The organism is Marinobacter sp. (assembly GCF_041984545.1).
GTDB lineage: Bacteria > Pseudomonadota > Gammaproteobacteria > Pseudomonadales > Oleiphilaceae > Marinobacter.
Genome location: NZ_JBHIXV010000012.1, coordinates 1 through 97,048 on the forward strand (window position 1 = coordinate 1; position 97,048 = coordinate 97,048).

Here is a 97,048-nt window from a genome sequence, read left to right on the forward strand (position 1 = left end):
AAGATCCCCTGCTTTCTCCCGTAGGACGTATGCGGTATTAGCATTCCTTTCGGAATGTTGTCCCCCACTAATAGGCAGATTCCTAAGCATTACTCACCCGTCCGCCGCTAAGATAAGGTGCAAGCACCTCATCTCCGCTCGACTTGCATGTGTTAAGCCTGCCGCCAGCGTTCAATCTGAGCCATGATCAAACTCTTCAGTTTAAATCATACAGAGATCCGAAGATCCCAAAATCATGCTCAAGACAAAACTCAATTTCGACGAGTCACTGTCCTGATATTTCGTATCCGAAATACCTCGGCCAGCGCCCACACGAATTACTTGGTTAACTTTTTAAAGAGCGTTGAGCCTCTGCTCAATCAAGGCCGCGTATTCTACATCGTTACGCCGCCTTGTCAACCGTTTATTTTTTCGCTGTTTTCCGTCTCCGGAAAGCGCCGAAAAATCACCCGGCTTACTGCTTGATTCGAGGCGCGCATTCTACAGCGAATCGCTAGCCTGTCAACTGCATCCTGAAGAATTTAAAACTTATTTTCTTCAGATCATTCAAACAGTTATCTCTCGATTTCCGAACCGCCTCAGCGGCGCTCCCCTCGAAAGAGATGCGCATTCTACAGGGCTGCCCAAAGGTGTCAACGGCGATCCTGAAAAAAACTCAAAATCGCCCAAAATCGATCACGCAGTAATCAACACCCGGGCGATCTTCTTCTTACCCGCCTGGATTACACAATCATCGCCTTCTGCGAACATCCGGTCACCTTCGAACTTCTCGCCATCCACGAAAACGGCACCGCGCCCCAGGACGTCCCTGGCCGCCGCGCCATTCTTTACCAGACCAGCCAGACGAAGCACCGCGGCCATCGGGATTTCTGACTGACCATCCAGCGACACCTCAACGGTCGGCACGTTTTCCGGTATTTCGCCGAGCGCCACCCGATTACCGGCTGACTTGTGAGCGGTTCTCGCTGCTTCTTCATCATGGAAGCGGGTAATGATTTCTTCCGCGAGCAACTTTTTGTAGTCCTGGGGATTGGCGCCGCCAGCCACGGCCTTGCGGAATTCGTCTACCTCTGCAAGCGGCCGGAAGCTCAGCAGCTCGAAGTAGCGCCACAGGAGATCGTCCGGCATGGACAGTAACTTGGTGTACATTTCGCCGGGCGAATCGTTGACGCCTACATAATTGCCCAGGGACTTGGACATCTTCTGGACACCATCAAGGCCTTCCAGAATCGGCATCGTCAGTATTACCTGAGGCGACTGGCCATAGTGCTTCTGAAGAATACGCCCCATCAGGAGATTGAATTTCTGGTCGGTACCGCCAAGCTCAACATCCGCTTCCATGGCGACGGAGTCATACCCCTGGACGAGGGGGTAAAGAAATTCGTGAATGGCAATCGCCTGCTCAGCCCGGTAGCGCTTGGTGAAGTCATCCCGCTCAAGCATTCGGGCAACCGTATACTGGCCGGCCAGCTTGATCATATCGGCGGCGCTCATCTTGCTCATCCAGTCGGAGTTGAACATCACGCGCGTTTTCTCGGGATCAAGGATCTTGAACACCTGCTCTTTGTAGCTCACCGCGTTCTCGGCGACCTGCTGCTCTGTCAGGGGAGGACGCGTGGCGCTTTTACCAGTGGGATCACCAATCATGCCGGTGAAATCACCAATCAGGAACATGACCTCGTGCCCCAGATCCTGGAACTGGCGAAGTTTGTTGATCAGGACGGTGTGGCCAAGGTGCAAATCCGGAGCCGTCGGATCGAAGCCCGCCTTGATCCGCAGTGGACGACCTTCCTTCAACTTCTTGATGAGCTCTTCTTCCGGGATGAGCTCGTGTACGCCGCGCTTGATTATCGCCAACGCTTCATCAATGGATGCCATGAACAACACGTCCCCGTTTTGGTTCTGCAAAGATTCGGTTGGTTACAGAGATCAACAAAAGAAATCTGTGAGTTACCTGCCACCCTGTTACAGTAAAATGACCAGATTTTGATCAACGCGGATCCGACAGGGCGGCGTAGTATAGCAATGCCGTCGCCAGAAATCCGGAAGCCAGGGCAGCAACGGTAATGTTCGACGCTGTCCCACGCGCTTTTTATACGGTAATCTGTTGGACTATACTTGAACAACAGCTTTAATTAGGTAGTACAACCTACCGGAATGCCGATTAAAACGGGTGCGACACGTGCTGAAAATGTTTCCGAAAACCCACATCACCATTGCTGCCGGAGTAACGGTTGTTGTTACCGCCGCTATTTTAATGAGTCCCAGCAGCAACGTCGAAGCCAAGCGGATGTCTTACGCGCTGGACCTTGAACAGGGCACCGTATCTTCAACACAGCCGGAGCCGGTTCAGCAGGACACCACCGCAGCTCCGCTGCCCGGGAAAGCCAAAGCAGAACCATCCTCTGCCGAAAACGCGACAACCGAAGTGGCGGTTGCCTCCCCCGTGCAACAAAACGTTGAACCGGAGGTACCCGCAGCACCCAGCCTTGAGTGGCAAACCTACGCCATCAAATCCGGGGATACGCTCTCGTCGCTGTTCAAGAAGGCCGGATTCAATGATGGCATCATGCTGTCGGTCATTCACGGCAAGGGCGAAGCCGAAAAACTGCAGCGCCTTTACGCTGGTGAAACCATTCGCTTCGCCACCACAGAAGACGGCAAACTGGCTGGCGTGGATCTGCAGCGGAATTTGCTTGAAACCCTGAAAATCCGGAAAGAGGGTGACACCTACACGGGTGAAACAGAGGTACGCAAGCCTGAGGCCAGACCGGCATTCGCGTCCGGCACCATCGATGGCTCGCTTTATCTTGCTGCCCGGGAAGCAGGCCTGAACGATCGCCTCACGATGGAACTGGCCGGCATTTTCGGTTGGGATATCGACTTCGTATACGACGTGCGCAAAGGCGACCAGTTTGAAGTGGTGTACGAGGAGCTCTACCTCGACGGCGAGAAGTTCGACACCGGCCGCATCCTCTCGGCCCGATTCATCAATCGTGGCGAGGAGAACATTGCCCTTCTTTACACCGACAGCAATGGCGATAGCGATTACTACGCACCGAACGGCAAGAGCATGCGCAAAGCGTTTTTGCGCACGCCTATCAATGCGCGGGTTTCCTCCCCCTTTAACCTTCAGCGCCGCCACCCGGTGCTGGACGTCGTTCGCCCTCATGAGGGGACCGATTACGCAGCGCCTCCCGGGACCCCGATCAAGGCCGCTGGCTCAGGTCGGGTGAAGTTTGCCGGGTGGAAAGGCGGTTACGGTCGCACCGTCATTCTCCAGCATGGTGACAACATCACTACCCTTTATGCCCATATGAGCCGATTGGGCAAAGGCATCAAGAACGGCACCCGGGTAAAACAGGGGCAGACTATTGGCCACGTGGGCTCATCCGGCATGGTCACCGGCCCCCACCTGCACTACGAGTTCCGACTGAACGGAGCGCCGCGTAACTCCAGAACCGTGAAACTGCCGGACGCCAAGCCGATTCCCTCCGCGGAGATGGCCCGCTTCAAAAAGTTCACGGAGCAGCGACTGGCCCAGTTCGACGTTTTCCGGGAGAGCTACCAGCAGCTGGCCCTTGCGGCAGACGACTGACGATCATGGAGGCCTGGATCGGGCTCATGTCCGGCACCAGCATGGATGGCATTGATGCCGTGCTGGTGTCCTTCAATGGCCGGCACAGCCATATCATCAGCTCACACACCGAACCTTATCCGGACGCTGTCAGGCACCGGTTGCTGTCGGCCAGCCAGAATCAGGCCGCTCCGGATGAACTGGGCGAACTGGACACCCTCACAGGAAGCCTGTTCGCCCAGGCGGCAACCGAGGTCATCCGCAAGGGCGAGATTTCACCCTCATCCGTCAGGGCCATTGGCAGCCACGGCCAGACCATACGCCACCAGCCCTCGGGCGCCTCGCCCTTCACCATTCAGATTGGCAATCCCGCCCTCATTTCGGAAGCCACCGGCATTACCACCGTAGCGGACTTCCGCAGGAGAGACATGGCCTCCGGCGGCCAGGGCGCTCCGCTGGTACCCGCGTTCCACAAGGCCTTTTTCAGCTCGGACTCCGAGGATCGCTGCCTTCTTAACCTGGGCGGTATCGCCAACATTACCTGGTTACCGGCAGACCCGACATTGCCTGTGGTCGGTTTCGATACCGGCCCCGCCAATGCCCTGATGGACGCCTGGTGCCTCGACCAGACCGGCCTGCCCTTCGATTCGGAAGGGCACTGGGCGAAAGAGGGAAATGTTGACAGCGACCTGCTGACTGACATGCTGTCGGACGCATACTTTTCGCGTAAACCACCGAAAAGCACAGGTAAAGAGCGCTTCAATCTCGACTGGGTGAAAACCCTCGCAGGCAGACATCCCGACACCCCGGCCGAAGACATCCAGCGAACCTTGCTGCAGCTCACCGTTGCAAGCGTCGCCAATCAGTTACCCAAACAGGGGGGCTTCCGACTGTATGTCTGCGGAGGTGGAACCCGGAACCCTGTGCTTATGGAAGAGCTTGGCAAAGCGCTGCCTGACACCCGTTTGACGCTTACGTCAGAACTGGGGCTGGACCCGCAACTGGTTGAGCCGGTGGCCTTCGCATGGCTGGCAAAACAGGCCCTGGAAGGACAACCCGGGAACCTGCCAGACGTGACCGGAGCAAAAGGGCCAAGAATACTCGGAGCAATCTACCCGGCTTGAATTCGCAAAGTTTGCCGATTTGGGGAGGGTTGGGTGGCCCTGGCCACCCGAGGGAACATCAGATGGAGAAGGAGCTGCCACACCCGCAGGTCGAGCTGGCATTGGGGTTCTGCACGACAAACTGCGACCCCTGGAGACCTTCCTGATAGTCGATGGTGGCACCCACCAGGTATTGATAACTCATCGGGTCCACCAGCAAAGACACGCCATCGCGCTCAACAACCGTGTCTTCTTCATCCTGGGCCTCGTCAAACGAAAAGCCATACTGGAATCCGGAACAGCCACCGCCGGTTACGAACACCCGGAGCTTGAGGTTGGTGTTCTCTTCCTCCTCGATCAGCTCACGGACCTTGGCAACGGCGCTGTCACTGAAGAACAGCGGTGTCGCTATCTGTTGCTGGACTGCACTCAACTCTGCCTCCGGAAATTCCCCAACTGTCTGGCCGATTATGGTATTCCTGACCAGAACAATCAACTATTCGGACTTTCCACCACCCGATGAAGTGTCAACACCGACCGGCTCTGAACTCTCCGTAGCCGGCTCCTCTGGTCGATCAGCCCTGGAGCGATCCTGGCCGATCAGCCCCACCGGCTCGCGCTGATGAACCAGGTTGCCATTGACAGAGGCTCCCATGGCCATTTCAATCAGGTTGTAATAAACGCTGCCATTGATGGAGGCCTTCTCCGCCAGTTCAAGATGAGCCGAGGCGTAGACATCACCGTGCACGGTACCGTTGATGATCACGTGGGGCGCATTGATGTCGCCGGTAACCTCGCCCACTTCCGATACTCGCAGGACCGCATCGGCGCCTTCATCGGCCATCACCTTGCCCCGAATTCGGCCATCCACATGCAGACCACCGGAAAAGTGGACATCGCCCTCGACCGTGGTCCGGGAGGAGATCAGGGTGTCAAAGTGGCCGGCTGGGCGGCGCGGTTTCTGTTTCTTTTTGCCAAGCATGTCAGTTCTCCGTTAATTGATCCCAGCGAAAGGTCCGCTCGGCCTGTGAGGATTTTTGCCCCTCCGCCTGGGCCACCACCTGTATTTCGATCGGCTCGAAGTCTTCCGGCAAAACCAGGGAACCCTCAACATCCTGGAAGTACCGGAATCGGAACTTCACGCCAAGATCTTCTATATCTTTGGAGAGGTCTCTTAACGCGATGACCTCTTTTTCCTCATCTCGCAAGCCAATGACGTTCACCGCCACCACACCGGAGATGTAACTCTTGTTGTTACCAACCTGGGTCAGTACCAGTTTGAAATCGTAGGCATCCTGGGCCCGGTCGAACGCCAGCGTCAGGCTGTCCACCTGTAACCCCTTGCTGGTCTCCGAGGGAGCCATGATGTTCCTGTAAAAGGTAAGGTCTGACTGCAGGGAAACGATCCGGGTTTCCAGTTCCACGATGGTTCGGCGCGCCTGATTCAGCGCCTGCTCATCAATGGCCTTACCCCGCTCCAGATTGATCAGTTGCTGCCGGGCGTCGCGGAAGTCCTCGCGCAGGGTTTCCAATTCGTCCTCCAGCGCCCGATTCGATTCCTGGGTATTGGAGAACCGGAACCCGCCCTGGGCGAGACCGGTTGCGTAACCGGCTGCCGCAGCAACGAGGGTAAAAATCAGCAGAATCGCCGTCCGGCGGATCCTGTGACCGGGACGGTGGCGAACCACCACATATTCTTCGGCCGGCTTTCGCTGCTCACTCACAGTTGTGCCTTCAAGGTTTACGGCAGCAGTGCCGGGGCATCAAGCCCCAGGGTTTCACCCAGACCGAACATGATGTTCATGTTCTGAACCGCCTGGCCGGCGGCGCCCTTCACCAGGTTATCGATAACCGACGAAACAATAACAATATTGCTCTGTTCCTGCCTGTGCAGCGCCATACGACACATGTTGGCGCCCCGCACACTCCGGGTTTCCGGATGACTGCCGAACGGCATCACATCCACGAATGGCTCATCCCGGAAACGATCCTCGAACATGGACTGCAGTTGAGCAAAATCCGCCGAGTCCCTGAGCTCCGCGTACAGCGTTGCTTCAATGCCCCGGATCATCGGAATCAGGTGCGGCACGAAGGTAACACTCACGTCGCCGCCAGCGGCCCCCACAAGCCCCTGTCGAATCTCCGGCAGGTGACGGTGGCCGGACGCCCCGTAAGCCTTGAAGCTCTCGCCGATCTCGCCGTGCAGCATGCCGATCTTGCCCTGACGACCGGCACCACTGGCTCCGGATTTTGCATCGGCAATCAGCCGGGCCGGATCCACCAGCCCCTTCTCAAGCAGCGGCAGAAAACCGAGCTGCACTGCCGTGGGGTAACACCCGGGATTGGCCACCAGCTGCGCGCTGCGGATGGCCTCACGTGCCACCTCCGGCAGGCCATACACGGCTTTTTCTGCCCACTCGGGGCTTTCATGGGCCATGCCATACCAGCGCGCCCAGACATCCAGATCCTTCAGGCGGAAATCCGCAGACAGATCCACCACACGAACACCGGCCGCCATGAGTTCCGGCACCATGCGCATGGCGACGCCGTGGGGGGTGGCGAAAAACACCAGGTCGCAGGCGCTCAATACTGCGCTGTCCGGCTCGGAAAATGCCAGGTCATAATGACCGCGCAGGTTCGGATACATGTCTGCAACCGGCAGGCCGGCTTCCGACCGCGAGGTAATACAGTTCACTGTCACTTCAGGGTGAACTGCCAGGATTCTGAGCAGTTCCACACCGGTGTAGCCGGTGCCGCCAACGATGCCTACTTTTATCACCTTACTCTCCAGCGACATGGTATCGGATATTTAAGCTCTCTGGACGTAGTCTATCATGATAAACCAACGACTTATTGCAGCCCTCCGGGCGACCGTTACAATGTTGACAGAAACGCACCTTCTGTCACCCATTTGCCGTTTACAAACGTCACCGGAACGCCGGCCTCATGCGCAAAATCTGGCACCAGATTACCGAGCAACTGATCCCTGTCTTTCGCCGCAGACTGTCCGGTGTCGACGCCCTGCCGCAACTTGCGGTGCTCGGCCTCCTCTCGGGCCTGATCACCGGCGCGGTGATCCTGGTATTTCGTCTGGCGATCGAGTGGCCACTGGAACATTTCCTCCCCGGAGAAGGATCGGAATCCTTTGAAAGCCTGGATGTGCTTACCCGGGGACTCCTGCCGCTGGCCGGCGCCCTGGGGCTCGGGCTGCTACTGCACAGGCTGGCGCCCCACAACCGCAAAGTGGGCATTGTCCATGTCATGGAGCGGCTCAACTACCACCAGGGCTATATCTCGTTCCGCAGTGCCATGGTGCAGTTCATCTCCGGCGTGGCCACCGTAACGAGCGGCCAGTCGGCAGGTCGGGAGGGCCCCGCGGTGCATCTGGGAGCGGCCTTCTCGAGCCTGATGGGGCAATGGATGAGGCTGCCGAACAACAGTATCCGCACCCTGGTGGCCTGCGGCTGTGCCGCCGCCATTTCTGCCTCGTTCAACACACCAATATCCGGTGTCATCTTTGCAATGGAAGTGGTGATGATGGAATACACCATTGCTGGCTTTACCCCGATCATCCTCGCGGCTGTCAGCGCCGCCATTGTCACTCAGGCCGTCTACGGCACGGAGCCGGCCTTCAGTGTGCCGGCCCTGACCATGAACTCGCTGCTCGAGATTCCCTGGATCCTGGCTATCGCAGTGATTGTCGGGATTGCCGCTGCCCTCTTTATTCATCTGGTCGACACCATGGGCAAACACCATCACCGCCCCGTACTGCTGCGGATCGCCGTGGCCGGCCTGCTGATGGTGCCCTTTGCGATTCTGATTCCGGAAACCATGGGCATCGGATACGATACTGTTAACTCGACCATCAACGGCCAGCTTGGTTTCTGGCTATTGATCGGTGCGGGCGTGGCAAAGTTGTTGATTACATCCCTGACGATCGGGCTGGGTATGCCAAGCGGGGTTATTGGCCCCACCCTGTTCATGGGCGCCACGCTCGGCGGTGCCATGGGGCTTATCGGCGCCCAGATTATCCCGGAACATGCGTCCTCCGTCGGCTTCTATGCCATGCTCGGGATGGGCGCGATGATGGGAGCCGTATTACAGGCACCACTGGCAGCGTTGATGGCCCTGATGGAACTGACCCGCAATCCGAACATCATCCTGCCGGGCATGCTGATCATCACCATCTCCAGCCTGGTGACCAGCGAAGCCTTCGGCAAGCGCTCATTGTTCCTGACCATCCTCAAGAACCAGGGGCTCAGCTACCAGAACTCCCCGGTGATTCAGGCCCTGCGCCGGGTCTCCGTTGGTGCCATCATGGATCGAAGCATCCTGCGCACCGAGCGCCATCTCAGCGTTGAGGAGGCCCGGAAGGTGCTGAAATCCGAGCCCAAATGGCTGGTGGTTGAAGGCAGCAACGGACCGACGGCACTTCTGCCTGCGGTCGACCTTGCGCGCTACCTCGAAGACACCGACAAACTGGTCACCGAAAAGGAAATGGACGCGCCGACCGACATCGACCTGATGGAAATTCCCGCCAATCGTCGCGATGTGGCGCCGGTGCAATACCAGGCCACCCTCGAGGAAGCCCTGGACGAATTCGATGCAACCAATGCCGAGGCCCTTTACGTACAAAGAGCCGTGGCCCCCATGATCCAGCGGGTCTATGGCGTGGTGTTGAAGTCCGACATTGAAAGCTACTACCAATACCGACGGAGCTGATGAATGCTTTGGGTGAAAGCCTTTCACATTATTTCGATGGTGTGCTGGTTCGCTGGCCTGTTCTACCTGCCGCGACTGTTCGTTTACCACGCGGCCTGCGAGGACCAGCCCGGACGGGAACGCTTCAAGATTATGGAGCGCAAGCTTTACCGCGGCATCACCACCCCCTCCATGGTGGCCACCGTAGTCTTCGGCGCCTGGCTGATCGGCTACAATGTGTCCGGCTATTTCAGCCAGGGGTGGCTGCACGCCAAGCTGGCACTGGTGGCCCTGCTGATTATCTACCACTTATACTGCGGCCACCTGGTCAAGGTTTTCCGGGACGACCGGAACACCCGCAGCCACGTCTTCTACCGGTGGTTCAATGAACTGCCGGTCCTCGTGCTTCTGGCGGTGGTCATCCTGGCTGTTGTCAAACCTTTCTAAGGAGCTGAGCTATCAAACGTTACACCCGACCCCAGGTACTGATCCTCTCCGGCCTTGATCCCTCCGGCGGTGCCGGCATCCAGGCAGACATCCAGGCAGTCACGTCCCTGGGCTGCCATCCGCTGCCGGTTCTCACCTGCCTGACGGTACAGGACACCCGCAACGTGTATGGTGCCGAGGCGGTGTCGGCAGATCTCATCCGGCAGCAGTTGGAGTGTCTCGCCCAGGACACTCCTATTCACGCGGTGAAAACCGGAGCGCTGGGCAACGCCGCGGTGGTCGACGTGCTGGTGGAATTTATGGCCGAACGTCGTGAACTACCGCTGATCACCGACCCGGTCATCAAGGCCGCCGGCGGTGGCGACCTGGCCGACGACGAACTGATCGCTGCCATGAAAGACCGGCTGTTCCCCCTGGCCGAAATGATCACCCCGAACGGCATCGAGCTTGCGATGCTCGGTGGCAGCGACAATCCCGACGAGGCAGCGGCAGAGCTGTTGGCCGGCGGCTGTGATTCGGTACTGGCGACCGGCGGCCACGGCGAAGGCATTCACATTATCAACACGCTCTACAACCATGGGCCGGAACCCATGCGCTGGGAAATCGAGCGGGTTGGCGGCGAATACCATGGCACCGGCTGCACGTTGGCTGCAGCCATTGCGGCCGGAAGGGCCTCCGGATTGTCCCAGAGAGCCGCCATATCCCAGGCCCAGAATTACGTTCACCGGGCCATACTGCACGCGCTGGAGGTTGGCAAAGGGCAGCCGGTACCGGATCGGGGCATCCTGTGGGAACGGTGAGCAAAGGGCTTCGACCCGGGCTCTACGGCATCACCGACAGTACGCTGACGCCCCCGGATCGTCTGCTTGCGTCCGTGGAAGCCGCCCTGCGCGGCGGGGCGGTCATGATACAATACCGGGAAAAGCACGCGCCGCTGGCCGAGAAACTGGCCCAGGCCCGCAGCCTCCAGAGTCTCTGCAACACTGCCGGCGTGCCGCTGTTGATCAACGACGACCCGGAACTGGCTAAGCGGGTGGGCGCAGCGGGTGCCCATGTTGGCCAGGGCGATACGTCTGTCGAGGAAGCTCGCCGGATACTGGGCGAGCAGGCCATTATCGGCATCACCTGCCACGCCGACCTGGCCCTGGCCCGTTCTGGCGTGGATCAGGGCGCTGACTACCTGGCCTTTGGCCGGTTTTTCAACTCGTCCACCAAGCCCGGGGCACCGGCGGCCTCTCCTTCGGTGCTCACCGAGGCCAAACAATTTGAGCGGCCGTTGACCGCCATTGGCGGGGTAACAGCCGACAACGGCGAAGACCTCATTCGTGCCGGCGCTGACATGCTGGCGGTGGTGGGCGGCTTGTTTGGCGGCAGCGACGAGGACATCGAGCGTCGCGCACTCAGCTTTGCGCGGTTGTTCCAGAATCATCATCCACTTTTTTCACTCCCGCACTAACAGGAGCCCAGACACATGACGCATTCCGAAACCCTGTTCGAACAGGCCCAGAAATACATTCCCGGCGGTGTGAACTCGCCGGTGCGGGCCTTTCGTGGTGTCGGCGGCACGCCCATTTTCTTCAAGCACGCCCAGGGTGCCTACCTGTACGACGAAGACGACAAGCGCTACATCGACTATATCGGCTCCTGGGGCCCCATGATCCTTGGCCATGGCGACCAGCGCATCAAGGATGCGCTCCATGCCCAGGTGGATCTGGGTGTTGGCTATGGCGCGCCCACGGCCATCGAAACCGACATGGCCCGGAAGGTATGTGAGCTGGTGCCCTCCATCGAACTGGTTCGGATGGTGAATTCCGGCACCGAGGCCACCATGAGCACCATTCGCCTGGCCCGGGGCTACACCGGCCGCGACAAGATCGTAAAATTTGAAGGCTGCTATCACGGACACGTGGATTCGCTGCTGGTGAAAGCCGGTTCGGGTGCACTGACCCTGGGCGTACCGAACTCTCCCGGCATTCCCGCCAGCCTCGCTGAACACACCATCACACTGACCTACAACGACATCGACAGTGTGCGGGAAACCTTCAAAACCATGGGCGACCAGATTGCGGCCATCATTGTCGAGCCGGTGGCCGGCAACATGAACTGCATCCCTCCGGTGCCGGGCTTCCTTGAGGGACTGAGGGAAGTGTGTGACGAACACGGCACCGTGCTGATTTTCGACGAGGTAATGACCGGTTTCCGGGTATCCCTCGGCGGTGCCCAGGGCCTGTACGGGGTAACACCCGACCTCACGGCACTGGGCAAAGTCATTGGTGGCGGCCTGCCCGTAGGTGCCTTCGGAGGCAAACGAGCGATCATGGAGCACATCGCACCGCTGGGGCCCGTGTACCAGGCCGGTACTCTCAGTGGCAACCCGCTGGCCATGTGCGCCGGGCTGACCACCCTGAACGCCATTTCCGAGCCGGGCTTCCATGACCGGCTTACCGAGAAAACCAACGCAGTGGCCCAGGGCCTGAAGGAAGCGGCCGACGCCAACGGCATTCCGCTGACGGTCCAGGGTGCCGGTGCCATGTTCGGCTTTTTCTTCACGGAAGAGTCCTCCGTGACGCGATTCGATCAGGTGATGGCCTGCGATATCGAACGGTTCAAGAAGTTCTTCCAGGGCATGCTGAAGGAAGGTGTGTACCTCGCCCCATCGGCGTTCGAGGCGGGATTCACCACTGCGGCGTTGTCCGATGACGACATCGCCCACACCATCGCGGCGGCGAAGAAAGTCATGGCGACCCTCTGACCACGTGGGGCCATTGGCCTTGTTTGGCGGCCCCGCAGGGCACCACCTGTCTTGCGGGGCCATCTGAGTGAACACGGTCACACTTTGGCAGGGAAACGTCCTCCGTTCCCGCGCATACCGTTGACTTGGCGCGCCACCTGGACAAATGTTAGACACATCTCTCGCGAGATGCTCTGACGGCCGCAATCTAACAAACACAAGAACCAAGTCAGCGCAAGGAAGCACTCAGCCGGCCCTGTGGCCTGCGTAGTCTGAGAACGAAGTCTCTGGAGCAACCCGTTAGGTTGAGCCGCAGTTTGAATAACAAACACAAAATCAAACTGTAGGAACGACAATGAAACTCTGGATCCAAGCAATGGCCCTGGCCCTGACTGTGGCCTGGTCCGCGCCCTCTGCCGCCTGGTGGTGGGACTCCACACCCTTGAACTACACCGACACCCGATACCCCATTGTGCTCGTGCACGGCATGTTCGGATTCGACTCCATTGCCGGTGTCGACTACTGGTACGGCATCGCCAGCGACCTGCGTAAATACGGTGCCGATGTCTACACCACACAAGTGCCTGCCCTGGACAGCACCATCGCCCGCGGTGAAGCTCTGCTGCCTCAGATCCAGGCCATCGCTGCCGTCCATGGCAAGGTGAATCTGATTGGCCACAGCCACGGCGGACCGACCGCGCGCTACATTTCCCGCGTTCGGCCTGACCTGGTGGCCTCGGTTACTTCAGTGGGTTCCCCGCACAAGGGCTCTCCGGTGGCGGATCTGATCTACGGCTCCCCGGCGGAGAGCCTGGCCGCGAGCCTCGGCGATGCGCTGGGAGGGTTGATTGACCTGCTGTCTGGTGGCGGTTACGACCAGGACCTTCGCTCCAGTTTGTACTCCCTGACGAGCGAGGGCAGCGCTGAATTCAACCGCTTCGCGCCCGCTGGCGTTCCTCAGACCGCCTGTGGTGAAGGCGCCTACGCCGCCAACGGGGTGCGTTTCTATTCCTGGGGTGGTACCGGGGTGCTGACCAACGTACTGGATCCGTCCGATGCCCTGCTCGGTACCACCAGTCTGGCGTTCGGCTTCAGCCAGAACGACGGCCTCGTTGGCCGCTGCAGCAACCACTTTGGCGACGTAATCCGGGACAACTACTTCATGAACCACCTGGATGAAGTGAACCAGGCGCTGGGTCTTCACAGCCTGTTCGAGACCGATCCAAAAGCCGTGTTCAAGCAGCACGCCAACCGGTTGAGAAATGCCGGTCTGTAGGCTCGCCGCTAAAGCGATCCCTCAACGGTGAACATGAGCGTCTGGCGCTGATAGTCGTACTGCGCCAGACTGCTCTCGTTTTCAAGGATCCGCCATTCCGCCCGCACCAGCCAACGGGCATCCAGCGAGCGCTCCATTACAACGCCGGCCTCGAACCGATTGTCCCGTCTCGTTCCACTCTCACCCCCAGACTCCGGAATTCTGTGAGGATCTGCGTACCGACTGTGCCGGAAAGACCCCAGCCCCCCAACATTGATACGCTGGTTCACTGCGTAGAGCGCCACCATCTCAAAACCGTGCCGGGTGGGCGAAACACTGACAAAGCCGTTTGTGTTTTGCATGTCCCGTCGACGATTGACCTCCAGCTGGTAGTCGCCCTCGATTCGCCACTGCCCCAGGTAACGCAGAGCGTCCAGGCGCAGGCGATAGACATGGCCGTCGTAGGCCTCGAAGTCCGGCCCACCCGTCACCTGAGCAGCGCTCACGAGAAGTCCGCACCGGTCTATAGCCCTGGTCACCGAACAGACATCCCAGTCACGGAAACCCTCAAGGCCCACTCGCCGCTCGAAGCGTTCGCCATCGAACCAGGACTGGGCTAGCGCGAACCTGGCACCCAGCGTGCCGGTATCGAGGTATTCCGACCAACCAAGGCGCCCCTGCAGAACCCGGGAATCGTAATTGTCCTGGGAAGGATGGCTACGTGCGAAGGCCGCCGCGTCGAGCGTCAGCAGAGAATCTGCACCAGCCTGGAATGCCAAACTCCCCGCCGCGAGAGCCTCCGTGAAAAACCCGCCCTCGCTGGAGGCGCTGGCATCCGGCAAACCGGCAATATTGGAGTCGTAACCGGCGGAAACCGCGAGATAACCGCTGCCGTCCGGCCTGGGTGCGGGTGCGGGTGCGGCCTGAGGTTCAGCCAGCCGGGTGAGCTGCGTCTGTGACAACACCCTGAGTTTCTCCGGGGCATTGTCCGCTGCGGCCGACTGCTCGAACCATCGCCTCGCGGCCTCGGGGTTGTCGCGGGCCAGCTCAATCAGGCCCAGGTTATAGCGGGCAAGCGCATCATCGGGGCCCGACAGCAGCTGCCGGAACGCATAATCTGCGGCGTCGAGATCGCCCAGCTGGTAGCAGGCCACGCCCAGGTTGTAGAACAGGGAAGGAGAGGAAAGACCGGCTGCCGCCGCTTGTTCAAACAGCTGGCGGGCAGCGGACGGGTTACCCTTCTGGTACTGCTGGACACCCTCGAGAAAGAGATCCTTGCCGACTTCGTGCTCGGCTCCGAAGAGGACCTGAGGAATCGACAGGCAAAACCAAAGCGGCAGGGCTCTCCAACGCACCAGCAACGTCACTCTCCGGATTGAACATCAGGGAATACGACTGACGCGCTGGCCGGGGCTTAGCGATCCCTTCCCGGGGTCTCGGGCAGCTCCGGTCTTTGCGGTCGGTCGGGCGCTTCGGGTCTGCCGGGCACGCCCTGGGTCAGATCCCTCGACTCTCGGGCCCGCTCCGACATTTCCTGTCCGAAGGCTCGCCCTCGCTCACGGGCCTGCTCTGCAGTATCAAGACCACGAGAGTCTGCGTCTGCATTACCGCCCACCGCAGGGCTGCTGTCAAGTCGGGGCAGCTCAAGTTCACGCACCACCGACTCGCTCAGTTCCGCGTCATCAGTCACCATGCGCATGGTAACATCAAGATCATCGCTGGCGAGCACCGTTGCTGGAATTGTGGATGCGAGCGTCAAGGCCCCGACCAGGGTAAGGGCCCGACCATAACGATAGTGTTTCATGATCCTGAATCCTCAGGGTAAGGCTCCGGGTAGCGAGGTATCGGCGCCCGGAAGGTTTTCTGTCGATCCCCTGCATCCAGGCGGGCAACCAGCTCTCCATTACCGGGGAATAGCAGCTTGAGGGGCAATGCCAGAACGTTCTCGCCCTTGTCGAGGCTAACCTGCCAGCTCAGTTCCCGACGACCCGGCCAGGCCGCCACTTCAACATTGGGCGGCAACTCCAGGGTCAAGGTGACATTCTCTAGCGCCTCGGCAGACCGGAAGGCCAGACGCACGGTTTTCTCCACCGGAGCGGCGACCGCTTCCACCTGAGCCGGTGCCGTTGTGGCAACAGGGTTTGAGGTTTGCTGGATGCCTGAACCGAAAAACAGGCCAAGGCCCAGACCAAACACCAGGGCCGCAGCTATCGCGCCGCCGACCTCCGGGGAACGCCAGCTGGCCGAGCGCCCACGGGGATCACCGTGGGCCGCCGACAGGACTCTGGCCTGGAAGTTTTCAGAAGGTGCAGGCACCGCATAGCGGTTCTGTAACGCGGCATCGAGGCTGCGCTCGGCGGCCAGGGCAGCACGGCACTCAGGACACCCGTCGAGATGCTGCTCGACCCGGCGCGCCTCAGCGGGGGACAGTTCCTTGTGCAGATAGCCGTGCAGGCTGGATTGAATTTCAGTACAGGTCATCGCGTTTTACCTCAATCTCCCAGACCTACACGCCCGTCACGGGGCGGCGGTTCCACCTCATGACGAAGTTTATTCCGAAGCGCCGAACGACAGCGGTGCAACCGGGATTTGATCGTACCCTCCGGCACATCCAGCACCTCTGCAATATCCTCAACCCGCCAGCCGTCGACGTCGTGCAGCAACAACATGGTTCGATGGTCCGGCGGCAACTCGGCCAGAACGGCATCAAGCATCGGACCAAGCCGGGCCTGCTCCAGCTGGAGCTCCGGCCCGGACTGATCGCTTTCAAGGCTATCGAACCAGTCCGACTGGTCTTCCGGCCCAACAAATTCAGTGAGCGGTCGGTCCAGCTGCCGTCCTTTACGGCGCACCTGGTCGATGAACTGGCGATACAGCACCCGGTTGAGCCACGGCCGCAATTGCTCCACCGCCTCCAGCTCCTCCAGCCGGGGGTAGAGCTTGATCACAACATCCTGGACCAGATCTTCCGCGTCCTGCTGCTGCCCCGCCAGCCTGAAGGCAAACCGGTACATGGCGTCCAGATGGGGCTGAACCAGTACATCAAAGCGGCGTGCCCGGGAGCTTCTGAAAGGAAATATTGCCAAAGCCTTGGTCTACCTGCGTGGATGGAATCAAGCGGCCGAGTCTATACCAGACCGTCGGGTGGATGCAGCTGCTCAAGCACGCACACTGGCCCGACTGGCTCCCTGAGATTAACAGCGGATGAGCAAACGTTAACAAAATTTCCGGAACGCTTCCCCTCCCGCAAGCGTTCTGAGGGAGTAAGCCAGCCAGTTCTGAGCGCTGGCACACACAGAAAAAGCCATGGAGGTTTGTATGAAGCGTTCCATCCGATTGTTCACGATTTCGGCCCTGGCTGCAGGCGTTGCGGCTTGTGGTGGCGGCGGTTCAGGCTCAGGATCAACCGGGACCGTCTCTTTCGGAGTTACCGATGCTCCTGCCACCGATCTGAGCAATGTCACCATTGCCTTTACCGAATTGCGATTGAAGCCCGAGAACGGCGACTGGATCGAGTTTTCGGTGGATGGGTTTGAGCAGATAAACCTGCTGGACCTGCAGGGTGGACTGACCGAACCCCTGATCACCGACGAGGAGGTGCCGGCAGGCAACTACACCGAGTTGCGACTGATCATCGACACCCAGAACTCCTTCGTGAAAAAAGAGTCCACTGCGGATGCGCAGTACACCCTGGCGGTTCCTTCCGGGGAGCAGAGCGGCCTCAAGTTGAAAGGTGACTTCCTCGTTGCTGCTGACACCACCACCAACTTCACCATCGACTTCGATGTCCGCAAGTCCATCGTAGACCCACAGGGCAATGCGCTCGCCGACTTCATGTTGAAGCCGTCTCTCCGACTGGTGAACAACCTTGAGGTGGGCTCAATCAGCGGGCAGGTAGACTATGCACAGATCAACTCTATGCGGGGTGTCGAAGACACTGAAGACGCGTTGGCAGACTGCCAGTATGAAGGGTCGGTGTATGTCTACGAAGGTGTTGACGTAACACCAACGGATCTGAACGTAAACAATGAAGAAGGCAACCCGCTGATGGTCGTGCCTGTAGAGGCGGACCCGGATTCCGTGTTCTACAACTACACAGCGGCTTTCCTTCCGGCAGGCGACTACACCATCGCCTACAGCTGCCAGGAGGACGACAACGAGCAGGATGACGCCATCGAGTTCGAGGGCGAGCAGAACGTTACTGTTGTCGCCAACGAGACCACCGAAGCGGAAACCATTCCTCTCCAGTGATTGCCTCCAAACGTCCCCTCCCGCGTTGGAGGGGACGTTTGACGCCCCATTTATCCTAGAGCGCAGCCGCCCTCGCCTCGGCCTGATCCGCCCCGGCCACGTTCCCTCGGGCCCTGCGGATATCGGCCAACAACAACCATCCCGCCCGTTGCAGGCGTACGTCGTTCCCCGCCAGAGACAGGCCCTTCAGGGTGAACTGCTCGGCCGTACCCAGCTGATTGCCGGCCACGTAGGCCTCGGAGAGCTTGAAATACACTTCCGCCGAGCGCGGGGCAATGCGCTGGGCCCGCTCCAGGCGCGCGATGGCAGCCGGGGTATCGCCCTGGGCCAGTAACCGCTCCGCTTCGCGTACCAGGCTCAGGGCGGCGGGAGAAAGGCTGTCCCCGCTTTCCCGGTAACTCGGACCGGCGCTACCGGCAGGCTCCCTGAGTTCGGGTACCGGTTCCGCCTCTGGCTGTTCGCTCTTGCGCCATACCGGCGCCTCTTTACGGGCGCCATCGTCGCTGGTTCTGGGTGGCTCGGGCGCCTTGGCGGGTTCTCCGCCTACCGGCACGTAGATACCGCCCCCGGGTCCGGAGGCGCAGCCGGCCAGGCCGAGGGCAGCCGCCAGCGCCGTGGCAATAAGCGGAGTGCGTGATGTGCGTCTTTCAATCATTGGAACAGTCCTTCAAACCAGCCCCGGATTCTGCGCTCAAGGGTTCCGGAGCAGGAGATTGTCTGAGTGGGCTCGCTGCCAGCGATGAACGGCAGCAGCCGGGCATTGTCGCAGTATTCGTCGGTCAGCGCCTGACGCCGGGAATTTACCCAGTGATAGTTAACACCGTCCGGCACCACCGGCGAGAATCCGTGCTGGGGCACCTGCGCCATGAAGCGCGACCACACCGGCAGGGCACCACTGGCGCCGGTCAACGACGTTGGCCCATTATCATCACGCCCCACCCAGGCAACCGCAAGCAGATCGCCGCTGAAACCGGCGAACCAGGAATCCCGACCATCGTCGGTGGTGCCGGTCTTCCCGGCAAGCGTCAGTTCCTCGGGCACTGTGTAGTAAGCCGAACGCCCGGTTCCTTCCTGCATGGTCTCCTGCATGGCGTACTGGACCAGATGCACGGCCGACGGATCGGCCACCTGCTCGACTTCCAGGCTGTACCGGGAAAGCGCCTGCCCGCGGGCGTCGGTGACTTCGCGGATGGTGCGAAGAGGCGTGTTGAAGCCCGACGTTGCCAGTCCCTGGTAGATCTGGGCAACGGTAACCGGACTCATGGATACCGACCCGAGCAGCATTGACGGGTATTGCGAGATGGGCGAATCAACACCGAACGCCGTCAGGGTATCTCGCACCACATCAACGCCAATATCGAGCCCAACGCGCACTGCCGGGAGGTTGTAGGAGTGTGACAGCGCCTCGTGCAGAGGCACATCACCGCGCTCCTCGCCATCGTAGTTCTTAGGCTGCCAGCGGCGACCGTCATCAAACTCAAGAGTAAAGCTCTTGTCCTGCACCGGCGTGATCAGGGTATACCGGTCCGGCTGCTGCAGGGCCGCGAGGTAGATGAAGGGCTTGATCAGTGACCCTATCGGCCTCTGCGCATCCAGGGCCCGGTTGAAGCCCGCGTATTGCGGCTCCTTGCCACCCACCAGTGCCAGCACCTCACCGGAATCCTTGGCGGTCACAACCAGAGCCGCTTCCAGGGACTTACCTGCTTCGCCTGACCCGAGGCGCGGTACGGTCCGGGAGACGGCAAATTCGGCGGCGTACTGGATAGCCGGGTTGAGCGTGGTAAAGATCCTCAGACCCTCACTCTGGAGGTCTTCCTGCCGGTAATCCCGGGCCAGGTGTCGGCGAACCAGATCGATGTAGGCCGGGTAGCGGTTCTCGGAATAGGATGGCCGCTCGCTGACCCCCAATGGCAGACCCCGGGCCCGGGCCGCCCGCCCCGGCTCGATGAGCCCGGCCTGCTCCATTTCCGAGATCACCAGGTTGCGACGCTCGGTGGCCCGCTCGGGATGCCGGCGCGGATTGTAGTAGCTGGGTCCCTTCACCATGCCCACGAGCAGTGCAATCTGATGCACCTCCAGGTCCCGGAGTGACTCCCCGAAGAAGAACTGACTGGCCAGGCCAAAACCGTGGATGCTGCGGGTGCCCGCCTGTCCGAGGTACACCTCGTTGAGGTAGGTTTCGAGGATGTCGTCCTTTTCGTAGTGCAGCTCCAGCAGCAGCGACATCAGCGCCTCATTGCCCTTCCGCAACAGCGTCTGATCGCGGCTGAGAAACAGGTTTTTTACCAGTTGCTGAGTCAGGGTGCTGCCGCCCTGGACAATCCGACCGGCGCGGATGTTGGCCAGCATGGCCCGGCCAATGGACAGGGGGGCGATGCCGTGATGGTCGTAGAAATTCCGGTCCTCGATGGCCATCAGAGTTGCCGGCAGCAGGGCCGGCACCTCGTCGAGCTGCACCAGTATGCGATCTTCGCGGTGAGCCGGGTAGATGCCGCCAATCTGCGCCGGCTCCAGGCGCACGATGGGGGAAGGTTCGCCCTGAACCACGGAAAACTGCTGCACCCGGTCGCCGGCAATGGTCAGCGACAGCCTGCGCTTCGGTTCTTCGCCATCAGGAAACAGGAATCCACGCGTGTTGATAACAAACCGGCCGCCGCTACGCTGATAACTGCCCGCTTCGGAACCGCCCGACTTGCGGTAACTGGACAGTTCCAGTTCGCGCTCCAGACCACTGGCGCTTACGCTGGCGCCGTCGAACAGTTCAAGGGGACGGGCATACACGCGGGACGGCACTTCAAAGCGACGCCCCTCGAAGCGGTCAGTCACTACGGCGTCCAGGTAGACCATCCAGCCGGCCAGCAATACCAGGCCGATGGCGCCCAACCGGAACAGGAAGCGCCAGAACCATGGGCGGCGACCGTTGCCAGAGGACCTTCGGGACGATTTCTTTCGGGGGTTGGGTGTTGAGCGCGATTTTTTCATGGCTCGGATTATAACGAAGGGAGCGGGCGGGAAGGCAGGCCAACTGTGTGTTATTTCTGTAATCTGCCCGTTATGATAGGGCAAGAAAAATCAATGGGTTCAGGGAACGCGAGGAGAGTGACGTGAGTGAGACATCCCCAGGCAATCTGGTTCGGGCATTGCAGAATCCGGAGCTGTACGACCACCCGGTGTCCGGGTTCCGGGTTATCGAAACTCACATCTCCCAGGTGATCCTGACCGGCGACTACGCCTACAAGATCAAGAAGCCCATGGATTTCGGCTTTCTGAATTTCTCCACCCTCGAGCGCCGCAAGCATTTCTGTGAGGAAGAGCTGCGGCTGAACCGCAGGCTCGCGGAGAAACTGTATCTGGAGGTTCTGCCCATTACCGGCACACCGGAAAACCCGGTACTCGGCGGCGACGGCGAGGCCTTTGAATACGCCATCCGGATGCGCCAGTTTGACCAGGACCAACTGTTCGACCGGCTTCAGGAAAACGGCAACCTGGCTCCCGAGCTGCTCACCAGCCTGGCGCGCCAGGTGGCGGCCTTCCACCAGCAGCTGCCGCCGGTTGCCGAAGACAAGCCGCTGGGCACACCGGAGGCGGTGTTTGCCGCCATGCAGGAAAACTTCGACCAGATCCGGCCATTGATCAGCGACACCGAACTGCTCGCGCAGCTCGACAATCTGCAGGCCTGGACCGAATCCACCTTCGAGCGCCACCGGGATCTGATTGCCCGGCGCCGGGCCAACGGCCTGGTGCGAGAGTGTCACGGCGATTTGCACCTGGCCAACATTACCCGCTTTGAAGGCCAGGTGACCGTCTTTGACTGCATCGAGTTCAACGAGCCGTTCCGTTGGATTGATGTGATCAACGATCTGGCGTTCCTGCTTATGGATCTGGAATTCCGGGGTGAGAACGCGCTGGCCAATCTGGTGCTGAATACCTACCTCGAGTACCGGGACGACTTCGAGGCGCTACCTTTGCTGCCCCTGTACAAAGCCTATCGGGCCATGGTGCGGGCCAAGATCGCCCTGTTCACGATGGGCAACCCGGAACTGAGCGATTCCGAGAAAGAGGCCCTGATGCAACGCTACCGGGCCTACGCCCAGCTGGCGGAAGACTACGGCAGCATCCCCAATCACTACCTGCTGGCCACCACCGGCCTGTCTGCCAGCGGCAAGACCTGCGTCAGCGCGGCCATGGCCGGTGAGCTGGGGCTGATTCGCCTTCGTTCTGATGTCGAGCGCAAGCGCCTGCACGGACTGGCCCCGCTGGATAGCTCCCGATCACCAACCGGCGGCAACCTCTATACTGAAGAGGCTACCGAAAAAACCTATCAACGCCTGACCGATCTCGCCGGGCAGGTTCTGGCGGCCGGCTTCCCGGTGATTGTCGACGCCGCCAGCCTGAAACAGAAGGAGCGCGCCCTGCTGGCCAACGTGGCGGAGTCCCAGGGCCTGCCGTTTACGCTGATCCACTGCGAAGCGCCGGAGGCCCTGCGCCGGGAGTGGATCCGCAAGCGCCAGGGCGATGCCTCGGAAGCCACCGAAGAGTTACTGGATGCCCAGCAGAGCTGGTTCGAGCCGCTGACCGCCGAGGAAAAGACCCACACCGTCCACCTGCACACCGATCAGGAACATGTGGCCGAAGCCGTGGCGGACCGGATCCGACAGCACCTGGGCATCAATCCCGGCTAAAATAACAACAAGGTTTGCACTGGCCACTGCGAGGCACACGATGGACGACAAAAGCGAGCACGACGTACAACAGATCAGCCATCCGCTCTATGAACTGCTCCGGAGCGAAGACATCAAGGCGTTCAATACCCAGAAAGCCAAGCTCTCGGAGTTGCCGAGCTTTGCCCACGGTGACTTCAGGGGCCTGGACCTGCGAGGCATGGATGCCCAGGGGCTGGACTTCCGCCACGCCTATTTCCGGGGCGCGGATCTGCGCGGTGTGGACTTCTCAAAATCGCGCATGGAAGGGTCCAGCATCGCCAGCGCCAAGATTTCCGGCTGCTACTTCCCGCACCGGCTGCACGCGGATGAAATTGTCATGTCCCTGAACCATGGCACCCGGATGCGCTACGCCATACTGCCAAAATGACGGCAGGTAACCGCCAGTGGCAAACCGTCTGCCCCGCCCCGGAGCTGGTGCCCGGTCGGTTTGTGGAGTTCCGTCTGCGGGAAAAGGCCCGGCAACCGGAAGGCATGCCGCTCACCGGCTTTCTGTTCCTGGACGGGGAGGAGCCCCGGGCCTACCTCAACATCTGCCCCCACCTGGGCATTGAACTGAACTGGATGCCGGGGCGCTTCATGGACAGCGACAACCTGTTTATCCAGTGCGCCACCCACGGCGCACTGTTCAAACCCGGGGATGGCGAATGCATTGCCGGGCCCTGCCAGGGCGACGCCCTCACGCAGCTGGAAGTGCGCGAACAGGAGGGGCAGCTGGAGGTCAGACTTCCAGAATAACCGGCACCGGCTCAGTCAACGTGAGAAGACCGGTAGGGTCACCCTCTGCGCTGGCCAGACTGGCCCGGTAAGCCAGTACCTCCACCCCGGCATCGCAGGCTTCCCTGAGTAACTGACCGTAGCGGGCATCAATATGGTCGGCGGGCCGAACGGTTTCGATCCCGGTGTGATTGACCACGAAGAACAACACCCCACGCTCGCCCTGCTCTACCTGGGCCATCAGTTCGCGCAGGTGCTTCTGACCCCGCTCGGTGACCGCATCCGGGAAAAACCCCTGACCGTCTTCCGCCAGGGTCACGTTTTTGACTTCCACCCAGGCGTCTGACTCCGAGGGATGACCGGAAAGCAACAGGTCAATCCGGCTTTTTTCGGTGCCGTATTTCACTTCGGCCCGGCACTGAGTGTAACCGGCCAGCTCTGCCACCCGTCCGGCCTCGACGGCTTCCCTTGCCTGGCCATTGGGCCTGGCGGTATTCACGCAGGCCAGTTGCCCGGGCACGGCTTCCACCAGCTCCCAGGTGTATTGCAGCTTGCGTTTGGGATTGTCGCTGCGGCTCAGCCACACCCGGGCGTTCTCCGGTTGGCAGCCCAGCATGGAGCCGGTGTTGGGGCAATGGGCGGTCACTTCGGTGCCGTCTGCCAGTCGCACATCCGCCAGAAAGCGCTTGTAACGACGAATAAGACGGCCTTCAACCAAAGGTTCAGGAAACTTCATGAGCTCTCCGTTCAAAAGTCGGTGCCACAAGGCTGGCACCCCCGTAACTAATCTGCTATTTTCCGCAAATTCCCGTTTTCAGGACGACTGCTTCATCCAGGGTAAATCCGCTCAGCCACGGGGGCTCTCACGCGGCGGGAAGCAAAAGCGTTCTTGTGAAGTACAATCAAGAGGCCGGGTTCAATGGCAAACACTGCAGAACAACCACGCGAACGTTTTACCAACTTCACCCCCTATGAAATGAAGAAGGGTGAAGAGTACATGAGTGCGGAAATGCTCCAGCACTTCAAAGACCTTCTCCTCCAGTGGAAGCAGGAGCTGATGGAAGAGGTCGACCGCACCATGCACCACATGCAGGAAGACGCTGCAAACTACGCCGATCCAAGCGACCGCGCAACCCAGGAGGAAGAGTTCAGCCTGGAACTGCGCACCCGCGATCGTGAGCGCAAGCTGATCAAGAAGATCGATCAGACCATCGATCGCATCGACAAGGACGACTACGGCTTCTGCGACCAATGCGGTGTGGAAATCGGTATTCGCCGCCTCGAAGCGCGCCCGACGGCAACTTTGTGCATCGACTGCAAAACCCTGGCCGAGATCCGCGAACGCCAGACCGGCATCTGACCCGGACACGCCATGAACAGCCGCCGGCCTGACACCTTGATGGAACGGGCCGGCTGACTGACCACCATGACCCATCCTCAGTACCGGGGCCGTTTCGCTCCATCACCTACAGGCCCGCTGCATTTCGGTTCTCTGGTCACCGCCCTCGCCAGCTATCTGGAAGCCCGCACCCACAACGGCCAGTGGCTGATCCGAATTGAAGACCTGGACCCCCTGCGGGAGCCGCCGGAGGCCACAGGCCAGATCCTGGCCAGCCTGGAGGCTCACGGCCTGTTCCCCGACCAACCCGTGCGTTTCCAGTCAAAGCAGCATCACGCCTATCAGAGCGCCATCGAGCAACTACTGGCATCAGGGCATGCCTACCGCTGCCCCTGCTCCCGGAAGGAGCTGCAAGCCCACCAGGGCCGCCATCCCAACGATTGCCGACGTGGCGGCGCGGGTGTTGGTGATCGCCCCTGGGCGGTACGCTTTGCCCTGGAAGACGAAGACTGCCGCTGGCAGGACCTGTTGCTGGGGCCGCAACGCCAGACAGTACAGGCAGAACTCGACGACCCCGTGATTCTGCGCAAGGAGGGGTTCTTTGCCTACCAGCTCGCGGTGGTGGTGGATGACATCGACCAGGGCATTACCGAAGTGGTGCGCGGCTCGGACCTGCTCGACATGACGGCACAACAACAGCAGATCTACCGGGCCCTGGGCCGGACGCCACCCCGCTGGCTGCACATTCCGGTGATCCTCAACGAGCAGGGGCAGAAGCTGAGCAAGCAGACCCACGCCCCGGCTCTGGACGATTCGATGGCCGCCCGCAATCTGGTGCAGGCCCTCGAGGCGCTGGGACAGCAGCCACCGGCCTCCCTGGCCGACACATCCGCGGACTCGGTACTGACATGGGGTTGCGCCAACTGGCGGCGAAGCGCCATTCACCTGACATCCCGCTGAGGGACATGGTATAACACCCTTCTCACACCTCAGCGCGGATAGCATGCCTGATGTATATCTACCGTCTGGTCTTCCTGTTGGTCCTGGCCATCTATATTTTTTCGCCCAACATCCTCGACTGGTGGACCTCTCCGGAAAACGCCTGGTACAGCCCCTACCTTATCTGGGCAGGCCTTATAGCTATCGGCTTCTGGCTGGAATGGCGGCGGGACCCCAATGAGTTTTAGTGCCTCCGGACTGCTGCTTGCCAGCCTGCTTTATCTGATATTGCTGTTCGGGATTGCGTGGGTCACCGAGCGTGGCCTGGTGCCCGGTCGCTGGGTGCGCCACCCGCTGGTCTATGTCCTGAGTCTGGGCGTCTACGCCGGCATCTGGGCCGTCTACGGGGCCGTGGGCATGGCCGCCGAGTCTGGCTACGGATTTCTGGCTTATTATCTGGGTATCAGCGGCGCCTTTCTGCTGGCGCCGGTACTGCTTAATCCGGTGATGCGAATTGGCAGGGCCTACCAGCTGACCTCCCTGGCGGACCTGTTCGCCTATCGCTATCGCAGCCAATGGGCCGGCACCCTGGTAACCCTATGCTCGGGTGGCGCCATTCTGGCGCTGCTGAGCATGCAGATACAGGCGGTGGTAACGTCGGCCAGCATCTTGGCGCCCGATACCTCGCCCAACGTTATTGGCGTTATGTTCAGCCTGATCGTGGTGCTGTTCGCCATGCTGTTCGGTGCCCGCCGGGGCCAGAACTCGGGCAACCACCAGGGCCTGGTGCTGGCCATCGCCTTTGATTCAATGATCAAGCTCGTGGCCTTGCTTGTGCTTGGTGGCGTCATTCTCTTCGGCGTGTTTGATGGCATGGCCGGGCTTGAGCAATGGCTGGCCACCCGCACCTCACCCGCTACCACCATGACCCTGAGCATCGACGACGGCAGTTGGCGTGCGCTGATGCTGATGTCCTTCGCCGCCGCACTGGTGCTGCCCCACATGTACCACATGACGTTCAGCGAGAACCCGTCACCCAAGGGCCTGGCCAAGGCCAGCTGGGGCCTGCCCCTTTACCTGTTGCTCCTGGGGCTCCCGGTACCGTTGATTCTGTGGGGTGGCCAGCAACTGGAGGTCACCACCGGCCCGGCGTTCTTCGCCATTGGCGTTGCCCAGGCCCTGGAAAACCCCATGCTGACGCTGTTGATGTACATCGCCGGCCTGTCCGCCGCCAGCGGCCTGATGATTGTCAGCACCCTGGCACTGGCCGGCATGGCGCTTAACCACGTGGTTCTGCCCCTCAAAACTCCGAAGGACCAGGGCGACATCTACCGCTGGCTCCAGTGGGTCAAACGGGCCCTGATCGCCGTCATTATATTCCTGGCGCTGCTGTTCCATGAAACCGTGGGCCGCAATCTGGACCTGTCTATCCTGGGTGCCATTTCGCTGTCAGGCACGTTGCAGCTCCTGCCCGGGGCACTTGGCGTGATCTACTGGCCCGAGGGCAACCGGCGCGGGCTGATTGCCGGCCTGATTGTGGGGCTGACCATCTGGGCCGTTACCCTGGTGCTGCCATTTTCCCACACCGCCAACCTGCTGGCGTGGCTAGGCGCACCCCTGGTGCCGGATTACAGCAACTGGCACATCTTCACGTTTGTGAGCCTGACCGCCAACATTTCGGTCTTTGCCCTGGTGTCCATTCTCAGCACCAGCACCAGTGAAGAGAACAGCGCCGCCCAGGCCTGCTCCCTGGGCGCCCTGTCACGCCCCCAGCGCCGCGAGCTACTGGCCACCTCGTCCACCGATTTTGTGCGCCAGCTGGCCAAACCCCTCGGCTATGGTGTGGCCCGCCGGGAAGTGGAGCGGGCGCTGGCCCAGTTGAAGCTGCCCAACGTGGAGTATCGGCCCTATCAGCTGCGCCGCCTGCGCGACCAGGTGGAAATCAATCTCTCGGGACTGCTGGGCCCGTCAGTTGCCCGGGACATGGTGAAACGCCACCTCGGCTTCAAACCCATGGCCCAGGGCGGTACCGCCCAGGACATCCGCTATGTGGAGCGAGCCCTGGGCGATTACCAGAACCGGCTGACAGGCCTCGCCGGCGAGCTGGACAACCTGCGCCGGCATTACCGACAGACCCTCCAGAACCTGCCCATTCCCGCCTGCTCCGTGGGCGAGGATGGTGAAATTCTGATGTGGAACATGGCGATGGAGGCGCTCACCGGCATAACCGCAGACGACGTGGTCGGTGCCCGCTTGATGGCCCTGCCGGAGCATTGGCACGCATTGCTGGACGACTTCAACCGTGGCGAGGAACTGCACCGCTATAAGCACCGCCTGGATCTGCGCGGCAAGCCACACTGGCTGAACCTGCACAAGGCCGCCCTGAGCGGGCCGGACCATCCGGAAGGCGGCAGCATCATCCTCGTGGAAGACCAGACCGAAACCCGGTTGCTGGAAGACGAGCTGATGCACAGCGAACGACTGGCCTCGGTCGGCCGGCTTGCGGCAGGCGTGGCCCATGAGATTGGCAATCCGGTGACCGGCATCTCCTCACTGGCCCAGAACCTGAAGCTTGAAACCGACAATCCGGATATTCTCGACACCGCCGACCAGATCCAGCAGCAGACCCGACGGATTTCCACCATCCTGCAGTCACTGATGAACTTTGCCCGCACGGGAAACCATGCCCAGGCAAACCGGTACGAGCCCGTGCCCATCCGCCGCTGTGTCGATGAATCAATCAACCTGCTGTCCCTGAGTGACAAAGGCCTGGGCATCCGCTATGTCAACGATTGCCCGCCCTCCCTGCAGATCCTCGGTGACGAGCAGCGCCTGGTGCAGGTGTTCATCAACCTGCTTGCCAACGCCCGGGACGCCTCCCCTGACGGCGGCACCATCCGGGTCAGTGGAAAGGGCGACGGCTACTCCGCTATTATCGAAGTGGTTGATGAAGGCTCCGGCATTCCCGGAGACCAGCTCGACCACATCTTCGAGCCGTTTTACACCACCAAGGCCCCGAACCAGGGGACCGGCCTTGGCTTGTCGCTGGTGTACAGCATTATTGAAGAGCACTATGGCAACATTCAGGTGGAAAGCCCCGCCGATCCGCACACGGGCACGGGCACCTGCGTAAGGCTGAGGCTGCCCGCCTACGAGCCGGAAAAAGAGATCGCCACCATCAGCCAGAACCAAAGGTCTTGAGATTTCTATGCCTCGCATTCTGATCGTGGAAGACGAAGACATCATTCGCTCGGCAGTGCGCAAACTGCTGCAGCACGCCGGTTACGACGTGGCCGATGCGGCGTCTGTCGAGGAAGCCGAACAGAACCATGACCCGGAACAGTTCGACCTGATCATTTCTGATCTGCGACTGCCCGGCGCGGCAGGCACCGAGCTGATCAACCGGGCACCGAACACGCCGGTACTGATCATGACCAGCTACGCCAGCCTGCGCTCGGCGGTGGACTCCATGAAGATGGGTGCGGTCGAGTACATTGCCAAGCCGTTTGATCACGATGAAATGCTGGCCGCCGTGGCCAACATTCTGGCCCGCAAATCGCAGCCCGAATCGGGTACCGATGGGCAGGGGGTGGCACCTCAGAGTGCGGAAAGCAGCGACCCGGCAAGCATTATGTTTGGCCAGTGCGAGCCCATGCAGCGGGTGTTCACCCTGATTCGCAAGGTCGCCCCAACCGAAACCACGGTGCTGATCCAGGGCGAATCCGGTACCGGTAAGGAGCTGGCTGCACGGGCGCTGCACCTGCTCAGCCCAAGGGCAGCCAAACCACTGATCTCGGTGAACTGCGCCGCTATCCCGGAAAGCCTGATCGAGTCAGAGCTGTTTGGCCACGAAAAAGGCGCGTTTACCGGCGCCGTATCGGCACGTACCGGTCTGATCGAAGCCGCCGACGGTGGCAGCCTGTTCCTCGATGAAATTGGCGAACTGCCGGCCGAAGCGCAGGCCCGTCTGCTGCGGGTACTCCAGGAGAACGAAATCCGCAAAGTCGGCTCAACACAGAGTCGCAAGGTAGACGTACGCATGATTGCCGCCACCCACCGCAACCTCAAGGCAATGACCCGTACCGGGGAGTTTCGTGAAGACCTCTACTACCGCCTGAACGTTATGCAGATCCGGATTCCGCCACTCCGGGAGCGCCAGGGCGACATACTTGGCCTGGCCCGACGCTTCCTGAAGCGCCAGGGGGAGCGCATGGGCAAGCCCGACCTCAACCTGAGCCCGGAGGCCATGCGGGCACTGGAACGGCATCGTTGGCCCGGCAACGTCCGGGAACTCGAAAACGCCATCGAGCGGGCCACCATTCTGTGCGACGGCGATGTCATCACCCCTTCCCTGCTGGATCTGGACAGTGAGGGCGGCGACGAACACATCCCCGAAACCCTGGTCGAAGGTAACAACGAACAGTCCCGCACGCGGGAAGTGGACGCCTCCAACGACCTCTCCCTGGAAGATTACTTCCAGCATTTTGTGCTCGAGAACCAGGACCGTATGAGCGAGACCGAACTGGCCCAAAAGCTGGGCATCAGCCGCAAATCCCTGTGGGAGCGCCGGCAGCGTCTGGGCATTCCACGCAAGAAATCATCGGGCAACTGAAGAGCCATAGTGTGAACCCGCGCTCAGTTGTTACCCCATGTTCCTCACGGTAACACTCTTCACAGCGAGAACGTGATCTCAGTAACACTTAGGTAGAATACGGGGTAACACTTATGGGCTACAAAATCGTAAGGCACTGTTAATCATAGAAATTCAAAAACTGGCACACGGACTGCAACCTATTTGGCGCACAACAACAAAAACAAGAGTGACAACGCAGCGCCCAAACAAGAACAAAAAGCTGCAGGAAGACGTTCAGTAACAAAAACAACAATAGAACGTGAGCGAACTGAGTGTTTTGGGTACTTTGCTTTTTAGTGGTCCCACGGCACGTGCGAGTTGTAGATGTAGAGAAGAATCACCTTCCAGGTGACACTGCAGCTACCCCAGACCCGCCCGATGTCTCTGACCGCTCTGTGTATTCAAAGCTTTCCGTTTGCACTGCTCATTGCCCCGAAATTGGGGACATGCAGTGGGGTACAAAAACCAAGAAAAATCCCGGCAAAAACAACAACAATGCAGATCGTCAACGCTTTCAGGGCGGATTCGTGAGAACGGATCCGCCTTTTGATTTTCTGGCCACCGGAAAATCCTCAAATCACTCTCCCGGGAACCCGGAATCGAAGGCAAGCGTGTGCAAATCCTGCTCAAACCGTTAAACTCTCGGTTTTTGCTCATCGCAATCACGGATTTCAATGCCTAAATCAATTTTCACGTTCGTCGAGCAATCGGTCGAGAAGCTCCGTTCCATCATGCCCGGCAACGGAAAGAAGAAAGCCCATACCTACGAGCGTCGGGAAATTCCACGCGACCAGCACACCGTCTCTCGCTCTGTCATCAGCGAGCCGGCCAAAAAGGTTCTGCACCGACTGAACAAGTCGGGCTTCGAAGCCTACCTGGTTGGCGGTGGCGTTCGCGATATCCTCCTGGGCGGGCAGCCCAAGGATTTCGACATTGCCACCAACGCCACGCCCGAAGAGGTCCACGATCTGTTCCGGAACTCGCGCCTGATTGGCCGCCGGTTCCGGATCGTGCATGTGGTGTTTGGCCGCGAAGTCATCGAGGTCACCACCTTTCGGGGCAATGCCAACGAGGCCGACAACGACTCGGTGGATGATGACCGCAGGACCAACGAACACGGCCTGCTGCTGCGCGATAACGTTTACGGTACCCAGGAAGAAGATGCCCTGCGCCGGGATTTCACCGTCAACGCCCTGTACTACTGCATCCGCGACTTCACCGTTATTGACTTTGCCAACGGCATAGAAGATCTGCGCAACCGTCAGCTGCGCCTGATCGGCGATCCTGAAACCCGATACCGGGAGGACCCGGTGCGAATGCTTCGCGCCATACGGTTCGCCGCCAAGCTCGGCTTCGATATTGAACCGGAAACCGAGGCCCCCATTCGCGAGCTGGCGCCCCTGCTCAATCATATTCCGCCGGCTCGGCTGTTCGATGAAGTGCTCAAGCTGTTCTCCGCCGGCCACGGCGAGGCCACCTACGATCTTCTGAAGCACTATGACTTGCTGGCCCCGCTGTTTCCGGAAACAGCCCGGGCACTGGAGGCCGGCGAACCCGACGAACTGATTCGCCAGGCGCTTCGCAACACCGACGCCCGGATTGCCCAGGGCAAGTCGGTGACCCCCTACTTCCTGTTCGCCGCCATGCTCTGGCCGGCACTTCAGGCGGAGTGGCACCGTCGGCAGGATAACGGCGAACCGGTACAACCTGCACTGCACGGCGCGATTGGCAAGGTGATCGGGCGCCAGGTGCAGGCCACCTCGATCCCCAAGCGCTTCTCCGGCCCCATGAAAGAGATCTGGGAGCTTCAGATGCGCCTGCCCCGCCGGCAGGGCAAACGGGCCTTTGCCACCATGAGCCAGCCCCGCTTCCGCGCTGCCTATGACTTCCTGCTGGTGCGGGAAGCCGCGGGTGAAATCGAGCCGGGCCTGGGCCAGTGGTGGACCGACTTCCAACAACAGGATGAGCGTGGCCAGGAGCGGATGCTGTCGGAACTGAGCAGCGATGCGCCCAAAAAGCGCCGTCGCCGCCGCAAGCCGGTCAAGCGCCCCGCCCAGCAATGATGACCGACGCTTTTATCGGGCTCGGCAGCAACCTCAAGGAGCCTGCCGCACAACTGGCACGGGCGGTCGCCGAACTGGCGTCCCTGCCCGACTGCACCCTGGTGGCACAATCGCCTTTCTATGCCAGTCGTCCGGTAGGCCCCCAGGACCAGCCGGACTTTGTCAACGGAGCGGTCTGGCTCAGCACCGGGCTCAGCCCCCACCAGCTTCTGGACCAGTTACAAGCCATCGAACGGGCCCATGGTCGGGAGCGTCTGCGGCACTGGGGACCTCGCACCCTGGACCTCGACATCCTGCTCTTCGGCAACCAGGTCCTCAACGACGAACGGCTGACCGTGCCTCACAGGGAGCTTGCCAACCGGGACTTTGCCCTGCAGCCGCTGCTGGATCTGAAGCCGGACCTGCATCTGCCGGATGGCAAAACCATCGCCGAACTGCGGCGGCACTGCCCCGACAACCGCTTGCGCAAGCTTCCGCCAGCGGATTACCCTTAACACCTGATTGCCGGAAACCCCGGCCCGGTCTTGGCCCATCCACCCAAAAGGCAAGGATTCTATGGCTGTTACCATCAATACCCTGCGTGAATACAAGCAAAAGGGCGAAGCTTTTGCGGCCCTCACCTCCTACGATGCCACCTTCGCGCAGGTGGTCAGTGAAGCAGGGGTCCCCGTGATCCTGATTGGCGATTCCCTGGGTATGGTGTTGCAGGGCCACGACAGTACCCTCCCCGTCACCATGGACCAGATGGTCTATCACGTAAGCTGCGTGGCCAAGGGCAACCGGGGCTCACTGATCATGGCGGATATGCCGTTCATGAGCTACGGCACCGTGGAATCTGCCCTGGAGAACGCTGCGGAACTGATGCGTGCCGGCGCCCACATGGTAAAACTTGAGGGCACTGACTGGATGAAAGAGACCATTACCGCACTCACCGAGCGGGCGGTCCCTGTCTGCGCACACCTGGGCCTGACCCCGCAGTTCGTGAACAAGTTCGGCGGCTACAAGGTGCAGGGTCGGGACGAGAAAGCCGCAGAAATGATGATTGAGCACGCCTGCGAGCTCGAGGCCGCCGGCGCCGATGTCATCCTGCTGGAGTGCGTGCCCGCTCCCTTGGCCGCCCGCATCGCTCAGGCGGTGAAGGCTCCGGTCATCGGAATCGGCGCGGGCTCGGACACCGATGGCCAGATCCTGGTGCTGCACGACATGCTGGGCATCAGCACGGGTCGCAAGCCCCGCTTCGTGAAGAATTTCCTGGCAGAAACCGACTCGGTTCAGGAAGCCATCGAGGCCTATGTGAAGGCCGTGGCAGATCGCACATTCCCCGCTGAGGAGCACACCTTCAAGGCATGAGAACCGTACATTCCCTCAAAGAACTGCGAACCATACTCCGGGGCTACCGCCAGCAGGGCAAGACCATCGGCCTGGTACCAACCATGGGTAACCTGCACGAAGGGCATATATCCCTGGTACGCAAAGCCGCCGAAATGGCCGATGTAGTGGTTACCAGCATTTTCGTGAATCCCATGCAATTCGGGGCCGGCGAAGACCTGGACCGCTACCCGAGGACACTCGCCGAGGACCAGGACCAGTTGGCCGCCGCCGGCAACACCCTGGTGTTTGCCCCAACGGTGGCCGAGATCTACCCGGAGGGACTCGCCAGGCAGACCCAGGTGGTGGTCCCGGATGTCAGCGATGGCCATTGCGGCGCCAGCCGACCAGGGCACTTTGAAGGCGTGGCAACGGTAGTCACCATGCTGTTCAACATGGTGCAACCGGACTTTGCAGTGTTTGGCGAGAAGGATTTCCAGCAACTGGCGGTGATTCGCAAGATGGTGCGGGATCTGATGGTACCCGTTGATGTGATCGGCTCGCCCACCGTGCGCGAAGACGACGGCCTGGCCAAAAGCTCCCGCAACGGTTTCCTCAGCCCCGAGGAGCGGAGGGTGGCACCTGCCGTCTTCCAGACATTGCAGGCGATCGGCGAGGAGATCGCCAATGGTCGTACAGACTTCCAGGCCCTGGAGAGCGAAGCTGAAGCGCGGCTGGCCAAAGCCGGCCTTCGCCCGGACTACTTCAACATCGTGAACAGCCAGACGCTCAAACCGGCAAATCCCGATGACCGAGACCTCACGCTTCTGGTGGCGGCCTTCCTCGGGACAACCCGACTGATCGACAATCTGTCCCTGTCGCGATAGACCAACAGAAAAGGAAACTCTGATGCTCGCACAGCCTCACGTCCTGACCTCGACACCCGAATGGCAGACACTGAGGGAGCTCCGGGAACGCCTCGATACCGTGGCCATGAAAGACCTCTTCAGGGACGATCCCGGGCGGGCAAAGCGCTATTTCATCCAGGGGGCCGGTCTGTCCCTGGATTTTTCCAAGAACCGGATCACCGACGGGGTACTGGACGCCCTACTGTCCCTGGCCGACCGCTGCGGCCTTGCAGAGCGTCGCGACGCCCTGCTGCGGGGTGACCATGTCAACGTAACCGAGGATCGTCCCGCCCTGCACACCGCCCTGCGCAACCCCGGCAGCGAGTCCATCCTGGTGGACGGCCAGGATGTGGTGGCGGAAGTCCAGCGCACGCTGGCACGGATGGAAACACTGGTGTCGGGGGTACTGGACAAGAGCCGTACCGGCTATACCGGCAAACCGTTCACCGATGTGGTCAGCATTGGTATCGGTGGCTCCTACCTTGGCCCCAAGCTGGTGGGTGAGGCGCTGCAGCCATACGCCCAGGGCGGCCTGCGATGCCATTATGTGGCCAACATCGACGGCACGGAAATCTGCGAGACGCTTCGCCAGATCAACCCGGAAACCACCCTGTTCCTGATCCAGTCCAAGTCCTTCCGGACCCAGGAAACGCTGGAGAACAGCAAGGTGGCCAAGGCGTGGTTCCTCGAGCATGGCCAGGATTCCGAAGCCATTTCCCGGCATTTCATGGCAGTGACCGCCAATGTGCCCGCGGCCCAGGATTTCGGCATCGACCCGGACAATGTGTTTCCCATGTGGGATTGGGTCGGTGGCCGCTACTCGCTGTGGTCCGCCATCGGGCTGCCCATCGCCCTGACCGTTGGCATGGACAATTTCCGGGAACTGCTGGCCGGCGCCCATGCCATGGACCAGCACTTCCGGGACGCGCCGGCGCGGGAGAACCTGCCGGTGATCATGGCCATGTTGGGCATCTGGTACAACAATTTCTGGGGCGCGGAAACCCACGCCATCCTGCCCTACGACCACTATCTGCGCAGCCTGCCGGACCACCTCCAGCAGCTGGACATGGAAAGCAATGGCAAGAGCGTGACGCAGAGCGGTGAAGCGCTGGGCTGGCAAAGCGGTCCGGTGATCTGGGGCGGCGTCGGCGCCAACGGCCAGCATGCCTACCATCAACTGATTCACCAGGGCACCCGCCTGATTCCGGCCGATTTCATTATTCCCCTCACGACTCACAATCCGGTTGCCACTCACCACGCGGACCTGTTCGCCAACTGCCTGAGTCAGTCCCGGGCCATGATGGCCGGTAAGTCCCTGGAGGAAGCCACCGCGGAATTACGGGAGGAAGGAATTCCAGAGGCAGAGGTGGCGCGGCTGGCCCCGCACAAGGTCATCCCTGGCAACAAGCCCAGTAATACCCTGACCATGGCGAAGGTAACGCCGCGCACGGTGGGCGCCTTGATCGCTCTCTATGAACATCGAACCTTCGTGCAGGGGGTTATCTGGGATGTCGATTCCTTCGACCAGTGGGGGGTGGAACTGGGCAAGCAGCTCGGCAAGGGAATCCTGCCACGACTTCTGGGCGAGGACGCTGGCCAACAGGCCAGCGACAGCTCCACGGATCAATTGATTGAGCTGTTCCGCTCAGCTGGCAGCGCTTGATATTCGCCGGCCGCGCCAGTGGAAGTCCACCGGCCAGAGCTTCTGGCCCGTGCTGTACTCCCGCCACAGCTCACCGTAGGTTTTGCCACACACCGGATGTACGTCATCCGGTGCAATGTCGGCAAGCGGCCGCAAGACAAAGGCATTCTTGAGGATCTCGCCCCGGGGCAGCTCCACGCCATCGATCGGTCCGGCCGCATCGCCGTAAGTCAGAATATCGAGATCCAGGGTCCTGGCGCTGAATTTCGGCACATCACGACGCCGGCCATTGTCAGCCTCCAATTGTTTGAAGCGCCGCGAGAGTTCTGCCACGGACAGTTCGGTATCCACGCCCACCACCAGGTTAAGGAAGGGCGAACCGTTGAAACCCACCGCCTCGCTGTCGTACACCGGCGATATCGCGAGCTCGTCGAACCACTTGTCCAGCGCCTCGAGGGCAGCCGTCACGTAATGTTCGCGGTCCACATTGCTACCAATGCTCAGGTAAACACGGACTGGGTTCGACACTACCGCACTCCCCGTTCAATTCGGACACCCACCGCGACAGCACCCGGAACGGCACCTGGCTTACGAATGGCAAGCCGTAACCAGCCCACACCAAACTCGGCCTGCAGAACCGCGGCAAGCTCTTCGGCGGCCCGCTCAAGCAATTGCGGCTGGAGCCGCTTCAGGCAGACATCCACGCGCTCACTGACGGCGGCGTAATCGAGGGCGTCGGCGACGTCATCCGAGGCGCCCGGAACCCGGTTATCCCAGGCCATTTCCAGGTCAATAACGAGGCTCTGGGCGACTTCCCGTTCCCAGTCGTAGACGCCAACCACGGTTTCCACCACCAGGCCTTCAATAAAAACGGTATCTGCCACGGGGACTCCCCGGTTCTTCCACTGATTGGTGATTGAATAACGCACAACCTGCGGATAATGTGACTTTGCTGGCCGGCGTTTTCAGGGCCGGCATTTTCGCACATTTTGACCAGGGACGTCTTTGCTTCCGAGCCTGCCGCATGACTCTGAGTGACCCGGTATTGACCGTACTGCTCTGCGCTGCCGCCTACCTGGCGGGTTCGGTGCTGTTCGCCCTGCCTGTGAGCCGGGCCTGGCACCTGCCAGACCCGAGGGCCCAGGGCTCGGGAAATCCCGGCGCCACCAACGTATACCGAACGGGAGGCTGGGCGCCCGCATTGCTTACCCTGGCGCTGGATGCTGCCAAAGGCTGGCTACCGGTCTGGCTGGCCCACGAGCTGGGGCTGTCGGTGATGGTTCAGGCGGTGGTGGCCCTGTGCGCGGTGACCGGCCATATGATTCCGGTGTTCTTCCGTTTCAAGGGTGGAAAAGGCGTGGCGACGGCATTGGGGGCCGGTCTCGCCCTGGCGCCCCTCACCACCCTGTTAATGGCGGCCATCTGGGCGCTGGTGATCTGGCGCTGGCGGATCTCGGCGCTGGCGTCACTGATCGCGGTGGTCAGCGGCCCCCTGATCAGCGCGCTGCTGGAGCCGGAAACACTGCCACTGTTCGGCCTGCTCGCCCTCCTGATTGTGGTTCGCCACCGGAACAACCTGATTCGGCTGGCTCAGGGCCGCGAAGCCGGCCTCTGAGCAACCCGGAATCAATCCACCAGGCCGGATGACCTGGGCTGGCTCAACGGTGGCAGCGTATTCATTGGCCAGCGCGGCACAGCCACGATACGCTCACCGTCCTTCTGGCCCGCCAACATGCGCTGAGCGCCCGCGTAGGCAATCATGGCACCGTTATCGGTACAGAATTCCGGTCGAGCGTAGAACACGCGGGCCTTCAACTTACCAGTCATGGCTTCCAGCGATGCCCGAAGCCGTTTGTTGGCGCTTACGCCACCGGCGATCACCAGGCGCTTGCAGCCGGTGTGCTCCAGTGCCCGCCGACATTTGATCACCAGGGTGTCCACAACCGCCGCCTCGAAGGCCAGCGCGATGTCGGCCCGGGTTTGCTCGTTAAGCTCGCCCGACTCCCGTGCGGCATTAACGGTGTTCAGAGTGAACGTTTTGAGGCCGCTAAAGCTGAAATCCAGACCTGGCCTGTCGGTCATGGGCCTCGGGAAGCGGTAGCGGCCCTCGGTGCCCTTTTCCGCCAGGGCCGCAACACGGGGGCCGCCCGGGTAATCCAGGCCGAGCATCTTGGCGGTTTTGTCAAAGGCCTCGCCGGCGGCATCATCCACCGACTCACCCAGCATTTCATACTCGCCGATGCCGTCCACCCGCACCAATTGGGTGTGGCCGCCCGACACCAGCAAAGCCACGAAAGGAAACGCTGGCGGGTTGTCTTCAAGCATGGGCGCCAGCAAATGCCCTTCCATGTGATGCACCCCCAAGACGGGCACGCCCAGGGCAAAGCCGAGAGCGTGCGCCACGGAACCGCCCACCATCAGCGCGCCGACCAGGCCCGGACCCGCGGTGTAGGCAATTCCCTCGATGTCACAGCGGCGCCGGCCGGCATCGGCGAGCACCTGATCGCACAGGGGCAGCAGTTTGCGTACGTGATCCCGGGAGGCCAACTCGGGGACCACGCCACCGTAGTCGGAGTGCATGTCAATCTGGCTGAACAGCGCATGGCCCAACAGCCCCTGTTCGGTGTCAAACAGCGCCACGCCGGTTTCGTCACAGGAGGTTTCAATACCAAGAATCAGCATAGTCCGGGCCACATCGGTCGTCAGAAATGAAAACGGCGCGTAGTTTAGCAGAAACCCGAAACCGGCATGCAGAATCATCGAACAAACATTGACCTCGCCATCTGCCAGGCGCTATTATTGCCGCCCTAAATATGCACTGGTCGAGTTTTAGCCAATCTGACCAGGGATCGAGAACCGTCCTGGCGCGGCCAGGCGGACAACATTGAAACCGAATCTATCAGGTAGGTGATTTCCGAATGCCAGCTGTTAAAGTGAAAGAGAATGAACCGTTTGACGTAGCACTGCGTCGCTTCAAGCGTTCCTGCGAAAAAGCGGGCGTACTCTCCGAAGTACGTCGTCGTGAGCACTACGAGAAGCCCACCGCTGTTCGCAAGCGCAAAGCAGCCGCTGCCGTCAAGCGTCATCTCAAGAAGCTTCAGCGGGAACAGCGCAAGTTCGAGCGTCTGTACTGAGTTCCAGCAGACGCCGCTTGACTGCAAAGCACTGATTGCCTGTTCAGCCGCAGGCTGCACAGAGCGACTCAAAAATGCCGCCGAGGCCTGGCTTCGGCGGCATTTTTGGCTATTGGCCAACCCCGATGACGGCCTGATGTGGAGCCACCATGAGCGGACTGATTCCCCAACCGTTTGTTGAGAACCTGCTGGATCGAATCGACCTGGCAGAGTTGATCGGTTCGCGGATCACCCTCAAAAAGGCCGGCGCCAACTACAAAGCCTGCTGCCCGTTCCACGACGAGAAAACACCCTCGTTCAATGTCCGGCCCGACAAGGGTTTTTATCACTGCTTTGGTTGCGGCGCCCACGGCGATGCCATCAGCTTCGTGCGGGAGTTTGACGGCCTGGGCTTCACCGAAGCCGTGGAGGAGCTGGCCAAGCGGGTGGGCCTGGAAGTGCCCTACGACCGGGCAGCGAAACAGGAGATCCAGCAAGCACGAACACTGACCGATGCCCTGGATTTTGCCAGCCGCTTCTACCAGTCCGCCCTCAAGGGGCAGCAGGGCCGTTTTGCCAGGGACTACCTGAAGGACCGAGGCCTGGACAGCGCCATCATCGAACGATACCAGGTGGGATTTGCGCCCGGTGCAGGTACCGCCCTGTTCGATGCCGCCAGCAAGGACCTCAAGAGCCCATTGATCGAAACCGGTACCGTATCCGACCGCTACGGCCGGCCCAGGGATCTGTTCCGCAACCGGGTCATGTTCCCGATCCGGAACAGTCGTGGACGGACGGTAGCCTTCGGTGGCCGGACCCTCGGGGACGACAAGGCGAAATACATCAACTCTCCGGAGTCGGATGTGTTTCACAAGAGCCGGGAGATCTACGGCCTGTTCGAAGCCAAACAGGCCATCCGTCAGCTCGACAAGCTGCTGGTGGTGGAAGGCTACCTGGATGTGATTGCCCTGGCGCAGCACGGCATCCACTACGCGGTGGCAACCCTCGGCACGGCCACCAATCAGGACAGTATGCAGGCGCTGCTGAAACAGGTAAGGCACATCGTGTTCTGCTTCGATGGCGACCAGGCCGGCTTCCGGGCGGCCGACAAGGCGATGGAAAACGCGCTGGAGTTGATGGCCGATGGCCTGCACCTTCAGTTCCTGATGCTGCCCGAGGGCGAGGACCCGGACACACTGGTGCGCAAAGAGGGCCCGGACGCGTTTCAGCAGCGCATAGACAGCGCCACGCCGCTGTCCCGCTTTCTGTTCGACCGCCAGAGTGAGGGCCTTGACCTTCAACTGCCGGAGAATCGTGGCGAACTGAGAGCCAGGGTGGAGCCGCTGCTCAACAAGATGCCCCGCAGCACGCTTCGGGACGCCATGTGGCACGAAATGCTCCGCCTGTGTGGCGGCCGCAATCAGTGGCAACAGCGGGAACAGCAACCCGGGCGCTGGCGGGACCAACGCCGGGATCGGGTCAGTGAAGAGCGCATTGATGTAAAACTCAGCAAGGACAGCATTCTGTGCCTAGCCCTGCTGGAGGCGCCGGAGCTGGCCACGGAAGTGGTGGAGCTGGCCAGAAGCTCGCGGCAGTTTGAGCAGTCCAGGGCCTTTGCCGACTGGGTGTTGGCCAACAGCATTGCTGACCGCAAGGCTCTGACCCGCGCACTGGCGCTCGACGCCGCGGCTCGTCAGCGTTTCTTTCACCTGTTCGACGGGATTGAACACATTCCGGCAAGGGACAAGACCCTGGCAAACGCCCGGGAGATCCTGGCCCCGGAAAACGAAACCAAGCTGATCCAGCGAAAGCTGGCCATGGTTCGCAGCGGCGAGATTGATTTGAAGAGCCTGTCTGATGACGAGCGACAGGCGCTGAAACGGCAACTCACCCTTAACCGGGCCGAGGATGCCACTTGAAACTTGGCGGGCTGATCACCATCTAACCATTCGGTGGCAGCGCGTCCACGCGACAGCTATAATGGCTGTTTAACTTTTTTCCTCATAAAAGCGAGTTCACAGGGTGTCTATGTCAGGCAATTCGCAAAAATCACGTTTGAAAGACCTCATTGCCCGAGGCAAGGAACAAGGTTACCTGACTTACGCCGAGGTAAACGATCACCTCCCGGAAGACATCGCCGACCCGGATCAGGTCGAAGACATCATCCGCATGATTAATGACATGGGTATCCAGGTGTGCGAAGAAACGCCGGACGCCGATACCCTTCTGATGACCGAGGGCGACTCCACCGCCGACGAAGCCGCCGCCGCCGAAGCCGCCGCCGCCCTGGCCGCCGTGGAAACCGACGCTGGCCGCACCACTGACCCGGTGCGCATGTACATGCGCGAGATGGGTACCGTTGAACTGCTTACCCGCGAAGGCGAGATCGTCATTGCCAAGCGCATCGAGGAAGGCATCCGCGATGTCATGGCTGCGGTTGCCCACTTCCCCGGTACCGCCGGCACCGTCATCCAGGCCTACGAGCGCATCATCGAGAACGAAGGCCGGATCAGCGACATCGTGACCGGCTTCCTCGACCCGGACGACGCCGAGCCGTTCATGGGCGAAGACACCAGCGACAGCTCCGACGACACGGATTCCTCCTCCGACGATGACGACGACTCCTCTTCCAGCGAGGAAGAGACCGACAACGGTCCGGATCCGGAAGAAACCCGCCTGCGTTTCGAATTGCTGCGGGAGAAACTGGATGCCGCCGACAAGGCCCTGGCCAAGCATGGCCGTGCCGACAAGAAAACCCAGGACGCGCTGAACGAACTGGGCCAGGTGTTCGCACCGTTCAAGCTCGCCAACAAGGCCTTCGATGAACTGGTCAACGTGGTTCGCTCCACCAACGACCTGGTGCGAGAAAACGAGCGGGCGATCATGCAGATCTGTGTTCGCGACTGCAAGATGCCGCGCAAGGACTTCATAAAGTCTTTCCCGGGCAACGAAGTGAACCTGGACTGGGCAGACAAGATTGCCAAGGGCAAGAAGCCCTATGCCGCCCCCATGGCCGAGCGTATTGACGAAATTGTCCGTCTGCAAAAGCGCATCCTGAACGTGCAGACCGAAGTGGACCTGGACGTCGCCGATATCAAGGAAATCAACCGTCGGGTGTCCATCGGCGAAGCCAAGGCCCGTCGCGCCAAGAAGGAAATGGTCGAAGCCAACCTGCGTCTGGTCATTTCCATCGCTAAAAAGTACACCAACCGTGGCCTGCAGTTCCTGGACCTGATCCAGGAGGGCAATATCGGCCTCATGAAGGCCGTGGACAAGTTCGAGTATCGCCGGGGTTACAAGTTCTCGACCTACGCCACCTGGTGGATTCGCCAGGCCATCACCCGCTCCATTGCGGACCAGGCCCGCACCATTCGTATTCCGGTGCACATGATCGAGACCATCAACAAGCTCAACCGGATTTCCCGCCAGATGCTACAGGAGATGGGCCGTGAGCCAACACCGGAAGAGCTCGGTGAGCGCATGGAGATGCCCGAGGACAAGATCCGCAAGGTGCTGAAGATCGCGAAAGAGCCGATCTCCATGGAAACCCCGATCGGCGACGACGAAGACAGCCATCTGGGCGACTTCATCGAGGACATCCAGGCCCTCTCCCCGGTGGATTCCGCCACCGCCGAAGGTCTGCGCGAAGCCACCCGCTCGGTCCTGGCCGGCCTCACCGCCCGGGAATCCAAGGTGCTGCGGATGCGTTTCGGTATCGAGATGAACACCGACCACACCCTGGAAGAAGTCGGCAAGCAGTTCGACGTAACCCGGGAACGGATCCGTCAGATCGAAGCCAAGGCCCTGCGCAAACTGCGCCATCCGTCACGCTCCGACCACCTGCGCGGCTTCATTGACGACCAGGGCAACGGATAAACCCCACAACAGTAGCGGGCACCACACCTCACCGGTATAATGGCGCCCGCTTTGTTTCCCCACGGAAACACCTCTCAAGACAGCGTTCGCTGAACGGGCCTATAGCTCAGTTGGTTAGAGCAGGGGACTCATAATCCCTTGGTCGCTGGTTCGAGTCCAGCTGGGCCCACCATATCGCCACTACGTAGCCGTCGATTTATTTTACATTCCGTCGGCCCACCCTCTCCTGTCGCAATTCCATACCCATGAAAAGCTGAGGAAATCGGATTCTGGCCGCGCTTTTGCTTTGATCCCACCGGTACCTGACATTTTCGCTCAGGGTAAGCATGGAGATCTTCGAGGGACGTCGCTATGAACATGAAAACGTTGGCGGCTTTGACAATTGGAATGTTGGGGGCTGGCTCTGCCTTGGCGGTGCCTACCCTGCAACTGGATATTGATGGCGGGACCTACGTCGGGGGCTCAGAAGAAAGCACCGTGACAAACTCGCCGACCTTTGACCTGTGGGCACTCGGTGTCGTCGGCGGTGTCGACACCTCTGTCGACTACTACCTGTCAATCGCTCTGCTGCCACAGACCGAAAATGTCGGGGATCCTGCAGGCCTGGGCAACATCACCGTAAATGGAGTTACCCTGTCGTCACTCGGGCTGTCAGAGTACGGCACACCGCCCGTTGAGACGGTGTCGAATGGCGGTGAGCTGGGTTCTCACGGCGTCTACGACACGTTCTACTATGAGCTCATGTTCAGCTTCGCGGGCTCGCCAACGATTGCTTCGTATAACGTCCAGGACGGCACCGACGGTCCCGTGGGCGAGGAGCTCTATAAAAAGATATTCCAGATCGATGCTTCATCGCTGGCGTTTGGTTACGGTCTGCACTTTGACCTGTACACCTACGGCCAAAAAAATAGCAAGAAGGAAGGCTTAGCGATCACAGAGTTTGCACCTTTCTCAAAAGACGCAGCCTACTGCACCAGCCGTAACTGTGAGCCTGTCCAGGTGGCGGAACCGTCGACAATCGCGCTGTTCGGCATCGGGCTGATGAGCCTCGTTGCAATCCGGAGACGCTCATCGTCCAAGTGATGTCGAAAAAGTTGACACATTTTTAACATTCTCAAAGGTCCCGCTCTCGGGACCTTTTTTATGCCAATAATGTCAACATCCGCAACAACTTAGGAATATCGCTTCCGCCACGAACCAGTTCTGGCCCCCTCCACGCTGGTTTTACAGACGCCATTTCATGTCAAAAAAGCCAACGTCCTAAAAAGACAAGCTGAATACACTATCCCTGAACCACAATAATCGCCATGCGCCAATCACCCATCGCATGACGTCAGTACAACAACAAAGAAGTACAGGAGTGTATCAATGGCTATGCCTTCCCGGTTCTCAGTACGGGCCCTGTCCGTTGCCATCGTTTCAGTCGCAGCAGGTCTTCCGTTTACAGCCACCGCCAGCATGGGCAACCTCGGCACCACCTACGGCGTCATGCCTGTCGATGTCGCGACCGCCCAATCCCTGTCCATGTTCAACGATCAGGTGTCTGCCACCTATTACAATCCGGCCTACCTGACCAAAGACACGCGCGGCGAGCTGACCACCGGCATTCTCCACGCCGAGCAGGAGCTACGTTCCGCCAACCCCAACGCCAACGGCGATGTACTTTCGAATTCTCCGAGCCAGCACGTGCTGATCGGCATGAAGACCAACCTGGGCTCACTGACCCGTTTTAAGCATCCCCTGTATCTGGGGTTCATTGCCGGCGTTGAAAAGTACGGCAAGGAAATGCTGGCTTTCGACTCGCGAACTACCGAGAGTGGACAGTTCCTGCAATACGGCAAAGAACCGCTGTTCCTGAACGTGGGCGGCGCCACCCAGATCTGGCGGGGCATTTCCGCCGGGGCGTCTGTCCGGGTGACCCTGGACGCGCAGGCCCAGTTGGATGCGGTCTCCACCCTTGGCGGCGAAACCAGCCGTGAGCGTTTGGCGGTCAACGCAGAGCCCTCGCTGAAAACCATCCTGGGCACCAACATCGATCTCGGCAGCACCTTCTGCCCCGACAGCGACTGTTTCCTGAACGGCTGGGAAACCGCACTGACCTATCGAACCAAGTCTTCGGCCTCTACTTCGGTCAACTCCAACATCATCGTTACCCAGACCATTCCGGAGCCCGGCCTGAGCCTGGCGGTGACCACCATTGACTCCTTCCAGCCCGAGACCATCGGCATTGGCGCCCAGTACAAGGGCGAGAACTGGCGCGTGGGCGGCAGCATTGAGCAGCAGAACTGGTCTGAGCTGGAAAAGGAATTTGCCGTGGACACCATCAAGGACCAGCAGTCCGCAGCCCCGGCCAACCGCATCGGCTTTGACGACATCCTGATCCCCCGCATTGGTGCCGAGTACACGCTGAGCGAGCACTTCGCCGTTCGCGGCGGCATTGCCTACGAGGAGTCACCGCTCAAAACCACGCGCAACCCGGAAATCAACTACCTGGACACCGACAAGATCGTGGTTGGCCTTGGCATCAGCGCCACTTACAACCGCACGCGCCTGCTGGCGTACCCGGTGCGGCTGGACGTTGGCTACCAGTACCAGCAGCTGCAGGAGCGTGATTTCACCCTGGTTGATTTCGAAGGCAACGAGACGCCGGTTACCGCCGACGGCGATGTCCATGTCATCAGCGGTTCCATTACCCTGAAGTTTTGAGGAGGGTTCGCCATGAATTACAACACGACACTGGCACTGATTCCCGCACTCCTGCTGGCCGCCTGTGGCGGCGAAGAGCAGGCCATGAAACAGAACCTGGGGCCCGGCTCGGTGGTGTACTCCTACCCGTCGGATGGGCAGGAGGGCATCAGCCCGACCGCCGATGTCGTGCTCCGATTCTCTCACGCCATTACCGATGACGAAGCGACCATTCGCGACAAGATTCGACTGTCTGGCGATGCCGGCGCCGTCGATTACACCGTGACCAAAGTGGATAACGGTCGCAGTCTCAAGCTGTCACCTACAGCCAATCTCACCGTGGGCTCCGGCTACTCCGTTACATTTACCTCGCCCCTGGTCACCTCCGGATCCAACCCGGTGGGCACGCCGAATGCTCAGGGGCCTGACGGGATCCAGTTCACCACACGGGGCGGTTTCAGCGGCATCGCAGGGCTCGACAACCTGGCCACGGACTTCACTGTGGCCCGTATGATTCCGGCGCCGGACGGCGAGCTGCGCCCCACCGATTTCTCCACCTTCCGACTGCAACTCACCCAGCCAGTGCACCCGGACTGGCGGGCCATGGGCGGGCAGATCGTGCTGGAGGACAGCAGCGGCACTACGGTACCGGCCGAAGTCATTGTTGATCAGCGCCGGATCACCCTCGATCCATGCCTGACCGACGAGCCGGTCGATTGCGGTTCGAAGGCTGACGAACTGACTGCCGGCGCCACCTACACCCTGAAGGTGAAGGATCTGCCCAGCCTGACCAGCCCCGGCACCACGCTCAACTTCGAGAAGAGCTTCACCGCCCGGGAAACCGGACCCACGGTTGTGCTGTTCCAGGAAGTCGTGAACTCTGGCCTCCTCTCGGGCCAGGAACCACGAACCTCCAAGCTCAACGGCCAGATCATCAACGGTGTCACTCTCAACTCGGTACTCCAGGGCAATGCCGGCCCCTCCCAGCAGACCGGGGGCCTGTACGCAGAACTGGCCTACGCACCGGCGTTTGAGGCCAGCGAGCCGCTGCCGCTGCGGATACCCAGGGGCAGCGTGCTGTCGAGCAGCAGCCTCGACGTCAAGATCAACGGTACCGTGCCCGTGCTGAATGCCGAGTCGGGCCAGCTGCAAACCACGGGCGACATCAAGGTCACCATGATCTCAGACGCCACCGGGTACTTGCTGCCGAACCCCTACACCGACGATCTCAGCGCCCCGCGCCACGTGAAGCTGTTCATGGATGTGTCCATGAACACCGAGAATGCGCAGCCCAACGCGTCGCTGACCCAGGATCTGCTCGGCGTTGAACTCAGCGGTATTGCCATCGTCGAGAACGGCATGCTGACCATCGACGCCATTGGCATCGTGGAGCCGGAGCTGCTTGGCCAGGAATACACCGATTCCACCATCGCCTTCCGGATTGAGGCAGCCACCGACGCCGATTCCGTACTGGATGCCGCCGAGCTGCGCGAGCTGGACACCACCGGCCCACAGCTGGTGAGCTGGATGCCCGGCCCTGACAGCGCCGCGCCCGGTAATCGCGACCAGATGCAACGCCCCGGCGATCCGATTGTGCTGAACTTTGACGAGCCGATTGATGAGGACTCGCTTGCAGGTGGCCTAGTACTTTACGAGAACGACGAGAACGACGAGAACGTTAACGAACTTACGCTCTCTGATGGATCCCTTGATGCCTACGTCGACGGGACGGCCGTTGTTATCAACCCGACCGGCGGTCTCGAACATGGCGTTGATTACAGCCTGAGTATCGGCGGTCAGCTGACAGATTTGGCCGGCAATGCCGCCACCAGCCAGACGCTAACGTTCGCTTTGCCGCCGATCACGGATCCATTTACACCACCTGAAACCATACGGTCACCTTTCGCCCTGACCACCTATCCCGGCTACCCGTGCGTCACCGAGGGTCTGGATCTGACCAGCACCCCGGCCACACACGGAACCTGTGTCGACGCAGCGCCAACCCAACTGGCCAATTCCCCAGAGTTCGCCAGGGACCAACTGCCGGTCACCACCATGCCGCAGGATCGGCCGATCGTAATCAAGTTCTCCCAGTCCATGGACCTCTCCACCCTCAACGCGCAGAACGTGGTGGTGGAGAAGATCGGAAATCCGGCAAGCCCTGCCGCTGTTGGTTCCGCCACCGCGGTGTCCGGGCGCTTCGAACTCAGCCAGCAGCAGATGCGTTTTTACCCAGACGAGCCCTGGCAGGTCGGGCAGATGTACCGTTACACCCTGCGCTCGGCCACGAACGGAGACTGTGCATCGGGTAACTACGTCTGCTCGGCTGCCGGCTTCCCGCTCGACACTGACCTGCTGCTGGGCCAGGACGCCAACCGGGACGACGTGATCGAGCACGGCGGTCCGGACATGAGCATCTACTTTGAAGGCACCACCTCAGTGAGCGGCGTGTTTACACCGCTTCGCAATCTTCCGGTGCGCGATACCAACGCCAACTATGAAGTGGACTGCGCAACGGCTGGCGGTACCGACTGTCTCGAACCTTTCGCCCATGAGCGGCTGAGCCCTGATAGCTACATGCCGTCGGCCAATGCGGCGAAACTGATGGTCACCGATAACTCCGCGACGGTATTGGGTGTGGAAGGAGCGCCTGCACGTGTCGGCTGCGATGAGGGGAACGACCCTTGCCCCAAAAACAAGTTCATTTACCAGACCTACGCCCTGAATACCGAAGTGATTGGCCCGAAGAAGAACGCGGCGGGCGAGGTCGTTGGCGTTCGGGTTCTTTTGTATCCGACCATGCTGATGACCACCAACGCCAGCGTTTTCCTCCAGGGGCTTGGCGAACAGCGGACAGGCCCACAGATCTTGCGGATGACCTACGGCACACCCACCGAAGATAATCCGATGGGTCTGGTGGAAGGCGTGATCAAGGAAGGCCCTGACGGCGGCCCCATTTTCACGACCACCGCGAAACTGACCCTGGACGCACCCGACTTGACCGTGCCACTGGAAGGTACTCTGCGCCACAATCTTTACAGCTACCCGTTCGATCTGGAGCTCGCTGGACCCATCACGTTCTTTGACGACGGTCGTATGCAAATCGAGCAGCGCAATTCGAATGTGCCAACACTGGATGTTCTGGTCACCTCGGACAACGCATTGGCCAAAGCAGGCATCAACCTTGCCACCTGTGTGTTCAGTCTATTCTCGGACTGCGGAGGGCTTCTCGGCGAGAGCACAGCCGAGACCGGGGCAGTAAAGATCCCGCTGTACATCCCGCAACAGGGCGTTTATCTGAACTTCATTTCAAACCCCATCAAGGAACTGCCTGAACAACAATAACCCCGTTCTTTGGCCAGCCCTTCGGGGCTGGCCCCTGTTCAGGTCTACTTCCCGCCACACCGGTTTCCCCCTTCCCCTGTTTTCCTGTTAATCTGGTTGCACAACGAAACCGCAAACCCAAAACAACAAGCCACCTGGAGAGACCCGTCATGGAAAACGGCACCCACTACCGCACCTGCCACCTTTGCGAAGCCATGTGTGGGGTAGCAATCGACGTGAAAGACGGCCGTATTGCCTCAATCAAGGGTGATGACAAGGATCCCTTCAGTCGTGGCCACATCTGCCCCAAGGCCGTTGCCCTGCAGGATCTGCACGAGGATCCGGACCGCCTGCGCAAACCGGTCCGCAAAACCGCGGCCGGCTGGCAGGAAATGGAGTGGGACGAAGCCTTCGACCTGGTGGCAGGCAAGCTTCACCAGACCCGGAAAGACCATGGCCGGAACAGCATCGGCGTGTACCTCGGTAACCCGAACGTTCACAACCACGGCTCTCTGGTAAGCACCATGCCGTTCCTGCGTGCCCTCGGCAGCCAGAACCGGTTCTCGGCCACCTCCAACGATCAACTGCCACATATGCTGGCGAGCCTGGAAATGTTCGGCCACCAGATTCTGTTCCCCATTCCCGATATCGACCACACCGATCTGTTCATTTGCATCGGCGCCAACCCCATGGCCTCCAATGGCAGCCTGATGACCGTGCCGGATTTCCGGGGCCGGTTGAAGGCGTTGCAGCAGCGGGGCGGTCGCATGGTGGTGGTCGATCCCAGGCGCACCGAAACCGCCAAACTGGCAGACCAGTTCCACTTCATCCGCCCGGGCTCCGACGCCCTGATGTTGATGGCCATGGTTCACACCCTGTTCGAGGAAGACCTGGTGGACCTGGGGCCCGCAGAGCGGCTGGTAAAGGATGTTGACCTGCTCCGCCTGGCCAGCCTGCCCTACACGCCGGAGGCGGTCAGCGAGCATACGGGTCTTGCCGCAGAGGATATCCGCACCCTGGTCCGGGATCTGGCCACAACCCGCAAGGCAGCCCTCTACACCCGCATGGGCACCAGCACGCAGCGCTTTGGCGGAGTCGCCACCTGGCTGGCCTACTGCCTGAACATTCTTACCGGCAAGCTGGACACCCCGGGCGGCGTGCTGTTCACTCAACCGGCCATCGACCTCGTCGAACTGGGGGCGATGTCTGGCCAGAACGGCCATTTTGGTAAGCGTTATAGCCGGGTGCGGAGCCTGCCGGAGTTCGCCGGCGAATACCCGGCCAGCACCATGGCCGATGAAATGCTGGCCCCCGGCGACGGCCAGATCCGCGCTTTCGTGACCGTGGCCGGCAATCCGGTGCTGTCGAGCCCGAACGGCCGCCGACTGGAAGAGGCCCTTGGCGGTCTGGATTTCATGGTCTCCGTGGACTACTACCTGAACGAAACCACGTGCCACGCCGACGTAATATTGCCTCCTACGGCGGCGCTGGAACGCAGCCATTACGACCTGATTTTCAGCATGTTTGCGGTTCGCAATTTTGCCAAGTACAGCGAGGCGCTCTTCGATGCCGGCCCCGACAGCCGTCACGACTGGCAGATTTTACTGGAGCTGGCGCATCGCCTGGAGAAACGTCGCAAGGGCGGCCAACTGCCTCTACGCTCCGAGTTGGGCTGGCGCGCGTTCAAACAGATTGGTCCAGACCCGATCCTGGACATGTTGCTCAGGGCGGGCCCCTACGGTGCAGATGTCGGCAGGGTCCGTGGGGCCTTACAACCGGCGGTCGACCTGGCCATGGATATTTTGCCCAAACGGCACCCCCTGCGCGGGCTGGCCCAGCTCAGCCCGCTGAACCGTCGTTGGCAGGAACTGCCAAAAGGCCTGTCGCTGAAAGCGCTGAAGGACAATCCCAACGGCGTGGACCTGGGCCCTCTGCAACCGTCGCTTCCGGACCGCCTGTACACCCGCGATGGCAGGATCAACCTGGCGCCACGACGCTATCTGGAGGATCTGGGGCGCCTGCACGAGGCATTGACCGCCCCGTTCCCCGAGGCGCTGCAGCTGATCGGGCGGCGCCACGTTCGCAGCAACAACTCCTGGATGCACAACAGCCATCGCCTGGTGAAAGGCAAGGACCGCTGCACCCTGATGATCCACCCGAAAGACGCCAGCCGGCTGGGCCTGCAGGCATCCGACTCGGCGCAGATAAGTGCGGAGTCGCGGACAATCACCTTGCCTGTGGAAATCACCGAGGACATCATGCCCGGGGTGGTATCGATACCCCACGGCTGGGGGCACGACCGCGACGGCACCGGCCAGCGGATTGCTGCCGATCACGCCGGCGCCAGCATCAACGACGTACTCAGTGACGATAACGTTGATCCACTGTCCGGTACGTCCGTACTGAACGGGCAAACGGTGAACGTGAAGGTCTGGCGGCCGGAACGTCAACGCAAACGCGCCTGAACCGGGAGGAATAGCATGCCCCAGTGGCTGCAATGGAGTCTGATCATCGCCGGCCTGGTGGCCATCGTTCTGCTGCTGGTGTTTATCCGCCGCCATGCATCGCTGATTTCCGAGGGGCGCAAGCGTGACAACAAGGCCCGGGCATTCCAGGCCAGGCGCCGCCAGGAGATGATCGAGAGCGTTCAGGTGATTGCGATGGCCATTGAGGCGGACCAGGTCGAGTACTCGGAGGCGTGCCTCAGACTCAAGGGCCTTCTGGACCACATAGAGCCCGCACTGCTCGACCAGTCACCGTTTCATGTGTTCCAGCAAGTGCATGACCAGCTCCAGCACATGCCAACCCACCGGGCGCGACAGGCCACTGACACCCGGTTTGTGGAGAAGATGGACCGCGAGCGGTTCGCCGTGGAGAAGCAGCACGCCGACGAGATTCGAAGGGCGGCCACGGCCCTTAGGCTGCACCGGTTCCCCGCCGAACCGTAACCGGGCCAACATCCACTGGTCATACCGGAATTTTGTAACTTTTTGTAACTCGAAAACCTCGGGGACCGACATTTATTTCTTTAAAAACAAATCACTGGCGCACGCGCAAAAAAATGACACCAGGCTCATGGTGCTTTGCCAGCAACTGTTGACTTTTCTTTTCTCCCGCAGGGTCTAACTTAAAAAGTAGGGCAGCATCCAGATCTCTGCGGCGGACGCAGCCCTACGTTGTTTTCTCCTGATACGTTTGGACGACTCTGCGATAAGCGGGTGAGCTTGCCGGCCATTTGGCCGGCTTTTTTGGGTTGTGACTGCGGGAATTTTGGCTCGAGTGCGTAGGTGCGCGATCAGGGGTTACTGGCTCATCATGCCGGCCATGGCCATGACACTGTCCTTGCTCAGGACCAGTTCGTCGAATTGCTCCTCCACCTGCTCACGGTCGAGGCCAAGCTCGTCATAGAAGGCCTGACTCACCTCTTCTCCGGCACCCAGCGCCACGCCCCTGGCCGTCAGTAGCTGGCGACCGAGCCACAACAGTCGGGCGTAGACATTCTGGGCGCCGCTGTAATCCGGATTTTTCTGATACCGGATAGCCAGAGTCACTTCATCGGGCATGCCCCAGTTTTCCATCAACTGTGCCGCAATCTGCTCACGGGTAATACCCAGCAGGTAATGCTCGATCACCGAGGAATCGATGTCGGGATTGACTTCCAGGGATCGACACACCAGTTTGAAATGCGGTGGAAACACCTGCGCCAGCACCAGGTGCCCGAAATTGTGCAACAGCCCGGCCAGGTAGGCGAGCCCAAACACCGGGCGCTCTCCCCGGGGCATCATGCTGGCCAGGATGCCGGCGGACTGGGCCTGCCAAATGGCCTGCTGCCAGTAGTCGACGTAGCCATCGGGATGATCCTGAGGCTGCTTCAGGGCTCGGCCAAGGGACAACCCCATGGCGAGGTTCATCACCAGATCAAAGCCGAGAACACGGGACACCGCGTCATGCACCGAACGGACCTGACCGGCCGCCGCATAGAACGAGGACGAGGCCCAACTGACCACCTGGGCCGCCAGGCTGGGGTCGCTCTCGACGATATCCACCAGGTCTCCCATGACCGCGTTCGGGTTTACCCGAAGATGAATGATTCGCTGGGCGGTCTCCGGCAACGGGGGCAGTTCGAGCGTGTCCTCAAGCCGCTGCTGGATTCTCATGCCGGTGAATTTCTTGATGGCTGAATGGAGCTGGTCCCGGTCGCGGCCGTGGTCGGTGAGGTTCACGGCGATGGACTCCGGCGGCACCACAAAGCTGAAACGGTCCGCCTTGGCAGTAAGCAGCCGGAAATCCTCAGCCGGCATGACCATGGCCAGATTCTGCTCGCCCAGCTCCAGGGCCACCGCCGGCAAATCGTCCACACGCGTGTCTACTACGGTGGGCCAGCCGGTCAGGGACGGCAGCGCCGGCAACGCCTTGAGCCCCGCGCGTTCACGCACGCGCACCTGCTCCCGGCGCTTCATCAGGCGCAAATCCCGACCCAGCCTCTTGTTCAACTGTTCCAGGTCAATCATATCGTCCTTGCGGCAGATGACCTGGAGGTTGCCCTGTCCATCGCTCAGCAGGACCATTCGAAGCAGTTCGCCGTGACTGGCCTGGCCGGCATCGCGCAATGATACCCCGGCCGCGGAATCACCCAGTGCCTGCTGAACCGCAACAGGTAAATCCATAGTTCTCTCCCGAATGTTGCTGTTTTCTGTCGGAAATTCCGTTCCTGATCGGTTTCTTTATGCTCAGTATAGGGCAAACTCACCACCCGGGTATTGATCGAACTCCATTTCCAGACTCAAATTACGCCCCGGAATCGGAAACAGACGACCTCAGACGTCACCGTAACGGGTTTTCTCGCCCAACCAGCGGCGTACCAGGGCACGCACTACCTCCGGCTGCGCCATGAGCTCAGGCGCCATCTTCCGGACCGGCTCAATCCAGCCCTTGTCTCGCTCGAAATCCGCCAGCCTGAACTGCATCATACCGGTTTGCCGGGTGCCCAGAACCTCGCCCGGCCCCCGGATCTCGAGATCCTTCTCAGCAATAAAAAAGCCATCCTGACTGTCCCTGAGCGCCTGAAGCCGCGCCCGGCCATTCTCAGAGAGCGGCGGATGGTACATCAGCACGCAGAAACTCGCCTGCTCGCCACGGCCCACCCGGCCGCGCAGCTGATGCAGCTGGGCCAGACCGAGTCGCTCCGGATTCTCGATGATAATCAGTGAGGCATTGGGTACATCCACGCCCACTTCAATCACGGTCGTCGCCACCAGGAGGTCCAGATCTCCAGCCTTGAACTGATCCATCACCGCCGCCTTTTCCTGAGCCTTGAGCCGGCCATGCACCAGACCGACGTTCAGCTCTGGAAGCCGCTCCGCCAGCTCACCGGCGGTCACCTCTGCCGCCTGGCATTGCAGGGCTTCGGATTCTTCAATCAGGGTACACACCCAGTAGGCCTGCCGTCCGTCCCGGCAGGCGTTACGAACCCGGTCGATCACATCGTCCCGGCGGCTGTCGGGTATCACAATGGTCTCGATGGGCTTTCGGCCCGGCGGCAATTCGTCGATCACCGATGTGTCGAGGTCGGCATAGGCACTCATCGCCAGCGTACGGGGAATCGGCGTTGCTGTCATGATCAGCTGGTGCGGCGCCAGGGCTCCTCCCACGCCTTTCTCCCGAAGGGCCAGTCGTTGATGGACCCCGAACCGGTGCTGCTCGTCGACAATCACCAGCGCCAGGCGCTGGAACGCTACCTCATCCTGGAACAGTGCATGGGTGCCGATCACCACCGCCGCCTCGCCGGAACTGACAGACGACAGGGCCTCGCTCCTTGCCCTGCCCTTGACCTTACCTGATAGCCACGCCAGCCGTATGCCCAGCGGCTCCAGCCAGGCGCGGAAATTCTGGAAGTGCTGTTCGGCGAGAATTTCCGTTGGCGCCATCAGGGCCACCTGGGCGCCAGCGCCAATGGCCTGCAGGGCCGCCAGGGCCGCGACCACGGTTTTACCGGAACCGACGTCGCCCTGAACCAGACGAAGCATGGGCAGGGGCTGACTCAGATCCTGCCGGATATCCGCCAGCACGTGGCGCTGGGCGCCAGTGAGTGAAAACGGCAGTGCATCGAGAAAGCGTTCCGGCAGGTCGCCAGTGGGGAGAAGCGGCAGGGCCTCACGGGCCTGGATCTGTTCACGCACCTGGAGCAGGCTCAACTGGTGCGCCAGCAGTTCCTCCATGACAAGCCGCTGCTGGGCCGGATGGCGACCTTCCATTAGCAGGTGAACCGGAGCGTTTGCTGGCGGGGCATGCACCAGTTGCACGGCTTCTGTAATGGCTGGCAGTTGGTACTCAGCCAGCAGGTGTTCGGGAAGCCAGTCCCTAATCGGATAGCGCTGGAGATAGCCCAGGGCCTGTTGGCACAGGGAGCGCACACGGGGCTGCTGAATGCCCTCGGTCAGTGGATAGACCGGTGTCAGCGTGGCCTGACCTTCCGGCGACATGGGCGGCGGGTTAACCTGGTACTCCGGGTGATAGAATTCGTAGCCTGCCCGGCCTGGCCGAACCTCACCGAAGCAACGCACTCTCGCCCCCTCGCTCAGCTGATTCTTCTGGGCGGCGTTGAAATGAAAGAACCGCATGACGAGGAATCCGGAACTGTCTCTGAGCGTTACCTGCAGGCTGCGGCGCCGACCCATCACCAGGTCGGCCTTCATTACCTCGCCTTCCACCACAGCCACATCGCCGATGCGCAGGCTGCCCATGGGCACGACCCGTGTGCGGTCCTCGTAGCGGTGTGGAAGGTGGAACAACAGGTCCTGAAGGGAAACAATGCCCAGCTTGGCAAGCTTGTCTGCCAGGGCGCTTCCTACGCCCTTAAGCTGGGTGACCGGGATGTCATCCAGTGACGTCATGGGAAGACTCAGGCGCTTTCGGCCACGGCAGGTGTATCCGTCTTGGCTTTTTCGATCACCCGGCACTGACTCGCTGCCAGTGAGAGCACGTCAATCGCCTTGGGCCGTGGGAAGGTTACCCGCCACGCCAGGGCCACCGTACGGAACGGCACCGGCGGAGCAAACGGGCGCACCGCCAGAATATCCTCGTGGTACTGCATAGCGGTGGCAGCTGACAACGGTAGCACGGTAATGCCAAGGCCGGACGCCACCATATGGCGAATGGTTTCCAGGGAGCTGCCCTCGGTAACCAGAGCTGGCGAACCGGTGTCCACACGGTGGGTCACCGCTTCCACCAGCGGCGGGCAGGACTCCAGCACCTGATCCCGGAAACAGTGACCGGGGCCGAGCAGCAGCAGCTGTTCACGGGCCAGCTCATCGGCGGTCAGCTGGTCTTTCTCGGCCAACGGATGCCCCGCCGGCAACAACACCACGAAGGGTTCGTCGTACAACGGTAATGTCACCACCTCGGGCTCTTCGAAGGGCAGCGCGATGATGATGGCGTCCAGTTCCGACTGGCGGAGCTTCTGACGCAGGTTGGCGGTGTAGTTTTCCTCGATGTACAAGGGCATTTCCGGCGCCGCCCGCCTCAGTTCCGGTAGCAGGTGCGGGAACAGATAGGGACCGATGGTGTAGATGGCACCGACTTTCAAAGGCGAGTTGAGCTGGTTCTTGCCGTCCTGGGCCATGTCGCGAATCAGACCAACCTGGTCCAGTACCCGCTGGGCCTGCTCGATGATCCGCTGGCCCGTCTCGGTGACCCGGATGCTGCTCTTGCTGCGTTCAAACAGGGGAATGCCCAGCTCATCCTCGAGCTTTTTCACGGCAACGCTGAGGGTTGGCTGGCTGACATGGCAGCGCTCGGCGGCCCGGCCAAAATGCCTTTCACGGGCCAGCGTAACGACGTATCGTAACTCGGTGAGAGTCATGGTGAGCTCCGGTCAGATCGATGCGGGTCGAAGGTTCACTTATTTATGAGCTAAAGCATAAGGATTGAAATTGTCTATGGCAATCACTGAACACAGCGAGCGCCCCCGAATCCTGATTGCCGGCTGCGGCAAGCTCGGTGGGGCCATCGCTTCCCGCCTTGCGGGCGATGCCGACGTATTCGGCCTGCGCCGGAATCCCGATCAGGTACCGGCCGGAGTGACCGGTATCGGGGCCGACCTGACCCGACCGGAAACGCTCGCCGGAAGGCTGCCCGATCGCCTGGATATCATTCTGTACTGCCTCACGCCGTCGAGCTATGACGAGGAAGGGTATCGCAATGCCTATGTCACCGGCCTGAAAAATCTGCTCGACGCCCTGGGCGGCCAGTCGCTGCGACACCTGTTCTTTATCAGCAGCACCAGCGTCTACGCTCAGGATGATGACAGCTGGGTGGATGAATCCAGTGCCACAGAGCCGGCACGCTTCAGCGGCCAACTGGTACTGGCCGGCGAACAGGTGGCCCTTGAAAGCGGCCACCCGGCCACGGTGATTCGTTTTAGCGGTATCTATGGCCCGTCGCGCCGGCGCTTCCTTGAAGAGGTGATTGCAGGACGGATGGACCCGCAGTCACCGGCGCCATTCAGCAACCGCATTCATGAGCAAGACGCGGCCGAGGCCGCCGCGTATCTGATCAGGCAGTCGCTTGCAGGCAAACAGCTTGAACCCCACTATATCGCCAGCGACTGTGAGCCAGTGCGGCTGGACGAAGTGGTCCGCTGGGTGCAGCAACAAACGCCATGCGCGGAGCCTACTCCCGATGCCCGAAAAGGCGGCAGGGCGGGCAGCAAACGCTGCTCCAATACCCGTCTCCTGGCCACCGGCTTCACCTTCCGCTATCCGGATTTTCGGGCGGGCTACCGGCCAATGATCGATAGCCTCACCGGCTGAGAACGCAAAAAGGCGGCCAGGGCCGCCTTTTCTGTCTGCTGGAACCGGCATCCGGAATCAGCTGAGCACCATCACCGCTTCCATTTCAATGGGCACGCCCTTGGGCAACGCGGCAACACCCACCGCGGCACGGGCCGGGTAAGGCTCCTGGAAGTAAGTCGCCATGATTTCATTCACGGTGGCAAAGTTCGCCAGGTCGGTCATGTAGATATTGAGTTTTACAATATCCTTGAGTTCGCCGCCCGCTGCCTCACAGACCGCCTTGAGGTTGTCGAACACCTGACGGGTCTTGGCGGAGAAATCACCGGGTACCACCTCCATGGTTTCGGGCACCAGAGGAATCTGGCCAGACAGGTACACCGTGTCACCGGCTTTTACTGCCTGGGAGTAGGTACCAATCGCCTGGGGGGCATTCTCGGTCTGGATTACGGATTTGTTGGTCATGACCCTAGTATTCCTCGTTTGCAAAACGCCAATCGTCACCCCTGGGCTGTGCGACTGTCAACCGGGCTTTGGTCGCGGTCAGTGCCGTACCCGACTGATGTGAGTGATGGCCCGGATGTTACGAATCCGCCGCATCACCCGTGCCAGGTGCTTGCGCCCGTTCACGTGGACCACAAGGCTGACAACCCCGAAGCGGGCGTTCTGCTCCTCCACGTTGATGCGCTCGATGTTGCCGTCGGCCATGGCCACCGCATTGGCCATCTCGGCAATCACTCCACGCTGGCGCTCAAGCTCAACGCGGAGTTCCACGGAAAACTCGTCGGTAATATCCTTGGCCCACTTGAGGTGCGTCAGGCGGGCCCGCCCCTCATCGTCCTCCGGCAACCGGGAACAGGTGTCCGAGTGGATAATCATGCCACGACCGGAATCCATCACGCCCACTACCGGGTCGCCCGGGATAGGCTTGCAACAGCTGGCGAAACGCACCAGCAGCCCTTCCGTGCCCCGAATAGTGACCGGACTATGGTTGCCACCCTCGATATCCCGGGTTTCTACGCTGGTTTCAGCAGCTTCGGAGCCGGTCACCAGTTGCCGCGCCACCAGATACGCCATACGGTTTCCGAGTCCGATATCGCTGATCAGGTCGTCAAAGCTGTTCACCTGGTTGTGATTGACCACCGCCTGCTTCTGGGCATCACTGATCTCGGAAAGCCGGGTGCCAAAGCCCTTCAGGGAGCGCTTGAGCAGTGTGCGACCCAGTTCCAGGGATTCCGCCCGCTTCTGGCTCTTGAGGACATGGCGGATGCTGCTTCGGGCCTTGCCGGTAACCACGAAGCTCAGCCACGCCGGGTTCGGGCGGGCTCCCGGAGCGGTGATGATCTCGACGGTCTGCCCACTCTGCAGCGGCTGACTCAGGGAGCCCAGATTACGGTTGATCCGGCAGGCAACCGTGGCGTTGCCGATGTCGGTGTGGATAGCGTAGGCGAAATCCACCGGCGTCGCGCCGCTGGGCAGCTCCATGATGCGGCCCTTGGGCGTGAACACGTAGATTTCATCGGGGAACAGATCCACCTTCACGTGCTCGATGAACTCCATGGAGTCGTCGGCCCGCTCGCGCATCTCCATCAGCCCTTTCACCCAACGGTCCACTCGGGCCTGATTCACGCTGGTGACACTGCTTGGCTCGTTCTTGTACATCCAGTGGGCGGCAATACCATTGTTGGCAATGTGCTCCATTTCCTCGGTGCGGATCTGGATCTCGATGTTCACATGCATGCCAAACAGCGTGGTGTGCAGGGACTGGTAGCCGTTTGCCTTCGGCATGGCGATGTAATCCTTGAAACGGCCCGGCAGCGGCTTGTACAGGCTGTGCACCGCACCCAGGATGCGATAGCAGTCATCCTCGGTGTCGGTGATGATCCGGAAGGCATACACATCCATGATTTCGTGGAAGGATTTCTGCTTGAACTTCATCTTGTTGTAGATGCTGTTCAGGTGCTTTTCCCGGCCCAGGATCCGGCCAGGCAGCCCCCTCTCCTCGAGCTTTTCCTGCAGTTTGCCGCGGATATCTTCAATAATTTCCCGATGGCTCCCCCGCAGTTTCTCAACTGCCTTGGAGATGTATTTGGAGCGCATGGGGTACAGGGAGGAGAAGCCCAGGTCCTCCAGTTCGGTGCAGATGGAATGCATGCCGAGCCGGTTGGCAATGGGGGCATAGATGTCCAGGGTCTCGTTGGCGATGCGCTGGCGTTTCTCGTAGGGCATGGGCCCGAGGGTGCGCATGTTGTGCAGGCGGTCCGCCAGTTTTACAAGGATCACGCGGATGTCCCGGGCCATGGCCAGGGTCATTTTCTGGAAGTTCTCGGCCTGGGCTTCCGCCCGGGACCGAAACTCAATCTGAGTAAGCTTGCTGACGCCATCCACCAGTTCCGCCACATCCTCGCCGAACTGCTCGGCCAGGGCATCCTTGGGAATGCCGGTGTCTTCGATCACGTCGTGAAGCATGGCGGCCATCAGGCTCTGATGGTCCAGTCGCAGATCGGCAAGAATATGGGCAACGGCCAGGGGGTGAGTAATGTAGCGGTCGCCGCTTTTGCGCATCTGGCCCTCGTGGGCCTGTTCGGCGTAATAGTAGGCCCGTCGCACCTGATTGATGCGATTGGTATCCAGATAGGAGCTCAGCTCCCTGGCCAGCCCTTCAACCGTCGCCTCTGCCGACACCGCGCCTCCACAAGCTCATGAAATTCAGGGACAAAAAAACCCGAATGCACGCATCCGGGTCCTTCCATAGTCCTTCCAGCAACGCTCTATAGCTACACTATAAAACCGCGGGGACAGATTTCAATGCGTCTCACTTGCGCACAGGTACTAATATACCTGTTTTGCGCAGATCGCTTACTCGTCGTCGTCTTCCTTGAGCAGATCCCGAGTAATCTTGCCTTCGGCGATTTCGCGCAGGGCAATCACCGTCGGCTTGTCGTTCTCTTCGGCCACCATCGGCTCGGCGCCCTTGGTCGCGAGCTGACGGGCACGCTTGGTAGCCAGCATGACCAGCTGGAAGCGGTTATCAACGTTTTCCAGGCAATCTTCTACGGTAACTCGTGCCATAACTTCCCCGACAAATAAAATGACTGATTCAGCAGACCGCACAGTTTACTGTGACCGGTGCAATTTGTATACAGGAAAACCCCCTACTGCGCCGGGTCCGAGAGTCCCGCCAGCAGATCCCGGTGCCTTGTTTGCTGCACCGTCATACGAAGGCGCTGGGCCCGCACAATGGCCAGCAAATCCGCCAGGGCGGTGGCAAAATCATCGTTGACCACCAGGAAATCAAACTCCACCGCGTGGCGACATTCTTCCCTGGCCTCAGCAAGTCGGCGCTCCACCACGTCCGGCGCGTCGGTCCCGCGACCCACAAGTCGCTCACGCAACACTTCCGGCGACGGCGGGACGATAAAAATACAGACACATTCGGGCATCAACCGGCGAACCTGGGCCGCGCCCTGCCAGTCGATCTCCAGGATGACATCCTGCCCCCTGGCCAGAGTCTCACGAACCCAGATGTGGGAGGTGCCGTAGTAGTTGCCAAACACGTCGGCATGCTCCAGGAAATCACCCCGGGCGATCATGGCCTCGAACTCGGCGCGATCAACGAAGTGATAATTCACCCCGTTCTGCTCACCCGCGCGCATGGCCCGGGTGGTGTGGGAAATCGAGACGCCCAGCTGGCTATCATTACGAAGCATTTCCGCCACGAGGCTGGTTTTGCCGGCGCCGGACGGCGCCGAAATCACATAGAGGGTACCCTTCTCAGCTGCCTCAACTGCGTGCTCAACTGCCTGACTCATAAGGCGAGAACTCCAAAACTGGCTCCAACGGCCGCCCCTGCGCCAGCCGCTAAAACCCGGAATTATACGGACTTTGGCAAATCACCGCACCCCGGGCCGCCGTCAGCTGATACTATTGCCACCACTTACACCGGACCCAGAAACCACGCCATGCGCACCACCATCGACATTACTCTCACCGAACCGGGCAAGGCGATTGATGCCCTGAGCCAGGCCCCGGGGCTGCCGAAGGAGCTTTCAAAGCAGAAACTCAAGGACGCGATGACCAAAGGGGCCTGCTGGTGGACCCACAAGGGCAAACGGTTGAGACTGCGACGGGCGACCAAAGAGCTCAAACCTGGCGTTCGCCTGGAGTTGTTCTACGACGAGTCGGTGCTGGCCCGTAAACCGGACGAACCGGTGCTGCTCGGGGACTTCGGCCGCTACACCGCATGGTTCAAGCCCCACGGCGTGCTGGCCCAGGGCTCCCAGTGGGGCGACCATTGCAGCCTCCTGCGGATGGCCGAAACCCGGCTGAACAAACCCTGCTTCCTGGTCCACAGGCTGGACGCCGACGCGGCCGGGCTGATGCTGATAGCCCACGACCCCAAGGCGGCGGGGGCGCTCTCAAAGCAGTTCAGCGAACGATCCATGACCAAACGCTATCGGGCCAGAGTGGGCGGATTACTGGACACAAAGGACCAGTCTGTTGATGCGCCGGTCGAGGGAAAGCCCGCTCTCAGCCGGGTTTCCACCCTGGAAACCGACCAGAACAACCAGACATCCCTGCTGTCGGTCACCATTGAAACCGGGCGGAAGCACCAGATTCGCCGCCACCTGGCAGGCCTGGGGCATCCCATCATAGGGGATCGTCTCTACGGACGACCCGCCAAACAGCCGCTACAGCTGCTGGCCGTTTATCTTGCCTTCGACTGCCCGTTGACCCGGCAGAAACGCGAGATCGAACTGCCCGGAGAGCTGGACACGCTCAGACACAACTGAGGCCCGGGCAAGCCTGCGTCACTCCAGGTTCTGCACCTGCTCTCGCATCTGCTCGATCAAGACCTTCAGATCAACCGCGACACGGGTCACGCCGGCATCAATGCTTTTGCTGCTCAGAGTATTGGCTTCCCGGTTCAGCTCCTGCATCAGGAAATCCAGCCGGCGACCAATGGCGTCGTCGCTCTTGAGGGTGTCAGTTACCTCACCGATATGGGCATCCAGGCGATCCAGCTCCTCGGCCACGTCGCTCTTCTGGGCCAGCATCACCATCTCCTGGGCCACCCGTTCGGCATCCAGCTCAACGCGGGCTTTTTCAAAGCGTTCCCGAAGATTCTTTTCCTGGGCTTCCAGCAACTCCGGCATTCGCTGGCGCACGTCCGCCACCAGCTCCGCCATGGTGTTCAGACGATCCTCGAACAATGGCCTCAGCCGTTCGCCCTCGCGCTCGCGCACCGAGGCAAGCTCGGCCACGGTTTGCTCGAACAGACCAACGGCGGCCTCTTTTGCAGGACCATAGTCCTGCTCCGGCACTGAGAGCACGCCCGGCCATCTGAGAATATCCAGCGCGTTGATGTGGGCGGGGTTATCGAGCATCTTGTTGATGTGGTTGGCGGCTTCATTGACCGCCTGGGCCATATCCTCACTGACCTCGAAACTCTGGACGCCTTTTTCAGCGGACTGCAGGCGCATGGACACATCCACCTTGCCGCGCTTCAGATGATTGCGCAGGGCCTCCCGAAACCGGTTTTCAAGCTCCCGGAACGCGTCCGGCAACCGGAAGGAAGGCTCCAGGTAGCGGTGGTTAACCGTCCGGATTTCGCAGGTGAGCGTGCCCCACTCCCCCTGGACATCCTTTCGGGCAAACGCTGTCATACTTCGGATCATTTCAGTGCCGCTCCTGTTTGCAACGTGCACTCGAGTTTAACAGGCTCTTAGCGTCATCCGCGAACCGGACAAACGGCCCGGACCATCGTGTTATACTCTCGGGCCTTTTCGACAAACCACCGACCGGGCCGCGGCCCGGACATTCAATACAGACTTTCAGGAAATACTATGCGTCCAAGCGGCAGAACGCCCGAGCAACCGAGAGATGTTCGAATCACCCGCAACTACACCCGACACGCCGAAGGTTCCGTACTGGTGGAATTCGGCGACACCAAGGTTATCTGCACCGCGTCCGTCGAAAACAAGGTTCCCCCGTTTCTGCGGGGCGAAGGCAAGGGCTGGATCACCGCGGAATACGGCATGCTGCCCCGCTCCACCGGCAGCCGCATGGGCCGGGAAGCCGCTCGCGGCAAACAGGGCGGGCGCACCGTTGAAATCCAGCGACTGATCGGCCGCTCCCTGCGCGCCGCGGTGGATCTCGAGGCCCTGGGTGAGCACACCATCACCGTTGACTGCGACGTCATTCAGGCCGACGGCGGCACCCGCACCGCCGCCATCACCGGCGGCTGCGTGGCATTGGTGGACGCCCTCAACTATCTGGTGGCCGAGAAGCGGCTGAAGAAATCCCCGCTAAAGCAGATGGTCGCCGCTCTGTCCGTTGGCGTGTATCAGGGCACACCGGTAGTGGACCTGGATTACCCGGAGGACTCCGAGGCGGAAACCGACATGAACGTGATCATGACCGACCGGGGTGGCTTTATCGAAATCCAGGGAACGGCTGAAGGCGCGCCGTTTGATCAGGCGGAGCTGGACAGCATGCTGACTCTGGCGAAGCAGGGTATTGAGCAGTTGTTCGGGATTCAGAAGGCGGCTCTGGAGGGCTGACGTCTCTTTCAGCCGCCCGCGTGCCCGGAGGGGGAAACCTTTCCGGGACACGCTACAAGCACATCCCTGTGCGCTCGGCTCCGGCCTTCCCTGGCCGGAGACGGTCCCGGAAAGGTTTCCCCCTCCGAACCCGCTACTTTTCGGTGACACTCCAAGGCTTGGGGCGCCTCTCTGACTTCCCCAAAGCTTAAAAGCCAATTTCTATGTCGTAGTCCATGATCACGGGCGCGTGATCGGAGAAGCGGGTGGCGTCGTCGATCCAGCCGTCGAGAATGGTCTTGCGGATACCTGGTGTCAGCAACTGGTAGTCGACACGGATGCCGGCGTTCTTGCGGGAACCTTCGGCCTGCTCGGGCCACCAGGTGAACTGGTTGCTCTGCTTGTTGATCTCGCGGAAGCCATCCACGCAGCCCATTTCATCGAACAGACGATCCAGCCACGCACGTTCGTGGGGCAGGAAGCCCGAGAAGTCCAGCTTGTGGTAGAGGGGGCTCGCGTCGGTCACGTGATGGGCGGTCTGCAGGTTGGCGCAGAAGATGAACTGGCGACGCTTGCGCAGGGTCTTTTGCATGTGCAGGCCGAAGGACTCCATGAACTCGTCCTTGTGATCCAGCACCGTGAGGTCGTCTTCACCGATGGGCTCTTCCTCGCGCCCCAGGGCGCAGGGGGCCAGCACGCAAGCCACCGAGACCTTGTCGAAATCGGCCTGAATGAACCGACCCTCACGGTCTGCCTGCTCGTTGGCAAAGCCGTACATGATGGCCTTCGGGAAATGCCGGGTGTAGATGCCTACCCCACCGTCCTCGTTCTTCTCGCCATCGATGAAATAGGCCTCGTAGCCCTCCGGAATCAGATTGTAGTCCTCAATCTCGTACGCCCGCATGCGGTGATCCTGCACGCAGACGACATCAGCATCCTGCCGCGCCAGCCAGTCGAAAAAGCCTTTTTCAACGGCCTGGGCGAGGCCATTGACGCTGATTGATACTACCCGCATACGTGTTCCCTGATTCCGTTTGTGTGTATGATACCGTTTTTACGCGCTAATTAAAGACGAACACCCGCCAGAAGCCTTGCCATGCACGACTATCAGCAGACATTTATCGAATTCGCCATCCGCCGGAACGTTTTGCGATTCGGCGAGTTCACGCTCAAGTCTGGCCGTACCAGCCCGTACTTTTTCAACGCAGGCCTGTTCAACACCGGGGACGACCTGCTTCAGCTAAGCAAGGCCTATGCCGCTGCCATAGAACGCAGCGGGCTGGATTATGACATCATTTTCGGCCCTGCCTATAAGGGCATTCCGTTGGCCACCGTCACCGCCATGGCCCTCGCTACAGACGGTAACAGCAAACCCTTTGCCTTTAATCGCAAGGAAAAGAAAGATCATGGTGAGGGCGGCAACATCGTCGGTGCACCCTTGCAGGGCAAGGTGCTGATTGTCGACGATGTGATCACCGCCGGAACGGCTATTCGAGAGTCCATCGACCTTATTCGCGAGGCCGGTGCCGAACCCGCAGGCGTGCTGATTGCGCTGGACCGCCAGGAACGGGGCAACGGTGAACTGTCCGCCATACAGGAAGTGGAACAGGAGTTCGGAATTCCGGTGGTCAGTATTATTTGCCTGGATCAGGTTCTGAACTACCTGCAGTCCAACACCGGGTTTGCGGAGCACGCCAGCAGGGTAGCCAGTTACCGAGACCGTTACGGAGTCTGACTGATGACCAAACGCCTGACTGAACGCTCACTGAAAGCAACGGTGCTGGCGCTTGCCCTGGGACTGTCTGCCCAGGCCGCGGCCAACATGTACCGTTACACGGATGAGAACGGCCAGGTGGTGATCAGTAACACCATTCCCCAGGAAGCCACCAAACGCGGATATGACATTCTCGGCAACAATGGCCGGGTGATTGAGACCATTCCGCCGGCGCCCACCGAAGAGGAAATCGCGGCCCGGGAGGCGGAAAAGCAGCGTCAGAAAGCCCTGGCGGAGCAGCGGGAGCAAGACCGCCTGCTCCTCAAGCGGTTTAGCCACCCGGATCAGGCGGTGAAGGCCATGTACCGCAAGATCCGCGAGCTGGAGGGGCTTATCCAGCTCAAGCGCGGCAATATCTCGGTCATCTCCAGCCAACTGGACGCCGAACAGAGCCGGGCCGCTGACCTGGAAAGGGCGGGACGGGATATTCCGGAGGCAACCCTGGAGAAGATCCGGCGCCTAGAAGCACAGATCCGGGATATCGAACGCGAAATTGCTGCTCAGACTCAAGAGATCGAAGCCCTGCGGGACGCCTTTGAGGCCGACATCGAACGTCTTGAGGAAATTACTGAACAGGCCCGCACCCTTCCCCTCGATCCGGAAGAGGCCATTGAGTAAGGTCAAAGGTTCCTGCCCGGTGGGGTGAAAAGCCAGGGACGGAATCCCGGAACCATGAAACACAAAAAAGGGACTCCGCATTACGGAGCCCCTTTTTTATCCCGGCGGACTGTCTGGGACAGTCGCCTTACCTCATTCAGGCAGAAGCAGTGCTCTTCTTGGCTGTAGAGGTGGATTTGCGAGCGGTGGACTTGCGGGCCGCTGGCTTTTTCGCTTCCACGGACTTCTTGGCGTCCTGGGCAGCTTCAGACACGTCTTCTGCTGCTTCAGAAACAGCGTCTGCACCTTCAGCGGCTTCTTTTTCCAGCTTGGCCACCAGCTCCGCGGCAAAGTTGCCGAAGCGGCTGTTCAGGCTGCGCAGCTGATCGAACAGGCTGTCGCTGTAGCCGTTGTAACGCTTGCGCAGGGTCTTGACGCTGTATTCACGCGCCTCGGACTCAAGCTTCTCGGCGTAATCGAACGGCTTGGCAGCCAGCTTCTTCTGCTGCTCTTCCGCGGCGTTGATGCCCTTCTCTACGATGTCCTGCAGTTGTTCCTGATAGCTCTTGAGCTTACCCATGTTGGTTCTCCTTGATTACCTGAAAGTTCCAAGGCCGTCTGGGTTGATCCGCACCGGCCTTTCTTCAATTTCAGGGTCAAAGTTACGGGTAAAAATTAGAATGTTCATACTAAAACCCGAAATCGGGTTTAAGCGGGGCCATACGCGGTTTTACGGATTATTCACTTGATCCGCTGATCGCGGCTGGCATAATTGCGCACTGGTTAAAGGCCCGTCTCCCCGTTTTATTCAGGCTCCATACGTTATCAATCCGCTCGCCGGCCCCGTGCCGCCCGTATGTGAGTAGTCGATGCTTTACGCTGCAACCTTTTATTACTGCCGTAACGTCCTGTCTGCCCTGACACTGCTGGCCTGCCTCGTTCTGTCCGGGTGCCAGGAAGATTCGAGGGCCACGAAAACCAGCACTCAGCGAGCTTCAGAGCTGGCTGATTCGCGGCTGGATCAGGCGACCGATGGCCTGCTGAACACACTGGGACAAGCCCGCACCCATGCAGGCGGCGCGGCCATTGCGCCCAGAGAATTGCGTTGGAATGCACCACTGACCAGGGAAGACGGCTCAGCGTTGGCACCGGGACAGATTGCCGGCTTCCGGATTTACTTCCGGCTGAGGCACCAGGCCAGTTACCAGGTCATTCGCATCGACAGCCCTTCCGTTACCCGTTACGCCCTGGACGGGCTCCCGGCCGGAGCCTACGAATTCACCATTACCACCGTAGACAACGAAGGGCTGGAGAGCCGGCGCTCCGAGCCCGTGGCCGTCGATCTCATCTGAGATCGGGCTACCAGCGAAAAATGACCCAGCTCGGCACCAGCATGTCGGACTCGGTTTCCCGGATCCAGCCGCCGCCGTCAGCCGGCACCAGATAGTATTCCGGCCCCACTTTGGGCACCACCTTGATCTCCATGAGCTGGCCGTTGACCCGGTATTCATAAAAGACTTCGTTCTCGCCGGGCCGAATCACGATCTGCGGCCCCTCACTGGCCGGCTGGTAGTCCGAAATCACCACCGGCTCCTTCGGCGTTGCCACAGGTGTCTCATCCAGCGCGCCGGAGTCCTGGGCGAGTGCGGCCAGAGGCAGGCTGGCAAGCAACAGAGCCGGGCAGGCGATTCGTTTCATTTTCGTGATACCCTCTTGTCCATTCATTTGATCACAGAGTTGCACAAGCCATTCCACGCTTCAATCAGATTCCGGACCTGTTTTGACATGACCAGCAAAAACACACCCCCAGTGGTTCTTGTGGACGGATCGTCCTACCTTTTCCGCGCTTATCACGCACTGCCGCCGCTGACCACAAGCAAGGACCACCCCACCGGAGCCATCAAGGGGGTGATCAGCATGATCCGCCGCCTGGAGCAGGATTTTCCCGGCTCCAAGATGGTGGTGGTGTTCGACGCCAAGGGCAAAACCTTCCGTCATGAGATGTACGAGGAGTACAAGGCCAACCGTCCGCCGATGCCGGAAGATCTGGCCTGCCAGATCGAACCAATCCACGAGATCGTCAAGGCCATGGGGCTGCCGATGCTGATTGTCAGTGGCGTTGAGGCCGACGACGTGATCGGCACCCTGGCCAACGAGGCCACCAGCAAGGGCATTGATGTGGTGGTGTCTACCGGCGACAAGGACATGGCGCAACTGGTCAGCGATCACGTCACCCTGATCAATACCATGACCGAAACCCGCATGGACCGGGACGGCGTGGTGGAAAAGTTTGGCGTAACCCCCGAGCAGATCATTGATTACCTGGCCCTGGTGGGCGACAAGGTGGACAACATTCCGGGGGTCAACAAATGCGGCCCGAAAACGGCAGTGAAGTGGCTGCAGACCTACGAAAACCTGGACAACCTGATCGAGCACGCTGACGACATCAAGGGCAAGATCGGGGAATACCTTCGTGAAGCCACCGATATCCTGCCCCTGAGCCGGGAGCTCGCCACCATCCGCACCGATGTCGAGCTGGATTTTGGCCTGGAGGATCTCAAGCTTCGGGAACAGGACGATGACCAGTTGCTTGAACTGTTCCGGGAATACGAATTCAAGAGCTGGATTGCCGAACTGGAAAACGGCGAGGGCAACCCCGGCGCCTCGAACAGCGCCAGCAATTCGGGCAACAACCAGACCTCGGCCCGGAAAACGGATTCCGGAAACGGATCTGCCGGCAGTTCGCGCAATTACACTGTGGTGACCGATCAGAAAACCCTGGATGGCTGGCTCAAGAGGCTCAGGGAGGCCGACCTGTTTGCTTTCGACACCGAAACCACCAGCCTGCGCTACATTGATGCCGAGATCGTCGGCGTGTCCTTTGCCATCGAGCCGGGCGAGGCAGCCTATGTGCCGCTGGCGCACGACTATATGGGGGCTCCCGATCAGCTCGACCGGGACCAGGTCCTCAACCAGTTGAAACCGCTGCTGGAAGACCCGAAGCTCGCCAAGGTGGGACAGAACCTCAAATACGACAAGAACGTGCTCGCCAACCACGGCATCAACCTGGAAGGCATTGCCGAAGACACCATGCTCGAGTCCTACGTGCTGAACTCGGTAGCCACCCGCCACGACATGGACAGCCTGGCGATGTATTACCTGAACGAGAAAACCATCAGCTACGAGTCAATCGCCGGCAAGGGTGCCAAGCAGCTGACCTTCAACCAGATCGAGCTGGAACAGGCCGCGCCCTACGCCGCGGAAGATGCCGATATCACCCTGCGGTTGCACCAGACCCTGAAGCCCAAGCTCGAAGAGACCGGCAAGCTGGCCTCTGTTTACCGCGAGATCGACCTGCCGCTGGTGCCGGTGTTGTCCCGCATGGAGCAGCGCGGCACGCTGATCAGCGCCAGCACCCTGCGCCAGCACAGCCAGGAACTGGCCGAGCGCATGGCGGAACTGGAGAAAGAGGCCCACGAAGTGGCAGGTGAGACCTTCAACCTCGGCTCCACCAAGCAGCTGCAGGCCCTGTTCTACGACAAGCTTGGCCTGCCGGTGATCAAGAAAACCCCCAAGGGCGCTCCATCCACGGCCGAGCCGGTGCTGCAGGAACTGGCCCATGAGCACGAGTTGCCGCGCCTGATCCTGGAACACCGGAGCCTGAGCAAGCTCAAGTCCACCTACACGGACACACTGCCAGAGCTAATTCACCATCGTACCGGCCGCGTGCATACCTCCTATCACCAGGCGGTCACCGCCACCGGCCGACTGTCCTCCTCCGAACCCAACCTGCAGAACATTCCCATTCGCAGTGAACAGGGCCGCCGCATCCGCCAGGCATTCATCGCGCCAGAGGGCTTCAAACTGGTGGCGGCGGATTACTCACAGATCGAGCTGCGGATCATGGCCCACCTGTCCGGCGACAAGGGTCTGTTGAAGGCGTTCGAGAAAGGCGAGGACATTCACAAGGCCACGGCCGCCGAAGTCTTTGGCGTGAGCCTGGACGAGGTCTCCGCTGATCAGAGGCTCAGTGCCAAGGCCATCAACTTCGGCCTGATCTACGGCATGTCGGCCTTTGGCCTGTCCCGCCAGCTGGATGTGGAACGCAAGCTGGCCCAGCAATACATCGACCGTTATTTCGAGCGCTACCCTGGCGTGCTCAAGTACATGGACAACATCCGCAAGCAGGCCCATGACGACGGCTTCGTGGAAACCCTGTTTGGCCGGCGCCTGTACCTGCCGGAGATCAACGCCCGTAACAAGCAGATGCAGCAGGCGGCCGAGCGAACCGCCATCAACGCGCCCATGCAGGGCACGGCGGCTGACATCATCAAACGCGCCATGGTCGAGGTGGAGAGCTGGCTGCTGCGTGAGCACGCCGATGATGCCCGCATGACCATGCAGGTGCACGACGAACTGATTCTGGAAGTTCGGGAATCGGCCCTGGACAAGATCCGGGACGGGCTGGTGAAGCGCATGTCGGCGGCGGCCGATCTGCACGTCCCGCTGCTGGTGGAAGCCGGTGCCGGGGACAACTGGGACGAAGCCCACTGACCCGGCCCAAATGAGGGCATGGACGCCCGTTTACGCACCGAAACAGGCCAAACTTGAAGCGCGCACGCGCAGGCTGACAGCTCTCAAACGACCGAGAGGTCCCGCAGGGCTCCCGCATCACCACATTCCTGGCGGTGCGGCACGATATTCGCTTCATCTGGAGAGTCGGCGCTCGTCCCGTGTTTTACCGCCGGACAGCGCCATGCGGTGACACTTTCTCCGAGGCTCACACCATGACTTCTCTGGCATCTGAACGTAGCTGGCTGCTGGACCCCAGCGTGCTGAAACTGGTTCACCAGTGCCGACGCCTGATTCACACGGAATTCGGCGTCAAACTGCATCTCACGGATGGGCACCTGGAACAGCAGCTTGCGGAGTATGCGGGTAAAACCCGCTCCAGCCACCTGATTCGCACCTGGGAAACACTCAAGCAACAGGTTCCGCAACTGAACATCGAGCCCGATACCGACGACGACGGCCTGAAACGGACCTACCGCGGCCAGGTGATCGCCGATGCGCCGGCGGCTCCATCGGCCCCCGAAGCAAACGAGGCCTTCCACCCGCCGCGAAAGACCAAAGTGATCTACCGCGGCCAGGTGGTGGGCTGACAAAGCGACTGACGGATCAAAACGCCTTGCTGACTTCAAGCGCCGCACTTAGAGCGCTCAGGTCGTAACTGGCCTGATAGCGGGCGGGGGTGGCCGGCTGTGTGGGGTTCTGGTGGGTGTATTCCCGGTCATCAACGTCGGCATCTCCGGAAAACAGCAGGGTGCCGACAGCCGCATCAACGGTCCAGCCGGTGCTGACATCCTTCCACTGGGCGCCGAGGGTCAGCCAGTGCCGGTCCTCTGAGGGAATCCGCGCCGTCACGTATTGCTCGTTCACCGGCGATTCATCCCAGGCATAACCGGCTTTCAGTGCCCACTCCGGGGTTGCCTGCCAGATGCCGCCCAAATTGAACTGCCAGGTGTTCTGCCACTTCTCGGTGACGTGGTTGATGTAGGGATACCCGGAAACCGAAGACACCTCGCCCGGCGACTCCCGACGGCTGATGATATCCAGCTCTTCAAAACGGCTCCACTTTGCGTAAGTGGCACCTGCCAGAACGGTAAACTCATCATTGAAGCGGTGACGCAGACCCAAGGTTGCGCTCTCGGGAATGGCCAGGGGCACTCGCACCTTTTCTGTGAGTGTGGTGGTCTGGCCTGGAGAACTCAGCACGGGAAAATCGGAGATGGTAGCGTCGCCTTTGAGATCCAGTTCGGTGCCGGTCTGCGCGCTCAGACCAATCTGGGTCATCTCTGAGATCTCGTACAGAAAGCCCACCCGGAAGGTCGCGCCAATGTCATCGCCTTCGATATCGGCATACGGCTCGTCCAACGCGAGCGCGGCGGGGCCCGCAATTCCACTCAGGTCCTGGTACCGGGTAAGGCGACCTTCGGCATAGATCACATTGATCCCCGCGCCCATCGACAGTCCGTTACCGTTGCTGACAGAGATTGAAGGCGTGAAGGCAACGGCCGTCAATTCGGTCTTGTCTGCAAAGAACCGGCCGGCAAAACCGTCGTCGTAGTCTGCAGCCAGACCGTAGGGCGCATGAATGCCAAACCCGACATCAATCGTGTCGCTGACTTCGTGAGTGAGATAAAAGTTGGGAAGAACTGCTGGATCCGCGATATCGCCGCCAGCAGTAGCCGGCTGAACCGGTACACCCGGAACCTGGCGAGTGACAGAAATCGTCTCGGGCTTCGCCTCGGCATCGATATCCAGAACCGCAGCACCGAACGAAATGTTGGTACCGGACAGCTGACTCATACCGGCGGGATTGAACAGTACCGTGGTGGCGTTCTCAGGGTTGGCAGCAGCACCGGCGTTGGCTGTGCCCATGGCGCTGGCGCTCTGCTCGTTGAGGGAAAAGCCGCCGGCAAAAGCGGTAGCTGGCGCGGCTATCGCTGCAAGCGTGGTCAGTCGGATGGCTCGTGCAAGGATGGAACGGTTATTGTGCATGGTATCTCCTTATTGACTCGCGCGGAGTATACGCACCTGCACCAATTGGCCTCAAATGCCATCCCTAACCGTTCAGGACACTAACTTTCTACAACTAAAGTCGAACCTGGCAACAACCCTCAATCATCCTGAATCGACAGCTTGTCCACCGTGGACGACAGTTTGTCAGCCCCCTGGGCGTCGGCACCCAGCTTGATCATCAGGCGCAGATCGTTGGCGGAATCCGCGTGAGCCAGTGCATCTTCGTAGGTGATCGAGCCCTCAGCGTAGAGCTGGTAAAGCGCCTGGTCAAAGGTCTGCATGCCGGATTCGTTGGATTTGGACATCAGTTCCTTGAGCCGGTGCACTTCGCCTTTACGGATCAGGTCCGCCACCAGCGGGGTGTTGATCAGCACCTCGATAACCGCCTTGCGGCCCTTGCCATCCGGCGTAGGCACCAGCTGCTGGGCCACGATGGCCCTGAGGTTCAGGGACAGGTCCATCCAGATCTGGTTATGCTGTTCCGGCGGGAAGAACTGGATAATCCGGTCCAGCGCCTGGTTTGCGTTGTTGGCGTGCAGGGTGGCCAGACACAGGTGGCCGGTCTCGGCAAACTGTACCGAGTATTCCATGGTCTGGCGCGTACGCACCTCACCAATCAGGATAACGTCAGGAGCCTGGCGCAGGGTGTTTTTCAGGGCCACCTCGAAGCTCTCGGTATCGATCCCCACCTCGCGCTGGGTGACAATACAACCCTGGTGCTGGTGCACAAATTCGATCGGATCCTCGATGGAGATGATGTGACCGCGACTATTGCGGTTGCGGTGCCCCAGCATGGCGGCCAGCGAGGTAGACTTACCGGTACCGGTAGCGCCCACGAACATGATCAGACCACGCTTGGTCATGGCCAGGTCCTTGATAACCTCTGGCAGTGCCAGGTCATCAATCTGAGGAATCTTGACCTCGATCCGGCGCAGCACCATGCCGCACAGATTACGCTGGAAAAACGCGGATACCCGGAATCGGCCAATGCCGCGAGCGCTGATGGCAAAGTTGCACTCGTGGGTTTCCTCGAACTCGGCGCGCTGCTTGTCGTTCATGGCGCCGTAGACAAACTCCCTCGTCTGCTCCGGCGTCAGCGCGTTCTTGGTGACCGGCAGAACCTTCCCGTTCACCTTCATGCTGGGTGGAACACCTGCGGTAATAAACAGGTCTGAACCGCCCTTTTCCACCATCAGCCGTAACAGTTTTTCGAATTCCATTTTGGTACCCAATCTTCATCGTTTGGTGCTTGGGTGGGGCGGGTTCCGCTTCCCGGGACACGCTGTGAATACATCCCTGTACGCTTGACTGCAGCATCCATGCTGCAGACAGTCCCGGGAAGCGGAACCCGCCCCACCCGTCAAACTATATTCGGGGAGTCTAATGAATTCCCCGTCTGCTCCTGGCACCAACGACACGGTCCGGAGCAATTCAATTAAAAGTTATCCGGCATCTTTGCCTTGGCCCGCGCCGCTTCACGGGAAATCAGCCCCTTCTGCAGCAGCCGCTCCAGGCACTGGTCCAGGGTCTGCATGCCCAGGGAACCACCGGTCTGGATCGACGAGTACATCTGGGCGATCTTGTCTTCCCGGATCAGGTTCCGGATCGCCGAGGTGCCGATCATGATCTCGTGGGCGGCAATCCGCCCGCCGCCCATTTTCTTCATCAGGGTCTGGGAAATAACCGCCTGAAGAGATTCAGACAGCATCGAACGCACCATGGACTTTTCCTCCGCCGGGAACACATCCACCACCCGGTCGATGGTCTTGGCCGCAGAGGTGGTGTGCAGGGTGCCGAACACCAGGTGGCCGGTTTCCGCGGCGGTGAGTGCCAGACGGATGGTCTCCAGGTCCCGGAGCTCGCCCACCAGGATGATGTCCGGGTCTTCCCGCAGGGCCGAACGCAGGGCTTCGTTGAAGCCCAGGGTATCCCGGTGCACTTCCCGCTGGTTGACCAGACACTTCTTGGAGTCGTGCACGAATTCGATCGGGTCCTCGATGGTGAGGATGTGCTCATACCGGGTGTCGTTGATGTAGTCCATCATCGCCGCCAGGGTGGTGGACTTACCGGAACCGGTAGGCCCGGTTACCAGCACCAGGCCCCGGGGCACCGAGGAGATGTCCTTGAACACCTGTCCCATACCGAGGTCTTCCATGGTAAGAACCTTGGAGGGGATGGTCCGGAACACGGCGCCAGCGCCCCGGTTCTGGTTAAAGGCGTTCACACGGAAACGGGCAACGCCGGGCACTTCGAACGAGAAGTCGGTCTCCAGGAACTCCTCGTAATCCTTCCGCTGCTTGTCGTTCATGATGTCGTAGATGAGCCCGTGGACTTCTTTATGCTCCATGGGCGGCAGGTTGATGCGGCGCACATCACCATCCACACGAATCATCGGGGGCAGACCGGCGGACAGGTGCAAGTCAGACGCGCCCTGTTTCGCCGAGAAGGCAAGCAGTTCAGTAATATCCATAGGAGTCCTCGGAAGGCGTTTTTTCTTTTATCCCGGTTGCTTCCGCCCGGCGGGGACCCGGCGCGGTTCACTTGGCATTTCAGTGACCTGCGGGTAACGTGTCACCGTACAAGTGACAGACCGGGCGTGGCGATTTCACACTATGAGCAGCATAGCAGACAACATCGGGAGCGTAACCCGACGCATACAAAAAGCAACATTGCAGGCAGGCCGCTCGCCAGGCTCGGTGCGGCTGCTCGCGGTCAGCAAGACCCGGCCCGCCGAAGACCTGCGCGAGGCCTTTGCCGCCGGGCAGGTAGCGTTCGGGGAGAACTACCTCCAGGAGGCCCTCGACAAACAGGAGGTCCTCGCCGACCTCCCGGACATGGAATGGCACTTCATCGGCCCGATCCAGTCCAACAAGACCCGCCAGATTGCGTCATCGTTCGATTGGGTCCACAGCGTCGACCGTCTGAAAATCGCCCGACGGCTGAGCGAGCAGCGGGATGCCACCCTGCCCCCATTGAATATCTGCCTGCAGGTCAATATTAATGAGGAAGAGAGCAAGTCCGGATGCCAGCTGGACCAACTGCCCGAACTGGTCGAAGCCGTGGGCGAGCTGCCCAACCTCAGGCTGCGGGGCCTGATGGCCATTCCGGACCCGTCGCAACCAGAGGCCGAACTCAGGGCGAGCTTCCGCAAGCTGGCCAACACCCTGAAGGCATTGAAAGGCGACCACCCCGATGCCGGCCCCCTGGACACACTGTCCATGGGCATGTCGGGCGATCTGGAACTGGCGATCGCTGAGGGAGCCACCTGGGTGCGCGTGGGCACCGCACTGTTCGGCGAACGCCCGGCGAAGAGCTGAACCGGCCGGTTCCTGCTATCATCAGGGCCGGACGTTTAACCGATCAACCCGGGAGTGAATCTTGAGCACATCACCAACCATTTCGTTCATTGGTGCCGGCAACATGGCCAGCGCCATCATTGGCGGTATGCTGGATAACGGCTACAAGGCCGGCAACATCTGGGTCAGCGCACCGGACGACGCGCACCTGCAGACTATTCGCAAGCGCTTCGGGGTAAGCGTCACCACCGACAACCGCTACTGCGCCCAACAGGCCGACATGGTGGTGCTCGCGGTAAAACCGCAGGTAATGGCGGATGTCTGTCGCGACATCGCACCGGTGGTGCAGAACACGCGTCCGCTGATGGTGTCCATTGCTGCCGGCCTGACCGCTGATACGCTCGACGGCTGGCTCGGTGGCGGATTGCCGTTGGTGCGGGTCATGCCGAACACCCCATCGCTGGTGGGCAAAGGCGCAGCAGGGCTCTACGCCAACAAGGACGTAAAGGACAAACAGAAGAAGATGGTGGAGTCGGTCTTCGAAAGCATTGGCTCTGCCCTGTGGGTTGACGACGAGAACCTGCTGCATGGCGTGACCGCTCTGTCCGGCAGTGGGCCGGCCTATTTCTTCCTGATGCTCGAAGCGCTTGAAGAGGCCGCCACCGAGGCCGGCATCGCCGCCGATACCGCCCGGGAACTGGCCATCCAGACCATGGCCGGCGCCGCCGAAATGGCGGCCCGCAGCGAACACGACCCGGGACAACTCAAGCGCAACGTGATGTCTCCAGGCGGCACCACCGAACAGGCCATCAACACGTTTGAAGACGGCGGCATGCGCGACCTGGTACGAAAGGCCTACAAGGCCGCCTTCAAGCGCTCCGAAGAAATGGCCAAAGAACTGGCTGGCAAACAGTAACCGATAACGGAGACACGGCTTCATGCTGGCAGACATTCTGATTACAATCCTGCTGATCGCATCCACCTTTTACATGACCATTGTGCTGTTGCGATTCCTGCTGCAGTTGGCCAGGGCGGACTTCTACAATCCGATCTCCCAGTTCGTGGTGAAGGCCACCAACCCGCCGCTGCGGCCACTGCGCCGCTTCATTCCCGGCTGGGGCGGCATCGACGGCGCCTCGCTGGTGCTGGCAGTGATCATCCAGGCCATCACCTTCTTCCTGATCCTGGTGGCGCTAAACGGCGGCATCCCCTCCGTCAATCCCGTCACACTGCTGGTGTGGGCCGTGCTCAATGTGCTGGATCTGATCGTGAAGATCTATTTCTGGTCGGTGATCGCCATTGTTGTGGTGAGCTGGATTGCACCGCAGAGCGGGCATCCGGCGATTCAACTGGTGGCCCAGATAACCGAGCCGGTGATGCGTCCGGTCCGCAATATCATGCCCTCGATGGGCGGCCTGGACCTGTCACCGATCATCGTTTTCCTGATCCTGAACGTGATTTCCGTGGTTATTGAGCACATGAAGCTGGCGGCGGGTCTCGGGTCCATCGGCCTGGGACTGTAAACGGCGTCTCAAATATACACTCTGTAACACTTGTCCACGAAATACTGCAATCCAGGGCTTTGACTTCATCTTCATGATTTCAAAGCCCTTTTCTTTCATACCCCACCTCAGAACCGGATCTGTCGTTGCCGCCCTCGCCGCAAACATTGAAAGAACAGGATAGTATTACCGGTAATTAATCCGTCACCCGGGCGCAGCCCCTCCTGCCCCCGGAATACCCGGAAGTCGCGCAGAAGGAAAATCCGATGAATCAACAGGGAACTCTGTCGCAGCAGGTAGAGGCTTATCACAACTGGAAGAAAGAGCTGATCCGGCAGATCGGCCGGTACCGGTTGTGGCTGCAGGACAACGACCTTTTCTCCGACGATGTCAGCACCCGCATCCGCCATGGGCTGGAATTGCTGATTGAGGACGAGTTGACCATCGCCTTTGTGGGCGAATACTCCCGCGGCAAGACCGAACTGATCAACGCCCTGTTTTTCTCGGAATACGGCCAGCGAATGCTGCCCTCCCAGGCGGGGCGCACCACCATGTGCCCCACCGAGCTCTTCTTCGATCGCAGCGCCAACGAAAACTACCTGCTGCTGCTGCCCATCGAAACCCGCAATGGCGAGCTGTCGCTGCAGCAACTGCGCAAGCAGCCGGAACGCTGGGTCAAGCATGAACTGGACGAGCGCGATCCGGAAATCATGCGAGAAGTGTTGGCGGAAGTGGCGCGGGTAAAGAGCGTGTCGCCGGAAGAAGCCCGTGGCCTGGGCTTCGACGAAGGCATGCTGGAGCACGACCGCAACAATCCGGGCAATGTCCTGGTACCGGCCTGGCGCAACGCCCAGATCAGCATCCGCCACCCGCTGTTCGAGCGCGGACTGCGCATTCTCGACACGCCGGGCCTGAACGCCCTGGGCTCTGAGCCGGAACTGACCATCAGCATGCTGCCCCGGGCGCACGCCGTGATCTTCGTGCTCAGCGCCGACACCGGCGTGACTGCCAGCGACATGACCATCTGGAAAGAGCACATCGACACCCAGCACGCCGACCACCGGGCCGGCCGCTTTGCCGTGCTCAACAAGATCGACGTGCTCTGGGACGATCTTCAGGGCGAGCGCCACACCCAGGAAGCCATAGACCGCGTTCGCAGCTACACCGCCGATCACCTGGGCATGCGCCAGCACGACGTCATCCCGGTCTCTGCCAAGCAGGGCTTGCTCGCCCGGGTTCGTAAGGACGAGCCTCTGTTCGAAAAATCCAACGTCGGCCAGCTCGAACAGCTGATCATCCAGCGCATCCTGATGCACAAGGAACAACTGATCACCCAGAGCCTGATCAACGATCTGCTGGGCATGCTGCAGAACAGCCAGGCGGCCATGCAGTATCGACTGGAATCCCTGGAGGAGGAACTTGAGGCCTGCTCCGGCGTGACCATGGACAAAGCCGCGCTGAGCCGCCTTGCGGAGCGTGCGCAGAAGGATTACGACTTTTATTACAAGAAGCTGATTACCCTGCGCTCCAGCCGCCGCCTGATGGACTCCCAGGGCGACATGCTGAAGAAGCTGGTCAGTGAGGATCGCTTCGAAAGCCACGCCGAGCGGGTGCGGGCCAGCATGTCCAAGAGCTGGACCACCGCCGGCATGAACCGCGCGATGGATCAGTTCTTCGAGCTGTTGGAAAGCGATCTGACCAACCTGCTGAGCGAAGGTCACCTGGCGGAAAAGATGGTGGGCGCCATCTACCGACGCTACAACGAGGACAGCCGGGCCCGCCACCTGGAGCCGATTCCCCTGCGCGCTGGCCGACATGTGATTGCCATCCGGGAACTGCGCAAGAAGGCCCGTCGCTTCCGGATCAGCCCGAAAAGCCTGCTCACCGAGCAGTCGGTACTGGTGCGCCGCTTCTTCAACGTGATGGTAAGCGAGGCCCGCACCCTGCACGCCCGGGTACGCCAGGACGTGGAACGCTGGCCCTCCGAGGCGCTGCTCCCGATCATGCAGTATTCCATGGAACAGAAGCAGTTGCTCGAGCACCAGATCCGCCGTTTGCGGGACATGGTCCGTAACGACCGGGACAGCCGCGCCGAGCGGCAGCGACTGAACAACACCATCGCCGATCTGCGCCGGCAGCTGGAACTGGCCGATGCCATGCAGCGGCAGATCCGCAAGCCGGCCCCCACCCTGATCCAGCAGAAAGTGGTGAACATCTCCGGGGCGGTCTGAGCCCCGTCAGAGCAACCTTGCAGGCGGTTGCAGCCATCCCGCCCCGGCTTTAAACTGCTGGGCTGGCGATGGCTTTGTCATTGCTTTTCCAGACACTTACGGATCGAACCAGGAACCACGCGCGCCGATGCCCGATTCCCTGCCTGCGGACTCTGTTGGGATTGTCACCCCTCAGACTCATCATTTCGACGCTCCCATCGATCTGGCTTGCGGCCAGACCCTGGAAAACTATGACCTTGTGGTGGAAACCTACGGCACACTGAACGCCGACGCCAGCAACGCCGTGCTCATTTGCCATGCCCTGAGCGGGCACCACCACGCCGCCGGCTACCACACCACCGACGACCGCAAACCCGGGTGGTGGGACAGCTGCATCGGCCCTGGCAAGCCCATCGACACCAACCGTTTTTTTGTGGTCAGCCTGAACAACCTGGGCGGCTGCCACGGCAGCACGGGCCCCAACAGCACCAATCCCGCCACGGGTAAACCCTACGGCCCGGAGTTCCCGGTTATCACCGTGGGCGACTGGGTGAAGAGCCAGGCTCTGCTGGCCGACCGGTTGGGCATTGAGTGCTGGGCCGCCATTGTCGGCGGATCCCTCGGCGGCATGCAGGCGCTGCAATGGAGCCTCGATTACCCCGACCGGCTCCGGCACGCCGTGGTCATTGCCTCCACCCCCAGGCTGACCGCCCAGAACATTGCCTTCAACGAAGTGGCCCGCCAGGCCATCACCACCGATCGGGAATTCCACGACGGGCGCTACTACGACCATGACACTGTCCCCCGCCGCGGCCTGATGCTGGCACGGATGGTGGGGCACATCACGTATCTGTCCGACGCTTCAATGGGCGAAAAATTCGGCCGCGAGCTGCGAGACCAGGCCTACAAGTTCGGCTACGACGCAGAGTTCCAGGTTGAGAGCTATCTGAGGTACCAGGGCGAGCGTTTCTCCGAGTCCTTCGACGCCAACACTTACCTGTTGATGACCCGGGCACTGGACTATTTCGACCCCGCCTACGATTTTGGCGGCGACCTCTCGAAGGCGCTGGCCTCAGCCCGGTGCGAATACCTGGTGCTGTCCTTCAGCACCGACTGGCGCTTCACTCCCGCCCGCTCGGAGGAAATGGTCAACGCCATGATTGCAGCCCGTCGAAAAGTCAGCTACGCCGAAGTCGATGCCCCCTGGGGCCACGACGCCTTCCTGATTCCAACCCCGCGGTACACCGATATTTTCACCGCCTACATGGATCGGGTGGCCAGGGAGGTGGGCGCATGAGACCGGACCTTCAGATCATCCAGCAGTGGGTTCAGCCCGGACAGCACGTGCTCGATCTCGGATGCGGCGATGGCACCCTGCTCGACTTTCTGCAGCGGGAAAGGGGCGCCAGTGGCTTTGGCCTGGAAATCAACCCGGACCACATCACCACCTGCATGGGCCGGGGCGTTGCTGTGATTGAGCAGAACCTGGACACCCAGGGGCTCGGCAACTTTGACGATGGCAGCTTCGATATTGTTCTGATGACCCAGGCCCTTCAGGCCGTACGGCGGCCAGACAAGGTCTTGGACGAAATGCTGCGGGTAGGCCGCGAAGGCATTGTCACTTTCCCCAACTTTGCCCACTGGCGTCTACGCTGGGGGTTGACCCTGAGCGGTCGCATGCCCGAATCCGAGGCACTGCCGTATAAATGGTACAACACCCCCAACATCCGGCTGTGTACCTTCAAGGACTTCGAGGCGCTGTGCCGACAGAAAGGCATCCGGATCAAGAGCCGTCGGGTGGTGGACGGCCAGCACCAGAACAGCTGGCTGGCGCGGCTCTGGCCGAACCTGCTCGGAGAGATTGCCATTTACCGCATAACACGGGAGAGCAAGCAATGACTGCAAAACGCTTTACAACCGTATGCACGCTTCTGGCGACCCTGATTCTGGCGTCGCTGAGCCTTCACGCACGGGCAGGCTCCAAGGATTTCGGCGACTACACCGTGCTCTGGAGCGTGCTACCAAGCACGTTTCTGGCTCCCGAAGTGGCCAGGGCCAACAATCTGCAGCGCAGTAAGGGCATCGGCATCGTCAATATCTCTATCATGAAGGAGAACGGCAACGGCGGCATGACACCGGTGACCGGCCAGGTTGAAGGCCGGGTTTCCAACGATGTCCAGCAGGTAAATTTCCTGGCATTCCGCCGCATCCAGGAGGGTGAATCTGTTTACTTCATTGCCGAGTACCAGTACAGCTCGGGTGAACTGATGACGTTCAACATCACCGCGCGCCCGACCGGCTATCAGGAAGACCTGGCCGTGCGTTTTGCTCACACACTGTTCAGCGACTGAGACGATATGACGGAAAAACTGGTCATTGCCAGCAACAACAAGGGCAAGATTGCGGAGCTTACGGAGCTACTGGCGCCCCTGGGCATGACCCCGGTGGCCCAGGGCGAACTGGGCGTCGGCGAAGCCGATGAGCCTGCGGTTACCTTCGTCGAGAACGCCATCCTGAAAGCGCGGCATGCGGCACGCGCTACCGGTCTGCCGGCCCTGGCCGACGATAGCGGCCTGGCGGTGGATGCCCTCGGCGGGCGGCCGGGCGTCCGCTCGGCCCGTTTCGCCGGAGATGAGGCCTCCGACGAGGACAACGTGCAGGCCCTGCTGGAGGCCCTGGCCGAGGTGGAGGACGAACGCCGGGGCGCGCAGTTCCACTGTGTCCTGGTGTACCTGCGGCACGCCGACGACCCGACCCCAATCATTTGCCACGGCCGCTGGCCCGGGACCATTTTACGGGCGCCCCGGGGCGACGGCGGGTTTGGCTACGATCCGGTGTTCCTGGCCCCGGAACATAATTGCAGCGCCGCCGAACTGTCCCGTGCAGAAAAAGGGCGCATCAGCCATCGTGGTCGTGCCCTGAGGTTGCTGCTGGAGCAGCTACGTGCGGGCTCTCCTGCCGGTGGCTGACATGCCGGTGCAGGCCGTGCGGCCACCTTTGAGTCTGTACATCCACGTCCCCTGGTGTATTCGCAAGTGCCCCTACTGCGACTTCAATTCCCACGCCCTGCAGGGTGACCTCCCGGAATCGGCCTATCTTGATGCGCTGCTGGAAGATCTGGACCAGGACCTGCCACTGGTTTCGGAGCGGGAGATCTCGACCGTATTTATCGGCGGCGGCACGCCATCACTGATGAGTGGCGCCTTTTACCAGGCGCTGTTTGGCCGCCTGAGCGAAAAACTGGCACTGGCCCGGGACGCCGAGATCACGCTCGAGGCCAACCCCGGCACCCTGGAGGCCGGGCGCTTCGAGGCCTTTCGCAAGGCCGGCATCAACCGGCTCTCGATTGGTGTGCAGAGCTTCGACCCGGACCACCTGACAGTGCTGGGGCGAATCCATGACAGCGACTCCGCCCATCGGGCGATCGAGACCGCCCGGCAGGCCGGATTCGATAACTTCAACATTGATCTTATGCACGGTCTGCCCGGCCAGACGCCGGAGCAGGCCGTCCGTGATCTTGAGGCCGCCCTGGCCTACGAGCCGCCTCATCTGTCCTGGTACCAGCTGACGCTCGAGCCGAACACCGAGTTCTACAGCCGACCGCCAACCCTGCCCGACGACGATCGCCTGTGGGATATCTACCAGCAGGGCGCCCGGTTCCTCCGGGCGCACGGCTATCGCGACTACGAAGTCTCCGCCTGGTGCCGTAACGATCGCGCTTCACGCCACAATCTTAATTACTGGACCTTCGGCGACTACCTGGCGCTCGGTGCCGGCGCCCACGGCAAGGTCAGTTTTGCTGACGGCCGTATCAAGCGCTACTGGAAAACCCGGCAACCCGAGGCTTACCTGAACCGCATAGGCAGCCGCACCGCCGGCACTGCGGAGATTGAGCCGGAGGAACGACCGCTGGAGTTTCTGATGAACGCCCTGCGGCTGAGTGAAGGTGTGGATGAGACGCTTTTTTTACAGCGCACGGGTTTACCCCTGGCAACAGTTGGGGTAAAACTTGATCAATTGAGAAAGGAAGGATTGCTGGAAAAAGGTCGGCTGCAGGCCACCGACCTTGGCCAGAGATATCTGAACAGCCTGTTGGAGCGTTTTCTGTAATGGACCCCGCACACGCAGCGCCAGCCCTGCCCACAGGCCTGAAAGCAAGCCTGTGCGTTTCCGCTGTGCTGCTGCTGGTGCTGCTGCTGATCAACCAGCCCCTGCAGACGGCCTCAGCACCGCAGGGCATCGTCAGCTTTCAGCTGGCCGGCAGTGCCGATCACGCCGAGGCCATTATCACCAGCTGGCAAACCGACGGGATCGGCTGGGCGAGGATCTCCCTGTGGGTGGATTTCCTCTTTATTCCCGCTTACATGCTGGCGCTGATCCACCTTACCCGCCACTTTACCCGGGACCGCCCAGGCGTTCGTGAGCGCATGAGTGCCCGATGGGTGCGCGCCCTGTTCACCACCGCGGGCCTGAGCGATGCGACCGAAAACATCCTGTTGCTGAACAACCTGAACCCGCCCACGGATGCCATGACCCTGTCGGCGACGCTTTGCGCGCTGATCAAGTTTACTGCCCTGACCCTGGGCATAGCCGGCCTGGTGATCATCCGGGCGTCCCGGCGCCATCCCCTCGCCCACCACTGACTGACACACCCTCGAGGTAGGCTCCCGCCTGAGCAGGCCACCGGGACAAGGATCAGTTGGTGCGATAGAACAGCAGATCCCAGACCCCGTGGCCCAGGTTTTCACCGCGCTTCTCGAACTTGGTCATCGGACGGTCGTCCGGACGAGGTGAGTAGCCGCCGGATTCCTGGGTGTTGGCGAATCCCTCCGACTCGTTCATCACCTCCATCATATGTTCGGCATAGTTTTCCCAGTCCGTTGCCAGGTGGAGTATGCCCCCGACCCGAAGCTTGTGACGGACGCGCTGGACGAACTCATGCTGGATCAGCCGGCGCTTGTGGTGACGTTTCTTGTGCCAGGGGTCCGGGAAGAACACCATCACCCTGTCCAGGCAGGCGTCGGGCAGGCACAGATCAATAACGTCGTTGGCGTCGATGCTGTAGATCCGGACGTTCTCCAGGCCCCGGTCCTCGATCTCCTTGAGCAGTGCGCCGACGCCGGGCTGGTGTACTTCAACGCCGATAAAGTCCTGCTCCGGGGAGGCCTCGGCCATGTCCGCCAGTGATTTCCCCATGCCAAACCCGATTTCGAGGTTCAGCATGTTATCGCGGCCGAATACCTCGCGAGGGTCGATCATGCCGTGCTCACGGGTCAGGCCGTATTTGGGCCAGCTACGCTCAAAGGCTTTTTTCTGACCTTCAGTCATCCGGCCCTGGCGCAGCACAAAGCTTCGCACACCGCGACGCGTGGTAACCGGCGATTCCGCGGCCGTGTCTTTCGGATCTTGCGGGTTGTTCTGGTCAGTCATCTGCAATCCTTAACCGCAGGCAGCGGGAGTTGTTCATCGAGAGTTACTACCAGTTTACCAGAGTGGCGCGCATCAGGCGGAGACCACGGACTGCCCGCCCTGTTGCCGGTCCAGATTACGATAGCCAAGGGCCTCGACCAGATGGCTGTGCGCCAGCTCCTCACAGCCCTCCAGGTCGGCAAGCGTTCTGGCAACCCTGAGTATTCTGTGCAGGGCCCTGGCCGAGAGACCCAAGCGCTCCATGGCCGCGGACAACAGCTGCTCCCCTCTGGTATCAAGCCGACAGGCTGCCTGGAGATCACGGCCCGCCAGATTTGCGTTCAGACAGCCCCGCTGCGTCTGACGCTGCCGGGCCGCCGAAACGCGCTCGCGCACAGAGGCACTGCTCTCCCCGTCGCGCCCCTGGGACATCAGCACACTGCCACCCTGCACTGGCACCTCAACATGGAGGTCGAAGCGATCCAGCAGTGGGCCGGAAATTTTCGAGCGATAGCGAATGACCTGCTGAGGGCTACACTGGCACTCGATGCTGGGATGACCGCTGTAGCCACAGGGACAGGGATTCATGGCGCCCACCACCTGATATAATGCTCAATATTGATGAACCATAGGAGCTCCCATGCCACAGGCTATTTCTTACACACGATTTTCCGCAATTCACCAGAAAAAAGGGTCCTCTTTAGAACGTCAGCAAGAAAACATTGACAAGTGGCTGGCACAACATCCGGACGTAAAGCTATCAAGGTTCTCAAGGAACGATACTGGCAAGAGTGGCTACACAGGGGCGCACCTCAATCACGGCCTAGGACAAATACTAGAAGCGATCAGCGGCAACCACATCCGTGCAGGGGATTACATTTTGGTTGAAGCGATTGATCGAATAGGCCGTTTGCAAATGTGGGATATGTTCGACATCTTGAAACAGATAATATCCGCAGGCGTAATTATTGTTACTCTCGAAGATAATAGAGAGTATTCAATCGAGGACTTCAATCAGAATCCAAGTTCGATATATTTTCTGATTGGGAAAATTCAGCAAGCTCACGAATATTCCAAAATACTATCTTCCCGTGTACTCACCGGATATGAAAAGAAAAGAATCAAAGCAAGATCTGGCGGAAAGATTAGCAAACACACACCATTCTGGCTAACCAAAGAGGGAACTTTAATACCTGAAAATGCTGAAATCGTAAAAGCGTGTGTGGATCTATATTTGTCAGGACGAGGGCCAAGAAAGGTAATTCAAGAATTAATGAACGAATACCCAATACTAAAAGAAAAACATCCGTCAACATTGAAGCGTTGGTTTAAGAATCGAGCGCTCATAGGAGAATGGCAAACCAAGGGTGAAATAATTCCTAACGTCTTCGAACCTCTTATTGATTCTTCAACTTTTTACCAATTGCAAATCCGACTAAAAGAACGATCTAAAAAGATGTCTCCGGAGCAAACTTACCATCTTTCCGGACTTGTAGTTTGCGATAAATGCAACTCTCGATTTTACTTTCGAAGAAAAAAACATAACGGAAATACAATAATATATTCTAACTGCTCAACTTATCTAAAGCGTGGAATAGAGTTTTGCGACAACAACACAACTTGGCCTTATGAAGTTTTTAAATATGTACTTCACTGGGGAATTCCTATCGCCTTATCAGCAAACGTTTACAACCAAAATATTAACAATCTCTCTCAGAAAATAGATGAACTAAAAATACAAAAACAAGAAAAAGAAGATCAAATAAGAAAGCTTACAAACGCACTTATGGAATTGGAAGGCGAAAGAATTATTATTGACAAACTAAAATTAATAAAAAAAGAGAAAGATGATATTGAATCTCAGATCAGTCAAATCGAAGAAACTTTAATCGGCGAGGCTCCAAGTCACCCAGCAATCAGTGACCAAATTATGGAATCAACAAATAGTCAGATTGACGATATTATCAAAGACCCAATTCTATATAGAGAGCGCTTAAAAAAGACTAGCTTCCGATTAAACGTTTACAAGAAAAAACTCAAAGTGAACTCTCTGCCACCAGACAACCCCACTATAGAGCTGTTGAGGAGATCAACGAGGCATAATTGTTACATCCTCAAAATAACCACACCTGCTTACGAAATCTTTGATGAAGATAGCGATCAACTTGAATGGGTCAAGCCTGAGTCAATGTATGCTGCTGTTGACAGAAAAGGAGAAAGGGCGACAGGTTATACCGAAGAACATCTTATACATAAATTAATAAATAACGATGATCACGAGTCTTATTTCAAACATCCAAACGAATAGACTTGACAAAAAAAGAAAACATGAGAACATAAAATAACAGTTTTAAATGATTTATTAAAAAACTTAGATCAATATTCATTTTTAGAAAATTAAGCCTTAACGATTTAGTCGACTGCTTAAAGAAATGAATCGAAAAAAAACGCATTCAAAGCGTGGTTTTACTGTGCACAAAACATTAATTAAAATAAGATAAAACAAAATAAAAACAATAATATAATAAAATGAACAAACAAAAATTATTTAAAGAAACATCACAATTTATTTCGAAAAACAATTTCGACTTTTTTATTACTTTACATTTCAAAAACAAAGTAAGCAAAGAACATGCGAGGAAATCGCTGGATAAATTCATCAAAAAACTAAACAACGAATTATTTGGCTCAAGATCATCAAAATCTATTAGTCAAATATCAGCGATAGAAAAGAACACTGATTGTGAAAATTACCACATACATATAGCTTTAAAATGCCCTTTAAGCCGAATAAAAAATAGAGAACATGCAAACGTTAATTACCTTAAAAGGTGCATTAAAAATGCGTGGAGGTCCGCCGATAAATCTGCCGCCACCGATGAACTTAATTTGTTTGACAAGAACCCGAAGTGGATCAGATTAATTTATGACAACGTTGGCATATCGGAGTATATTTCCAAACAGATTTTAAATGATCACTTTGATGTTATTGAGTGGGACAAAACAAATCTTTCTACCACTCGGACAAAGAGCTAGCTAACTGAATACGTCTTTTTAATTCGACTCAGTGTGGAGCGAGAAGCGCCTGTCAGCTCACAAATCTCGGACCAAGACAGGCCCTTTAACAAAAGATCATAAATCTTCCGATTACGCTCTTTATTTTCCCTCCTACCTCGATATTTCCCTGCTTTCTTTGCCTTTTCAATTCCCTGCACCTGACGCCGCCGTCTATCCTCATAATCCTTACGGGCCACAGCAGCCAAGACGTCAAGCATCATAGAATTAAATGCATCTTTAATTCTCGAATTTAAGTCTTCAGAGACCTCCAACAGCTCCCATGATGTTGGTAAGTCTAAGGCCACTACACGAACTCCTCTGCTTTTAATCTCATCTTTTAACTTATCCCAATCTTCGAAACTGAGCCTTGAGAGACGGTCAACCTGCTCAACCAAAAGCACATCACCTTTTTGGCATTCCCTCAACAACCGGAAAAGCTCTGGGCGTTGCAGACTTGCCCCTGACTCATTTTCAATATAGTAGGATGCGATCCGAAAATTGTTTGCAATTGCAAAATTATCTAATTGGTGGAGTGCTCGTTCAGCGTTTTGTTCTTCTGTTGAAGCCCTTAGATATGCTCTAACAAACATTGATATACCCCGGTTCTTTTTAAGTCGTTTTTATTTGGCAGTTCGTTTTAAATTAAAATAAATAAAATCGAACCATGAATTCATTAATCAAAAAATGGTTCGGTTTGAGTATACCCTTTTAATACAAAATAATGGAAACTTTTAAATGACAATAACACAACTTATTAACGAGAAAAATGGATTCCACTGGATAGAACTAGATCACCAAATTAGCTTCCTAGCACATACAATCAATAACGGTAAATATTTTTCTGTTTTGGAAAGAATTAAAGATCTAAAAATTGCTTTTTCATCGAAACATGTTTTTTGGTTCGACGAAGGCAACTACGAGAGTCACAAAAACTATTTTATTACGTCGATTGGCGAGTTAGACGAAGCTGTTCAAATAGAAATTGAATCAGAAATAATTGCAGAAAAGGTGCTACGAGATTGGACTGGCATAAATAACGAGAAAGGTCTTCCCGTTTTGTTTAACAAGGAGATTGCGAAAACTATAATCACGGAAAATAGGAGGATACGCAATTTCTTTGTTTTTTCTGCATATCACTCAGTTCTTGAAGCAGAAATAGAAGCTCAAACAGCTAATGAAATTCTGAGTATTTCTCAGAAATATATTTGTCTCACGATTGATTAAAGGGCTGTATGAGTCAGCCCTTTAATTGTGTCGCTTATACTTTTATTTCATCCGTACTGAAGGGCCTCTGTCACCCTGTATTCGATACGCCACGAACCGATGCTCCCTCCCGGCATTAGGATTAGGAACCGTATCTGCTTGAATTTGATTGGTTTGTAAGTCGAACTTGTAACCCACCACTAGATTCTGAGCCTCTGTCCGAATGAGCTCACCTGCAACTTGAAGCCGGTCATCTACCTCCTCTGACTCTGGCAGTATTAGGGTTACCTGTCTTTCAAGATTTTCTACCAATCCGAAAGGAGTAGGGGCCACATACATCTTCCGGTCCCTAATCATAATATCGCCATAGGTCCCGAAACCTTTCACATGCTTGTTTTTGTGGACATAATCATGGTCCGCATTCAGAAAGTCTCCGTCGCAGATTACAAGATCATGTACTGCGTACTCGTTTTCGTCGGTTACGGGGTATCTGCCAAAAACGTAGAAGATCCTTCTTCCATTGTGAAGTCCGGTCGGCATCTGGCTGTTTGCATCATAGCTGGCCTCGCGCCCCGGGTAAGCCAGCCCCTTGATCTCGTACCCCTCTGGTCTCATTACTAAGGGGTAATCTGGATAGGTATTTCGCCCGGCAACATCGTAGTGCGCGTTCAGCTCATCTAAGCGCTTTCCGAACCAATCTTGAAAATGAAATTCCTTATCTCTTTTCGACTCGCGGGAAATCAACTCTCCACGTACTACAGCATCCGCACAGGCGTAAAATACATCTATCACTGAGGACACGGTTCGCTCCTTGTCATTATTTGAATGAAAACTCAATTTGAGGTTCTTCAGAGGATCTGAAGCCTTGGGTCAGAATTTGAGACGGGCAAGAAGAGAAGATCTCGGTAAGAAACTCCTCAACTTTGGCTCGTGACAAGCCTTTTCTCGCCGCGAAAACTAAGAGCTGAGATGCGAGAATGACTTTGACATCGCCGGATGACAGATTTCTCTCGACTTTTGCCATTCTTGAAATTAATTGAGCGGTCTTGTTTAGAACGTCACCAATGGAAATTTTTTGAGGTTTCTCATTAATAACCTTTTTGCAAACAAGCAGGGCATCAAGGTTTATTGGCTCCTTTGTACCGCTTTTCGGTGAGCTGACAGCCATCTCGGCTTTCACTGGGTGGCTTGCTACTAAGGTGAAATTACCGAGACGTATGGCGTCAAATATGGCGAGCCACCCCTCTGCACGCGAATGGTGAAAGCTGAACACCAAGACGCCATCAGGGATCAATACACGATGCGATTCCTGAAAGACGCTTCCAAGATTTCTAGCGAAATCGAACGGGTCTTTTTGTTGGACCTCACCGTCAGCACCGGAAGTCGCGGGCGAAAAATACTGATACCAGTCCGTCAAGGCTGGTTTTAACCATGCATAAAAAAAGTCACTGAGCTCGCTGTAGTGGATGAAGTCGAAATAGGGCGGGTCTGTGATAACGGCGTCAACGGATTCATTGGGGATAGGTAGCCTTGCTGAATCACCGTTAAGGATCAACGCTGACTGCGCTTCCGAGCCAGCAAACTCCTCAAAGCTGTCCACGATATTGAGGTCTAAGGGATCGCCCGTGAAAACTTTGCCTGTAGTTGTCTCGCCCTTTGGTGCAATTTCAAATGGTGAATCGAGGTATTCCTTAGCCTTGATTAGCCGGCTTCGAAAAAGCGACGTGAAAGAGCCACTGCTCTTTGATGTACCCCATACGTTATTCTCCAGCGGGATTCTTTCAGGCTTGAGAATGTGATGTGAAAAAAGATGCCTTACGGCGCCGGTGCCCTCTCCTTTAAAGCTACAGAACATATTGTTGAACTCAAGGGTCCCTGAGAACAAACAAAGGAAAGCTTCTCTGATATCTTTTTTTTCAATCCGGAGAATCCGCCTTAAAAGCAACCCAAGACAGAGCAACTGCCTTTCATTAAAAAAATCTTTCCAATTCAAATAATTATAGGACTTAGCTTGCTTCGTGTTGTGGCCGTCCCGGATACCCATATCAGGCAAAGGCAGGTCTAGTTCATTCAGCTTCTCCTTAGTTTCTCGGAAAAGCTCTTTGTCGAACTCGGTGGGCGCTATGTAGACCTTTTGTCCGTCCGGCCTCAGCGCAAGGATCGCATACATTCGATGAGCGGGAGGCTTGCCAGAGTTTTTAACCAATTCTTTGATCTTATGCCGATTACCCTTTGAGTCGGTTACATATTGCCCCGTGACCGATCCTCGCTGCGGATTGAACTCGTGTTCGCAACTGGGACATTCCTCACAAGTAGAGTCATATCTCGCCTCCAAAATGGACCAACAAGATGGACACACTATTTTGGCTTGTGGCTTCCGACTAGCGTATGCGTTCTTACTGAAAACATAGTTTGAAAACAGCGGAATTGTTTCACTATCTGGGGTCTCAACAAGCTTCACCCAAAAATAGTACAGCACCTCACACTCAGTACCGTCTGTATCGAGCGTCCTGTAAAAATGTTTGATCTCGGGAGCTACGTCCCGCTCAATCGCCTCAAGGGCTGCTTTAAGCTCATTCTGGCAAACCCTAGTGAGGGCCTGTCGAACGATGAAAGTGCTCACAGGGTTAATGTCACAGCCTATAGGCTTCATCCCTAATTTGGCTGCCTCGCCTAGAGAGGTACCGCTACCCATGAACGGATCCAAGACCACTTTCCCTTTGAAGCATGCCGGGTCGTAGAAGTGGTCCCAAATCTCCTCTTCTCGGTCAAGAACAGAGCCCAATACAATTGCCCGAAACACACTACCAAGCCTTTTTGCCCACCACTTGTGGATCGAGTAGATAGGCCGATAAATCTCTTTCCGCCAGCTTTCTTTTTCAGCGATGTAGTCCACCTGCTCGAAAGGAAAGTCTTTTTCTATAGCTTTAGTCATTCACTGGTTCTCTAGCCGATCTTTCATACGGAGAAGATCACCGCGAAACCCCTTCTAACAGGAATAAGCGGAGTACTGTTTTTTCACGGACAGGTTCTAAAAATCGTTGCTGGCGGACATTTAGCACCACCCTCACTCAGGTGCCCGATTCTATCAGATCAACCTGAAAATTTGGCTGTGCGGAATCACTCTGGTCCTGAATGACGGAAGGATACTCTGTAGATCGGAGGCAATTCGCTGGAGCAAATCAATGGCCGATTCGGGCTTCAGCCACCACAAAAGAAAGGAGATCCTATTATTCATCATACTTGAGCGTTTTCCTGGAATCGGGCGGGGAACCGGACCTGCCGCGCCGCGCGACTGATGGCAATCTCTCCGGTCTCCATCGGCTCCCGGAGCACCTCCAGCACCCGACGCTCGAACTCCGGCAGCTCGTCAAGAAACAATACGCCACGATGGGCCAGCGAGATTTCCCCCGGTCGAGGGCTGCTACCACCACCCACCAGGGCAACGGCAGAGGCGGTGTGATGGGGCGACCGGAATGGCGGCTCACGCCAACGACCCTCACGCACCGGCAACCCTGCGACAGAATGCACGCTGGCCACTTCCATGGCGGCCGCGTCTTCCAGCGCGGGCAGGATGCCGGGCAGTCGACTGGCAAGCATGCTTTTGCCGGTCCCTGGTGGCCCGAAAAACAGCAGATTGTGGCCCCCGGCTGCCGCCACTTCCAGTGCCCGGCGGGGCACACGCTGCCCCCGGACCTCTGACAGGTCCGGGCCGTCCGACGGCGCTTCCCGGGCCAACGAACAACTCGCCACCGGCACCAGTCGGGCCCGATCACTGAGGTGTTCACACACCGCCAGCAGATGACCGGCGGCCAGTACATCATCCCGGCTGGCGAGGGACGCCTCACCGGCGTTGGCTTTCGGCACCAGCAGCGCCCGCTCATCGTCCCGTGCCGCCAACACCGCAGGCAGCACGCCCTTGACCGCTCGCAGGGCACCGTCCAGGGACAGTTCACCGATAAACTCACAGCCGGTCAGACTCTCGGCCGGTATCTGGCCGGAGGCCGCCAGAATGCCGAGGGCAATGGGCAGGTCGAAACGGCCGCCCTCCTTGGGCAGATCAGCGGGGGCCAGGTTGATGGTGATGCGTCGGGCCGGGAACTCGAAGCCGGCGTTGAGCAGGGCGCTTCGCACTCGCTCCTTGCTTTCCCGGACGCCGGTTTCCGGAAGCCCGACGATAGACAGTGCGGGCAGGCCTCCGGAGAGGTGGACTTCTACGGTAACCGCAGGCGCGGACACGCCGATGATGGCGCGCGAATGGACAATCGCTAGCATGACAACCTTCCCTGGTCGGTAATTCAATAACTGGCCCGGCATCCTGCCGGGCCCCTAACTCAGTTTGCGGCCCGGGCCTTCTCCAGTTCCGCCACCCGCTTTTCGAGGGCTTCGACCTTTTCGCGGGTTTTCATCAGTACCGCCTGCTGGGCGTCGAATTCTTCGCGGGTTACCAGCTCCAGGCGGGAGAGCACGGCCATGACAGCGGCACGGGCCTGGGTTTCAAAATCTTCCCGGGCGGCGCGGGCCATGTCGGGAACAAACTGGCCGAACTGGCCCTGCAGCTGGGCAAAAATATCTTGTGGACCTTTCACTTGTAACCTCGCTTAATTCCCCTGTGAGCCGTTCCACGCTGTCCCGGATCTCACCGGATGGGACGACGATTGACCTAACGCTGGGAGTGTATCACACCGCAGCTACTGCCATACTGTAGCCGGTCGGCGGTATACTGCGCACCGACCGGGCAAAGCCTGCTCTAATTTGGCTCACGCCCGGGAGTCGCGCTTCATTTTGGTGCACAACTTTGCGCCATTCTGGGACAGCCGCGAACCATATTGTTGTTTTTAATGAATTTTTTTGCGTTGGCATACCCGATGCTAAAGCTCTCGTACGCAATCCGCACAATTGGTGTGCGAGGTGGCAGCATCCCGAACTCAACAAACGGCCGACGGGCCCTCAATGTTGGGACGGCTTTACCAAGGAGAAAGCAATGAAACTTGTGACAGCGATCATCAAGCCTTTCAAATTGGATGATGTCCGTGAGGCACTATCCGAGATTGGCGTGCAAGGCGTAACCGTCACTGAAGTCAAAGGCTTCGGTCGGCAGAAAGGCCACACAGAACTCTATCGTGGCGCGGAATACGTGGTGGACTTCCTGCCCAAGGTCAAGGTGGAGGTTGCCATCGGCGACAACCTGCTCGACCAGGTCATCGAATCCATTACCAAGGCGGCCAACACCGGCAAGATCGGTGACGGCAAGATCTTTGTAACCGAACTGGAACAGGCCATCCGGATCCGGACGGGCGAAACCGGCGAAGAAGCGGTGTGAACCAGTTCTGACGCAGAACAGCCAACGCAAAAAATTCTAAACCTGAAAAGCCTCGTGCGGAGGGCTTCAAATGGAAAGCAATATCTTTCACCTGCAGTACGCTATAGACACCTTTTATTTTCTGGTGTGCGGCGCATTAGTCATGTGGATGGCAGCTGGCTTCGCCATGCTCGAATCCGGCTTGGTGCGAGCCAAGAACACCACAGAAATCCTGACCAAGAACGTGGCACTGTTTGCCATTTCCTGCATCATGTACCTGGTGTGCGGCTACGCCATCATGTACGGCGGCAACATCTTCCTGTCCGGCATTGCCGACGTAGATACCGCTGCGGTGCTGGGCGACTTCGCCGGCCGTGAAGACGGCTTTGAGGGTGGTTCCATCTACTCCGGCGCTTCTGACTTCTTCTTCCAGGTCGTGTTCGTTGCCACCGCCATGTCCATCGTGTCTGGTGCCGTGGCCGAGCGTATGAAACTGTGGGCCTTCCTGGTGTTCGCTGTCTTCATGACCGGCTTCATCTACCCGATGGAAGGTGCCTGGACCTGGGGCGGTGCCTCTGTGTTTGGCATGTACACCCTGGGCGACCTTGGCTTCAGTGACTTTGCCGGCTCCGGTATCGTGCACATGGCCGGTGCTGCGGCTGCTCTTGCCGGTGTACTCCTGCTCGGCGCCCGTAAGGGCAAGTATGGCCCCAACGGCGAAATCCGTGCCTTCCCGGGCGCCAACCTGCCGCTGGCTACCCTGGGCACGTTCATCCTGTGGATGGGCTGGTTCGGCTTCAACGGCGGTTCCGTCCTGAAACTGGGCGACATCGCCAGCGCCAACTCCGTAGCCATGGTGTTCCTGAACACCAACACGGCGGCTGCCGGTGGCGCCGTTGCGGCCCTGATCACCGCTCGCCTGATGTTTGGCAAGGCCGACCTGACCATGCTGCTCAACGGCGCCCTGGCCGGTCTGGTGACCATCACCGCCGAGCCCTCCACCCCGAGCGCCCTGACCGCCACTCTGTTCGGTGCCATCGGCGGCGTACTCGTGGTCCTGAGCATCGTGACCATGGACAAGCTGCGGATCGACGACCCGGTCGGTGCCATCTCGGTACACGGTGTCTGTGGTCTGCTGGGCCTGCTGCTGGTGCCGCTCACCAACGGCGACGTCACCTTCACCGGCCAGATTGTTGGCGCCATCACCATCTTCGTCTGGGTATTCGTTGCCAGCCTCGTGGTCTGGGGCATCCTGAAGGCCGTCATGGGCCTGCGGGTGAGCGAAGAGGACGAGTACGAAGGCGTGGATCTGTCCGAGTGTGGTATGGAAGCCTATCCGGAGTTCGTCAGCGGCAAGCAGTAAGCGCTGACTCCACAATGAAAAAGGGGCGCCATCCGGAGGCTGTGTGAAAACAGCCTCCGAAGTTGGCAAAATAACCGCGACATGGCTCG

General features: G+C 59.3%; 88 protein-coding genes, 1 tRNA gene, 1 rRNA gene and 1 pseudogene. 54 read left to right on the forward strand and 37 right to left on the reverse strand.

Annotated elements, in window-relative coordinates; translation table 11 throughout:
- Positions 1–203 (reverse strand): 16S ribosomal RNA (locus ACFC20_RS07540); the annotation flags it as partial.
- A gap of 472 nt (positions 204–675) precedes the next feature.
- Positions 676–1,878 (reverse strand): tyrosine--tRNA ligase, encoded by a 1,203-nt coding sequence (gene tyrS / locus ACFC20_RS07545; protein ID WP_375192464.1) that lies wholly within the window; start codon positions 1,876–1,878, stop codon positions 676–678.
- Between the two features lie 304 nt (positions 1,879–2,182).
- On the opposite strand from tyrS, the gene ACFC20_RS07550 reads away from it, so the two are divergent.
- Together ACFC20_RS07550 and ACFC20_RS07555 are read left to right on the forward strand one after the other, a co-directional pair.
- Positions 2,183–3,598: an OapA family protein gene (locus ACFC20_RS07550; protein ID WP_375192465.1), complete on the forward strand. Its 1,416-nt coding sequence runs from the start codon at positions 2,183–2,185 to the stop codon at positions 3,596–3,598.
- A gap of 5 nt (positions 3,599–3,603) precedes the next feature.
- Complete coding sequence (locus tag ACFC20_RS07555; protein WP_375192466.1) at positions 3,604–4,701, forward strand: anhydro-N-acetylmuramic acid kinase; 1,098 nt, start codon at positions 3,604–3,606, stop codon at positions 4,699–4,701.
- Between the two features lie 58 nt (positions 4,702–4,759).
- Here ACFC20_RS07555 and erpA read toward each other — a convergent pair whose 3' ends face one another.
- From erpA to argC, 4 genes are all read right to left on the reverse strand, one after another.
- Positions 4,760–5,113 carry an iron-sulfur cluster insertion protein ErpA gene (erpA, locus tag ACFC20_RS07560; protein WP_375192467.1) on the reverse strand — a complete coding sequence of 118 codons (354 nt, stop codon included), beginning with the start codon at positions 5,111–5,113 and terminating at the stop codon, positions 4,760–4,762.
- Positions 5,114–5,176: 63 nt separating this feature from the next.
- Positions 5,177–5,662: a polymer-forming cytoskeletal protein gene (locus ACFC20_RS07565; protein WP_375192468.1), complete on the reverse strand. Its 486-nt coding sequence runs from the start codon at positions 5,660–5,662 to the stop codon at positions 5,177–5,179.
- 1 nt (position 5,663) lies between these two features.
- Positions 5,664–6,404: a DUF6776 family protein gene (locus ACFC20_RS07570; RefSeq protein WP_375192469.1), complete on the reverse strand. Its 741-nt coding sequence runs from the start codon at positions 6,402–6,404 to the stop codon at positions 5,664–5,666.
- A gap of 17 nt (positions 6,405–6,421) precedes the next feature.
- Positions 6,422–7,459, reverse strand: coding sequence for an N-acetyl-gamma-glutamyl-phosphate reductase (argC, locus tag ACFC20_RS07575; RefSeq protein ID WP_375192470.1), 1,038 nt, complete (start codon positions 7,457–7,459; stop codon positions 6,422–6,424).
- A gap of 167 nt (positions 7,460–7,626) precedes the next feature.
- On the opposite strand from argC, the gene ACFC20_RS07580 reads away from it, so the two are divergent.
- The 6 genes from ACFC20_RS07580 (at position 7,627) to ACFC20_RS07605 (ending at position 13,835) form a co-directional block, all read left to right on the forward strand.
- Positions 7,627–9,402: a chloride channel protein gene (locus ACFC20_RS07580; protein WP_375192471.1), complete on the forward strand. Its 1,776-nt coding sequence runs from the start codon at positions 7,627–7,629 to the stop codon at positions 9,400–9,402.
- Positions 9,403–9,405: 3 nt separating this feature from the next.
- Positions 9,406–9,828, forward strand: a complete 423-nt coding sequence (gene hemJ / locus ACFC20_RS07585) for a protoporphyrinogen oxidase HemJ (RefSeq protein WP_375192472.1) — start codon at positions 9,406–9,408, stop codon at positions 9,826–9,828.
- A gap of 41 nt (positions 9,829–9,869) precedes the next feature.
- The gene (locus tag ACFC20_RS07590; RefSeq protein ID WP_375192540.1) at positions 9,870–10,628 is read left to right on the forward strand and encodes a hydroxymethylpyrimidine/phosphomethylpyrimidine kinase; all 759 of its coding nucleotides are present in this window, start codon (positions 9,870–9,872) and stop codon (positions 10,626–10,628) included.
- Complete coding sequence (thiE, locus tag ACFC20_RS07595) at positions 10,616–11,284, forward strand: thiamine phosphate synthase (protein WP_375192473.1); 669 nt, start codon at positions 10,616–10,618, stop codon at positions 11,282–11,284. Before ACFC20_RS07590 ends, thiE begins: the two co-directional genes overlap by 13 nt.
- A 15-nt stretch (positions 11,285–11,299) precedes the next feature.
- On the forward strand, positions 11,300–12,580 hold the full coding sequence (hemL, locus tag ACFC20_RS07600) for a glutamate-1-semialdehyde 2,1-aminomutase (protein ID WP_375192474.1): 1,281 nt from the start codon (positions 11,300–11,302) through the stop codon (positions 12,578–12,580).
- A 334-nt stretch (positions 12,581–12,914) separates the two neighbouring features.
- Complete coding sequence (locus tag ACFC20_RS07605) at positions 12,915–13,835, forward strand: lipase family alpha/beta hydrolase (protein ID WP_375192475.1); 921 nt, start codon at positions 12,915–12,917, stop codon at positions 13,833–13,835.
- Between the two features lie 8 nt (positions 13,836–13,843).
- Here the strand turns inward: ACFC20_RS07605 and ACFC20_RS07610 are convergent, their stop codons facing one another.
- From ACFC20_RS07610 to ACFC20_RS07625, 4 genes are read right to left on the reverse strand one after another with little or no spacing between them, the layout of a single operon-like run.
- Positions 13,844–15,169, reverse strand: a complete 1,326-nt coding sequence (locus tag ACFC20_RS07610) for a type IV pilus biogenesis/stability protein PilW (RefSeq protein WP_375192476.1) — start codon at positions 15,167–15,169, stop codon at positions 13,844–13,846.
- Positions 15,170–15,228: 59 nt separating this feature from the next.
- Positions 15,229–15,618 carry a hypothetical protein gene (locus ACFC20_RS07615; RefSeq protein ID WP_375192477.1) on the reverse strand — a complete coding sequence of 130 codons (390 nt, stop codon included), beginning with the start codon at positions 15,616–15,618 and terminating at the stop codon, positions 15,229–15,231.
- Positions 15,615–16,295 carry an anti-sigma factor family protein gene (locus tag ACFC20_RS07620; protein ID WP_375192478.1) on the reverse strand — a complete coding sequence of 227 codons (681 nt, stop codon included), beginning with the start codon at positions 16,293–16,295 and terminating at the stop codon, positions 15,615–15,617. Before ACFC20_RS07620 ends, ACFC20_RS07615 begins: the two co-directional genes overlap by 4 nt.
- Before the next feature lie 11 nt (positions 16,296–16,306).
- Positions 16,307–16,900, reverse strand: coding sequence for an RNA polymerase sigma factor (locus tag ACFC20_RS07625; protein WP_375192479.1), 594 nt, complete (start codon positions 16,898–16,900; stop codon positions 16,307–16,309).
- A gap of 232 nt (positions 16,901–17,132) precedes the next feature.
- On the opposite strand from ACFC20_RS07625, the gene ACFC20_RS07630 reads away from it, so the two are divergent.
- Positions 17,133–18,065, forward strand: a complete 933-nt coding sequence (locus ACFC20_RS07630; protein WP_375192480.1) for a DUF4382 domain-containing protein — start codon at positions 17,133–17,135, stop codon at positions 18,063–18,065.
- Positions 18,066–18,120: 55 nt separating this feature from the next.
- On the opposite strand, the gene ACFC20_RS07635 is transcribed toward ACFC20_RS07630, so the two are convergent.
- Together ACFC20_RS07635 and mrcB are read right to left on the reverse strand one after the other, a co-directional pair.
- The gene (locus ACFC20_RS07635) at positions 18,121–18,720 is read right to left on the reverse strand and encodes a tetratricopeptide repeat protein (RefSeq protein ID WP_375192481.1); all 600 of its coding nucleotides are present in this window, start codon (positions 18,718–18,720) and stop codon (positions 18,121–18,123) included.
- Complete coding sequence (gene mrcB, locus ACFC20_RS07640; protein ID WP_375192482.1) at positions 18,717–21,047, reverse strand: penicillin-binding protein 1B; 2,331 nt, start codon at positions 21,045–21,047, stop codon at positions 18,717–18,719. Before mrcB ends, ACFC20_RS07635 begins: the two co-directional genes overlap by 4 nt.
- A 122-nt stretch (positions 21,048–21,169) precedes the next feature.
- On the opposite strand from mrcB, the gene ACFC20_RS07645 reads away from it, so the two are divergent.
- Genes ACFC20_RS07645 through ACFC20_RS07655 form a run of 3 tightly spaced genes read left to right on the forward strand, consistent with a single transcriptional unit; the run spans position 21,170 to position 23,524 of the window.
- Positions 21,170–22,747 (forward strand): AAA family ATPase, encoded by a 1,578-nt coding sequence (locus ACFC20_RS07645; RefSeq protein WP_375192483.1) that lies wholly within the window; start codon positions 21,170–21,172, stop codon positions 22,745–22,747.
- Positions 22,748–22,787: 40 nt separating this feature from the next.
- Positions 22,788–23,156 (forward strand): pentapeptide repeat-containing protein, encoded by a 369-nt coding sequence (locus ACFC20_RS07650; RefSeq protein WP_375192484.1) that lies wholly within the window; start codon positions 22,788–22,790, stop codon positions 23,154–23,156.
- Positions 23,153–23,524: a Rieske (2Fe-2S) protein gene (locus ACFC20_RS07655; RefSeq protein ID WP_375192485.1), complete on the forward strand. Its 372-nt coding sequence runs from the start codon at positions 23,153–23,155 to the stop codon at positions 23,522–23,524. The genes ACFC20_RS07650 and ACFC20_RS07655 overlap by 4 nt, the downstream gene beginning before the upstream one ends.
- Here ACFC20_RS07655 and sfsA read toward each other — a convergent pair.
- Positions 23,508–24,239, reverse strand: a complete 732-nt coding sequence (gene sfsA / locus ACFC20_RS07660; protein ID WP_375192486.1) for a DNA/RNA nuclease SfsA — start codon at positions 24,237–24,239, stop codon at positions 23,508–23,510. The genes ACFC20_RS07655 and sfsA overlap by 17 nt on opposite strands.
- Positions 24,240–24,422: 183 nt before the next feature.
- Here sfsA and dksA point away from each other — a divergent pair, with 183 nt between their 5' ends.
- The 10 genes from dksA (at position 24,423) to pgi (ending at position 36,356) form a co-directional block, all read left to right on the forward strand.
- Positions 24,423–24,863 carry an RNA polymerase-binding protein DksA gene (gene dksA / locus ACFC20_RS07665; RefSeq protein ID WP_008940629.1) on the forward strand — a complete coding sequence of 147 codons (441 nt, stop codon included), beginning with the start codon at positions 24,423–24,425 and terminating at the stop codon, positions 24,861–24,863.
- 66 nt (positions 24,864–24,929) lie between these two features.
- Entirely contained in the window at positions 24,930–25,802 is an 873-nt protein-coding gene (gene gluQRS, locus ACFC20_RS07670; RefSeq protein WP_375192487.1) for a tRNA glutamyl-Q(34) synthetase GluQRS, read from the forward strand.
- 50 nt (positions 25,803–25,852) lie between these two features.
- The gene (locus ACFC20_RS07675) at positions 25,853–26,029 is read left to right on the forward strand and encodes a hypothetical protein (RefSeq protein WP_167363236.1); all 177 of its coding nucleotides are present in this window, start codon (positions 25,853–25,855) and stop codon (positions 26,027–26,029) included.
- Complete coding sequence (locus tag ACFC20_RS07680) at positions 26,019–28,982, forward strand: ATP-binding protein (RefSeq protein ID WP_375192488.1); 2,964 nt, start codon at positions 26,019–26,021, stop codon at positions 28,980–28,982. The genes ACFC20_RS07675 and ACFC20_RS07680 overlap by 11 nt, the downstream gene beginning before the upstream one ends.
- 7 nt (positions 28,983–28,989) lie before the next feature.
- Complete coding sequence (locus tag ACFC20_RS07685; RefSeq protein WP_375192489.1) at positions 28,990–30,393, forward strand: sigma-54-dependent transcriptional regulator; 1,404 nt, start codon at positions 28,990–28,992, stop codon at positions 30,391–30,393.
- Positions 30,394–31,145: 752 nt separating this feature from the next.
- Positions 31,146–32,477: a polynucleotide adenylyltransferase PcnB gene (gene pcnB / locus ACFC20_RS07690; protein ID WP_375192541.1), complete on the forward strand. Its 1,332-nt coding sequence runs from the start codon at positions 31,146–31,148 to the stop codon at positions 32,475–32,477.
- Positions 32,474–32,971: a 2-amino-4-hydroxy-6-hydroxymethyldihydropteridine diphosphokinase gene (gene folK / locus ACFC20_RS07695; protein ID WP_375192490.1), complete on the forward strand. Its 498-nt coding sequence runs from the start codon at positions 32,474–32,476 to the stop codon at positions 32,969–32,971. The genes pcnB and folK (ACFC20_RS07695) overlap by 4 nt, the downstream gene beginning before the upstream one ends.
- 61 nt (positions 32,972–33,032) lie before the next feature.
- A complete protein-coding gene (gene panB, locus ACFC20_RS07700) occupies positions 33,033–33,827 on the forward strand; it encodes a 3-methyl-2-oxobutanoate hydroxymethyltransferase (protein WP_375192491.1) in 795 nt (264 codons plus the stop codon).
- Positions 33,824–34,672: a pantoate--beta-alanine ligase gene (gene panC / locus ACFC20_RS07705; protein WP_375192492.1), complete on the forward strand. Its 849-nt coding sequence runs from the start codon at positions 33,824–33,826 to the stop codon at positions 34,670–34,672. The genes panB and panC overlap by 4 nt, the downstream gene beginning before the upstream one ends.
- Before the next feature lie 22 nt (positions 34,673–34,694).
- A complete protein-coding gene (gene pgi, locus ACFC20_RS07710; RefSeq protein ID WP_375192493.1) occupies positions 34,695–36,356 on the forward strand; it encodes a glucose-6-phosphate isomerase in 1,662 nt (553 codons plus the stop codon).
- Here pgi and folK (ACFC20_RS07715) read toward each other — a convergent pair.
- Together folK (ACFC20_RS07715) and ACFC20_RS07720 are read right to left on the reverse strand one after the other, a co-directional pair.
- On the reverse strand, positions 36,339–36,863 hold the full coding sequence (folK, locus tag ACFC20_RS07715; RefSeq protein ID WP_375192494.1) for a 2-amino-4-hydroxy-6-hydroxymethyldihydropteridine diphosphokinase: 525 nt from the start codon (positions 36,861–36,863) through the stop codon (positions 36,339–36,341). The genes pgi and folK (ACFC20_RS07715) overlap by 18 nt on opposite strands.
- Positions 36,863–37,219, reverse strand: coding sequence for a dihydroneopterin aldolase (locus tag ACFC20_RS07720; protein WP_375192495.1), 357 nt, complete (start codon positions 37,217–37,219; stop codon positions 36,863–36,865). The genes folK (ACFC20_RS07715) and ACFC20_RS07720 overlap by 1 nt, the downstream gene beginning before the upstream one ends.
- A 140-nt stretch (positions 37,220–37,359) precedes the next feature.
- On the opposite strand from ACFC20_RS07720, the gene plsY reads away from it, so the two are divergent.
- A complete protein-coding gene (plsY, locus tag ACFC20_RS07725) occupies positions 37,360–37,950 on the forward strand; it encodes a glycerol-3-phosphate 1-O-acyltransferase PlsY (RefSeq protein WP_375192496.1) in 591 nt (196 codons plus the stop codon).
- 11 nt (positions 37,951–37,961) lie between these two features.
- Here plsY and tsaD read toward each other — a convergent pair whose 3' ends face one another.
- Positions 37,962–39,017, reverse strand: a complete 1,056-nt coding sequence (gene tsaD, locus ACFC20_RS07730) for a tRNA (adenosine(37)-N6)-threonylcarbamoyltransferase complex transferase subunit TsaD (RefSeq protein ID WP_375192542.1) — start codon at positions 39,015–39,017, stop codon at positions 37,962–37,964.
- Between the two features lie 236 nt (positions 39,018–39,253).
- Between tsaD and rpsU the strand changes: the two genes are divergently transcribed.
- The 9 genes from rpsU (at position 39,254) to ACFC20_RS07775 (ending at position 52,281) form a co-directional block, all read left to right on the forward strand.
- Positions 39,254–39,469, forward strand: coding sequence for a 30S ribosomal protein S21 (rpsU, locus tag ACFC20_RS07735; RefSeq protein WP_007153483.1), 216 nt, complete (start codon positions 39,254–39,256; stop codon positions 39,467–39,469).
- A 149-nt stretch (positions 39,470–39,618) separates the two neighbouring features.
- Positions 39,619–41,367, forward strand: coding sequence for a DNA primase (gene dnaG, locus ACFC20_RS07740; protein WP_375192497.1), 1,749 nt, complete (start codon positions 39,619–39,621; stop codon positions 41,365–41,367).
- Between the two features lie 109 nt (positions 41,368–41,476).
- On the forward strand, positions 41,477–43,324 hold the full coding sequence (rpoD, locus tag ACFC20_RS07745) for an RNA polymerase sigma factor RpoD (RefSeq protein WP_375192498.1): 1,848 nt from the start codon (positions 41,477–41,479) through the stop codon (positions 43,322–43,324).
- A 95-nt stretch (positions 43,325–43,419) separates the two neighbouring features.
- A tRNA-Ile gene (locus tag ACFC20_RS07750) sits at positions 43,420–43,496 on the forward strand.
- 179 nt (positions 43,497–43,675) lie between these two features.
- A complete protein-coding gene (locus ACFC20_RS07755; protein ID WP_375192499.1) occupies positions 43,676–44,407 on the forward strand; it encodes a choice-of-anchor N protein in 732 nt (243 codons plus the stop codon).
- A 285-nt stretch (positions 44,408–44,692) separates the two neighbouring features.
- Complete coding sequence (gene aupA / locus ACFC20_RS07760) at positions 44,693–46,030, forward strand: alkane uptake protein AupA (RefSeq protein ID WP_375192500.1); 1,338 nt, start codon at positions 44,693–44,695, stop codon at positions 46,028–46,030.
- Positions 46,031–46,042: 12 nt separating this feature from the next.
- Positions 46,043–49,354, forward strand: a complete 3,312-nt coding sequence (locus ACFC20_RS07765; protein WP_375192501.1) for an Ig-like domain-containing protein — start codon at positions 46,043–46,045, stop codon at positions 49,352–49,354.
- 149 nt (positions 49,355–49,503) lie between these two features.
- Positions 49,504–51,798, forward strand: coding sequence for a molybdopterin-dependent oxidoreductase (locus tag ACFC20_RS07770; protein WP_375192502.1), 2,295 nt, complete (start codon positions 49,504–49,506; stop codon positions 51,796–51,798).
- A 15-nt stretch (positions 51,799–51,813) separates the two neighbouring features.
- The gene (locus ACFC20_RS07775) at positions 51,814–52,281 is read left to right on the forward strand and encodes a DUF2489 domain-containing protein (RefSeq protein ID WP_375192503.1); all 468 of its coding nucleotides are present in this window, start codon (positions 51,814–51,816) and stop codon (positions 52,279–52,281) included.
- A gap of 354 nt (positions 52,282–52,635) precedes the next feature.
- Here the strand turns inward: ACFC20_RS07775 and ACFC20_RS07780 are convergent, their stop codons facing one another.
- The 3 genes from ACFC20_RS07780 to ACFC20_RS07790 form a co-directional block, all read right to left on the reverse strand.
- A complete protein-coding gene (locus ACFC20_RS07780; protein WP_375192504.1) occupies positions 52,636–54,000 on the reverse strand; it encodes an HDOD domain-containing protein in 1,365 nt (454 codons plus the stop codon).
- 150 nt (positions 54,001–54,150) lie between these two features.
- The gene (gene recG, locus ACFC20_RS07785; RefSeq protein WP_375192505.1) at positions 54,151–56,226 is read right to left on the reverse strand and encodes an ATP-dependent DNA helicase RecG; all 2,076 of its coding nucleotides are present in this window, start codon (positions 56,224–56,226) and stop codon (positions 54,151–54,153) included.
- Positions 56,227–56,234: 8 nt separating this feature from the next.
- Positions 56,235–57,194: a LysR substrate-binding domain-containing protein gene (locus ACFC20_RS07790; protein ID WP_375192506.1), complete on the reverse strand. Its 960-nt coding sequence runs from the start codon at positions 57,192–57,194 to the stop codon at positions 56,235–56,237.
- A gap of 76 nt (positions 57,195–57,270) precedes the next feature.
- On the opposite strand from ACFC20_RS07790, the gene ACFC20_RS07795 reads away from it, so the two are divergent.
- Positions 57,271–58,143, forward strand: coding sequence for an NAD-dependent epimerase/dehydratase family protein (locus ACFC20_RS07795; RefSeq protein ID WP_375192507.1), 873 nt, complete (start codon positions 57,271–57,273; stop codon positions 58,141–58,143).
- Between the two features lie 57 nt (positions 58,144–58,200).
- On the opposite strand, the gene ACFC20_RS07800 is transcribed toward ACFC20_RS07795, so the two are convergent.
- The 4 genes from ACFC20_RS07800 to gmk form a co-directional block, all read right to left on the reverse strand.
- Positions 58,201–58,587, reverse strand: a complete 387-nt coding sequence (locus tag ACFC20_RS07800) for a RidA family protein (protein WP_091990479.1) — start codon at positions 58,585–58,587, stop codon at positions 58,201–58,203.
- Between the two features lie 78 nt (positions 58,588–58,665).
- Complete coding sequence (locus ACFC20_RS07805) at positions 58,666–60,807, reverse strand: RelA/SpoT family protein (RefSeq protein ID WP_375192508.1); 2,142 nt, start codon at positions 60,805–60,807, stop codon at positions 58,666–58,668.
- Between the two features lie 174 nt (positions 60,808–60,981).
- Positions 60,982–61,194, reverse strand: a complete 213-nt coding sequence (gene rpoZ, locus ACFC20_RS07810) for a DNA-directed RNA polymerase subunit omega (protein ID WP_305967263.1) — start codon at positions 61,192–61,194, stop codon at positions 60,982–60,984.
- A gap of 83 nt (positions 61,195–61,277) precedes the next feature.
- Entirely contained in the window at positions 61,278–61,934 is a 657-nt protein-coding gene (gene gmk / locus ACFC20_RS07815) for a guanylate kinase (protein WP_375192509.1), read from the reverse strand.
- A gap of 150 nt (positions 61,935–62,084) precedes the next feature.
- Here gmk and ACFC20_RS07820 point away from each other — a divergent pair, with 150 nt between their 5' ends.
- Positions 62,085–62,915 (forward strand): RluA family pseudouridine synthase, encoded by an 831-nt coding sequence (locus tag ACFC20_RS07820; RefSeq protein ID WP_375192510.1) that lies wholly within the window; start codon positions 62,085–62,087, stop codon positions 62,913–62,915.
- Between the two features lie 18 nt (positions 62,916–62,933).
- Here ACFC20_RS07820 and ACFC20_RS07825 read toward each other — a convergent pair whose 3' ends face one another.
- The gene (locus ACFC20_RS07825) at positions 62,934–63,800 is read right to left on the reverse strand and encodes a YicC/YloC family endoribonuclease (protein WP_375192511.1); all 867 of its coding nucleotides are present in this window, start codon (positions 63,798–63,800) and stop codon (positions 62,934–62,936) included.
- Positions 63,801–63,968: 168 nt separating this feature from the next.
- Here ACFC20_RS07825 and rph point away from each other — a divergent pair, with 168 nt between their 5' ends.
- A complete protein-coding gene (rph, locus tag ACFC20_RS07830; protein ID WP_375192512.1) occupies positions 63,969–64,685 on the forward strand; it encodes a ribonuclease PH in 717 nt (238 codons plus the stop codon).
- A 187-nt stretch (positions 64,686–64,872) separates the two neighbouring features.
- Here rph and ACFC20_RS07835 read toward each other — a convergent pair whose 3' ends face one another.
- Positions 64,873–65,679: an exodeoxyribonuclease III gene (locus tag ACFC20_RS07835; RefSeq protein WP_375192513.1), complete on the reverse strand. Its 807-nt coding sequence runs from the start codon at positions 65,677–65,679 to the stop codon at positions 64,873–64,875.
- Between the two features lie 81 nt (positions 65,680–65,760).
- On the opposite strand from ACFC20_RS07835, the gene pyrE reads away from it, so the two are divergent.
- The gene (gene pyrE / locus ACFC20_RS07840; RefSeq protein ID WP_375192514.1) at positions 65,761–66,399 is read left to right on the forward strand and encodes an orotate phosphoribosyltransferase; all 639 of its coding nucleotides are present in this window, start codon (positions 65,761–65,763) and stop codon (positions 66,397–66,399) included.
- 3 nt (positions 66,400–66,402) lie between these two features.
- Positions 66,403–67,056 carry a DUF4124 domain-containing protein gene (locus ACFC20_RS07845; protein ID WP_375192515.1) on the forward strand — a complete coding sequence of 218 codons (654 nt, stop codon included), beginning with the start codon at positions 66,403–66,405 and terminating at the stop codon, positions 67,054–67,056.
- Positions 67,057–67,192: 136 nt separating this feature from the next.
- Here ACFC20_RS07845 and ACFC20_RS07850 read toward each other — a convergent pair whose 3' ends face one another.
- Entirely contained in the window at positions 67,193–67,615 is a 423-nt protein-coding gene (locus ACFC20_RS07850) for a hypothetical protein (protein WP_375192516.1), read from the reverse strand.
- 289 nt (positions 67,616–67,904) lie between these two features.
- Here ACFC20_RS07850 and ACFC20_RS07855 point away from each other — a divergent pair, with 289 nt between their 5' ends.
- Complete coding sequence (locus tag ACFC20_RS07855; RefSeq protein ID WP_375192517.1) at positions 67,905–68,387, forward strand: fibronectin type III domain-containing protein; 483 nt, start codon at positions 67,905–67,907, stop codon at positions 68,385–68,387.
- 7 nt (positions 68,388–68,394) lie between these two features.
- Here ACFC20_RS07855 and ACFC20_RS07860 read toward each other — a convergent pair whose 3' ends face one another.
- A complete protein-coding gene (locus ACFC20_RS07860; RefSeq protein ID WP_375192518.1) occupies positions 68,395–68,733 on the reverse strand; it encodes a DUF2782 domain-containing protein in 339 nt (112 codons plus the stop codon).
- An 87-nt stretch (positions 68,734–68,820) separates the two neighbouring features.
- On the opposite strand from ACFC20_RS07860, the gene polA reads away from it, so the two are divergent.
- Positions 68,821–71,589 carry a DNA polymerase I gene (polA, locus tag ACFC20_RS07865; RefSeq protein WP_375192519.1) on the forward strand — a complete coding sequence of 923 codons (2,769 nt, stop codon included), beginning with the start codon at positions 68,821–68,823 and terminating at the stop codon, positions 71,587–71,589.
- A gap of 233 nt (positions 71,590–71,822) precedes the next feature.
- Entirely contained in the window at positions 71,823–72,197 is a 375-nt protein-coding gene (locus ACFC20_RS07870) for a hypothetical protein (protein WP_375192520.1), read from the forward strand.
- A gap of 16 nt (positions 72,198–72,213) precedes the next feature.
- Here the strand turns inward: ACFC20_RS07870 and ACFC20_RS07875 are convergent, their stop codons facing one another.
- The 3 genes from ACFC20_RS07875 to ACFC20_RS07885 all read right to left on the reverse strand — a co-directional run bounded on the left by ACFC20_RS07875 (position 72,214) and on the right by ACFC20_RS07885 (position 76,087).
- Positions 72,214–73,596: an OmpP1/FadL family transporter gene (locus tag ACFC20_RS07875; protein ID WP_375192521.1), complete on the reverse strand. Its 1,383-nt coding sequence runs from the start codon at positions 73,594–73,596 to the stop codon at positions 72,214–72,216.
- Positions 73,597–73,715: 119 nt separating this feature from the next.
- Positions 73,716–74,837 (reverse strand): PilT/PilU family type 4a pilus ATPase, encoded by a 1,122-nt coding sequence (locus ACFC20_RS07880; protein WP_375192522.1) that lies wholly within the window; start codon positions 74,835–74,837, stop codon positions 73,716–73,718.
- A 215-nt stretch (positions 74,838–75,052) separates the two neighbouring features.
- Positions 75,053–76,087: a type IV pilus twitching motility protein PilT gene (locus tag ACFC20_RS07885; RefSeq protein WP_058091364.1), complete on the reverse strand. Its 1,035-nt coding sequence runs from the start codon at positions 76,085–76,087 to the stop codon at positions 75,053–75,055.
- Positions 76,088–76,229: 142 nt separating this feature from the next.
- Between ACFC20_RS07885 and ACFC20_RS07890 the strand changes: the two genes are divergently transcribed.
- From ACFC20_RS07890 to ACFC20_RS07935, 10 genes are all read left to right on the forward strand, one after another.
- A complete protein-coding gene (locus ACFC20_RS07890) occupies positions 76,230–76,934 on the forward strand; it encodes a YggS family pyridoxal phosphate-dependent enzyme (RefSeq protein WP_375192523.1) in 705 nt (234 codons plus the stop codon).
- 61 nt (positions 76,935–76,995) lie between these two features.
- On the forward strand, positions 76,996–77,829 hold the full coding sequence (proC, locus tag ACFC20_RS07895) for a pyrroline-5-carboxylate reductase (RefSeq protein WP_375192524.1): 834 nt from the start codon (positions 76,996–76,998) through the stop codon (positions 77,827–77,829).
- Positions 77,830–77,851: 22 nt separating this feature from the next.
- Positions 77,852–78,436, forward strand: coding sequence for a YggT family protein (locus ACFC20_RS07900; RefSeq protein ID WP_375192525.1), 585 nt, complete (start codon positions 77,852–77,854; stop codon positions 78,434–78,436).
- A gap of 245 nt (positions 78,437–78,681) precedes the next feature.
- On the forward strand, positions 78,682–80,646 hold the full coding sequence (locus tag ACFC20_RS07905; RefSeq protein WP_375192526.1) for a dynamin family protein: 1,965 nt from the start codon (positions 78,682–78,684) through the stop codon (positions 80,644–80,646).
- A 127-nt stretch (positions 80,647–80,773) separates the two neighbouring features.
- Positions 80,774–81,922, forward strand: a complete 1,149-nt coding sequence (locus tag ACFC20_RS07910) for a homoserine O-acetyltransferase (protein WP_375192527.1) — start codon at positions 80,774–80,776, stop codon at positions 81,920–81,922.
- Complete coding sequence (gene metW / locus ACFC20_RS07915; RefSeq protein ID WP_375192528.1) at positions 81,919–82,524, forward strand: methionine biosynthesis protein MetW; 606 nt, start codon at positions 81,919–81,921, stop codon at positions 82,522–82,524. The genes ACFC20_RS07910 and metW overlap by 4 nt, the downstream gene beginning before the upstream one ends.
- Positions 82,521–82,976, forward strand: a complete 456-nt coding sequence (locus tag ACFC20_RS07920; RefSeq protein WP_375192529.1) for a DUF4426 domain-containing protein — start codon at positions 82,521–82,523, stop codon at positions 82,974–82,976. The genes metW and ACFC20_RS07920 overlap by 4 nt, the downstream gene beginning before the upstream one ends.
- A gap of 6 nt (positions 82,977–82,982) precedes the next feature.
- Complete coding sequence (rdgB, locus tag ACFC20_RS07925) at positions 82,983–83,594, forward strand: RdgB/HAM1 family non-canonical purine NTP pyrophosphatase (RefSeq protein ID WP_375192530.1); 612 nt, start codon at positions 82,983–82,985, stop codon at positions 83,592–83,594.
- 1 nt (position 83,595) lies between these two features.
- Positions 83,596–84,735 (forward strand): radical SAM family heme chaperone HemW, encoded by a 1,140-nt coding sequence (gene hemW, locus ACFC20_RS07930; protein ID WP_375192543.1) that lies wholly within the window; start codon positions 83,596–83,598, stop codon positions 84,733–84,735.
- Complete coding sequence (locus ACFC20_RS07935) at positions 84,735–85,268, forward strand: hypothetical protein (RefSeq protein WP_375192531.1); 534 nt, start codon at positions 84,735–84,737, stop codon at positions 85,266–85,268. Before hemW ends, ACFC20_RS07935 begins: the two co-directional genes overlap by 1 nt.
- A gap of 52 nt (positions 85,269–85,320) precedes the next feature.
- Here the strand turns inward: ACFC20_RS07935 and trmB are convergent, their stop codons facing one another.
- Positions 85,321–86,055 carry a tRNA (guanosine(46)-N7)-methyltransferase TrmB gene (gene trmB / locus ACFC20_RS07940; protein ID WP_091990413.1) on the reverse strand — a complete coding sequence of 245 codons (735 nt, stop codon included), beginning with the start codon at positions 86,053–86,055 and terminating at the stop codon, positions 85,321–85,323.
- Between the two features lie 72 nt (positions 86,056–86,127).
- A complete protein-coding gene (locus ACFC20_RS07945) occupies positions 86,128–86,634 on the reverse strand; it encodes an ATP-binding protein (protein ID WP_375192532.1) in 507 nt (168 codons plus the stop codon).
- 40 nt (positions 86,635–86,674) lie between these two features.
- Between ACFC20_RS07945 and ACFC20_RS07950 the strand changes: the two genes are divergently transcribed.
- On the forward strand, positions 86,675–88,342 hold the full coding sequence (locus ACFC20_RS07950) for a recombinase family protein (protein ID WP_375192533.1): 1,668 nt from the start codon (positions 86,675–86,677) through the stop codon (positions 88,340–88,342).
- A 724-nt stretch (positions 88,343–89,066) separates the two neighbouring features.
- Here ACFC20_RS07950 and ACFC20_RS07955 read toward each other — a convergent pair.
- The gene (locus ACFC20_RS07955) at positions 89,067–89,681 is read right to left on the reverse strand and encodes a recombinase family protein (RefSeq protein ID WP_375192534.1); all 615 of its coding nucleotides are present in this window, start codon (positions 89,679–89,681) and stop codon (positions 89,067–89,069) included.
- A 145-nt stretch (positions 89,682–89,826) separates the two neighbouring features.
- On the opposite strand from ACFC20_RS07955, the gene ACFC20_RS07960 reads away from it, so the two are divergent.
- Complete coding sequence (locus ACFC20_RS07960; RefSeq protein WP_375192535.1) at positions 89,827–90,315, forward strand: hypothetical protein; 489 nt, start codon at positions 89,827–89,829, stop codon at positions 90,313–90,315.
- A gap of 42 nt (positions 90,316–90,357) precedes the next feature.
- On the opposite strand, the gene ACFC20_RS07965 is transcribed toward ACFC20_RS07960, so the two are convergent.
- The 4 genes and pseudogenes from ACFC20_RS07965 to ACFC20_RS07980 all read right to left on the reverse strand — a co-directional run bounded on the left by ACFC20_RS07965 (position 90,358) and on the right by ACFC20_RS07980 (position 94,883).
- Positions 90,358–91,095 carry a hypothetical protein gene (locus ACFC20_RS07965; RefSeq protein WP_375192536.1) on the reverse strand — a complete coding sequence of 246 codons (738 nt, stop codon included), beginning with the start codon at positions 91,093–91,095 and terminating at the stop codon, positions 90,358–90,360.
- A gap of 16 nt (positions 91,096–91,111) precedes the next feature.
- The gene (locus tag ACFC20_RS07970) at positions 91,112–93,229 is read right to left on the reverse strand and encodes a DNA methyltransferase (RefSeq protein WP_375192537.1); all 2,118 of its coding nucleotides are present in this window, start codon (positions 93,227–93,229) and stop codon (positions 91,112–91,114) included.
- Positions 93,230–93,549: 320 nt separating this feature from the next.
- A pseudogene (locus tag ACFC20_RS07975) lies at positions 93,550–94,569 on the reverse strand (YifB family Mg chelatase-like AAA ATPase); the annotation flags it as partial.
- A 59-nt stretch (positions 94,570–94,628) separates the two neighbouring features.
- Positions 94,629–94,883, reverse strand: coding sequence for an accessory factor UbiK family protein (locus ACFC20_RS07980; protein WP_375192538.1), 255 nt, complete (start codon positions 94,881–94,883; stop codon positions 94,629–94,631).
- A 395-nt stretch (positions 94,884–95,278) separates the two neighbouring features.
- Here ACFC20_RS07980 and glnK point away from each other — a divergent pair, with 395 nt between their 5' ends.
- Positions 95,279–95,617, forward strand: a complete 339-nt coding sequence (gene glnK / locus ACFC20_RS07985) for a P-II family nitrogen regulator (protein ID WP_004578958.1) — start codon at positions 95,279–95,281, stop codon at positions 95,615–95,617.
- Positions 95,618–95,687: 70 nt separating this feature from the next.
- Entirely contained in the window at positions 95,688–96,959 is a 1,272-nt protein-coding gene (locus ACFC20_RS07990) for an ammonium transporter (protein WP_375192539.1), read from the forward strand.
- Positions 96,960–97,048 lie beyond the last annotated feature (89 nt).

Excerpts from the sequence above, each read along its gene's own strand:
- glnK (WP_004578958.1), top strand. The coding sequence starts at position 95,279 with ATGAAACTTGTGACAGCGATCATCAAGCCTTTCAAATTGGATGATGTC.
- ACFC20_RS07850 (WP_375192516.1), bottom strand. The coding sequence starts at position 67,615 with ATGGGTAAGCTCAAGAGCTATCAGGAACAACTGCAGGACATCGTAGAG.
- ACFC20_RS07615 (WP_375192477.1), bottom strand. The coding sequence starts at position 15,618 with ATGAAACACTATCGTTATGGTCGGGCCCTTACCCTGGTCGGGGCCTTG.
- ACFC20_RS07620 (WP_375192478.1), bottom strand. The coding sequence starts at position 16,295 with ATGACCTGTACTGAAATTCAATCCAGCCTGCACGGCTATCTGCACAAG.
- ACFC20_RS07845 (WP_375192515.1), top strand. The coding sequence starts at position 66,403 with ATGACCAAACGCCTGACTGAACGCTCACTGAAAGCAACGGTGCTGGCG.
- sfsA (WP_375192486.1), bottom strand. The coding sequence starts at position 24,239 with ATGAAGTTTCCTGAACCTTTGGTTGAAGGCCGTCTTATTCGTCGTTAC.
- pcnB (WP_375192541.1), top strand. The coding sequence starts at position 31,146 with ATGCCCGGCAACGGAAAGAAGAAAGCCCATACCTACGAGCGTCGGGAA.
- ACFC20_RS07875 (WP_375192521.1), bottom strand. The coding sequence starts at position 73,596 with ATGCACAATAACCGTTCCATCCTTGCACGAGCCATCCGACTGACCACG.
- panC (WP_375192492.1), top strand. The coding sequence starts at position 33,824 with ATGAGAACCGTACATTCCCTCAAAGAACTGCGAACCATACTCCGGGGC.
- metW (WP_375192528.1), top strand. The coding sequence starts at position 81,919 with ATGAGACCGGACCTTCAGATCATCCAGCAGTGGGTTCAGCCCGGACAG.
- ACFC20_RS07990 (WP_375192539.1), top strand. The coding sequence starts at position 95,688 with ATGGAAAGCAATATCTTTCACCTGCAGTACGCTATAGACACCTTTTAT.
- rpoD (WP_375192498.1), top strand. The coding sequence starts at position 41,477 with ATGTCAGGCAATTCGCAAAAATCACGTTTGAAAGACCTCATTGCCCGA.
- ACFC20_RS07565 (WP_375192468.1), bottom strand. The coding sequence starts at position 5,662 with ATGCTTGGCAAAAAGAAACAGAAACCGCGCCGCCCAGCCGGCCACTTT.
- hemL (WP_375192474.1), top strand. The coding sequence starts at position 11,300 with ATGACGCATTCCGAAACCCTGTTCGAACAGGCCCAGAAATACATTCCC.
- ACFC20_RS07780 (WP_375192504.1), bottom strand. The coding sequence starts at position 54,000 with ATGGATTTACCTGTTGCGGTTCAGCAGGCACTGGGTGATTCCGCGGCC.
- ACFC20_RS07755 (WP_375192499.1), top strand. The coding sequence starts at position 43,676 with ATGAACATGAAAACGTTGGCGGCTTTGACAATTGGAATGTTGGGGGCT.
- rpsU (WP_007153483.1), top strand. The coding sequence starts at position 39,254 with ATGCCAGCTGTTAAAGTGAAAGAGAATGAACCGTTTGACGTAGCACTG.
- ACFC20_RS07635 (WP_375192481.1), bottom strand. The coding sequence starts at position 18,720 with ATGATTGAAAGACGCACATCACGCACTCCGCTTATTGCCACGGCGCTG.
- plsY (WP_375192496.1), top strand. The coding sequence starts at position 37,360 with ATGACTCTGAGTGACCCGGTATTGACCGTACTGCTCTGCGCTGCCGCC.
- ACFC20_RS07855 (WP_375192517.1), top strand. The coding sequence starts at position 67,905 with ATGCTTTACGCTGCAACCTTTTATTACTGCCGTAACGTCCTGTCTGCC.
- dksA (WP_008940629.1), top strand. The coding sequence starts at position 24,423 with ATGGCAAACACTGCAGAACAACCACGCGAACGTTTTACCAACTTCACC.
- mrcB (WP_375192482.1), bottom strand. The coding sequence starts at position 21,047 with ATGAAAAAATCGCGCTCAACACCCAACCCCCGAAAGAAATCGTCCCGA.
- polA (WP_375192519.1), top strand. The coding sequence starts at position 68,821 with ATGACCAGCAAAAACACACCCCCAGTGGTTCTTGTGGACGGATCGTCC.
- folK (WP_375192490.1), top strand. The coding sequence starts at position 32,474 with ATGATGACCGACGCTTTTATCGGGCTCGGCAGCAACCTCAAGGAGCCT.
- dnaG (WP_375192497.1), top strand. The coding sequence starts at position 39,619 with ATGAGCGGACTGATTCCCCAACCGTTTGTTGAGAACCTGCTGGATCGA.
- recG (WP_375192505.1), bottom strand. The coding sequence starts at position 56,226 with ATGACGTCACTGGATGACATCCCGGTCACCCAGCTTAAGGGCGTAGGA.
- ACFC20_RS07770 (WP_375192502.1), top strand. The coding sequence starts at position 49,504 with ATGGAAAACGGCACCCACTACCGCACCTGCCACCTTTGCGAAGCCATG.
- ACFC20_RS07885 (WP_058091364.1), bottom strand. The coding sequence starts at position 76,087 with ATGGATATTACTGAACTGCTTGCCTTCTCGGCGAAACAGGGCGCGTCT.
- rdgB (WP_375192530.1), top strand. The coding sequence starts at position 82,983 with ATGACGGAAAAACTGGTCATTGCCAGCAACAACAAGGGCAAGATTGCG.
- tsaD (WP_375192542.1), bottom strand. The coding sequence starts at position 39,017 with ATGCTGATTCTTGGTATTGAAACCTCCTGTGACGAAACCGGCGTGGCG.
- tyrS (WP_375192464.1), bottom strand. The coding sequence starts at position 1,878 with ATGGCATCCATTGATGAAGCGTTGGCGATAATCAAGCGCGGCGTACAC.
- ACFC20_RS07955 (WP_375192534.1), bottom strand. The coding sequence starts at position 89,681 with ATGTTTGTTAGAGCATATCTAAGGGCTTCAACAGAAGAACAAAACGCT.
- ACFC20_RS07630 (WP_375192480.1), top strand. The coding sequence starts at position 17,133 with ATGAAGCGTTCCATCCGATTGTTCACGATTTCGGCCCTGGCTGCAGGC.
- ACFC20_RS07685 (WP_375192489.1), top strand. The coding sequence starts at position 28,990 with ATGCCTCGCATTCTGATCGTGGAAGACGAAGACATCATTCGCTCGGCA.
- ACFC20_RS07555 (WP_375192466.1), top strand. The coding sequence starts at position 3,604 with ATGGAGGCCTGGATCGGGCTCATGTCCGGCACCAGCATGGATGGCATT.
- ACFC20_RS07900 (WP_375192525.1), top strand. The coding sequence starts at position 77,852 with ATGCTGGCAGACATTCTGATTACAATCCTGCTGATCGCATCCACCTTT.
- panB (WP_375192491.1), top strand. The coding sequence starts at position 33,033 with ATGGCTGTTACCATCAATACCCTGCGTGAATACAAGCAAAAGGGCGAA.
- ACFC20_RS07835 (WP_375192513.1), bottom strand. The coding sequence starts at position 65,679 with ATGCGGGTAGTATCAATCAGCGTCAATGGCCTCGCCCAGGCCGTTGAA.
- ACFC20_RS07775 (WP_375192503.1), top strand. The coding sequence starts at position 51,814 with ATGCCCCAGTGGCTGCAATGGAGTCTGATCATCGCCGGCCTGGTGGCC.
- pyrE (WP_375192514.1), top strand. The coding sequence starts at position 65,761 with ATGCACGACTATCAGCAGACATTTATCGAATTCGCCATCCGCCGGAAC.
- aupA (WP_375192500.1), top strand. The coding sequence starts at position 44,693 with ATGGCTATGCCTTCCCGGTTCTCAGTACGGGCCCTGTCCGTTGCCATC.
- ACFC20_RS07880 (WP_375192522.1), bottom strand. The coding sequence starts at position 74,837 with ATGGAATTCGAAAAACTGTTACGGCTGATGGTGGAAAAGGGCGGTTCA.
- hemW (WP_375192543.1), top strand. The coding sequence starts at position 83,596 with ATGCCGGTGCAGGCCGTGCGGCCACCTTTGAGTCTGTACATCCACGTC.
- ACFC20_RS07910 (WP_375192527.1), top strand. The coding sequence starts at position 80,774 with ATGCCCGATTCCCTGCCTGCGGACTCTGTTGGGATTGTCACCCCTCAG.
- ACFC20_RS07820 (WP_375192510.1), top strand. The coding sequence starts at position 62,085 with ATGCGCACCACCATCGACATTACTCTCACCGAACCGGGCAAGGCGATT.
- rph (WP_375192512.1), top strand. The coding sequence starts at position 63,969 with ATGCGTCCAAGCGGCAGAACGCCCGAGCAACCGAGAGATGTTCGAATC.
- ACFC20_RS07920 (WP_375192529.1), top strand. The coding sequence starts at position 82,521 with ATGACTGCAAAACGCTTTACAACCGTATGCACGCTTCTGGCGACCCTG.
- trmB (WP_091990413.1), bottom strand. The coding sequence starts at position 86,055 with ATGACTGACCAGAACAACCCGCAAGATCCGAAAGACACGGCCGCGGAA.
- ACFC20_RS07765 (WP_375192501.1), top strand. The coding sequence starts at position 46,043 with ATGAATTACAACACGACACTGGCACTGATTCCCGCACTCCTGCTGGCC.
- ACFC20_RS07580 (WP_375192471.1), top strand. The coding sequence starts at position 7,627 with ATGCGCAAAATCTGGCACCAGATTACCGAGCAACTGATCCCTGTCTTT.
- rpoZ (WP_305967263.1), bottom strand. The coding sequence starts at position 61,194 with ATGGCACGAGTTACCGTAGAAGATTGCCTGGAAAACGTTGATAACCGC.
- ACFC20_RS07950 (WP_375192533.1), top strand. The coding sequence starts at position 86,675 with ATGCCACAGGCTATTTCTTACACACGATTTTCCGCAATTCACCAGAAA.
- ACFC20_RS07890 (WP_375192523.1), top strand. The coding sequence starts at position 76,230 with ATGAGCAGCATAGCAGACAACATCGGGAGCGTAACCCGACGCATACAA.
- ACFC20_RS07655 (WP_375192485.1), top strand. The coding sequence starts at position 23,153 with ATGACGGCAGGTAACCGCCAGTGGCAAACCGTCTGCCCCGCCCCGGAG.
- ACFC20_RS07675 (WP_167363236.1), top strand. The coding sequence starts at position 25,853 with ATGTATATCTACCGTCTGGTCTTCCTGTTGGTCCTGGCCATCTATATT.
- ACFC20_RS07790 (WP_375192506.1), bottom strand. The coding sequence starts at position 57,194 with ATGACTCTCACCGAGTTACGATACGTCGTTACGCTGGCCCGTGAAAGG.
- gmk (WP_375192509.1), bottom strand. The coding sequence starts at position 61,934 with ATGAGTCAGGCAGTTGAGCACGCAGTTGAGGCAGCTGAGAAGGGTACC.
- ACFC20_RS07935 (WP_375192531.1), top strand. The coding sequence starts at position 84,735 with ATGGACCCCGCACACGCAGCGCCAGCCCTGCCCACAGGCCTGAAAGCA.
- ACFC20_RS07860 (WP_375192518.1), bottom strand. The coding sequence starts at position 68,733 with ATGAAACGAATCGCCTGCCCGGCTCTGTTGCTTGCCAGCCTGCCTCTG.
- ACFC20_RS07795 (WP_375192507.1), top strand. The coding sequence starts at position 57,271 with ATGGCAATCACTGAACACAGCGAGCGCCCCCGAATCCTGATTGCCGGC.
- ACFC20_RS07650 (WP_375192484.1), top strand. The coding sequence starts at position 22,788 with ATGGACGACAAAAGCGAGCACGACGTACAACAGATCAGCCATCCGCTC.
- ACFC20_RS07960 (WP_375192535.1), top strand. The coding sequence starts at position 89,827 with ATGACAATAACACAACTTATTAACGAGAAAAATGGATTCCACTGGATA.
- ACFC20_RS07970 (WP_375192537.1), bottom strand. The coding sequence starts at position 93,229 with ATGACTAAAGCTATAGAAAAAGACTTTCCTTTCGAGCAGGTGGACTAC.
- hemJ (WP_375192472.1), top strand. The coding sequence starts at position 9,406 with ATGCTTTGGGTGAAAGCCTTTCACATTATTTCGATGGTGTGCTGGTTC.
- ACFC20_RS07800 (WP_091990479.1), bottom strand. The coding sequence starts at position 58,587 with ATGACCAACAAATCCGTAATCCAGACCGAGAATGCCCCCCAGGCGATT.
- gluQRS (WP_375192487.1), top strand. The coding sequence starts at position 24,930 with ATGACCCATCCTCAGTACCGGGGCCGTTTCGCTCCATCACCTACAGGC.
- pgi (WP_375192493.1), top strand. The coding sequence starts at position 34,695 with ATGCTCGCACAGCCTCACGTCCTGACCTCGACACCCGAATGGCAGACA.
- ACFC20_RS07680 (WP_375192488.1), top strand. The coding sequence starts at position 26,019 with ATGAGTTTTAGTGCCTCCGGACTGCTGCTTGCCAGCCTGCTTTATCTG.
- ACFC20_RS07870 (WP_375192520.1), top strand. The coding sequence starts at position 71,823 with ATGACTTCTCTGGCATCTGAACGTAGCTGGCTGCTGGACCCCAGCGTG.
- ACFC20_RS07905 (WP_375192526.1), top strand. The coding sequence starts at position 78,682 with ATGAATCAACAGGGAACTCTGTCGCAGCAGGTAGAGGCTTATCACAAC.
- ACFC20_RS07825 (WP_375192511.1), bottom strand. The coding sequence starts at position 63,800 with ATGATCCGAAGTATGACAGCGTTTGCCCGAAAGGATGTCCAGGGGGAG.
- ACFC20_RS07605 (WP_375192475.1), top strand. The coding sequence starts at position 12,915 with ATGAAACTCTGGATCCAAGCAATGGCCCTGGCCCTGACTGTGGCCTGG.